Origin of the sequence: Natrarchaeobius halalkaliphilus (genome assembly GCF_003841485.1) — an archaeon.
GTDB lineage: Archaea > Halobacteriota > Halobacteria > Halobacteriales > Natrialbaceae > Natrarchaeobius > Natrarchaeobius halalkaliphilus.
Window position 1 is genome coordinate 453,861 of the sequence record NZ_REFY01000001.1, and the last position, 115,343, is coordinate 569,203.

Sequence of the window (115,343 nt, forward strand, 5' to 3'; positions counted from 1 at the left end):
GCTAATCCGTATTCATATATGGCCAATGCGGACCTTTTCGTCCTCTCTAGTCGGTGGGAGGGGTGCCCGAACGTTTTGATCGAAGCGATGGCGTGTGACACGCCTGTCGTATCGACCGATTGTCCAAACGGTCCGCGTGAGATACTCCGTAACGGGGAGTATGGACCACTCGTTCCAATGGGTGATTCTAACACGATGGCGACGGCGATTGTCGATCAGTTAGAAAACACGTCTCAGTTCTCGAACGTCAAAGACCGAGCGATGGATTTCCACGTCAACGTAATTGCCGACGAATATGAAAAACTTCTCTTTGGGGATGCGTGAAGACAGAGAAGAAGCCTTGGAACAGATCATTACACAAAGAGCAAGGCGAACACCAAGATACTCTGTCGGATTTTCCTCAGTGGTTTGCGGCCCAACGGATGACTTATGCGTCTGGACGGGGTTTTGAATGCTCGGACTCGTCCGATAAAGCGTACCTTTCAGCAAATATGTTTGTTGTAAGCATCCAGACATCTGTTTAGAATTGACGCGACTAATGTTGAACGTCGCAACGATAATAATCACATTTTGTGATGAGTCCGCAAGAGTCACTCCGTGATTCACATCGGGTATATTATAGATTGGGTGATCGTCGCTTGATGCTTTAAAAGCAGTTTTAAGATGTATCTGGAGGCTCACTCTAGCATCAAACCATTTATTTACTACAATATTCAAACTCTGACCAATGTCACACATAGAGTTTCTTGGTATATCTGGGGCAGGAAAATCAACACTGATGAAAGAGTTACTGTCATATGATAATTATATGGGTGGTAAAGAATTGTATGACATTAGATATTGGGGCCTGGATAATAGAGAGGTACTCGAAAACATATTAAGGATTTTAAATACTTCCCCAAAACCAATTCGAATGAAATTTGGAAGATTTATATATGAATATGTTCTTCGTCCTCAGTTATTTATTAACTTCTTTAGTAGAAATACCGAATTTATAAACGAACTTGTTCCATATTTTGAACGTAGCTATGAGAAACGTACTGAGGAAAAACTCCGAGGTTTCGCAAATGGTATTTCAAAATACGAGCTAGGAAAGCGAGTCAACCATCCAGCAGATTACATATGCCTCGATGAATGCTTTTATCACCGAACTCGAGCAGTTCGTCATGCGAAGGACCTCCCCAATGATTCGTATTTTGATGTAATGCCTACACCATCTATACTGATCTGGGTTGAACCTCCACCAAAATTAATATATAAGCGAAGAAAAGAACGCGATGGTAAGGAATTCTCCATGAACGCTATTAAAAGATCAAAGAAAATAAATGCAGTATTAGCTGAAAAAGCAATTGATAGAGGTTCAAAAGTAATTCAGGTGAAAAATGTAAAATCCCCTAAAGCCGAAGCCAATTACATCCACAGTGAAATAGAAAACCATCCTTCAAGTATATAGGTGATAACCCATACTTTTATTCACATAGAATGTATAATGTGTACCATAGATTCTGTCTTGTAGGTCAGGCTTCTCATTGGCTGGCCCATCCTTTCAGTCATAGTGGATGTTATAACATTAATCCGGGAGTGCTGTGATCACAGGGTGGGAGCCATTCTACAACACTCCATGGGAGAAATTATACTGTAGTCCACAATAGACATGTACGCGTGTATAATAATTCATTTATAGTATCATATGGGCGTATACTAGAACAGGACACAAAATCTATAAGCGTCTACTCAAAACGAATCTGTAGTAAATGTGAAAGTGGTTATTACAATGGCCGGGAAGGGATCTCGGTTCAAAGACGCGGGCATATCATGTCCAAAGCATGAGGTTATCGTGGACGATCGTCCAATGTTCGACTGGGCTATGCAAAGCCTGAAATCGTTTTACGACGACGAATTCGTTTTCATCACTCAAGCGGCAGATTCTCCGAGTGAGTTCTTAGCGGAGCGTTGTGAAACCCTGGGAATTGACAGGTACGAAGAAGTTACGCTCACCGAGTACACCGACGGGCAAGCGTCAACGGCGCTGGCTGCTGACGACAGTATCAATGACTCTCAATCGGTTGCGATATTTAACATCGACACATATGTCGAGGAAGGTAAACTCTCACCCGAAATTATCAAGGGCGACGGATTCATTCCTGTTTTCGAAACGACCGGCGAACGATGGAGTTTCGTGAAAGAAGACTCCAAGGGGAACGTCGTAAGCGTCTCCGAAAAAGAAAAGATATCGGACCTCGCAACGGTTGGGTTCTATTATTTCGATCAGTGGTCGTATTTTGCTGATGCGTATGCGGAGATCGCGTCAGAGACCAAATCGAAATACGGCGAAACCTACGTCGCACCGCTGTACAATTCTCTAATCGACAGCGGCGAATCCGTCGAAACACATTGTCTCGACGAGAGCGCCGTTCACGTCCTGGGGACGCCACAAGACCTTTGCAGCTTCTATCCTGAATTCGATCCGAACAACCATCCCTAGCATGAGCGACACTGACGATATCCTTCTGGTTCCTTCCGCCGTACTCGTCCCGGACGAGCTACGCCTGGATGTGGGCTCAATTCCGACCGGAATGATCCCACTCAAGGGCAAGCCGATGATCGAACGAATTGCGGAGGCATACGAATCGACGCCCGTTTCTCGGATCGTGGCCGTTGGTGAATCCAGTGATGCTATTCGTGAATACGCACAACGGAGTGTCTACGATTGGCGCGTAATAGACGTCGGCGACACCATCAGTGTCGGTGAAACGATACTGACGACGTTAGAACAATTGCCAAAAGCATCACTAGAGGGTTCGAAACTGTACATCAACTTTGCAGACACGTTAATCCAGCCGATACCCGTTTTGGACGGCCAGGACTACGTTTCCTACGAAGAAGTCGATCGAACGTACCGGTGGACGAATTTCGATATCGAATCGGACGCGATCGGTGCTGTAACACCGAAGAACAAGCTTAGCGGAACGTCGTCACCGGTTTTCGTTGGACAGTTTGGTATCACCGACGCAAGTGAATTTCGTGACGAACTCGAACGTGCTGTGACCGCTCGAAGCAGCCAACTCGATCCATTCTTCGCGGGTCTCCTGTCATATCTGTCCGAACGAGAATACGATTTGTTCAAGCCCGACACCTGGCTGGATGTCGGCCACCTCGATACGTTCCACCAGGCCAAAAAGCAGTTCTTGAACACACGATCGTTCAACAAACTATATGCAGATAACAAGAATACGATCACGAAACGGAGCGACGATGTCGAGACGCTAATTAACGAAATAGAGTGGTACAATCAGATCCCAAACGACTTACAACCGTACTTGCCTCGTGTGTACGATTGGTCCACAAACGAGGACGAACCGTTCATCAAACTGGAGTACATCGGTTACCCCTCGTTAAGTGACCTTCAGTTGTACAGCGCCCACGGACAACACATCTGGAACGGCGTCTTCGATCGACTACTCGAGATGATCGAAGAGTTTCAACGAAATACGTTGACGATGCAAGATGGGGATATCGAATCCGCTCTCGAAACGATTTACATCGAGAAGACGCGACATCGACTCGAACGGACGTACAACAGGGGGACGTTCACAGAACTGTTCGACTCGGATGGAGTTACGATCAATGGAGTGAACTATCCGTCAGTCCGCGAAATTCTCGCTCAGCTACAACTGATAGCGGACAAGATCGGCCTCCTCGAAACCCGAACGCTTTCAGTTATCCACGGTGATCTCTGCTTCCCGAATATTCTGTACGATCCTCGAAACGGAATCCTCAAATTAATCGACCCTCGCGGGGAATTTGGTGATTTTACTATTTACGGTGATTCACGATACGATCTTGCGAAGCTCCGCCACAGCGTCGTCGGTCACTATGAGCACCTCATTAACGATCAGTTCGACGTCTCGTACGATCCTGAAGAGGCGGCTATTTCGTACCGAATTCATACCACGGAGGGTCAGGATCACCGGGAATCGTTGTTCGATTCGAAGCTTGCATCCCATCCCGAGATCGACCTCGGAACGATAAAGTTCATCGAGGCGCTGCTCTTTCTCAGTATGGTACCGCTCCACGCGGATCGGCCCGCGAGGCAACAGTGTATGATCGCTCAGGGAATCCAGAAAATCGCTCCGTATATGGAGTCAGCCACGACCGAAACGTTCGAAAGCCGTGAACACACATGAGTAATATATGAACCCTGACGAACACAACCGCCTCGTCGTCGACGTCGATGGTGTACTAGTAAAGAAGGACTCCGACACGGAATATGCGAACCGCGAGCCCCATGAGGACGTCGTCGAACGGCTTCGCGAATACGCAGACGACGGATTCTATATCATACTCTATACTGCGAGAAACATGCGGACGCACGAGGGGCGTATCGGAAAGATCAACGCCGAGACGGCACCGGTGTTAAACGAGTGGCTCGACGAACACGATATTCCGTACGACGAAATCCACTACGGAAAACCGTGGTGTGGTTATGATGGGTTCTATGTTGACGACAAGGCAATTCGGCCATCGGAATTTACTGAATTGTGTGTGGAAGAAATACGCGAGGATATAATAGAGTGACGGGCCCACTTAATTAAGTATTATTTTGCGACAGGATAATCTGGATCCACAAGAAACCGGTTAAACTAACTATCCTAAATCACATTTGCTAAATATGGATCATCACAGCACTTCAAATCACTTTTCAACTCTTTTATGTAGGTGTGAATTTGAACCTTCCTCTCAAATTAATTTTATCAGTGTTGTTGATAATGTTGGTGAACATATTTGTATCTGCATCTCCCACGTCCGAATTGAGTTCACCGTGAGTGAATTTCTCGAATTTGGAAAACGATTACAAAAATTTTATAGTGAAACTGACGGGAAACCGAAACATTTCTCAATGGAAAACGGTTTAGATATTAAGATATGTGAATATGACTTGACTATCATTGGAAATGGAAATATTCGTATCGAATTAATAGATTCTATGGCTAGCAAATTCATAGAAACGATAAAGGAAGCAATCAACAAAGTAATAGAGTGTAAAAACATTTGCCTATGAAATACACTAGTAATGAACAGGATAAGTTCTGTTCTGTGATTGACGCTCTCCACAGTAGAAAAATACCATACGTCATTCTTCGAGGATATGAAAAACTTCCAGAAAGGACACCAGGGAGTGATATTGATTTTTATATTCCATCGGAGTACTTTGACCGAGCGGTTACAATTTGTCTCCAGAAAGAGTTTCAGTGGAGGTCCGAAGTAACTGCACCACCTATCTATCAACCAGCTATCAATTCATTAAGACTTGTAACAGATGCAGTTCAAAAACCTAAGAAAGCGGCCGAATATACTCTCTATAGACAAAATGAGCTATTCGATCTTTTAAAACAGTCGCTCATTATCAGTAAAAACTCTGATGAAATCAAAGAACATGGTCAGGGCGAATTGGGGATAAGAGAAGCAATGGTGTTGTTTGATAATCTTCAGATTCACATATTTGACCACCTTGCATACTGGAATATTGATGGGACAAATAAACTACGTGTTAGCAAATTCGTAGAAGATTCTATTATTCAAAACAGAGTTCATGAAAATGGTCTTTACATTCCTTCACTACCAGATGAATTAGCCCACTTGATTTGCCGCACAGTTTTTGACTATAATTACAAAGGTAAGCAAATACCGGAATACCATATCTCCAAGTGTGAGAGTTTAGCGACAGATATAGTAGATAACAAAAAACATTGGGATATATTTAAAGATCTTGTTTCCCTTTTGTTTCATGGTGCAGATGAGGTTGTATTAGAATCTGTCGAGAATAGGGAATTTGAGAATATTAGGGATAAATTGTATGCGTATTCTAATTACTGATCAATGGAAGATGGTATATATAGATGATAAGTAAATATGACGCAAGTGCCGATCGTGTAAACCATTTTGGAGAGATATTGCGGATCGTAAGTGAACATCATGTTGACCGAAACCAGGTTCATATAATCGGGGATGCAGCATTAGCATTTTACGGTGTTTGTGACAATGAGGAATTAAATATCTTAATCTATAACGATAAGGTGCGGCGGACTTTATTAAATTCAGAAGATACAGGCGAGTGTATTAATATTTTGGACCGTAACCCGTTCGGGATAATTGGTATCTCAAACTCAGAACTAAGGTCAAACTCGAATTATTGGATAACTGTCCGGGGATTTAAAGTTGTAAAACCCGAATTATTAATGGCACTCAAAGGAGCTCGAAGGACACAAAAAGATTTAGATGATGTCAAACTAATGTACGACAATCTGCGTATAAAAAGTGACAGTTGGGATTGGGACCTTGTTCGTATCATTCCTGTTTGGGATAGAAAATCATTAACCAAAGAAACAAAATTGCAAACGTTAGGAAGACTCCCCTTCTCTTTTTTCAATAGTTTAAAATCAGATGGGGGAATCAAAACCGCGAAGAAGACACTTCGGTTTATAATTGACGCCTTCACACCTATAGATGTTTCTTCAAAAGAATCGAACACAGTGTCACTTTTAGACCTTATCAAAGAAAATAAGGATAATTGCCCAATTGTCTATGTTTTATCCAATCAATTTTCCGACAATGGTGTATTTGTGCGGAATGATGTTGTGGCTCGTATAATGATGTTGGAAGGATTTGAATTCCAGTCAGAGTGTATTAATCCTCACCTGGAAACTGGTGGACGCAATGAATATCTATGCTTATCCGATGAAGGCGACATCCAAACAGGGATCGGACAGTTGGCAAAGGAGATATTTATCCAAGGTCAGAACCAGTCAAATTTAAACACGGAGGCCACATTGAAAGTTGATTTTGTTAAGGATGGAAATTCTAGACGAACAGGCCCTGACTGGCTCAAAAACAATTTTACCCGATCCGAACAGGAGAAGATCATTGATCGACGTCGTCAAATGTTCCACAATTATGGAGTATTGTTTCATATGATCCTCTGGCCAGGAGCCACAAATTATTTTCCAGAAATTGGGAGATTTGTCAACCCCATGGGAAATATCCGCTCATCGATGAAATATAATATATCTAAAAATTTTGACCGACTGGTTAAAGATATATACAGTATTGACCAACGAAATGAGCGATGGTTTAGAGATAAAAAAATCTATGAATTGAAAAAATATAAGCCTAGCATTCAGGTACTAACTATTCAGGTAGATAACCCGACATTTAAACTTGATGGTGGAGGAATGATGTGCAAGGAGGTATATAATATGAAGGTGGATATACGTAAAAATATACAAAAAGATAGGCGCGATTATATCTATGGAACCTGTGTTCATGCAACTGATGAATTTAAACACAATATCCATGTGGAGAGAGTGTTAAGCGAGATTGAGAATGGAGAATATAATCCAGAAAAAAGCACAGAAGAATTTCAAAATGACAAATGAGTATTCTAGTTCGGAAATAACAAAATGAACAAAAAGATCAATCAGGCATTGAATCTGATATCTGATGAAGGATTAACAGCCCTATTAAAATCTACTATATCATATATTCGATGGCGAGGTTCCCCAAGTGACGGGGTGCAATTCCATTATAAAACTAAACTCAGACATCGGGTGCAACAGTTGCAGTATAAAGCACCAGCACACCCATATAAAATGATTTATGTGGACCCATCTGAAATTGAATATTATTGTCCAAGTATTCCACACAAATCCGGGTTATCTCAAATTTTAGACGATCATTCTAAACACTTTGAGCACCGTCTCCCAATTGAAAACCACTGGATATTTCGGGGTCTCACAGAACGCTTTGTCGAAAATAAAGAATGGGAGGCAACCGAGTATTATGGAGTGGCTGAAAAAAAATTCGAAAATAATGATTCCTTTTGGGGGTATGACAGCTTAAACCAATTCAAAAAAGAACGTTTGCATTTCAATGAGCTCCTTTATAATTCTATCAAAGAAAGTGGTTACCTGCCTAATTATAGAGGAAAACATAATGTTCCTAAAAATGATAAGCGACAAACCCAACTTAAGTATAGAGATAGTTTGGAACCTCTTGTTGGAATCGGTAAATGTGGTGAGATTTACTGGAGAAATGGTTTTCATCGTTTCACAATAGCGCGTATTTTGGATGTTGGTGAAATCCCAGTAAATGTCCTTGCCAGACATGAACAATGGCAAAAGACACGAGATCATGTATATGAAAATACCTATTCAACCTCTCCCGAAAATGTTGATAATCACCACGATCATCCAGACATGATGGACATAGTTCAAATTTAATGTTTAATGTTGTGTGACACTTTGTTGATATCACAGCGTAGCTTTAATGGCATGTTTGAGCGCTTTTTTCTCCGGTTTCCGCAGTAATTCCCACCGAAGTTGGCAGGCTTGAAGATACTGAGTGAGTTTCTCCTTAGAGATGCCCGATGTGGCGAGAGCCACGGATCGCTGGGGTGATCAGCGAGACTTTTGACCATCTGGGAGGAATGCGTTGATCCAGTCACTAGCGAAGCTCAGTTGGTGACTCAACCGGAAAAATGTATCGGTGAGGAACGCGCTAGAATGGTCTTGGTCTGCGAAGATCTCTGGTAAGATCTCGCGCTTCAGGTCTTTCCATAGCGATTCTATGGCGTCTAATGTCGGCGAATACAGCGGAATGAAGGCGAACCGCTGCCGAGTTCGTCGGCCTGTTCCTGCGTAAGTTTCGCATGGTGGGAGCCGTAATCGTCGGCTACGATCAGAATCCGGTTGGACGGATTCTGCTCGCGAATTTCTTCGAGTGCCTCAACGATCGTCTCCTTGGCCAACCGCTTCTTAAATGAGATTACGCTCTGGCCAGTCAGCGCATAGAAGTTGATCGACCGCTTGGGAAACGTACCAGTGGTTTCTCGATCGTCACTGTCCGGTCAAACGGCCACATCTTCTGGAAGTTTTCAAACAGCTGTAGACACGGCTCATCGAAAAAACCCGAACACAACGGGTCTTCTTCCTCTTCTGCTGCCTCGTCTTCTTTGTCTGTCTCCTCGTTGTCATCGAGCGCCTGGAGAGGCGCTCGGCGAGAATCTCGTCTGTATCGTCGGGGCGGCGTGGTCCATCGGCCGTGGTTGGGCGTAATTCATCCCCGCTTCTCGGAGTTTCCGACTTAGGTGGGCTGGATAGTACGTGACGTCGTAGTGATCTTCGATGAACGCGTGAATCTGATTCGGAGTCCACGGTTGCCCTCTTCGAAAACGTTACAGAGTTCATCCCACTGCTCTATTGAAAACGCCATACGGAAGCGGGATTAGAGTGTTTCACTGAGACCCTCGATGTTGTGGATAGCAAACATAAGGACGATTTCACGAAACTGTCGATACCAGGCTAGTGACCGAACGTCAGGGCCCAGAGACCGCTTCGTCGAGGAATAGGACGTTTCTGCCATCCATCGCTGATTGTAGCCGTTCGTGCGTATCAGCGCGTTGTGAAGATGTGGACCGAGCGTTGAGCCACTTCGTAAGAGAAGTGGCTCGATGCTCTCGGCATAGTATTCGTATCGTATCGGCCAGTTATGAAAAGCCTTATCAGCCGCGACAGAGACCAACTCGTCCGCATTCCGGCGGACGAGCTTCCGCCCGAGTATCGTGTCATGACGCCATTTGACCGAGCAATGAACATCAAGCACTGCCAGTGACTCAACATCCGTCAGTGTCGTCACTTTCAGGGTCTGGATCGTGCGATCGACCCGTTTGAGGTAGTAATGGGACGCATGTCCACGCTCGAAAAACGTGCTGTCGAGGGCCACGTGTCCGGAATTCGGGTGTTGCTGCGCGGAGACGCGCAGCAACGCTCGCCAGACGCGCATTGCGAACCGATCGAACGAGTACCAGAACGTCGTTGGGTCTGGCAGTGCCTCCGGCAACAAGTCCAGCAGCTCACAAATCGCCGGCATCAACCTGAGCCGATCGATCACTTCCGTATACGTCCAACCTTCTTCCAATCGAAGACAGTGAACGACGACGTGGACCCAGCGGGGAAGCCCGCCAGAGGCGGGTTTCCCCGCATACGACCCAAACGCTTGTTTAGCCAGCCGTCGACAGATCCGAGTGAAGTCGAGGAGGTTTATTGCCATATAATTCGCTTCTCGACTTCATCTCGTTACCAAGCACAGCATACGCCCCGACGCAGTCGTCCATTTTCAATAGAGCAGATCGAAGAACCACAGAGGATCCACCAGACACGAGAAGCATGTTACGTCACTAAACTGAGGTGTGGCCCTTAACTAGAGACGAATACACATGCCACTTCACTTCCTCAACTCGCCTTGTGAAGTACTGATAGTGTTTCTAAAATGATTTTGAACTGGATCGTAATAGTGCGAGTGGAGGATCATCGGAATTTATATTATGCTCTATCGCCAATGTTTACAAAAATATGGGGTTTTATGACTTCTGCTCGTAATATACCCAATTTGACTATAAGGTTATTCGAATACTCAGAGGACCTTGCTGCGCATTCAACTGTATACAATGACATTTCTCCAAAGGTGTATAATGTTATAAGAAGAATTGGTTCCGAGAGATGTGACCAATCAATAAAACCCTATAAATTACTATATATAGATCCTGAGGAAGTATCTGAATTCACGAGGAGAAGAAGGCCGATATCAAGAACAGGGTTTGGAGTAATAAAGGGAGGAGATTGGGATATTAGAAATAAGCAACAATTTGGAACTAGTTATCCTGAACCGATGGAGGAATATTTCAATCAGGTATATCCATCAACTGAGTACAATGATTATGTATTTTATAAAAGTCTGGAGAAACATTTTATTGAGGGTGTTGAGTGGAAAAATACAGAGTATATCGAAATCTGTCTACACCATCTTGATAAATACAGTGGACCGATCTGGCATGGGTGCAAGACTGAAAACGAGATATATGAACGAGCGTCATATGTCGATGAACTTTATGACAAAATCAAATCAGATGGGTTCAAACCTTACCACGAGCTTGAACCTAAGCGATTACCAAAATCACGAGCAAATGAAGTAACAGTCGATATTGGGAGGAATGGTGACTTCCTTTTTGTTGATGGCCGCCATCGATTTTCAATTGCGAGACTTATTGGAATTGATAGAATTCCTGTGGCAGTACTGGTTAGACACGAAAAATGGATGGAAACACGAAAGCAGTATAAAAAAGGTGAGATTAAGTCTGATCATCCTGACTTTGAAGCTTTAAGACCGTGAATAATTCAGCGCTCTTGTGTAGCACTTTGTTTATCTCACAGCGTAGATTTAATAGCGTATCTGAGCGCTTCTTTCCTCGGCTTTCGTAGTAATTCTGGTCGAAGTTCAAAGGCACGGGATACTGTGTGGGTTTATCCTTCGAGATGCTCGATGTGGCGAGAGCCACGCTCGTAGCAGTGATCTGTGGCTCTCGCAGTTTTGACGTGGACATTTTTGTCCGCGTATTCACCGTCGACATTGACGACGTAATCGCGCTCGAATGCGGTATCCTTGTTGAGTGGAACATAGGCACGAAATCCAACAGTATCGATGATCAATGGCTCGTTCCCCGATTTGCGAGAAAGATCCGAATCATCGACAAATTTCGCGGGGAGCATATACCGGTTGCTGATGCCACGATCGACGATTGTAAACACCGGTGGTTTGTCCTGTTTTTGTGATCCTCGTCCGCGCGTAGGGAGACCACGCAAGCGTGACCGGCCATCCCGCTCGTGGCCTTTCATTCCCGCAGAGAGGTAGACTTCGCCAATCTCGACCGAGCTAACGAGGGTGAGCGAAACCTTCTCGGGCACCTTCGTGAAACTAATGGAGACTCGTGTTAAAGTGGAGATACGCGTAAATTGGAAGCAGCCACTTTCTAAGCGCAATCTTCAAATGGGTGAAGATCGTTCCCGTCTTGTTGTTGAACGTGCAGTCGCAATTCTTGCAAAGATAGCGCTAAAGGTGTCTATAGCTGCCATTCTTGACCGCATGGTCAGAACGGCAGTGGGAACAGGAACTCTGTTACGCCGGAAAATCTGCTGTAGCAGGTCCGCTGTAACCGATTGGTCGTGTCCCAAACTCGTCTAGAGTCGTAACTGACTCCTGTGGAAACAGGGTCACCTCTGGTACCTACCCCGAAGTGACCCATGCACGCCACAATCGACGCGCAATTCACAGTTAGTCTCGACCCAGACAAAACGCTACCGCTTGCCACGCTCGCTGAATCTCTTACCGAGATTCAGCTCGAGGCCACTATCCTCGAGGAGATCGTCAGAAGCCTCGACGAGCGCCTCGTCGAGGCGTATTGCGGGGAGAAACACGCGCGCGGAAACGGCGACCGCCGTTTCCAGCGCGCTGGCACCACGACACGAACAGCCGTTACAACTGCTGGAGAACACGAATTCACTCTCCACCACGTCAAAGATACCGCTGCTACTGAGGACAATCCAACCTACTTCCGTCCACTCGAGGATCTCGTCGAATTCGACGGACAGCGCATCTATCAAGAGGATGTTTCGCTCCAGAGTACCGACCTCGCTACGTCGCTCAGCTTTCGTGATGCCGTCGCCCACGGCGACGGCTTCACTCCGATGCCTTCGAAAACGACGATCAACCGCCGAGTCCGTGAGTACGGCAGCAAACTCGGTGACTTCGTTCGTGATCGGCTTCCTGGGACGAACGCAGACACTGTCGTTCCTGACGGAACGAAGTGTCACAGCCAGGACGATCACTGCACGTACCACGACGTCAACGTCACCCTCGGACAGACCACCGAGGAAGACACGGAAACGACGCTCTTAGACGTCAATCTCAACGATTCTTGGGATGATACAGCCGAGACTCTCGAGGAGAACGAGGCGGTCACTGACGACGCGTAGTGGTTAACGTAACTTCTTGATGAATTTGCTGAGATGGTTTTCTATCCACGAGCCTGCGAAGCTCAGTCGGTTAGTGAGGTTCGTGAAGATTCTATCGAGGAGGGCGCGGTACTCGTCCGCGCCCTCCACGATCAGGGGCGATGATTCCCATTTGAGACTCTTCCAGACCGGCTCGATTGGATTAAGATGCGGTGAGCCGACGGGAAGAAAGATGAGGTCGATCCCAAGTTCGTGGGCGCGTTTCCGCGTGTGCGCACAAATGTGTGACGAGAAGTTGTCCAAGACGAGCAGAATCCGCTGGCTCGGATTCTGCTCGCGGATCTCCTCGAAACACGCGCAGATCCGTTCTTTTTCTTGATTCAGAGGAAACTGAAGGACGCTCTCACCGTTGAGCGCATAGAACCCGGCCGCTGGTGTATCGATTTTCACCAGCGGCCGGGTGATTGTCGGCTCGCTCACCGTGTAGAGTCGCTGTGAATTGTCCCATGGTTGCGGATGCGAGATATCGAAGAACCCGATAGTTGTTCCACCGTCCGTCCGAATATCGTCGTCAACCGTCCATTCCTCATCACCGTCGTCCTCAGGTTGCTTGTTGTGAGGCTCATCTTTCTTATCCTCGGCGAACGCGTCGGAAACGCGTTCGTCGAGGATTTCGTCAGCGTTCTCTGGGCGGTCTGGCCTCTCTGTACGCGGAATCGCGTACGAGAGGCCAAGATCATCCAACAGTCGCGGGATGTAGTTTGGATGGAATTCGATGTCAAATTCTTCGTTCAGGAGGTGCTGAATCTCCTGTTTCTTCCACGGTTCGCCGTCTTCGAGGAGGTCAAGAAGACGCTCGCGCTCGTCTTCGCCGAGCTTCGGGGGACGTCCGTCCCCGAAGTTCGGGGTGAGTTTCCCGAGTCCACCTTCATTCCAGCGCTTCGCCCAGAGACTCCCGGTTGATTGAGACATTCCAACATCATCGGCTGCATCTTCGAGTGTTGCGCCCTTGTACAGCCGTTTGATGAAGGTAAGCCGCTTGCTCACCTTCTCGTCGTCAGTTTGTGTGAGTAAGCGGTCGAGATCGTCCTCACTGAGGTGACGGACGATCTCTTTTTCTCGTCCCGTCATTACTCTCTCAACTCAGGGTACACCTAAATCTTCTGTGACTCACTATACGGTCGTCAGTGACGCCGAGAACGCGCTCGTCGATGCGTTCGAGAATGGTGACCGATCTCACCAGCTCGACCTCGTTCACGTCGATCGAACGCTCGGGTACAAGCTCTGGAAAGACGATGCGTTTCCGCTCTCCGAGCGGAAAGCAATCGTCTCTGGCGTTACGAATGATCTGTTCCATCTGAAGAACTCTGTCGCATTCCATGCACCGAGGAATGAGCGTTTGGCGATCCGCGAGCGGATCGACCAAACGCTCGAGAACCTTCGGAAAGAAGCCTGGAGGTTAGAGCACCAACACTCCCCAAAAGCAGCGGCGTACCTTCGGGAATGGGCGGAAGCAACCGTGACGTTCGCGGAGTTCGCGCTGAACCAACAGCAGGTTCCGTGGACATCAAACGTGGTCGAACGAGCCATGGGTGAAGTTTCGAAACGGTGTAAGAATCAATGGATGAGGTGGTCAGAAACAGGGCTAGAGTCGCTTCTCTGGTTGAATCTGGTGCAGTACGCTGATCCCGAGCAGTTCGCGGCGTTCGCCGACGAACTGCTCGAGCGGTCAGCCAAAACAGCCATCACAATGGAGGTGTCAACTGAAGCTACCAGAGGCAAACTCTAGACGACTTTGGGACGGGACCAACCGATTTCGGCCCAAACATCTCTAGCGGAATCATACGTATCGGGTACCGTTGACGCGGTGTCCTTGTCCTCTTCGATCCCACAGGGCCAGCTGAACAGTATCAACGATCTCCTACAGAGGGGCGTAAAATCATACGAAATCCGGCTGACGGTCTGATGGGAAGGCAATCACTGAAAATAAAACAGCTTGCGATGATCCGGTTGGTTTAGCAAAATCTTAAGTTACAGATCATTGGGATGATGTCTAGTATTATATGTATTCATGAAATGCTTTCCTCGTAAATCCTCTGGGAGAGTATCTTTATTAAGTGCTTGAGTGTAGTGCTTGTGAAGATCAAGTTCTTTCGTCTTGCGCTCTGTTCTTATGTCCGGTGAACTGTCTCCCATAAGTTGTTGAAACCGATCATAGACCCCATTCGCTAACACGTCTACATTGTGTCCCAGGACCTTCATCATTTTCTCCCGGCCATCGAGATCAGTAAACTCAACAATATCTCGAGTGCTCCGTCCGAGTGAGCTCGTTGAGACGCCGTAGTACCACTTCAGTTCCTCGTCAAATTGTGCGTAGTAGCCAGCAATGTCGTCGAAAAGTGTGTCCCGATCCCGAAGGTGGTCCGTCAGTAACTCGTCGATGTATTCCCCTTCAGTCAGTCCGTGTTCGTCGAGGTAATACGCCTGGAGCGACTTTCCCTGTCCTGGACCGAAGTCCTCACGAGCGATGTGAACCTGTGCGTACTTTGGATTGTACGTCATCGGACGAACCCGGCGTCCCGCTCGTAGCGTGGGTTCACCGTCCCAGAGGACTTCCTCCGATCGGTTCGAGTAGTGCCAGATGCTTCCCCATCCGAACGCGACGAGACACACCATCGGTAGTAGCCGATGCGAGTGGATCCCTGGGGGATACTCGAGTAATTCGCGTTCGAAGAGGCCCGCGGACCGACAGTCGGTGGCATTAAAGAGAAGAAACTGGTCCATGAAATGCCCAGGCGGATACTGTTCCAGAAATTTCTCTGTACTCGTTTTGAACGCTACGGAGGCGTCACGTTCGTCCATCGAATCGATAAGCGACTGTAACCCTTCTTCCGAGAGCGGCCAGGCATCGGAGTGAAGGTGCAAGACGTGATCGACCTCGTCACACGAGAGGGCTCCTCGAATCGCGGTTCGAATAGTATTGTTGACTCTGAGCAGAAAATTCACTCGTTTCGATCGACCGGCTATCGATTCATCGGCATCGATTTGTGCACCCTGTTCAAAATGGTCGATTTCCGAGCTTAGATCCGACACCTTTTCGTGAGCATTCGGGTGATTCGAACAGACTGAAACGAAGTATTCGTCTTCCCAGTTGTTCCGAACGATATCCAGTAAGACACCGAGGTCCTCGAACTTGTCGTAAAGGGAGACGGATACACCGATCATAGGTCTGAGTCGCTGAGCGACCACTATAAACATATTGAACGTAGAGGGGACCCGAAAACGAATCAGAGGTGAGATTTCGTTCCGATCAAATCAAGATCGGAATCAGATTTGGAACTGGCAGTCCTGCGGTTTACCCCCTAGATTGGATGGTGTACAGTTCCGCGTACTCGCCTTCTTTATTAAGCAATTCGTCGTGGGTACCCGATTCGATAATCTCTCCGTCATCGACCGTGTGGATTCGATCGGCATTCTTCACCGTCGACAGCCGATGGGCGATCGCGATGATCCCGTACTCACGATCCATCGCTTCGATCGCGGCCTGTACTTCACGCTCGAGGCTCGAGTCGAGGTCGCTCGTCGCTTCGTCGAGGACGAGGAAATCGGCATCTTTCAACAGTGCTCGCGCAAGTGCGACTCGCTGGCGCTGCCCGCCAGATAACCGCACACCGTCGTCACCTAACTGTGACTCGTAACCGTCCGGGAGTTCGTCCACAAACTCGTCGACCTTCGCGATCCTACAGACTCGTTCGATGTCCTCTCGTGTCGCATCTCGGTTTCCGATCGTGATATTGTTCTCGAGCGTATCGTTGAAAATGAACGGTTGTTGACGGACGACTGCAATCGACTCACGCCACTCCTCGAGCGAATATTCTTCGATTGGGCAACTATTGGCCCGTATCTCCCCGCTGTCTGGACGATACATTTGTGCTAACAACGAAACGATAGTAGACTTTCCAGCCCCAGATTGTCCAACGAACGCGACGAGCTCGCCCTTCTCAACCTCGAAGGAAATCCCGTTGAGAATCGTTTCGTCATTATCGTACGAGAAGTGGACGTTGTCAAACGAGATGTGCTGGATATCCGGAACTGAGCGTTCGCCATCAGTCTCTTGGCGTTTTTCGAGCTGATCCAGGAACTTCTGAGTTCGGACGAGATGAGAGATATGGCCTTCAACCGAGTACAGACGGCTGTTCAACTTGCTGACCTGGGGAGCGAGTTGGAACATCGCAATGAGGAAGATACCGAGCTCGCCCAGCGAAAGCCCGGTAAAGACGAATCCGATGTAGATCAGGACGAATAGCGTGACGGCTGCAGATAATCGATAAAAGTTGTCGATGGCGGCTTCGTTGCGGGTGAGTTCGATCGATGACGTTGCATACTGTTCGACAGATCCGAAAAAGTTAGAGAATACCTCGTCGGCCAGTCCAAAGAGCTTCACGTCCCGAATACCCTGCGTACCTGCTTGTACAGATTCTTGAACGCGTTCGTTCGCCTCCGCGACTCGTGTTCCGACAGTAACGGCCGGCTCGACGACGAATCGTAGCAGAATCGTAATTCCTCCGAGGAGGACAACCGCGAACACCGTCATCGACGGCGTAATGTACAACATTACTGCGAAGTACATCAAGATTAGAAAGAGCGTCTCCATGAGTTCGACTCCCTTTTGAATGACTTTTCCGGAATATCGGGTTTCGGTGATGATCGCGTTCAAAACGTCGTCGGATCCTTCCTCGTCGAAGTATCCAACCTCCGCACCCAGCGCGTGTTCGAACGCTCGAGCCCTGAGCGTCTGCTCATACCGGTAACTCAGAACGCCCTTGAGCCATGCCACAAGAAACGACATCGTGTACCGGAACGTCATCACGGCCGCGACCCCCAGGATCAGATAACCGAGCGTGAAGGGAATACCAGCGAACTCGTAGAACGCGATGAAGGCGTCCATAACCGGTCCGTCGCTTGCAACCGGTTCTTCGGCCTGTGCAACTTCGATAATCGGATAGATGAAGCCGAGGCCGACTCCCTCGAAGAACGCGACGAATCCGCCGAGGAGGACCAGGCCGAACGTAAGGAGTGGCCGATATCGAGCGACTCGAGCCAGTGCGTTGGCCTTTTCGCGCCAGGTGAGATCTGCAGCGTCCGTCATTCGGAATTATCTACGGTTCCGGTTCGCGGTTCATAAACATGCTGTTTCGCGTGATTGGACCAGCCGCTGCCGGTATGAACGGAGAACGATCGCTCACAAAGTATATGTCGCCCTGTCAGAACCATGTAGAACATGCAAGCAGTCGTTCTGGCAGCCGGAAAGGGCACCCGCCTCCGGCCGCTCACCGAAGACAAGCCGAAGGTCCTCGTGGAAGTCGACGGCAAACCCCTCGTCGAGGACGTCTTCGACAACCTGCTCGAGATCGGCGTCACGGAACTGATCGTCGTCGTGGGCTACCGGAAAGAACAGATCATCGAGCGCTACGGCGACGAGTACGAGGGCGTCCCGATAACCTACACGCACCAGCGCGAACAGCTGGGACTCGCACACGCCATCCTCCAGGCGGAGCCACACGTCGACGACGACTTCGTGCTCATGCTGGGCGACAATATCTTCCGGGGCAACCTCGGGGACGTCGTCAACCGCCAGCGAGAAGACCGCGCCGACGCCGCCTTCCTCGTCGAGGAGGTTCCCATGGAGGAAGCCTCCCGGTACGGCGTCCTCGACACCAACGAGTACGGCGAGATCGTCGAGGTGATGGAAAAGCCCGACGACCCGCCGTCGAACCTGGTCATGACCGGCTTTTACACGTTCACGCCGGCGATCTTCCACGCCTGCCATCTCGTGCAGCCGAGCGATCGCGGCGAGTACGAACTCCCGGACGCGATCGACCTGCTGATCCAGTCCGGGCGAACGATCGACGCCATCCGGATGGACGGCTGGCGCATCGATGTCGGCTACCCGGAGGATCGCGAGCGAGCCGCCGAGCGACTCGAGGAGAAAGCGCAAACGCCTGCCGAGTAGCACCCCATCAGTCCGACCCGACACCCGTCGTTACCTCTCTAACCTCGTGTTTCTGAGTTGCTCGATTGATAGCAGTGATGAATGTGCAGGCTTCGAAAACGACCATACACAATCTCTATACCATTTCTACACATATGTATACACATGAGCACAGATAGACGATCGATCCCCGTCTCCATTCCGGAAGGGTTAGTCGAGGAGCTCGACGATCTCGTGGACGAAGGGCAGTTCGGGTCACGATCCGAAGCACTCCGATACGGTGCACGGCTGGTTACTCGCGAAGCACACCAGAAACGTCTCCACGAACGAGCAGCAGACGATGCCGAGCAGGACATCGAGGATCGGCTGGAGAGAAAGCGTGTCCGTTGATACTGATGTCGTTCTCGCTATTTGGAACGTTGACGATCGATTCAGCTTAGCAGTCGATCTCGAGTCGATTTCAGACCCAAAAGCGGTGTGTCCTGTCGCTCAGCCCCAGTTTCTACCTCGAGTCCCCCTTGTCGAGAACGTCCGCTGAAACCTGACAGCCACAGGGTGTGGCGATGTGGGTCAGTGGCCCGGTACTCGAGACCATGGCGATCGGGGTATTACAGCGGGGACAGCGCGTTGGACCGGGAGGGTCGGCGTCTCCGGTACCGGACGTGGTGTCCGACGATACTCTGTCGGTCATCGGCTCCTCTTGGGGTTCCATAGCGAAGGCTCCTCGAGCGCAAATCGTGTTTGTTGGCGGTTCGGCGGTCGTGCGAGACGTTTATGTCTCGTGGGGGGTAAGTTGAACATGGCCTCGTAACGAGGTCGACTTGGAAGCCAGCCTCGGGTGCCTCTAACACCCGGGGCATTTCCGTACATGCCCCCTGTACCTGTTGGAGTACTGACTTCCATCACTATGTTCGACTGTGTGTGACTTATATCTACTGGAAATCGAGTGAATATTGGTCAGGACTCGTCCAGTGAATCGGTTACGAGACACGCGTACCATCCTGTAAAACGGTAACCGAGAATGACGTGGCCGAGAGCACGTGCCCGCGCCGTAGCGCGGGTCGTGCGACCCGGGGAAGGGCAGGCGCGCGGAGGCCGTTGCGGTGTCCGTTCCTGGCGGACTGAAAGGGCGAGCCGTTCTCGCGCCGGGCGAACGGCGACCCGCGGGAGCCGTGAGCGCGGAGCGTCGCTCCGGCGGCCCTGTCCGAGCGCCGCGCGGTTCGAACGGGAGTGAGAACCGCGGCAAGCGAGGATATCCGTCGGAGCGACCGCGAGGACGGCGAGGGCTTTCGAAGCGTCACGCACGACTCGAGAATTCGTTCCGAACCCATCCTCACCATTGGTGGTGGCCCGGTGTGTTCTACCCAATCCACACCACACAATCCCACCACCGCACATAGCCACACTCCAAAAAAACCCACCACACCCACACCAACGACCCAAACACTCATACACAGACCAGTCCAACACCTGTCACGTATGTCGCCCTCCACGATATCGGATCGCCTCCGCGCGTCCCCCGCGGACGGTATCCTCGGCGTCGCGATCGAGCCCCGGACGTACAAGAACCTGTGTTACCTACTGCTGGCGATACCCCTCGGGTTCGCGTACGGGTTCATCCTCCTGTTCGGGTTCCTCTTCGGCGCGATCCTCTCGCTGTTCGGTATCGGCCTCGTGATCCTGCTCGCGGTCCTCGTCAGCGCTCGAGTCCTGGCGGGCTTCGAACGCGTCCTCGCGAACGCGCTGTTGGATCTCGAGTTGGAGCGTCCGGAAGACACGCGCACGGGGTCGTCCGGACTCTGGGGAACGTTCAAGCGCTATCTCGAGGCGGCCTCGACCTGGCGGGGCGTGGGCTTTCTCGTGTTGAAGTCCTGGCTGGCCGTGGTGGCGTTCGTCCTCCTGATCGTGTTCGCGACGCTCGTCTCGCTGGTGTCGTCGCCGCTTCGCTACCCCCACGAGGTCGAGTTCGTCACGGTCAACGACGAGCCGATCGCCTGGGCGATCGGGACGCTCCCGGAGGCGGCCCTCGCCGCGTTCCTCGGACTCGTCGGCCTCGTTCTCTTCGCCCACGTCTCGAACGCGGTGGCGTACGTCGCCGGCCGGATGGCGCTCGCCATGCTCGACGGATCGGCGTCGACCGACGAGGCGGAGCCACCCACCGAACCCGAGTCATCCGACGGATCGAATGCGGCCACCGAACCCGAGTCGCTCGAGGGGAGGGATGAACCCGAGAACGCGGACCCACTCGAGAACCCGAACGCACCCGAAAACCCGGACTCGTCCGAGGGGTCGAATGCGCTCGATGACTCGAGTGCACCCGAGGATTCCGACCCGTCCGAGGATCCCTCGAGTCGGCCGTGACGCGAGAGGGGGTGGAACAACCGCGAGTCAGGTGACGATCACGTCTCGCGTGGACGAACGGTTATACCACGCGGCCTGTAACACGTGCGTATGTCGAGTGGGGATACACAAAACGGGGACGACCCGGAGAAGACGAACATCAACATTCGATTGACCGAGACGTTTCTCGAGGATATCGACGCGACGTGGGCTGAAGAAGGATACAACAGCCGGAGCGAGTTCATCCGCGAAGCGCTCCGCGATGCCGTCCGGCATCCTGGACTGACCCGCAAGAGTTGGAAGGAGATCGCGGCCGTCGAACATGCCCGTCGGACAGGAGAGAGCGACGCGTTCGCCCCCGAGGATTCCGACCCGTCCGAGGATCCCTCGAGTCGGCCGTGAACCCGACCCGCTCGAGTCAGGCCCGACGCGAACCCAAAAACGACTAACGCTCGCCCCTCGTTTGACGCGCTATGTACGTCTCCATCGTCGGCAGCGGCTACGTCGGGACGACCGTCGCCGCCTGTCTCGCGGACCTGGGCCACGACGTCGTCAACGTCGAGATCGACGAGGGCATCGTCGAGACGATCAACGCGGGCGAGGCACCCATCCACGAGGAGGGACTCGCGGAGCGCATCGAGGAACACGCCGGAACGTCTCTCAGGGCGACGACGGAGTACGCGGACGTTCGCGAGACGGACGTTACGTTCCTCTGTCTCCCGACGCCCCAGGCCGACGACGGCAGCCTCGAGCTCGCGCCCATGCGCGCCGGCACGGAGATGCTGGGCGAGGCCCTCGCCCCGAAACTCGAGGCGGGCGACGACCACCTCGTCGTCGTCAAGAGCACCGTCCTTCCGGGGACCACGGAGGACGTCGTCGGGCCGATCCTCGAGGAGACCGCCGATACGACGATCGGAACGGGCGTCGAACTCGCGATGAACCCGGAGTTCCTCCGGATGGGGACCGCAGTCGAGGACTTCCTCGAGCCGGACAAGGTCGTGATCGGCGCGACGAGCGAGGACGCCGCCGCGACGCTCCGGGAGCTGTACGCGCCGATCCTCGGAGCCGCGACCGCCGCGGGCTCGAGCGGCGACGAACCGAACGCGTCCGACAACTCGAGCGGCGACGACTCGACCGCCGCGGGCTCGAACGCGTCCGATCCGCCGGATCTCGTCGAGACCGGCGTTCGCGAGGCCGAGCTCATCAAGTACGCGAACAACGCCTTTCTCGCCGCGAAGGTGTCGCTGGTCAACGAGCTCGGCAACGTGGCCAAGGCCTACGGCGCGGACGCCTACGAGGTGCTCGCGGCCGTCGGCCTCGACGACCGGATCGCAGAGCGGTTCATGCGCTCGGGACTGGGCTGGGGCGGCTCGTGTTTCCCGAAGGACGTCGACGCGCTGCGAGCGGGCGCGCGAGAGCAGGGCTACGAGCCCGCACTGTTAGACGCCGCCGTCGCCGTCAACGACGCCCAGCCGCGCCGGCTCGTCTCCGTACTCGAGGAGCACGTCGATCTCGAGGGCGCACGGGTCGCGGTGCTCGGACTCTCGTTCAAGCCGGGGACCGACGACGTGCGAAAGTCCCGCGCGCTGGACGTCATCGACGCGCTCCTCGAGCGAGGCGCACGCCCCGTCGCCTACGATCCCGTCGCGATGGAGAACGTCCGGAGCGCCCATCCCGACCTCCCGGTCGAGTACGCCGACTCGGCCGCGGACGCACTCGAGGGAGCCGAGGGTGCCGTCGTCGCCACCGACTGGCCCGAGTTCGACGACCTCTCTGTTGCGGGGATGGCCCGGCGCGTCCTCGTCGACGGCCGACGGATCGACGTCGACCGAGGCGAACTCGAGGTGTACGAAGGACTGACGTGGTGAGAACGAGCGAAGCGAACGGGCGGTCGGACGGAGCGTATTGATCGGCGGATCGCCGGCTCACAGAGACGATTCGACCGGAACGCCGAGCGTCCGGAAATCGTCTATGTTGGCAGAGACGACGGTCGCGTCGTATTCCGAGGCCACGCCGGCGATTATTACGAGTGGATGGTACAGTCGCACAACGATAACTAATAAGAAGAGTACTAAGAGATGAAAGGATAAAGCGTTAGCCAGGGAAAATCGGATACAAGCATATCTGTGTTGATCTCTAAAATCGTGCTAGCTTGCCGTTCCGCTGGTGAGCGAAACGCTGCTTCGCGATCCTCGTCAGAACTCGCTTCTGACGCTGGCACGCGGCTCACGTTCGGATCTGGCATCGTTGCCTACGAACCCGAACAGGCAGCGGCGACCACTGGTGGTGGGTCGGCTGTCATAGCACCCGCTGTCGCCGTGCCCGAGTCGAACGCAGATGGTAGTGATGGACGCGGCCCAGTCGTCCAACAGTGTACCCGTTTCTTACGGTGTACTACTGAAGGCTACTGAAATTGGAACGGTTGAAAGCGGATCGGGCCGTGACCGCGACCAGTATCCTTTTGCGGGCTGACCAACGAGTGGCTGGCGATGGAGAATGAAGGAGCCCGCACGGAGACGCTCGAGCGTGGTGGGGAGGTTCTCGCCATGACCGAGCGGACCCACGAAATCTCTGCGGACGAGGTCTGTATCCTGATCCCGACGCTCGAGGAGGCGGCCACGATCGGGGACGTGATCGACGGGTTCCACGACCACGGCTATACGAACGTCGTCGTCGTCGACGGCGGCTCCGAGGACGACACGCGCCGGATCGCGACGGACCGCGGGGCGCAGGTGCTGGTCCAGTCGGGAACCGGCAAGGGACAGGCGATCCGGGAGGTCCTCGAGTACGTCGACGTCCCGTACGTGTTGATGCTCGACGGCGACGGGACCTACGACCCGGCGGACGCAGAACGAATGCTCGAGCCGCTCGCCCGGGGTTACGAACACGTCATCGGGAACCGGTTCGCGGACATGGACGACGACGCGATGCGGGCGCTCAACGGCTTCGGCAACCGGCTGATCAACCGCTCGTTCCGGTTCATCCACGGTGCCGATTACGACGACATCCTCTCGGGCTATCGCGCCTTTACCACCGAGTCCTTCGAGCGACTGTCGCTCGATTCGGACGGCTTTACCATCGAGACGGAACTCGCCGTCGAGTGCGTCAAACACGGCGTCGACACCGCGATCGTCCCGATCAGTTACAGCGCCCGACCGGAGGAGTCTGAGACGAACCTCCACCCGGTCACGGACGGCGGGACGATCATCTTCGCGCTGTACTCGCTGGCCAAGACGAACAACCCGCTGTTTTACTTCGGGAGCCTCGGCGTCGCCGGCATCGCCTCCGGCGGAATCGTCGCGGCCTACGTCCTCTGGCGGTGGGTCCAGTACGGCGCTGGCCACGAGATCCTGGCGCTCGTCTCGGCGGCCGCGGTCTTGCTCGGCGTCCAGTTGCTCATGTTCGGCGTCCTCTCGGACATGCTCGTGACGTTACACCGCGAGCAGCGCCGTCGCCTCGAGCAGATCACGCGGGACGCACGCGAGCACGAATCCGGCCGAAAGGAGGACTGATCCGTCCGCGAGAAGGAGTCGCCCTCCGGCTCCGATTCCATCGACGATCACTCGCCCGGCTCCGATTCCATCGACGATCACTCGCCCGGCTCCGATTTCATCGATGACTACCCGCCCGGCTCCGGTCCCATCGATGACTACCCGCCCGGCTCCGGTCCCATCGACGACGACCGATGAGCGAAGCGAACCCGCGTTCAGAACGGGAGCATCGACCGCATCTGCTGGATAACCCCGCCCGAGTTCTCCTTGCGGTAGACTTCGAAGGGGCCGTGTAGCTCGTTCAACAGCACCTGGCGGGACTTGAACTCGGACGTCTCGACCTCCTCGAGGATGTCTCCGAGCGGGACGTCGTTCCCGTGAACGTCGTAGGGAATTCGCTCGTGGCCGAGTTCGGCCGCGACGTCGTCTTTGGTCGCCGGAAACGAGAGATCCGCGTGTTTCAGCCGGGCGGCGACGGCCGCGATGCCGAACTCGACGCTCTTCGGTTCCTCGTCGTCTCCGCTCGATGGTGGCCGGACTCCCATACACCACGATTGGAAGCCCGGTATGAAAATCGCTACGAAGACGACGTCCGCCGCGCGACGACGAGCCGCCCCGACGTACGGGACGTGTTCGTCACGCGCTCTGTACGGAGCTCGTCACGTGTCCTGTACGGAACTCGTACGTGTCCTGTACGGAGCTCGTCACGTGTCCTGTACGGAGCTCGTCGACACGCCTTTGATCCCGGCGACGGAGTACCGAGTATGACCGAGTACACCACGGTTTCGATCCCGAAGGATCTCGCCGGGCGCGTCGAGGAGACCATCGAGGGGACGAGCTTTCAGAGCACGAGCGACCTCGTTCGGTTCCTGTTGCGCAGCATCGTCATCCAGCACCAGAAAGAAGGCGAACTAACTGAAGCCGAGTTCGAAGAGATCACCGAACAGCTCAGGGGCCTCGGCTACCTCGAGTAGTTCGCACCCGGCCGATCGCGTCCGTCTCGAGGATCGTCGCCGGCCCGACGTTTTTCCGTCTCGAGACGGACAGTTCTTGGTGGAGGCGAGTTCGATGCCACACGTTCCGAACTTCCCATCCGAGGACGGGACCGACGGCGAGGAATCGAACCGAGAGAGCATCATCGACCGGCTCATCGACGACGGGAACTGGCCGTCGCCGGCCGGCGACTGATCGACCGACGACTCGAGTCCGCCGGTACCGGACGGCGGCGTGGAGTCCGGCGACGGCGGCCGACGACTCGAGATCCGAATTCTTTCCGCGAGCTAGCCGGCGAGCGACTGCGCCGGCGGTTCGGCGTCGATGATCTCGAGGCGCTTTCGCTCGCCGTCGCGACCGAAGGCGGCGAAGGAGTCGTCGTCGGTGGTCCACGGCGGAACCGCGACGAAGATCACCTGCGCGAGGTCGTCGCGTTTGGTCACCTCGAGTTCCCGGACCGGATGCGAGACGAACTGTCCCTGGGCCTGTCGGGCGGGCGTCGAGAGGTCGACGCCGAAGACGGCGTTGACGGCGTTACCGGAATTGGGGAGGTAGAAATCGGTGAAGACGGGCGTCTCGGGCGGCAGGCCGTCGGCACCCTCGAGTTCGCTCGCGTTCGTCACGGAGACGCCGGTCGTCACGCGGTTCGGATCGGCGTCGTTCGCCAGATCGAGCAGAACGTCGACGAGCGCACGCGTGATATACACCATACGAATCCTAGGGAGAGCACGTAGTTAGCTGTATGCCCGATACTCGACGGCGGCCCCCGGAGTCGGGCTCAGAACGGCCGCATCCCCCAGGCGGTCTTCGCGTACAGCCGCGGGGTCCGCCACCGGGACCCGGAGAGCGCGTGCTCGAGTATCTTCGGGGCGTGCTCGTGGACGCCGGGGCCGTGGCCGACGAGAATCCGGGTCGGGCTGAGCCCCTCGAGTTGTGCCCGCGGCGGGACGAGCCGGCGCATCGGATGGACGCCGAGACGTTCGGAACCCGTGACGAAGAACTCGGCCGTTCCGAGCGACTCGGGGACGACGAGCGTCCCGTCCGCCGGATCGTAGAGCGCGACCTCGCACCAGAACCGATTGTCGACCAGCGTGTGGGCCTCGATGCCGGTGTCCGAGAGCTCGTCCGAAAAGCGAGCGACCGGCGCGTCGATCTCCTCGGAAACCCCGTCGAACTGTCGGGGGAGATACACCGGAACGTCGTGGCGGTTCGCGACGGCCGCCGCGTCGCGCTTGTGGCGATCGAGCAGGACGACGACGCCGGCGACGTCGCCGTGTTCGACGAGCAGTTCGTCCAGCCCGTCGGCGTCGACCGGATCGACGACCCAGAGCTCTCCGTCGACGTCGATCGCGTGGCTCGCCCGCTGCATCCGCTCGTCGGGGTGGGCGATCCAGCCGACGCCGCGGTCGTAGCGGTCGATCTCTCGAAGGTCGGTTGCGCGCTCGTCGACGCGAAACGTCATGGTGGCCAATTCGGTCGCTCGACGCATAAAACCAACCAGCGATGGAGGTCTGTCGACACGCGGGCTGTGAGTGGCCAGACCGGTCGACGGACGACGGAACTTTGGCGCTCCCGAGCGCAGACTGTACCATGCTCACCGGACTCTCCCGGCTCGCACTCGAGGTGAAGTTCCTCGAGCCGGCGCGTCGATTCTACGGCGGCGAGCTGGGGATGGCCGTTCGCGAGCGCGGCGAGAGCGAACTCGTCTTCGCCGCGGGCGACACCGACCTCGTCTGTCGACGACCGACCGGATTCCCTCGGGGCGGCCTCCACACCCACTACGCGCTTTCGATCCCCGCGGAGGAGTACGACGAGTGGTGGGAGAGCCTCGAGGAGTCCCACGACCTAGAGGAGATGCGATTCGGTGAGGCGTCGTCGCTGTACCTGTACGATCCCGACGGAAACTGCGTCGAACTCGGTCAGCGGGACGTCCCGGGACCGGGGATCGACGGGATCTTCGAGGTGGTTCTCGAGGTCGAATCGGTGGATCGAGCCGAGTCGTTCTACGCCGACCTGGGTTTCGAGACGATCGATACGGGCACAGAACGGAAACGCGTCCGAATGGACGGGCCGATGGCCCTCGAGCTCTGGGAGCCCCAGCTCGGACTGGCCGACGCCCGCGGTGGCGTCCACGTCGACCTCGGCTTCGACGCGCCGGACCCGACGGCCGCGCTCGAGGCGGTCGTCGACCGCGCGTGTCGAGTCGAGTCGCTCGAGGACGGCGACCGCACCCGAGTCGTCGTCAGGGATCCGGACGGTCATCACCTCGTCTTCGAGTGAGCGGCGTCCGGAACGCCGGCGAGATCGGCCGATCTCCTGTCCATTTATCGGCCCCCCGTTCGGAGTGGACAGTATGCGAATCGCACTACTCGGTGGCACCGGCGATATTGGCGAAGGGCTCGCGCTTCGGTTCGCGCGCGACACCGACCACGAGATCCTCATCGGCTCGCGCGACCCGGAGAAAGCGCGGGAGGCGGTCGCGAGCTACGAGGCCGAACTCGAGGCGCGAGGCGCCGACGCGGATCTCAACGGGTTCGGCAACGAGATGGCGGCCGACCGGGCCGACGTCGCGATCCTTTCGGTGCCGCCGTACTACGCCGGCGACACCGTCGAAGCGATCGACGGGAGCCTCGACGCGGAAACCGTCCTCGTCACGCCCGCGGTCGGCATGAACGGCGACGAGGACGGAATGCACTACCACCCGCCGGGAGTGGGAAGCGTGAGCGAACTCGTCGCCCAGCGAGCGTCGGACGACGTCCCCGTCGTCGGCGCGTACCACAACCTGGCGGCGGGCAAACTCGGGGACCTCGACGTCGAGTTCGACCTCGATACGCTCGTCGTCGGTGACGACACCGACGCGAAAGCGACCGTGACCGACCTCACGAACGAGATCGACGGGCTCCGCGCGCTCGACGCCGGCCCGCTCGCGAACGCCGCGGAAGTCGAGAGCGTGACGCCGCTGGTCATCAACATCGCCAAGTACAACGACGAGATGCACGACGTCGGCGTGAAGTGGATCTAGACTCCGCGAAAAGACGGTTCGTGCGTCGGTTGATTCCGCCCGTGTACCGATCGACTCGAGTTACGCGCCGATCGACTCGAGTTACGCGCCGATCGACTCGAGTTACGCGTCGGCCGACTCGAGGGCGTCCTCGATATCGGTTCGCTGGGTCACCCCGACGAAGCGCTCGACGACGCCGTCGTCGTTCTCGATGATGAGCGTCGGCAGCGAGCGTACCTGATACTCGTTCGCGACGTCCTGTTGTTCGTCGACGTTGATCTTCTCGACCTCGAATCGCCCGTCCCAGTCGTCCTCGAGTTCCTCGAGGATCGGGTCTTGCGTCTTGCAGGGACCACACCAGTCGGCGTAGAAGTCCTTGAGCGTGACAGTCATACGGTTCATCGACAGTTGCCACGCGCCGCGCATAAGGGTTTCCCACTCGGAGGCGATGGCCTCCATCGACACCGTCAGCCCGACGGAGCGCCCGCGCTGAAAGCGGCGGGGACGGCGCTCGATCGAACGTCGAAAGGTTTAGTTCGCCGCGCCCAGTAACACGCTGTATGGATAAAGGACAGAATACCGGCGGACTGATGTCCAGTGCCGGGCTCGTCCGGTACTTCGATACGGAGGACTCGAACGCGATTCTCATCAACCCGAAGACGGTCATCGCGACGGGCGTCATGATCGGCGTCCTCGTTCAGCTGCTCTCGTTCGTCTCGTGAACCGCCTCGGGGTCGATCCCCGGATCAGTCTTCTAGACCGCCTGTAGATGCGGCTTCGTTCTCGAGAAGCTCTAACTCGGTGAGCAGTTACGCCCTCGTGACGCGAGGTTTTTCAGCCCCTGCTCCGTACGCCGCGGTATGTCCCTCGTTGCAGGCGTCGTCGCCGTCCAGGGCGACGTCGAAGAACACGCGAACGCGATCGAACGGGCGGCTCGAGCCCGCGACCGAGACGTCACCGTCCACGAGATCCGCGAGTCGGGGATCGTTCCGGACTGCGACCTCCTCGCGATGCCCGGCGGCGAATCGACGACGATCTCGCGGCTCGTCCACGGCGACGGGATCGCACCGGAGATTCGGGCGCACGTCGAGGCCGGTAAACCGCTGCTTGCGACCTGTGCGGGGTTGATCGTCGCCTCGAGCGACGCGGCCGACGATCGGGTCGACGAACTCGGGCTGCTCGACGTCACCGTCGAACGGAACGCCTTCGGCCGTCAGAAGGACAGCTTCGAAGCGCCGCTGTCGGTCGACGGACTCGGCGACGAGCCGTATCCAGCGGTGTTCATCCGCGCGCCGGCCATCGACGAGGTCGACGACGCGTCGGTGCTCGCGAGCTGGGACGATCGACCGGTCGCGGTCCGGCAGGGATCGGTCGTCGGCACCTCGTTTCACCCGGAACTGACGCCCGACAGTCGGATCCACGAGCTGACGTTCTTCGACACCGACGACGCGTCGGTTCCCCCGCAGTCCCCGTAGCGATCCCCGTCCAGACGGATCCGTCGCGGACCGTGGCATGCACTCGCGACCGGACGTGTTTTCTCCCTTGCACACGATTGTCGTGGTATGCAGGCATCCATCGACGCGGTCCGCGTCGCGGGGACCCAACAGGGACCGGTTCCGGTAGTCGTCCTCGAGGTCGACGGCGAGGACGACGTCGTCCCGATCTTCATCGGGTTCAACGAAGCCACCAGCATCGCCCGCGGTCTCGAGGCCGAGGACATCGGTCGACCGCTGACGCACGACCTCTTGCTCGACGTGATGGAAGAACTCGGGAGCCGAATCGACCGCGTCGTCGTCACCGAGATCGAAACCCGCGACGACGGTCACGGCGGCACCTACATCGCCGATCTCCACGTCCAGACGCCGCGCGGCGAGACCGTCATCGACGCGCGCCCGAGCGATTCGCTCGCGCTGGCCGCGCGGACGAACGCCGCGATCGAGGTCTCGTCCGACGTCTTCGAGAACGGCCGAGACGACAGCGAGAAGTTCGAACAGCTGGAAGATATCCGCACCGTCTCCGGTGAACGTTAGATGCAAGACATACTCGAAGAGCTGTTCGACGTTATCGAAGATCGCAAGGAAACGCTGCCCGAAGACTCCTATACGGCCTCGCTGTTCACGCACGAAAAGGGCGAGAACGCCGTCCTCGAGAAACTCGGAGAAGAGTCGACCGAGCTCGTACTGGCCGCCAAAGACGACGACCACGACGAAATCGCATACGAATCCGCCGACATCGTCTATCACCTGCTCGTCTTGCTCTCGATGAAAGGAATGGACATAGAGGATCTCGAAGCGGAACTCGAAGCGCGCCGGTAGTCCGTACCGAACCGGTCGGGATCTCGACTGACCGTCGCGGGACTCGCCTCGAGCCTTGCACTCGCTCGGCCCAGGTTGATGGCTGCGATCAGTGTGGGGCTATCCGATGGCGCTCCAACGGATCGACCACGCCGACGACCACATGCAACGATGTATCGACAACTGTCTCGAGGCGGCACAGGTCTGTGAGTGGTGTGCCGACGCCTGCGCCGACGAGGAGGGAATGGCCCGCTGTATCCGGCTCTGTCGCGACGTGGCGGACGTTACGACGCTTCACGCGCGGTGGATGGCGCGCAACTCGGGCTATCACCGAGAGCTGGCGGCGATCTGTGCGGACCTCTGCGAAGAGTGTGCTGAGGAGTGCGAACGACACGATCACGACCACTGTCAGGCCTGTGCGGACGTGCTCCCCGACTGCGTCGAAACCTGTCGCGAAATGGCGTCAACCTAGAGCCGCGAGTTTTCGCTTCGAGCGGACTACAATCCCGTCGGGACATCGAGAAACGTCGTTTCGAGTCCCCACTCCTCGACCAGGCGCTGAAGCGATCGAACGCCGAACGTCTCGGTGGCGTAGTGGCCGGCCAGGACGACCGTAATGCCGGCTTCTCTGGCCTCGTGAAAGACCTGCTGTTTGCCCTCGCCGGTCACCAGCGCGTCCGCGCCGACGTCCGCGGCCTCCGCGAGCCAATCGGTGCCGCTTCCGGTGACGACCGCGACGTCTTCGACCTCCTCGGGGCCGAACTCGAGGAGACGAACCGGCTGATCGCCGGTGTCCAGTTCGGACTCGAGTCGGTCGCGCAACGCCGTCGGCGCGTAAGGCGCGGGTGCGCGACCCCGCTGGCCGATGTGCTCGGGGCCGAGTTCACCGAACGGCGCTCGGTTCTCGAGTTCGAGGACGTCCGCGACCCCGGCGGCGTTGCCCAGTCGCTGATGGCCGTCGAGTGGGAGGTGTGAGACGTACAGCGCGAGGTCGGATTCGATCAGCGCGGCGACGCGGTCGTACGTGCCGTCGGTCACCCGATCGAACCCACCCCAGGAGATGCCGTGGTGAGTCACGAGCGCGTCCGCACCGACGTCGGCCGCCCGCTCGAACGTCTCGAGGACGCCGTCGACGGCGAAGGCGACGTGCTCGACGGTTCCCTCGGCCGGGCCGATCTGCAGTCCGTTCGCGCTGGCGTCCAGCTCCGCGTAGTCGTCGTGACACAGCGTCTCGTCGAGTCGATCGACGAACGTCGAGAGTTCCATGTGTCCGGATTGGCCCGCCGACGGTATGTATCCTGTCGGTTCGGACACGACCGGGATCGAAAACTCGCAGTCGCGATCGACCGAGTCGGGGCTGCTCGACCGAGCGCGTCAGTCGGCGGCGCTGGCGTAAACGAACTCCCGGGCCAACTTGCCGGCGAGCGACGCGGCCTGACCGTCGTCCCGATCGTTGACTTCGACGGCGTCGAACCCCGCCGCACGGGAACCGACCCGTCGGACGACGTCGCGCATCTCCCGCGGCTCGAGGCCGAACGGCTCCATCGTCCCGGTTCCGGGCGCGTACGCCGGATCGGCACCGTCGATATCGACGCTCAGGTAACACGTCCGGGAGCCGACTCGCTCCGCGATATCGACGGCTCCGACGTCCTCGGGGGCGATCACCGTCACGTCGTCGCCCGCCGCTCGCCCCCACTCGTCTTCGCTACCGGTCCGAGCGCCGACGATGATCGCCTCCTCGACGGCCGCGACGTCCTCGAGAACTCGACGGGTCACGCAGGCGTGTGAGAGCCGATTGCCGTCGTACTCCTCGCGGAGATCGAGGTGAGCGTCCAGACAGACGAACACCTCGGGTTCGACGGCTCGCACGCCGGCGAGCGATACCGTGTGTTCCCCGCCGAGCGTCACCGGGACGGCGTCGTCCCAGACGACGTCGCGAAGCGTCCCCGCGAGAAACTCGAGATAGGCGTCGGCGTCGTCCCACGCGTAGACGTCGCCGTGGTCGACGACGCCGAGATCCGAAAAGTACTGGTCGGTTCGACGGTCGTAATCGTCGAACGTCTCCGCGTACGTCCTGATACGCCGGGGGCCGAACCGGGTCCCCGGCTGAAAAGTCGTCGATACGTCCAGGGGCGCACCGACGACCACGAAGTTCGCGTCCTCACGATCGGATCGACCCGATGCGTCGGTCACCTCGCGTTCGTCGATCGCCCCCGGAAACATTAGAGGATCTTTCGCTGGTCTTCCATCTCGAGGAATTCGATCTCGTCGTCGGGCGAGACGTCCTCACCGTCGGGGATGCGCATCGTGATCGTCTCGTAGGTCTCCAAGTCCATGATCTGCATGTCGTCGCCGTCGACCGAGACGACCTGACCCTGCTTTCGCTCGATGATCGGCACCCAGATCTTCGCGTCGACCGGCTGTGAGAACGACCGCTTCTTGCCGTCGAAGACGCCCCGCGCCTCGACGCGAGCCTTCGCACTGCCGTGTTTGCCCGGCTTCGCCGTCGAGTAGGCGTCGATCCGGCAGGCCGCATCGTCGATCATTACGTAGCTCCCCTCCTGGAGATCGCGAACTTCGTTTTGCTGTTTCGCCATACCCCGCAGTAATCAATCGAGGGCCATAAACTGATTGGATCACTCGAGAACGGTACGATCCACCGAGACGGACTGCTGTCCCCGTTTTCGGATACAATCGCGTGCTGTGCGAGAGTTGTACCGACGCTTGTGACGGCAGTCCGTCCGAAACGGACCGGCTGTGAACGGACGGACCGGCCACGACTCGAGGAATCGGCTCGCAGACGCTACGAAACCGCTTGCATCGACCGCATCCCTTTCGAAAGGGCTTTAATGGCGACGGGGCTACGGTGAGATGAGTCCTGGTAGGGTAGTGGACTATCCTCTTGGCTTGCGGAGCCAGGGACCGGAGTTCAAATCTCCGTCAGGACGCTACGGGCTACGCCCGTCCTGCAGTTTTCGGCTGTGTCACGACGTGATGAAAAGTCATGACGCAAGCCAAGTACATAATTCGAAACCGACGAACAGTCCGCCCTCTTGCGATTTCGGGTAACTGTCAGACCAGGCAAACAACCCTACGCAGTACGGCGGTTCTCGACTGGAAGCCAAGGACAAGGGTTCTCGAATGAGCGAGAATCCAAACGAAATCGAAGGCATCAAACTCGTTCCCGAACCCACTCGAGAGATTCTCAGCGATCGCCAACAGATCGACTACACGGATCACCGGGAACAGTTCATTGACTGGTTACTTGTATTCGGCAAGAACCCCGCACAAGCGGACGGCTACGCACGCGCGACAACAAAGAATTCCGCTGAACGCCTCGATCGCTTCTACCGTTGGGTGTGGAGCGAGTTCGGGGGCTACACGACCGATATAACCCACGATCACGCGGACGCCTACGTGAAGGATCTCGCGCGCAAAGACGAGGGTAACTACTCCCGAAACAATACCCAGAGTTCCCTCAAACGGCTGTTCAAGTGGCAAAAGCACGAGCGCGGTGGCGAGCTGTGGGACCCCGAGATCGTCTTCTCGGAGCCGTCAGGAACCGGGGAGCCGCGCGACTACCTCACTCGGGAAGAACGCAGTAAGATCCGTGAGGCCGCGTTTGAGTACGGTTCTATCCCATCCTACAACAACCTCTCCACTACCGAACGCGATACGTGGAAAGCATACCTCGCACAGCGTCTCAGCAAACACAAACGGGATGTGACTGCCGATGATTGGGATCGAGCGAACAGCTGGAAGTTCCCCAGTCTGGTCTGGACAAGTCTTGACGCCGGACTACGACCGATCGAAGTCAAACGCGCTCGAACATCGTGGGTGGACATAGACAACGCCGTGCTACGGATTCCACGCCAGGAGAGTTCCAAGAACGACGGTAACTGGACCGTCAGCCTCCAGGAACGTACCGCAAAAGCGCTCGATCGATGGTTAGTGGAGCGCGAGCAGTACGACCTGTACGCGGACACAGACGCGCTCTGGCTGACCCGGTTCGGAAATCCTTACGAGACCAGTTCTCTCCGTCAGGTGTTGAAAAAGCTCTTTGAGATCGCTGGCATTCCCGCTGAAAATCGGAAAGTGTCGTGGTACATTATCCGCCATTCTGTCGGAACTTACATGGCCCGCGAGGAAGGCTTAGCAGCCGCTCGAGCGCAACTCCGTCACAAGTCGGTGCGAACTACTGCTCGGTACGATAACGCGCCTCCAGAGGATCGAAGGGATGCTCTGGACAGGATGGGTTGAATACAGCGGGAAGGGGCGCACCATCCCTCTTGCATAAGAATAGGGAGTATTGTTATCTTCTAACGCTTCGTGATTATACTTTCACTCTGCCATCAATGGACATTTTATATCAGTCGTAGAATTTCTGGTTATGCGACGTAACAAGGGAGCTATGAATTACGCAACAGGAATGGCAACCTCACCATATAGTCTTAAAAACATGTACATCTATGGGGGTTCGATTATGACATTATTTACGTTTTTCTTGGGTTTGCTGGTAAGACAGGATCTCGCAGAGGCATTGATTTACATGGTGGAGAATTATGCTCTCATGCTACTCCCACTTCGGTGGCCAGTTAACGAGATCATAGCTGCAGACACTGTTTCAGAATTTATTTTTTCTCACCTTCTCACTATCTCACTCGGGTTGTTTGTTGCAACGATAAAATATCGAATGAGCGTTAGATACTGACCAGCGAAAACTGGACGCGCCACTCTACCCACTTCTTGTTGACAACAATGATTTGTACCAGTGGCTAATTTGTTCACTCGAGAAGCGCCATCAGAGGATCGCAAGGAGACTCTGGATCTGATTGGGTGAATACAGCGGGAAGGCGCACACCATTACGGCCGCTTCTCGCTGATTAAAAGATACTGTTCCCCCTATTCCGGGGCCATGGATCTGTTGAATAGCATTGTCTACGGAACAATTGCTTACTACACCTGCGAAGCGGGCCTTGGAATTATATCTTCTTTTCGTAGTGTCTGACAAGTTATGCTGAATAGAGTGTGCGGATGTGGCACTCAGATGTTGGCAGAAACAGCGTACAAGAACGAGAGGTTACAAGCAACACAGGCCAGAATATTCAATAGGTGAGATGATTTTTATTCAAGCGGATGGTGTATCCGTTCTCGTCACCGAATGGCTACGAAGAACGTCTCAACCAGCAGTTTTCTGGATACATCAATTATAGCCTACAGATCAGTCCAGAGCTTCTCAATAGTCTCCACGAAGATTTAGATATGTCGTTTTCAGAGGAGGCGACCGTCGTCGCTCATCAGAACTCACCGCTACCACGATATACTGAAAGTGGACCCGACCGAGAGATTGACTGGGTTATTGCTGACAGAGACAAACTCGTTGGCTATGAGTCGAAGTATGGGGACTCTCTCAGTAGTAGTCAGTTGCAAGATGAACTCGAAAAGTTAGAGTTAAACGCAGAAGGGCGGGATTTTGTACTAATCACCGTTACTCCGCACACGACACCACCACGGATTATTGGCCGATTTGAAAACGACCCCGTCCACTGGATAAGCTGGTTCAGCATCTCTCGACGGCTCCATCAAATTAAAGAGGCCGAAATTCAATCAGAACAACGCCCTATCCTCAGGATGTTGCAGGACCTTTTCGAGGCAGAAGATATGCACCCGTTCACAGGCTTCGATCACCATGATAAGTTACAGTATCGATACTTCATCAGGGACCTTCGTCAAGAACTGGTCCAAACAGAACTCGAAAACCCTGGAAAGGTGAATACCTCATCGACAAAAGATCCAGAACCGTCCTCGTGGAAACGACTCGTACCGAAACGGCTTGATGTACCGTTCGTTCGAGAATCCCGTGAAGATACTTGGAAACGCAGCCGGTCCTACCTGACGGCAACCGTGGATACGGAAACCCATGGGGTCCATGCTGGAATCGTGTTTAATCTCAGGGAAATTAAATCTCACCGCAATTACGTCGCTAATTCACTGGAGGATCTTATCGAATATGCGGCCGACAGGGATTTGCAACTCTGGGCTTCAATGAACAGCCTCAATCAGTGGAAGGTTGGCGTCCCGAGGACAGATGACCCAGCTGAGATGCGAAGTTGGCTCGAAGATGGAAATAAGAATGCTGTGAGAGTCAACGGGACAAATTTCAAGAAGGCGATTTTTGTTAATGAGTGTTCAGCCTCCAAGCCTTCTGCAATCGTTCAAAAAGCTAAGAAAGAGCTGCTTAGACAATACGAGGACTTCTTAGTTTCCGATGAGCTGTACCCGTGGTCAACATTAGAGGAACACGAGTAGCTCCCGTATATTATACCGCCACTGAACCTCCTCCTTGTATTCATCACGACTCGAAAGACCTTAGCTGAGTCTAACAAAAACTCGGTGATCGGTAAGCACGCTTCTCTTTCGGATAGTTTAGAGGCAACTTGGCGGAATAAAGTAGGCGGCTGTGCTATATCCATACTCTGTAGTCAGTACGCAACTCTTGACAGTTACCGGATAGACCGATAACCCTGCTAATAACGTTCTCACCTGTACTGAAAGCCGAGATTCTGTTCCCCTCTTTCACTGAGGATCAACAGGCTATCTAACTTAGACTCTCAACATTGGTTAAGAGTCGATCAACGATACGCCTCCAGAGAACCGGAAAAGACGCTCTGGATATGAGGGGTTGAATACAGCTGGAAGCGGCGCGCTCTGGATTGTTTAGTTAACTATTGGATATATTGGCTGGTGGGGCCACAAGCGTTTAGAACAATTGGTCTCTCTTTGCGTTGTGTCCCAGGGAACCCCACTCCTTCGGTTCATTAAGGGGATGACTCTTGACGAATTGAATGCGATTCGACGCCGTTGCGATTGGTGTAATGTTCGGTCCTATGATGACAAATCAGACTTGGCAAAACGAATTCGAGACTCAATAAATCGGTCTGTTGATAGCGGTGCCCTGACCTACAGTGATGCCATGCGAGATATTCGTCTCCAAGTCCTCATACCGGGGCCAGAGACGATCGAAACCACGGTTCGACAAACTCTCTACGAGGCTCCGATCACAGACCCGACTGGCGATGTTCGATTAATCGAAGAATGGTTTTCAGCGCAACTGTACGGGGCCTTAAGCGCGAAAGTGTATGACCCGTATGAGGTATATCTCGAGTACGAAGTTAACAATCGAAGCCGTCATCAAGCCGATGTATATGTCAAACATGCTGAAGGCGGAGGAGATCTCCTTGTCGAAGTAAAACGGGACGGGGAAATCGAGAACGGTGAGGCGGTCAAACGCCAGATACGGAGATACCGTCGCCATATTGAGGGCCGATCAGATCTGGATCACGAAATGACCTATCTCTGTATTATCACTGAGAAAGATCGATCAGAGTGGGATCCAAATGAAATGGTTCTATCCGACTTTTTGGAGGTTCCCGATACGATCGACAATATTGAGTCCGAGATCGAGGATCTGGAATTAGTGATAACGACAATAGAATAGCTATGCTATCATGCCCGCTTCTTGCTGATACCGATAAGCCGTACTATCAATAACTGAATGAGTGGATCCAGCAGGTGACTGACGACCCATTACTTACCTGTTTGGCGGCCTGTCGAACAAACAATGCCACCAGTAGATTTCCGACAATCTCAGTCGGATATTGACTCTGGCCACCCGGCCATCCATTGCAATGAGTGCCAGTCTGCTCTCCAATCTGATAGCCAGCAGGCCGTTTCGTTTCTCTTACTGGATCAACTCACGATTCCGATTGTAAGCTGTGATGACCACCTCGAGCGGTTTGCCTCCGTCTGTGGGTTGACCACCGAAGACACGGCGACGCTCCTGGACCATCGACCAGCTGGCGGGATCTGTTGCCCTGGCTGTCGCCTCGCACGGTACAATGCCGCCCAACCAATGGTACCAGTCGAAGAAGGGGCGATCGTCGCGATGGCATGCCCAACTCACCAGACAGAGATCGTCCAGCGGTTCCACACTGGACTCGAAACACAACACCACCTATCATCTGATGTTAGTTCATTGTAAGTCCTGGATGAATTCGGAAACACGAACCCGGAAAACCAGGCGATGTTCATATATGTATCAGCATTATTACTGCCAGTTATCCCCTAATACCACCCGTTTCCGATTACGACGTAACTCGCGATTGGAGAGTTAATCTGAGTATATATCGTATATTTAAAATTCCAAACCCGGTCCAGCTTTCGCCTTTTGAATAAACTCCCGAGAGTTTGATTGCTTTTCATGTTCCAACCTGATCAATCTTGTTTAAAGAATACTGACTTTCAGTAGACAATAGTGTTAATACGTTACTCCTCGTTTGAGATAGAGGGAACAAGCGGCTTCTTCGGACACAGCTCATCAGAGAGCTAATAGCGTATTTTTCTCCCCGAATCGTCTTGCACGATCGGAATAGCAAGCACAAGAAGATAGAATGACTACAGAAAATTCATCCGACAATCTCGATCGCCTACTCAACAAACGCTGTTCTGAAGATCCTTACCGACTGCCTCATGAGAAAGAGACCGGAATCCACCTCAAAGGAGACGAAGACCATATCTCCGTAACTTCCTTCAAAGAAGTGGTCTACGGAAAGTTGCTCCGACGACCTGACTTTGATCTGGACCAGCTTATTATCCAAGACGTGGACGGCCGCGAGTACACGGTGGACTCACTCGAGGAAGTTCTTGCAGACCCCGCTGTGCAGATCGTTGGTGCCAACGGGAAGCTTCCCGCCGGTGCCTTGTCGATCAGGAAACCTCGAAACAGCGACTCACATGCAAGAATCGTAGCGTAGTACGAGTATCTTGTATCGGAATTGTACCAGTATCAGTTGCAATAGGGTTGGTATCAGTCTCTCTCCCAGTTTGCTATTGATACAAAGTCTGCCACAGTCTTTGTAGACAGTACTCCTACAACCCTTTTCCCACTAAGTTATGTTGCGAAAATCGCCATACTGCGGATTGGTGTGGAGATCCCGATCCTTATTCACTTATAAATAATATAGGCCGTCTTCGAGCTACCACTGCCAGAGTATTGACCAGCGAGAAGCGGCGCGTTCTCGTTAAAAAAGCCTTCAATTACAAACCAAATAGAATCATGTCCGTAAAACCTGAATCAACGTCCAGTACATCAACCGCGATTGTCTACGATTTGAACAAGATCCAGTGCGTCCAGTACGGGTTTCCCGAGGACAAGGGACCTCACCGCTCCCCAAAACTCCGCACAATCTTCGAACCTGTTCCAGAGAACGCCACCATTGTCAGTCCGATATATGGTCTGACTCGAGATCAGTACAATCGGCAGCATGCAGACTGGCGTAAAACAGGCTATCAGGTGAACGGAGATTATAATTCAATTGCCACGAAACTTCAAGATGAGTGTGAAGCCGAGGATCAGGTTCTCTACCCGATCCACATCGAGAGCGATGAGTTGCAGAGGGTAGGCCCCAAAGTTCTTACAGATTGGTTCCGAGAGTTCGTCGAAGACCATCTTGAGGTCCCGTTCCGGAGCTGTACGCAGTACTTTTCGGGAAGCCGATCAATTCACATCCACGTTCCTCGCTTCGTCTCAGGCGAGCGGCAACGCGAGAGACTCAAGCAGCAAGCCGAAAAATTCTGTGAGGACACCGGAGCCAAATTGGACTGTTGCATCTATGGTCGAAAGCGGCTCTTTCGGCTTCCCGGTGTCGAACACGAGAAAACTGGGGTTCCAAAGGTCGAGTTCGACGGTGAATGGGATGATTCCCAGATGTGCAAATTATACCAGAAGGCTACACCAGATGTTCCCGAATCATATGAAGCCGTCCTGCGTCATGTATTCGTCAAAGACTCGCTGACGATCGGCACGGTATCACAGGCTGCATACACACCCCAGGATCTGTTTCAGGTGCTTGATAGCGACAAGACGATACTTGAGTTCGGATGTGATAAAAAGTCCATAGAGACGCCCCTGATTGAGCTGCAAGAGCCGCCGAACGAGGCCAGCACCAGCGAAATGAAACAGTGGTTGATGTGTAATGCCAAAGAGTTCTCACCGTATGCGCTTGCTGACGGCAATTTCCGGAGTGTCGCGGCGTTAAAAATAAAGGGAACGCCGTTCGCCAGGAAAGAGGTAACAGCTGGAAACTCCAGCCGTCCGGTTCATGCTCTTATTCCGGCATATTTTTATGGAGCGCAAGGCTGTGCCGGTGAAAAGTTCACGAAAGCTGACGAACACGCGCCGCTCCAACTCTCGAAGGGGAAAGGAAAAGACTACGATAAATGGACAAGTAGCAAATTCGTCCCAGGGGACAATATCGTCATAATTGGTGGAAAAAGTAGAAGTTCTAAAATTCACTCTGTCAAGTCATACCAGGCGATCGCCGTAGGCAATATATTGACCGGCGAGAACGGAAGCCGTGACAAGGCGCTTGAATATCTGGAAAATGAGGGCTTCGACATTGGATCTGCTGGGAGAACCGAGCCGAGATCTTTGACAAGGGAACTTGCGAAATCGAGGGGATACTCTGAGTCGGGGCCACGCAGTATGGAACTAACCAAAGCTCAGAAATTCAAGCAGCAGGCCGAACGAGACGGTATCCAATCGCTATCTCCCGAAGAGCGTTTTCAAGTTGCCTGTCGCCTCCTATTGAGAGGCTGGCAACCAGCATGGGACTGGTTCAAGGAACAGTTCGGCTCCGAATTCAAACCGGATGTAACACGAACTTATTTCACAAGTATCGTCAACAGGTGGCCTGAGTACGATCACGTCCAAATACCGACGATATAAAACTGACCTCGGCGCTCCCCTTCCCGCTGGTGTCAAAAGTGGGATTTTCTCGCCGCGTGTCGGGCACTGAGCCATCCAAATTGTCTCTATGACTCATAGCACTCAGAATACCTGAAGACGCGTTGTTCGTGTTCAGATTTTCCCGAGTCATAGTACAGACAATATCTGGCTACTCGCTGTTTCCCCCAGACCCCCTTCGTCTGTATTCAGTATCAGTTACCAGTGTTCCCTCTCAGGGTCGTGTACAGTGTCCCCTATCGGTTGTGTTACCCATAAAAAAACCAACTATGTTATGGTGCGAGAACCGACACACTGCGTCGGGTTCAGTGTGTTGAACCCGCGATGAGTATATAAATAGAAAATCTTACCGTCTAACAATTGGAGACCGACTTTTGACTGTCCCCGGTTATTCCCTTTCGGGTAGCCTACAGCTGGCTGCTACACCTTGTGAGAGGCGAAAAAAGTCACCAGTTGAACAAACAGAGACTGCCATTGAGCGAAACGAGACCGCTGTCACAGATCTTCTTTCGAGAAAATCAACTGAGTGCTATTCGCTTCCAGCCACTCTGCGTGCTTCTTGTACTCTGGATCATGTTCTGCAACCAGTGACCAGAACTCCTCCGAATGGTTTGACTCACGGAGGTGAGCGAGTTCGTGGACGACAATGTAATCAATTACGTCTTGCGGGGCCATCATTAGTCGCCAATTCAATCCGAGGGTTCCCGTTGTTGAGCAACTCCCCCATTTAGTGCGTTGGTTCCGGATCTCGATCTGTTCGTATTCGACCCCCATCTCCGCTGCATATTGATCGGCCCATTCCTCAAACCACTCTCGAGCCTTCCGCCGATACAGTGTTTCCAGAGCGCGTTTCACTGACGTATCTTCGACGTGGTGCTTTGCCAATAGAAGTGTACCATCAGCAACGTCGGATGATGGACGCTTTTCGACTACGACTTCGTGTTGCTCCCCAAGATATGGAAACGTCTCACCCTCGTTGAACCGGCGTTCCGGAACCTGCTTCCGGTATGAATCGTACTTTCGATTCTTCTCGAGGACCCATGCCGCATTCTCTCGAAGTAGCTCTGGTGGTCGAGTCTCCCCGGAATCCGGGATGACAACTGTGACTCCGTGTATGTCTACGTCTATTCGTGGCTCGGTTGCTTCGGAGCTGCAGCGGACAGTGTACTCAATGCTGTTTCCCAACAGCTCAATCTCTCGAGATTCTGGGTCAGCCATGATTCTGCACGAGGTAGCCCCGAACAGTATCTACGAATTCGTCGTTAATCAGCTGACTGCAATCGTGGTTCACAACCAGTACATCCAACAGGATGTGTTCGATCTCAGAGATCGTCTGCTGGTTCGTCTTCCATCCGTTGTAATCACGATCGACCCGATCGCGGAACTGTGAAACGATTTCGCCTGCGATCGCTTCGGCGTGTTCCTCGGAATCGGTCGCGTCAGGCGTTTCCTCTGTGAGATGGGTATAGATCGCGAACTTGGCTTCCTCCATCCCTTGCTCCTCGGCTTCTTCTTCGACTCCCAATATCTCGTCTTCGACCGATTTCAGTGCTTCGACGGCTTCTGGGTCGCTTATTTCGTCTCCCTGCCAACGTTCGACTACGTCCGTGACACGCTCGCTGAGACGCTTGTAGCGCGGGTTTTGGTTCTCCCGAGGGTGCAAGTGTTCACGAGTTGCGTGGGCGATCTGAGACGCTTTCACGCCGGGGTTGTCTAATCCTTCTACGTCTTCGAGGTATTCTTCGCCGAGTTTGTACGTCGGAAAGTCTCGCTTGATCTCCCCGATTTCGACGTGATTCTCAATAATGTCGCGGGTCTTCTCGCGCATATCGTTTTCAGGGGCATCGTCGCCCGCTGTCGTGCGCTTGAACGCGACTTGAATCCGATTGAGCCATTTGTACTGGCGGTCGATCCCCTCGCTGACGAGGCGTCCATCAGGTGCAACAGCTTCGTAGAGATTTTCGAGCCGTCGGAAGCCCTGCTTGAACTCGCGGCGTTCCGGATGCGTACTGATCCGCTCGACGGCTTCGTAGGTTGCTTCTTGGGTGTCGTCTTTCGGAATTCCATCGAAGATACCCATGACCATCTCCACCTGGTCAACGAGGTCGTCGAACAGCTCATCCTTGTCACGGGCAGCGTAGGCTTTCGTCTCGGCGTCGTAGTCGAGTGCCTCGTCGATGTTCTCGAAGACGCCCTGGAAGTCCACGATCTCACCGTTCTCTTTGCCATCGGCAGGCCGGTTCGTTCGCGCGATCGCCTGCATGAGATTGTGGTTCTTCAGGTTCCGATCCAAATACATCGTTTTCAAAATCGGAGCATCGAAGCCCGTTAACAGCATGTTGTGGACGACCAGCAGTTTCGGTGTCGTCGTTTCGGCTTCCTCGTCGGTCTGTTTGAACGCTTTGACGATCTGATCGCGTTCTTCGGAATCTGTGTGGAACTGCTTGATCAGATCAGGATCATCGTTGGTCGCTGTGTAGAGAACTTCAACATCGTCCTCGCCACGTTTTTCGATGAGTCGCTCGCCGTACATCGCTGCTGATTCACGACTGGGTGTGACGACCATCCCCTTCCAGCTGTTTGGCGCAACGTGTTCGTCGTAGTGCTGATCGATTTCTTCGACGGCCCGATCGACTCGCGGTTCGATTTGTGCGAGTTCAATTGCAGTAACGCTTTGCCGGATCAGTTCACGTTTTTCGTCCGTCGTCTTGCCACGGAACTCGTGTTCGAACCGCTCATCAAGCCCCGCCTCGTCGATGTTCCACTCCATCTCGTGTCTGAGCGTGAAGTACACAGGGAGAATCAGGCCGTCATCAATGCCCTGTTTGACCGAGTAGCGGTGCAGATAGTCCTCGCCTTCAGGACAGAACTCGCGTAGTGTATTGCGTTTCGCCAGTTCCTTTGCATCGGATGCGTTGCGTTTTCCCTCTTGAACTGGTGTGCCGGTAAACCCGAAGTGGGAGGCCCCTTCGAGTGCACTGTCAAGCCGACTGCCAAGTCCGCCCTCCATGAATCGGTGGGCTTCGTCGGACATGACGATCGCCTCATCGTTGCCCTGTACGTCCGGATCGACGCTCTCGAATTTATGGATTGTCGTCAGAACAAGTTGGCTCTGGCCGTCCTCGATGAGTTCCTGAAGGTGATCGATGCTCTCGGCTTCCGTCCACTGCTCGAGAGTGAGGTTCGCCAGCTGGTCCCGCATCTGGCTGTTGAGCTTGTCCGTATCGACGATGATGAACACCTGTGGGTTACTGGCTACGTCGCGTGAGAGCAGGTTCTCAGCTGCGTAGAGCATCGTGAACGACTTGCCGGACCCCTGGGTGTGCCAGATCAGCCCCTTCTTGTGGATACCGTCGCGGACGCGATCGAGGATCGCATTCACGGCGTAGTACTGCATATAGCGCGGGACGATCTTCGCGTCACCGCCAGCTCGTCGCTCGTAGAAAACGAAGTTCTTCAGCAGATCGAGGATCGTTTCGGGGTTGCACAACGCCTGTATCGCCTGCTTGTTCTCGTTGTCCTCGGCGTACTCTGGAGGTGCGTCGTTCCACGGTTCGTAGAACTCCTTCGGTGCGCCAACGGCTCCGTAGCGCAGTTCCATCGTGTCGGCAGCGACGTTGAACAAGCCGGGGGTAAACAACCGGGGTATGTCGTCCTCGTAGGCCAAGAGATCCCTGACGGCGTCGTGCCAGTCGTTATCCTGCGTCGTCCCTTTCAGTTCCATCGTCACGATCGGAATCCCATTGACGAACAGGTTCACGTCCGGCCGGATCGTCGTGCCTCGAGAGACGGAGAACTGATTCACAGCGTGGAAAAGGTTGTTCTCGAGTACCTCGTGATCGATCAGATCGACGTAGACCGTCTCGGTTGAGCCGTCGTTGCGCTGGACCGAGAACGTCTTGCCCTTCGTGAGCAGCTGGTGGAACTCGCGGTTGCCATCCATCAGGTTCTCGGCATCGAGATCGCGTTTGAGCGAGGAAATGAACTTCCCGACGTTATCCTCGGTAATTTCGTCGTTGAGTGAGATCACCTGTTCGGCCAGCAGGTTCCAGTAGACGACCTCGTTGCTTCGGCGATCATAAGCGTCGTCGAGAACGTTCGCACCTCGACCACCGTCTTGACCGTGCGTTTCCCATCCGATGCCGTCGAGCCATGCGAGTAGCGATCGTTCGACTCCGGCTTCGGACGGGATGCTAACCATGTTGTGCGATTTCGTCGGGCACCGCTATGTTAGTGTCGGCCGTTCTTACTGTTCCCGAAAGGAGGTCTTGCATAAGACCTTGCTTGAGGCATTGGAGGCGAGTTTTATATTGATGCTCTCTATCGATTGACTCCGTTATTGAGGAAACACTCTCGACAATTCGTTGTTGTTCCTCAATTGGTGGAACAGCGACTCTCAATTTCCTAAGTGCACCGAGGTTGAAGTGTTTTTGAGCCAGTCCCGCTTGGAAGCGATCTATTTGCTTTCTTCCTGCCCGCGAATTGATCCACATTGCGGCGTAGTGTGGGTCAAGGTTATCTCCTGGCGTTGAAATTAGCAGATCGGCACAGTTTGAACCATCAAACTCAGGTGAAACTACGCACGAAAGCCCAGGCTCTCCCGATCGAACCGTAATAACATCGCCTGCCTCTAATTGGCTATTCGAATTTTCTTCATTCGATTCTTGAGTCATATACTCAAAATCCCCATTAACGATGCCATCTCGAGAAATGTCTTTTGAGCGAAGAATGGGGACTTCTCCTGCTTCGTCATAGTACTGAGTAGGCTTGACAACGATACCAACTGAGGAATCCGAAATCAATTCACTGTATGGTTGAACAACCCAATCTTCCGGGACTTCATCAACCCAACTACTTTTGTATTCAATATTTTCCTCTGACCGTAACGACCCGTCCTCAAGAATCCCCCTTGAAAGCAAATCTTGCTCTGTTCCTCGTCGGACCATCTCCAATTTGTCAATGATTTCCTCGGTCTTCTCTATCGCTTGGTCAACGGTGTAGAGGATGGTGGCGATTTTGCGCTGTTCGGGGAGTGGTGGATATGGGATTAAGAGATTACCATACTCTTGGGCATTGATGTTTGGTTGTGCACCTGTTCGCTGTATTCTGGCAACCCAGCTGTCATAGTTCGGTGAATCTGTGTATTGATAGAGAAATTCTGGATTTGCCAAATCTGTATTTATATGGTGGTTTATAAGATACCCAGCATAAACACAGTCGCCATCCTGCTGGCGATACAAGTACGTCTTCCCGACAGACGCACCACTACGAGCGAATAGAAGGTTACCTTTTTTAAGTAGATACCCATCCGCTTTCTCTTTCGACAAACTAACTTTTGTATGTGATTTCAATCGGCCACGGGTGTTAATGTCTGTTATGCGGACATAACGTGGATTTCCGGGGTCAAAATCCTCCGCTGATTCAGCGGCCCCGTAGTTTGATTCATGTATAACATCTTTGAGCCTGACTTGTTGCCAGTCCTTAGGAATTTCTCCCAGGGAAGTCTCATCAAGGCTCGACCTCACCTCATCGGATTCTATCGAAGTACCTTCCGAGATTTCGTCAAGTGTCCGCTGTTCACTCATAGTTCAATGCCTCCATATGCTGACTCATCTGAGACTCGATCGCGTCCCGCTCATCTTGCAACTCACGCAATTTTGCCAGTTCCTCCTTTACGTTGATCTCCTCCTCGGGCTCAGTCGTATCCACGTAGAGCGCAATATTCAGGTTGTAGTCGTTCTCTTTGATCTCCTCGATCGACACCGTCCGACTCACACGCTCCTCGGTCGTCCAGTTGCGGAAGTTCTCGACGATGTGGTCGAGTCCCCCCTCGGTGAGTTCGTTCTGGTTCGATAACTCCTCGTAGAACGCTTCGTCGGCAGCGTGGATGAACTGCACCTCCCCCTCACGCTCGGCAGGCTTGTCAGTATTCAACACGAGGACAGCAGAGGGAATCGAGTTGTTTTGGAACAAATTCTCTGGCAGCCCAACGATCGCCTCGACCATATCCGCCTCCAGCATCGGCTTCCGATACCGACTTTCGTGCTTACGGAACAGCACACCGTGTGGAATGACTATCGCCGCCTTCCCGCCGTTTCCATCTTTTTCGGGCGTCTTCAACTGTTTCGCCATATGCATAATGAAGGCGAAATCACCCCGATCGGCTCGAGGCAGTTTCTCATGCCAGTCGAACCGGTCGTACGGATCGTCCTGTAGACCGTCCTTGTCCCAATTTGCCGAGAACGGGAAGTTGGCAAGAACCCGATCGAACCGCGTGAGTTCGTTGTCGTCCTCATTGGTGAACGCTGGGTTCGAAAGCGAATCCTCGCGCTCAATGGTCCCGTTCAATCCGTGAATAGATAGGTTCATTCTGGCGATCGCCGCAATATCGGGGTTGATTTCCTGGCCAGTGAACGTCAGCTTCGCAGGATCGCCGTCTTGTTCTTCGAGGTAGTACCGTGCGGCCTCAGTTAGCATCCCGCCGGAACCGACGGTGGGATCGTGGAAGGTGTGGCCGTCCTCAAACTCATCGACGAGTCGTACGCACAGGTTGACGATGTGGGGCGGCGTGAAGAACTGCCCGCCGGACTTGCCTTCTTCCTCTGCAAAGTGGCGCACCAGGTCCATGTACGCCTCTCCGAGCATGTCCGGCGGGATGCTGTCCCGATCGAGATCGTACTTGTTGAGGTGCTCAACCAGTTTGCCGAGCCGATCGTCGTCCAGTGCGTCGGCGTCAATGTAGTCCGCGCGAAAGAGACCCTTCAGGCTGGGGTTTTCTTCGGTCAATGCCTCGAACGCTTCGTTCAGAGCTTGGTCAACGTTGTCGCTAACCGATCGGAGATCGTCCCATAGGTAGCCCTCGGGAACAACTGGAATGTCGTAGAGGTTTTGTCGGCGAGCAAAGTCCTCGCCGTATTCGTCAACGTTCTCGGCGTACTGTTTCTCGAACTCGTCAGAGATCGACTTGTAGTAGACGAGTGGCAGGATATACTCCTTGTAGTCGGTCGGGTCAACGGCGTCCCGAATTATATCAGCACACTCAAACAGGTGTGATTCCAGTTTATCCGGCGAGAGAGTCATACCCAATCAAATTTATCCAAAGCACATAGAGTTCATGGTAATAGGCTGAGCGCCATCGACAATTTGAAACGAAAACGGATTCTGTTCGAAAACATAGATAAGAACGAATTCCGCTCATAGAGGAGATACAGGGATGGTACAATTTGGATTGTTGGTCAAGCTAACACTGTTTTTGAGTTCTTATGTTCCTCTGTTCATTATACTATCAATTGAACTCAGTTCCAGACAACCAATTATTTGGGGCGATATTGAACTCCCTCTTGTTTCAGTTGGGTTTGATATTTCGTTGGCCAGTATTATTCTTCTTGCTTCCTCTATTCTGCTCATCCTCGTCCTAATGTTCATAATATGGCACCACAGTGGCCATCGAACAGAAGATTGGCGGTGTGACCATTTCAAACAACGAAACGAACTCCTTTCGAGTTATCTCCTGGCTTATGTCTTCGTATTTATAGGGTTGAACTTCTCTGATTTGGGTGATTGGCTAATATTGATTTTGTTTCTCGGGATGTTAGCGGTACTCCAAATGAATTCAGAGATGCTGCATGTGAACCCAATTCTGGGATTAGGGGGGTACAGAGTGTATGAAGTAGAGAGTAAGAACCAGACGTTGTTAGTTATCTCTCGAGATGACATTAGGGAAAGTATAAAAATCCCTGAATCACAAAGGGGTGTCAAGGAACCAGAGTATCGAAATATCGAAATAATTCAGCTTGGCCCAAACACCTACATGACCTCTCACGACCAATGACTACTCAAAATGATGCGGCTGACACCCTAAAGAACGCACGTGAATTTGTCCAAGGAAACACCTCTACTGATTATTTATTAGTACACAAACGGGAAACTGGTCCGGAAATTCAAACACTGGAATTTCGAAAAACAGTCCAGAACGAACTTGAAAAGCTGTTTGCAGACGTACTTACGAGCTATATCGATAAAGTTCGTGATGGGTCGGTTGGGATCCGCAACCTGAGTGCTATAAATACAGTTACAGATGAATCGTTGATTCAGCATGCAACTATAGATGAGTTGCCAGATACTGAGTTATTCAGATCACTTACTTCGGATTCCACGTATCCAACAACAAAATACGATAAGAATGATCCACCGGACTTCCAGTTGATAAAGGTATCAGATGGGAAGAAGCACTTAATCGGTATTCAAAACCACCGATCACTCAAAACTTATGACGCCTCGAAAAGTGGCATTCCCCTACTGTATAGAGATGCGGTCTATTCCAAATTTGAGAGCGATTTACTGATAGTGCCAGAAGCACTGAATGCGATTTATTTTGAAGATCAGCTCTTTGTGATGACTCCAAAATCTTTCGAAAAGATGTTTGAGATGCGAGACGAATATGAACAAAAAGCTGAAACAGTAATCAGCAATTTTGAGGACTCTGGCATCCGATTTTCGAAATCCAAAATCACGGACGACTGGATGATAAACGGAGACATTCGTGTGTTGAGGAAACTATACACTGTACACGAAAATGAAATCCCAACATACGCGACACCTGATCGTATTAAAATGGTTATTGACAAGTATGATATTGAAGTTCAATACCGGAAGAAAAATGGGTTTATTGAACTTGATATAGAGGAGTACACGGATATATGGAAGTTACTTCGACTTCTCAATTCAGACTACGCTGAGGCAGAGCTAATTCCTGACGCGCGCTTGGAAATTGAGAGCAAACGAATCATGGACTGATTTCTTATGATACTCAGTAGGCAAGAGGTTGTTCAACTATTAGGATTCTGTGGCGAACACGATTTACACTCCTGAACCTTCCACCCGATTATTTGTAGTTGGTATTCCAACTGCTGCCATATATGGACTCGGATGAGGTGGCGGAGTACGTTGAGCGGTCACAACAGTTGCTCGAGGCCTCTCCACAAATGAACGAGCAGAACACCAAAGTTCGACTCGTTCAACCGCTGCTCGAACTTCTCGGATGGGATCTGTATTCAACAGAGGTTGAACTTGAGTACACGGTTCCGATGGCATCTGGAAGTACACATGTTGACTACGCCCTTCTCGTCGGTGACTCTCCGGTTGTCTTTGTCGAAGCAAAAGCGGCCAGTTCGGGCCTTAGTTCACAGCACGTCACACAGCTCAAGAGCTACATGCGACAGGAACTCGATGTAGACTGGGGTATTCTCACCAACGGGAAGGAGTTCGAGGTTCTCACAAAGGATCAGTATAGCAACGATGGAGAGGAGGTATCGGTGGTACAATTCGATCTTGACGATCTCGCCGAGAACCCGGATGTGCTGGAGTTGCTTTCAAAGGAGGCGATCCGGTCTGGGAAGGCGGATGAGATTGCTGGTCAGGTAGCGCAGACGAACGAGGCGATCCGGTATCTCAACCAGAACGAGGACGACGTAACAGAGACAGTGAGTTCGGCAGTCGAGAGCGAACTCGGAGAAGTCCCGCTGGATTTGGACGAACAGTCTCGAGATTTCGTTCAGAATCTGGCTTCTGCGCTTCAGGAGCAACGTCAGTTCGTTAGCGAAGATCCGCCAGCTGGAACCGATGAACCACCACCGAGTCCACCAAGAGAAGAACCAGATGAGGATGGTGAACTACAGCCTCGTCAGAACAAAGTCGTCGGAACCATTACTCGTGACGAGATCGATGGTGACGAAGATGCAACAGTCGCAGTCTATGCTTCTAAAGAATCTGGTCTCACTTTTTTGAAGGAGAACGCAGCATGGGCCTTCGTCAGGGTGGGGCGAGATATGGATTACATTGCGATGTATATCACAGGCGGTGAGAGCGTAGTCAAATACTTCGCAGAGGTTGATGAGATTGTAGATCCGGAGGAAGCAGACTTAGAGCGTGATCCGTTAGATTATCTGGATAGGGATTACGTTGGGGAAGGGAAGAAAGTGATTAAATTTCAAAATCATACGTTCTACGAACTGGAGGATCCGATACCATTTGAATCTAAGTATCCTCAATCTCGCCGTGATACGACGCTTGGTAAGCTGAGAGAGGCAGAGACAACTGACGACCTCTTTTAGTCACTTAGAGAGTGGGTCTTGATTTGAGTAGCCCAGGAAATAGCGATTCTGAGTTTCACGAAGCGATCTGATCAGCGGACGATCGTTCCCTTAGGTCTGGTCGGAAAACCCTTCTGACGAGCCGTGAGATCCGAAGAAACTCGGAACGTGAGTGGACAGAGTCTCGGACTCGGGAACTTTGAGAGGAATCTCAAGGCAATCCCTAACGGTTTTACCCGACAGGAGATTTGCTCTGCCATGGGAGCATCTGACTGGGCTGGACGCATGGTGGAACAACTTGAAGATGAATTTGGAACCGCTGAGAAACGTAATCTTCGGATCACAGCGTTAGTGCGTTGGTTCGCTTCTGATCCGGAATATGAGGGACTCTTTGACGGGAACAGACAAGAGGAACAACACGAATGGAGTCTGCTCACTGACGATCTACCCAGCGTTCTTCGAGAGCAACCCGGCAGCACAATCGAAGAAAGGTGGAATAACCTCATGCTCGAGTTGGAATACCAGGAGATCGTAGAAGGCGGAGTCTATCTGAATCCTTGGGAACAATTCGATAAAGAGACGTATGACCCAGATGTGACCCACGACTGGGACGGTAGTTGATGAGCTGAATCCCTGCACTTCTCGAGGGACAGCTCTCGATCGGGGTGAAAAAACCTGTTCCTGAGGATGTTCGGGGAGATTCGACTACTGTCCGATCAATCCCTTCGGACTGACCCAGAAATGCCGGTAGCAAGTCATGGGAGCCGGGAAAAGTCGCTTGCTGAAAGTATAGAGTCCAGACTACCCATGGAGATCACTGTGAAGGTCCGCTGAATCGCGGACCTTGAATTTTTCATGATGGAACTAATCTCCGACGCGGCGGACCAGATCGACCCAGTGAACGCCGACCTCGAGGTAATTGGAATTCCTGGTGGGATTGGAAAGGAGTTGGAAGACTACGCGATTGAAGGTGCCCACGTTCGGGGCGCTCGTTACATGAACACCATGTCGGGCACCGATATTGGAATCAACTCCAAGCCAAAGCGGGTCTACCTGCAACCAACGATCTGCTTGGGAGAGGGCGAGGACGCGGAGATGGTAGACGTAATCAGTTTCGAGGAATTGTCGGCGCTTCCAGCTGAGTATAGATCGGATCTGAAGATCGACGCGGCGGCCATGACTAACAAGCTGATTGAGAAGCCCCTGGATGAGATCCTGCAAGCGGTGGGCGTTGATACCAAGGCGGCCATAAAAGGCCAATCTCAGACCGGACTGGCGGCCTTCATGTGATTATGACGAACAAGAAAGGAAGATTCGCAAAGTGCTACGGTTGTAACGATCGGAAAATGTTGTACCCGGAATACAAGTTGTTCAAAGATTGGTATTGCTATTCGTGTTACTGTGACGATAGCGTAATAAAGGAAATGGACGCTTCGGATATGACGTGGGTGTAGTTTACTCACATTGTCACACCCAATTGTACCCGCGCAATCATTTATGGACAGTGCTGTGCTGGACCACACTATGAATTCGCAAGAACTCACACATCTTCATGCGTTGCTGTACGAGGTGCGCGTCGAACTCGAGGACCAGGACAAGGTACCTGCTGGGGCGTTCTCGGAATATGATTCGAAAAACGTTCGTCCGGATTACATCCACCGTCCTCAAGACGCGCACGAAGATGGGATTCGCCTATTGCTAAAGGGCATCCGACACTCAATAAAGCGCGATCCACCGCCGGAAAAGGAGATGACAATGTAATATCAATCATCACGTCAATATTATGACGCCCACTTTTGAGGAGGAGCTGGATCAAAGTAGCATAAGTGCCGTCGTGATAGAAAACCCATACTCGGCCAACGAGTGCGTTCTGTATCCATCAAACGCAACGGACGAAAAACTGGAAACGATGTGGGTTCTTGCGAAGGACGGTGATTACACCTGCTTAGAAGATATGCAGTAACAGAGCGACGAGCGAACTGACTATAATTCCCAAACTGGGAATACCACTGGCCGATCATCAAATCGAGCCTTCGCTCCGATCAGCCAGAATCTGAAGAATCGGATCAGATAGAGTCTCAACAGCGGGAAGCGGCGGACGAACAACCCACCCCGCAGGGTGGCGGGCAGACCTTACTCGGAGAATTCCAATGACAACAGAGAGAGTCCACAAGTCGGAACCGCACGATGTGTATATCGGTCGCGGTCAGAACGGTGAGACGAACATGGGCGGCGTCCCGATCGGCGTGACCGGGTGGCTGGGCAACCCTTACAAGGAGTCTCACTACGGACGCGAGAAGTGTATCGAGCTATTCGAACGCGATCTCGGTTGGATGGTCGAGGGCAACCCAGTTTTCCGGGCGAAGTTGGTGAGTCTGTACGGAAAGACGTTGGGCTGCTACTGCTTCGATCACCAGGAGTGCCACGGTGACGTAATCGTTTCCAAGATCAACGAGCTGTACCTGGAGTCTCTATGAGTGTCCCGGCGTCGGCCCGTTACAATCCTACGGGACAGAACGTGGACGTAATCTCCACGGTCAACGGTGGCGAGGAAGCGTCGTGGGCGATCTATCGCGGTGGTGGTCTGGTCGGGATGGAAAGCGACAACACCCGGCCACCCGCCGACGTTCCGATTGATTTCGTGGACTGGCCGTTCTCGAAAGACGGTGAGCAATCGTTCGAGGACCACCTACAGGTCGTGAAAGAGGAAAAGCCGATGTACGCGGTCGCTCCGGACGTTGAGAACGGGCGAGATGTTTCCACTGTTCTTGAGTACGCCGATCAGTTAGACTCGCACGCGGGCGTTGTAATTGTCGTCCCCAAGGACGCGCACCCCGAGGACGTGGGTGACGATTATCGCATTGGAATTCCGTGCCAGGATCGGTTCGGCGGCGTGCCGTGGTCGATCTGGGAGTACCGGAATTGCGAACAGGTTCACCTACTCGGTGGCAGCCCGGTTCGTCACGCCGACTTCAAGCACTACGTGAACGTCCGGTCGGTGGACACGGCGTCGATCGTGAAGGCTGCGTACCGTGGTGGATTCTGGAACGAGGGCGGTTGGCACAAAGACACTCTCGGATTCTACGGGTCGCTCGAGGCCAGCATTGATGGGATGAACCGATTCTGGAACGGTGGCGTTTCGGTGTTCGGGCAGGAGAGGGCGCGGGCGCTTCCCGCTGGTACCGAACTCCCGGAACAGGAACGCGAGGAATTGCTGACCCGTGGGGAGATCCCCGATCGGTGGTTACACATCAAGTATCCGATAGAGTTGGAAGCGATTGAAGATCAGATTGACCCGAACGAGAATCCGTGGCCGCCAAGCGATACGTTGGGTGATGGCGATCGAGTTCCGTTTCCGGGTCGGGCAGCGTTCTACTGATACCTATCTTCACCCACCCCCACCCCCTATATATACCGTTGTCCATCACTTAGGGTGAAGCCAGTGTGGGAGGTCTGAAACGAACACTCATTTTAGATGTTGGTGGGGATCTGAACACAGTCCAATAACGAATTGTGGAGCAGTTACTTTGGATCAGCGGGAAGCGGCGGCGTCCATGGTTGCGGGGCCTTCCCGCTGAGAACAACCCTGCGTAAGAGACGATAATAACAGTAGTTGGTAGTTCGGTTTCTTTATTTAGAGTTGACTGTGAAACTCGCGTTCAGTATAGGGCAAGTCGTGACCGATGCTTTACGCAGACTGTAGGTGTCCGTCAGCAAACATCAGTACCGCAAAGACTGCTAGTGCGATGAATAGTGATAGTCCCCCACCATAGTTAGTTCCGAAGGTACGTCCCACGATAAAGCCAGTAAGAGATGAAATCAGGCACATCACAAAGAGGCGTTTGTCGGGGGGATTGCCCATACGCTAATGTTGATTTAGCTAACTATATACCTTCTCCAATTCGTTCAGTAAGCACACGTAGTTAACGAATCATCCGACTCAGTTTCAGGGGCGGTTCTGAATAAAAAATCGTGCTGCTATCTACTGATAATGGAAACCGCATGGAGAGTCGAGGAAACCTGTCCTCGATGTGATGACGACAGCGATGTATGGGTGTTCGAAAAAGACGAAGGAGCGAAGGTGAAGAAGTGTTATACCTGCCACTCGTGCGGTTGTGAGTGGTCAGAGATGGTGGAACGTAGCTAACTAAAAAGGAGCGGCTTCATTTAGTAGATACCAGATGCCCCAATTCACGGAAGGCGACCGCGTTCGCGTTGATATACCGGACGAGCTGGACCCCGATCACGATCGGTATCACGGTCGGCATGGGAAGGTTGTCGAGATAATGGAAGACGATGCAGGAGACGAGACCGGGAATGATCAGGATTCGTTCTTATTACAGGTTGAATTTGATTCTGGCGAGACGATGGGTTTTCGAGGCCACGACTTACGGCCCCCATTGGAATAACGAGTTGAACTGATTACTTCCTTTTCTGCATTTTGCCAGCAATATTTGCACTGAGTTCGAAATGGTGATCCCGGACCAGGGGACCCGCCAAGAACATTCGACCAGAAGACACAACTCGAGTCGAGCCTTCCCATAATTTGACTCATGCTGTGAGCAAATACGTTCTGGTTTTAATGACTGATCGGCTAAATACGGCCGATCTGATGGAATGTGGCAGGAATGGCTCTGTTCCCGCTGTTCATAATTTCCAAATTCAGGGACAGTAATTTCTTGTTTTTAAATAAGGTAGTATGTATATGAAAAACGGATATAGGGTTTGGATCGATAGGTGCAAGCTAAAAATCAGTTACAACTGAGAAAGGAATGGCACCAGATTGCTCAGTTTCTCCGTCGGTTCTACAACTGTCCGTTCTTGGTCATAGTTCACGATTCCTTCCTCAGCCAGTTTTGGGATGTGGATGTGATATAGCGAGATGAAAACTTGCTCAATCTGTTCTTTGTCTCCCTCAGTTATTTCCACACCTTGTTCTTTTTCGATGATTTCATTCCGAAGATCACGAATGGTCAATACCCCATCAGAGGCTACCAAAAGTTCAATGACAATACGACGGTGACGATGGGAGAGAAGATCAAAGACCGTATCTGGAGATATGTTTTCTATCGACTCAAACATTTCTTCCGAGGATTGCGTACTCCTCCGTGTATCATCACTCATTATCTTTATTAATGCTGTTACACGGATGAATATCGTGCCTGCCTTGGAAGACTTTTAAATATTGACTTATATATCGGCTGGTACATCTTGAGTTGAGAGCGTGGACTCAATTATCTTCCCAGTACCGCGTCGGAGTAGTTCTGAGAGGGATTGGTGAGATATATCGAGTTTTTCTGCGAGTTCGCGGGCTGAAATCTCACGTGGCACTTCGTAGTACCCATGTTCCTGTGCAGCTACGAGGGCATTATGTTGGGCAGGGGTCAATTCGCCAAACGAGACTCGAGGGCTTCCCGGCTCGGTAAGATCCAGTAATTCGAACGAATGGTCCTGTTCAGTCAGCCTTTTACGGAATCTGTCGAATTGATCTCGTGAGACAAACCGAATTCGCAGCTGCCACCCATGAGCTGTGGCTTCGGCGTGTAAGATTGATCCTTGTTGGTCGATGTATTTGTTCACTCGCTCCTCAACGTCGTCGGCCCATTCGAGGTGATAGTATTTCTCCTCCTCAAACGATGTTGTCTCAACGATTCGTCTAATAGATGGATCGTTCGACAGGGCCTCATCAGCGGTATCAAAATTATTGCTGGCAACCCAGAGGCATGGCATTGTCCACTTCGTGCTGTGAGCAGCGATACGCTCGGCTTCGACCTTCATCTCTGGTTCATCCGTGAACGCCTGTGTGAGAGCAACAGCGTCGTGTTCAAGTTCGAAGGTCGCAATCAGCATACGAATAGAACGGACCCCAAGGGGAAAACCGACGGGTTCAGTCGGATACGTATAATGTTAGGTTAGACCAGATTTGATCGATCGATTTGTGGACTATTTTTCTCAGCTCATTTAGGGGATTCCGAGTGAATGAAAAACAACTGCCGTGCTACATACAGCCTCTGTACTCGCCATCACATATAGGCCGGTCACAACTATTTCAGAACAACCTGTCACCACAGCCAGGCAGGTGGGTTTTATATACTGTCAGTCCTTCCTATATTACGACGCGGTCGAAAAATTCCCTGAAGACGGCTGTGGTCCGGGTACAGCCCTCCTACTATGGGTTGCGAGGAACGAAGTTACTCGCGGCTTGCGGAGCCAGGGACCGGAGTTCAAATCTCCGTCAGGACGCTCACTCCTCGCGAGTGCTTCACGATGTTCAGCACTCGCTTCGTCGTTCGGTCCTGACGTGCCCAACGCTCACTTCGTTCGCGTTGGACTCCGTCAGAACGGTTCTGTCGACACAAATTCGCGAGCGTAGCGAGCGACTCGTGTCGACGAAACTCCCTCGGGGATTTGAGCAGACCAGTGGCAGCCCGGGAACGGCACAACGCGCCGCATGCCCGAACCGTCCTGGTGTGGTCACACTCCCGTCGGGACTCCCCGTTACGAGCGCGTATTCCTCCGCCTCGAGTCTCCGTTCTTCGGTTTCCTCTCGAGCGGAGGTTCGATCGTCAACGTGTTCGCCTCGAGTGTGACGGACGGCGACCAGCCGCGGAGATGGCGTCTCGGCGATCAGCGGTTTCGAGATTCCCAATAGGTCTCGAGAAACGGTCTGACCTGTCCGGTGACAGCCGACCGGAGCGCCGCCATCTCGACGGAGTCGTTCCCGAGAAACAGTCGATCGTGCTCCCGCCGGACGATCTCCTCGAGAACGAGTTCGACGAGCGTATCGGCAGTAACGGACCGATGTCGATCTGTACGGGTTTGTGCGAGTGACTCGAGTCGCCGTCGGGTCGCGTGCGTCGTCGCCAGCGCTGACGCGGACTGCTCGAGCGGCGGTGGTTCCGCGGCCTCCCGAAACGAGGGATGGGTGAGTGTCGCACGGCCGCCTCGCTTGTTCCGGATGACGACACCCTCTGCGGGGCCGTCGTACCAGTTCGACCGCGGGACGGTGTACGAATCGGGGTCGAAGTCCCGGGCGCGGCGTTCGCGCTCGACGGCGTTTACGGGCCGGAGGCCGATCCGTTCGAAGATCTGGTCCGCGATATCCGGGGGGTAGAACGCGTTCGTCCGGGCCGACCGGACGTCGAAGCCGAGAAACGATGGCAATCGGTCCCACTCGTACTCGATCGCGTGTTTGTGCGTCGCTTCGCCGAAGAAAACGACCGCCTCTACGTCCTCGATCGCGGTTCGAAGCTGGTCCCGGCGGAGGTTCGCCCGAACGTGTCGAACCGCGTGTTGATACGGTTCGGGTACAGCCCCCGGGTCCTCGTACCAGCGGTTTCGGTCACCAAACCGAATAAGGCCGGACTGCTGGAGGCGAAATCGGAGGGGTGCTCCGTCGATTTTCTCGAGGAGCCAGAGGTGTCCCTCCTCGAAGAGCTCGGGCGTTTCCGAAGCGGGCGGAACAGCGGGATAGTTCAAGACGTATCGACTACGATCGCAGTCGCATTTACCTCTTGTTCCGCGGTGGCGCTCTGAGTGAGCGATCCGTAGGATAGAGCGGTGGACCGGGGGCCATATTCGTGCGGTCGAACGATGGACGGAAATCCGCTCACTCGAGGCTGCCGGCGAGTACTTTCGCCGCGACGAGGACGGGATCCCACGTGCTGTTGAACGGCGGAGCGTACGCCAGATCGTAGTTCTCGAGATCCGAGACGGTTGCCCCTTCCTGCAGCGCCGCAACGATCGCGTGACTCCGGTGGACCGCGCCTTCGCCGTACTCGCTGACGAGACTCGCGCCGAGAACGCGGCCGGACTCCCGATCGGCGGACAGCGTGATCGTGACGGTGCCGCCCTCGGGGTAGTAGCCGGCGCGCGATTTCGCGGTGACGGTTTCGGTGAGCGGATCGAATCCGGCGTCTCGAGCGGTGTCGTGGTCCAGAACCCCCGTTCGAGCGGCCTCGATATCGAAGGCTTTGACCGCCGCCGTTCCGGCGATGTCGCCACCCTCGGTCGGCGTTCCGGTCACGGTCTGTCCGACCGCGCGACCGTGGCGATTGGCGGTCAGCGCGAGGGGAACGTACGCCGGATCGCCCGTCACGACGTGTGTCGCCTCGGCGCAGTCGCCCGCCGCGTAGACGTCGGAGACGTTCGTCTCGCGGAACGCGTCGGTTTCGATCGCCCCCGTTTCACCGAGTTCGATACCGGCGTCCGCAGCCAGGGCCGTCCGGGGTCGAACGCCGGTTCCGAGCAGGGCCATCTCGACCGGGACCCGATCCTCCTCGGTGACGACGGCGTCGACGCTCGGTCCACCGGTGACCTCTCGGACCTCCGCCTCGAGGCGAAGGTCGACGCCCTGTTCTCGGAGGTGGTCCGCAACCGCTTCACTGGTCGGGCCGCTGAATCCCTTCAGAACCCGATCGCTCCGCTGGAAGAGGGTGACTTCGAACTCGTTCGCAGCCAGCGCTTCGGCCATCTCGATTCCGATGTAGCCGCCGCCGACGACCGCGACGGGGCCGTTACACTCCTCGAGATACCGACACGCTGGCCCGCGGTCGGGTTGTTGGAGGGACTCGCCGTCGCGCGCTCTCGCGACGTACTCGCGGAGTTCCTTCCCGTCGCTCATCGATCCGAGCGTGTAGACGCCCTCTCGATCGGTTCCGTCGATCGGGGGGACGACGGCGCTCGCTCCCGTCGCGATCAGGAGGTGGTCGTACGACTGGACGGTCGAGCCCGAGTCGGCGTCGGCCGTGACCGTCCCGTCGTCGGGATCGATGTCGACGACGTCGTGTCCCGTTCGAAGGTCGATATCGCGCTCCTCGCGGAACTCCTCGGGCGTCACCGAGACGAGGGACTCGAGCGACTGGATCTCGCCTTTGACGTAGTAGGGGAGCCCGCAGGCACCGTAGGAAACCCACTGGCCGCGTTCGAAGACGACGACCTCGAGGTCCGGATCGTCGCGTTTTGCCTTGCTCGCCGCGGACATCCCCGCCGCGTCGCCGCCGACGACCACGAACGTCTCGGTCATGGCGTCACTGTCGGCTGGAAACGCCTTAGTACGTCTGGTACGGGTCGGTGGAAGGGCGAAGCCGGGACGGCGACGCTGGCCGCGTTCAAAACTCCTCGGCCGGCGGAGCGACTCCCTCGTCCCCGCCGTCGAGTTCGAACTCCTCGCGAACCTCGCGGATCCGATCGCGGATGTCCGCGGCGAGTTCGAACTCGAGGTTGCCCGCTGCCTCCTCCATCCGGGTTTCGAGCTCCGAAACGTATCGAGCGGCCTCGTCGTCGTCCTCGAGCGAGCGACCCGAGACGGACGACGTGTCCGTTTTCGAGCCGGGAAGGTTGGCCTCGCTGACGTCCTTGTCGATCGTGGTCGGTTCGAAGCCGTGTTCGTCGTTGTACTCCCGTTGAATCTCGCGCCGCCGTCGGGTTTCGTCGATCGCGGACTCCATCGCGTTCGAGACGTCGTCGGCGTAGAGGACGACCTCGCCGTTGACGTTGCGCGCGGCCCGTCCCATCGTCTGGACCAGCGTCGTCTCGCTTCGCAGGAAGCCCTCCTGGTCGGCGTCCAGAATCGCGACGAGCGAGACCTCGGGGATGTCAAGCCCCTCCCGAAGGAGGTTGATCCCGACGAGCACGTCGAACTCACCGAGGCGGAGTCCGCGGACGAGTTCGTGGCGCTCTAGCGTGTCGGTTTCGTCGTGCATGTACTCGACGGCGACGCCGGATTCCTCGAGATACTCGGTCAGATCCTCGGCCATCCGTTTCGTCAGCGTCGTGACGAGGATCCGCTCGTCGCGGTCGACGCGGTCGTCGATGCGGTCCAGCAGATCGTCGATCTGTCCGCTCGCCGGAGAGATTTCGACCGCCGGATCGACCAGGTGCGTCGGTCGAACGATCTGTTCGGCGATGTGGGACGAGTGCTCGCGCTCGTAGTCTCCCGGCGTTGCGCTCACGTAGAGCGTCCGGTCCGTCTCCTCCTGGAACTCCTCGAACGTCAGCGGGCGGTTGTCGTAGGCCGTCGGCAGTCGAAACCCGTTTTCGACCAGCGAATCCTTTCTGGATTTGTCGCCCGCGTACTGGCCGCGTATCTGGGGAAGCGTCTGGTGGGACTCGTCGATGACGGTCAGGAAGTCCTCGGGGAAGTAATCCAACAGCGTGTACGGCGCGTCGCCGGAGTCGCGATCCGAGAGGTAGACGGAGTAGTTCTCGATGCCCGAGCAATAGCCCGTTTCGGCCATCATCTCGAGATCGAACGTCGTCCGTTCGTCGATGCGCTGGGCGGCGATCATGTCCCCCTGGCGCTCGAAGTAGCTGATTCGGGAGTCGAGATCGTCGCGGATCTCGTCCATCGCACGCTCGAGTTTCGCCTCCGGAATCGAGTAGTGCTCCGCCGGGTGGATCAGGACGGCTCGCTGTTCGCCCTTGGTTTCGCCCTCGAGGGGGTCGACTTTGACCATCCGATCGATCTCGTCGCCCCAGAGTTCGACGCGGACGGCGTAGCGGCCGTACATCGGATAGATTTCGACCGTGTCGCCCCTGACGCGGAACGTTCCCTGCGTGAAGTCGACGTCGTTTCGTTCGTAGTTCAGATCGACCAGGCGTCCGAGCAGGTCGTCGCGGCCGACCGCCTCACCGACCTCGAGACGCAGGGACATATCGACGTAGTTGCGCGGATCACCGAGGCCGTAGATGGCCGACACCGACGCGACGACGATGACGTCCTCGCGGGTCAAAAGCGAGCGCGTCGCGGAGTGGCGCAGACGATCGATCTCGTCGTTGATCGAGGCGTCCTTGTCGATGTAGGTGTCGGTCTGTTCGACGTACGCCTCGGGCTGGTAGTAGTCGTAGTACGAGACGAAGTACTCGACGGCGTTCTCCGGGAAGAGGTTCCGAAACTCCTCGTAGAGCTGGGCCGCGAGCGTCTTGTTGTGAGCGATGACCAGCGTCGGCTTCTGGACCTCCTCGATCAGCCAGGAGACGGTGTTGGTCTTGCCCGAGCCGGTGACGCCGAGGAGCGTCTGCTCGGTTTCGGCCGAATGAAACCCGTCCGCCAGCTCGTCGATCGCGGTCGGCTGATCCCCTGCCGGGTCGAACGGCGCGTCGACCTCGAAGGGATGATCGACGTCGGGACGGTCCGGCTGGAGCGGGCCTCGAGTGTCGGTCACGGTTGTCCGCGGTATGGGCCCCACGTACTTCACGGACACGCTTGTCCGTTGGAGGGGAATCGAGAACCAGCTATGGTTACGTCAGAACCGTCTCAGCAACAAACCGAACGTCGGTTCATAAATACCAATTATACAGGCATACTATAATAGTGATTTATTATCACCAGAAGGGGGAGGCCATAATTATGGACTTGGTGACAGATCGAAACCGGGACGGATTAGATCAAGGAGTATTAGTGCATAGAGTTTGATTATTGGAGAGAATAATGCCAAAAGAACCATATCTATTAAAATAGTGAGTTATTAGCGACAGAATCGAATTCAGGACCGTACTGGTGGAAAATGATCAACTACGATGGCCGGGTAAACAATCACTATTAAATACCAATTTCCATATGAGTTTGGCAAGTAGGTTGTTAAGCCATATGTATTGAGGGAGACAGGTATTGCCGCCGAACTGCTCGGCATGAATTACACCCATACATCCGTAAACGGGCAGATACGGCCGGAGAACGTGTCGTAGCCGCGAATAATCGCTGGTGACGACCTCGAGAAGCGAACGATCGTTCAGTATCGTCGAACGCCTCAGGCGTGCTCGAGCGTGAGTTCGATGACGTTCGCGATACCCAGTACCGTCTCGGGGAGGTCCGTTTCGAAGCGCTCGCCTTGCATTCGGTGCGTCGGTCCGGCGACGCTGATGGAGCCGATCACCGCTCCGGAGCCCGAGAGAATGGGTGCGGCGACGCTCCGTAAGCCGTTCAGACGCTCCTCGTCGTCGTAGGCGATCTTTCGCTCCCGGATCAACTCGAGTTCTTCCGCGAGAGTCCGGGGATCGGTGATCGTGTTCGCGTTGACGGCGGTGAGCCCGTGTCGGTCGATGATCTCGTCCTGTCGGTCATCGGGGAGAAACGCCAGGACGGCCTTTCCGAGGGCCGTACAGTGAATCGGTACTCGATCACCGATGCGGGTATCGATCCGGGCAGCTTCCGATCCGCGGCTCCGGTAGAGAAAGACGCCGCGGCCGTGTTCCTCGGTCAGGAGCGCGGAGATCTCGCCCGTTTTTTCGGCCAGGTGATCGACCTCGGGCCGGGCGACCTGATACAGTTCGTGCTGGTTGCGCGCGGTTTCGCTGATCTGGAGGAACTTCAGTCCCGTCCGGTACTCGCCGTCCTCGCGGACGACGTACTCGGTTCGTTCTAACGTCCGCAAGTGGTTGTGAACGGTGCTCTTCGGTAACTCGACCGCTCTCGCCAGTTCGGAGACGCCCGCCCCGTCGAGTTCGGTCAGCGTTTCGACGATGCCGAACGCTCGAGCGACGGCCTGTATCTCGCCCCTGTCGTGTTTTGCCATACCATAACGATGGATTCGATCGCCATAAGTGTTCAGCATCGTGGAACGGAAGGTATGAATGGAGGTCCGACCGGACGAATCGACGGACGCCGAGAAAGACGGTCAGCGGGGATCGGGATCGGTGCCGTCGGACTCGAGGCGATCCAGACGCGCTCGATCGGCGACCGTATCGACGTCCCGGTGAATTCCGGGATCGTCGACGGCGACGCGGCGAACGTCTGCGGCGTCGAACAACGCCCGTCCGCCGGTGTCGCCCGACAGCTCGAGCAACTCCGCAAAGCAGGTCCCGTCGAAGAGCACCGGATTGCCCCGTTTCCCGTCGAACGACGGAACGACGACCTCGCCGCCGTCCGATCGGTAGGTCTCGACGACCCGCGTCACGGTTTCCGGGTCGACGCGGGGCATATCACCCGGCAGGAAGATCGCGGCGTCGGCGTCACGCTCGCGGGCCGCTCGCGTGCCGGCGCGGACCGACGCGCTCTGGCCCTCCGCGAAGTCCGGGTTCGAGACGGTCTCCTCGACGTCGGCCGAAACCGCCTGCCCGACGGTCCGGGCGTCGTGGCCGAGGACCGCGATCGTGTACTCGACCGCCGGGACCGCGAGCGTTCGAGCGGCGTGGCGGACGACCGGCTCGCCGTCGACCGTCGCGAGCAGCTTGTTTCCGTCCTCGAATCGCGTACCGAGACCGCCCGCCAGCACGATTCCGACGATCTCACCCATCGTCACTCGAGGGAAACACCCTCGGGACCGCGCGGGAGGTAGTTCCGGCCGCCCGGTTCGGCACGCAGTTCTCCGTCCTCGACGACGACCTCGCCGCCGACGATGGTGTGGGTGGGTAGTCCGGTCAGTTCCTCGCCGTGGAACGTCGAGTAGCCGGGCTCCATCGTGTGATAGAAGTCGTCGTCGACGACCGTGCTTTTGTCCAGGTCGACGATGACCATGTCGGCGTCGGAGCCCTCAACGAGGGCGCCCTTTCGCGGGTAGAGCCCCCAGCGTTTGGCGTTGTTTTCCGAACAGACTTCGACCAGCCGCTCCACGCTGATGCGGTTTTCGTTGACGCCTTCGCTCATCATCACGGGGAGGAAGTACTCGATTCCGTTGTTGTCGCCGGGGATCGCGTCCCAGATGTCGCCGTGCTTGCCCGTATCCTTCTCTTTGAACTCGATCTTGTGCGGACAGTGATCGGTTCCGACGTAGTCGACGACGCCGGTTCGGAGTCCCTCCCAGAGGCGTTTGGTGCTTTCCTCGCCCCGAAGGGGCGGCGAGATCTTGCCCCAGACGCCGAGGTCTTCCCGTTCGTTCGTGTGACTGAGAAAGGCGGGAAGCGTCTCTGCGTGGAGGTTGACACCCCGATCTTGAAACCGCTCGCAGATGTCGACGCCCTCGCCCGTGCTCATGTGGACGATGTACGCTCTCGAGTCCGTGTACTCTGTCAGCCGACCGATCTGTTCGATCTGCATCGCCTCGCAGATGTTCGGTGCCGACTCGCTCCAGGCCTTGAGGTCGTTTCGACCCTCCGCTTTGAGTTCCTTGCGTCGCTCGATCGCGAGGTCCTCGTTCTCGGCGTGGAACATGACGACGCCGTTTGGAATATCCGAAACCGTGTCCAACACCCTGTAGACGCCGCCCGCATCGGAGTGATCGATACCGAGTTCGGGCGATGCATTTTTATACCAGTTGAAGAAGATCTTGTACGAGCGGATCCCCTCGGCGGCGAGGTCTTCGATCTCCTCGACGTGGTGGTCCTGATGGACGATCGCGTGGTAGGCGAAGTCGATGTAGGAGTTCTCTTCACCCGCGCGCTTGAAGAACTCCATATCCGGCAGATACGGTTCCTTCTGGAGGAGGAAGTTGACGACGGTCGTTACGCCGCCGTGGATGGCACCCCTCGTTTCGGTCTCGAAATCGTGCTCGAGGCCCTCGTGGTAGTCGAACTCGTAACGCGAGAGGCCCCAGTGGACGTGCGGATCGATGAAGCCGGGGATCAGATAGTTCCCCTCGGCATCGATCTCGTGATCCGCTTCGGGGAGGTTCGATTCGGTACCGACGCCGACGATGGTTCCGTCGTTCGCCGCGACGCCGCCGCTGATCGTTCCTGCCGGCGTGACGACCCGTGCGTTGGTCACTCGGAGGTCTACAGTCGATTCGACCATACGTCCCCACTCTCGGCTATCTACTTGAGTGTACCCCGTCTGGCGTCCGACCCTCGAAGCCGTAGCCGTCATCGACCACCGGGAACGCCGAGCGCTGACGGTCGATCCAGTTCGCGCACCGGACGCGGCACAACGTTTATGTCTCACTCGAGAGACGTACTACGTGTTCCATGAGTACGGATAGCACAGGGGAGTACGACGGTCCAGTAACCGAAGAGATCACCGTGACCGTCAACGGCCGGGCCGTCACCGCGACGGTCGAACCGCGGCTCAAGCTCTCCGATTTTCTCCGGGACGTCTGCGGTCTCCACGGCGTTCGCGTCGGCTGTGAACACGGCGTCTGTGGTGCCTGTACCGTCCAGCAGGACGACCGAACGGTAAAGAGCTGTCTCTCGTATGCGGTTCAGGCGGACGGAGCGGCGATCGAGACGGTCGAGGGGCTCGACGACGACGGCTCTCTCCACCCGATACAGGAGGCCTTTCACGAGACTCACGCGCTTCAGTGTGGGTTCTGTACGAGCGGGTTCGTCATGGCGACGAAGGAGCTGTTAGAGGAGAACCCGGACCCCACCCGTGAGGAGATCCAGACGGGACTGGCCGGCAACATCTGTCGGTGTACGGGCTATCAGAACATCTACGATGCGGTCGAACGCGCCGGTGAGAAGCTGACCGCCGAGACGGGATCGGAGGAGTAACGATGTCCAGATCACAACCGCCCGAGACCGGCGTTGACGCGGACGCCGAATCGATCGACGCGGGGACGGAATCGTTCACCGGAACGGGCCTTCCCCGGGTCGAGGATCATCGGATTCTGACCGGCGAAGCCGAGTACGTCCACGATATCACGCCGGACCGGTGTCTGCACATGGCGCTCGTCCGCAGCATGCACGCCCACGCGGATATCGTCTCGATCGACACCAGCGACGCCGAAGCCCATCCGGAGTGCGAACTGGTCATCACTGCCGACGATATCGAAGCCGAGTACAACCCGATGCCGACGGGCATCCCGAAGGTCGAAACCGACGGCGGCGACGTCCGACGTCTCGAGGAGTGGTCGCTCGCGGGTGAGACGGCCAGATTCGTGGGCGAACCCGTCGCCGCCGTGGTCGCGACGAACCGCTACGTCGCCGAGGACGCCGCCGATCTGGTCGACGTCGAGTACGACCCGAAGCCTGCGGTCGCGGACGGGCTGGCCGCCCGCGAGGACGAGGTCGTCGTCCACGAGTCCGTCGGGACGAACGTCGTCGACGGCGAGCGGATCGCGTTCGGTGATCCCGACGCCGCTTTCGAGGACGCAGACCACGTCGTCACCGGAGAGTACTCCTGGGGTCGCATTTCGGGCGTGCCACTCGAGACCGCGGGCGTCGTCGCGTCGTACGACGAGGAGACCGACAGCTTCGACATCGACTGTAACATCCAGTTGCACACGCTCGTCGACGACACGATCTACGAGACCCTTGGCTACGACGCGGACGACGTCCGAGTGAGCGTCCCGGCCGATGTCGGGGGGAGCTACGGCACGAAGATCGCCATCCACCGCTATTGCTGTCTGGCCGCGATGGCGAGCAAGGAACTCGAGCGCCCGGTGAAGTTCGTCGAAGACCGGATCGAGAACCTCCAGGGTGGTGACGTCCACTGCTCCGATCGAGAGTACGAGGTCCGAATGGCCGTCGACGACGACGGCACGATGCGCGGCCTCGACGTCTGGTTCGTCGACGACTTCGGGGCCTTCCCGCGGTACCCGGTCAATCAGGTCCTGAAGCCGCTGTCGGTGCTCACCAACTCCTACGAGATCGACGACGTCGTCTACGAGTACGAACTCGCGTTGACGAACAAGACCTCCCAGACCGCCTACCGCGGGTTCGGAGTCGATCCACACATCTACGCCCTCGAGATGATCGTCGACGAAGCGGCCCGCGAGATCGGAATGGATCCAACGGAGTTCCGACGACGCAATCTGATCGAGCCCGAGCAGATGCCCTACACCCTGCCCTCGAAGAACGTCTACGACTCCGGGGATTACCCCGCGACGCTCGACCGAATCGAGGAGATCATCGACGACGAACGCGACGGCGGCCTGCTCGATCCCGCCGTCGTCGAGGCCAAACGCGAGCAAGGAAAGTACCGGGGCGTCCAGCCGAGCGTCATCATCGAACCGGGCGTCAGCGGCTCCGACTGGACCGACCGACAGCGATCCGACCGCGACGAACTCGAGGACCGATCCCGAGGCGAGGTCGAAGAGCTCCCCGAGCACCTGCGCGCCGAACTCCGCCCGGACGGGACCGTCCGGGCGTTCCTGGCGACCGACTCGTCGGGGCAGGGCCACCAGACGCTCGTCTCGCAACTGCTCGCCGACGAACTCGAGATCCTCCCGAGCGACATCGACGTCGACTACCTCGACAGCGTCGACGCGCCGACGGAGTACGGAAGCGCCGCATCGCGGATGGCGGTCATGCTCTCGGGGGCGACGGTCGGCGTTGCGAGACGGCTGATCGACCGCGCCGAGGAACTCGCAGCCGAAAGCTGGGAGTGTGCGACCGACGACGTCACCTACCGCGACGGCGTCGTCGAGCGAGTCGACACCGGGGAGACGCGTTCGCTCGCGGAGCTGGCCGAACTCGACGCCGGGCGCGACGAGCGACTCACGTCGGTGAGCTACGACTACGACCACCCCGCAACCGACCGCGCGGAGTTCGACGAAGCGTTCACGAAGAAGTATCCGGTGTATCCGACGGCCGCATTCGGAGCGAACGCCCCCATCGTCGAGGTCGACGTCGAGACCGGCGAGGTCGAGATTCTAACGTTTCACACCGTCCGCGACTGCGGAACGATGCTCAACCCGACGATCGTCGAGGGACAGGCCCACGGCGGCATCGCACAGGGGATCGGCGCGGCCCTGCTCGAGGAGTTCGGGTACGAAGACGACGGCCAGCCCCAGGCGATAACCCTGTTCGATTACCTGTTGCCCTCGATCGAAACCATCCCGGAGATCGAGATGGAACACACCGTGACGCCGTCGCCCTACACGGAGACCGGTGCCAAAGGCGTCGGAGAGGGCGGCATGATCGACGCGCCCGCGAGCATCGCCACCTCGATCAACGCGGCGCTCGAGCCGCTGGGACTCGACGAACCCGCGGACCGAATCCCCGTCGCGCCGGACCACCTCCTGAGACAGGTTCGAGACCGAGAGTAACCGAGCGTTCGCTCGAGTCGGTCCTGACATCTTCTGCTATACAAAAACGGCACCGCGACCGCGAAACTCCAACCGCCAGCTCACGCCGCTTCTTCCAGGTCGGTGTCGACGTCCTCGAGGACCTCCTGCGGTGCGGTCTCGAGTTTCGACTCGGCACCCTCGCCGGACTCGACGGCGGCTTGCATGTCAGCGAAGTACTTCTTGACCAGTCGGTTCGTCACGCTCTGTAGCGCCCGCCCGCCGAGACTGACGATCGTTCCCGAGACGTCCGCGTTCGCCTGCCAGGCGACGGTCGTCCCGCCATCGTCTCTCCCGATCATCTCCATCGTCGCGGTCAGCTCGAACTCGTTTCGCGGCGCGTTCCCCTCGGCTTTCAGCTCCAGTAACTCCGGGTGTTCGAGCCGCGTGACGATCGCATCGACGTTGAACTCCGGTTTGACGCTCCCGACGCCGACCGCCAGCACGGCCGTTATCTCGTGGGGGGACTCGAGGACCATTTCCGTACAGCCCGGCGCACACTCCGCGAGGACGTCCGGATCGGTAAAGTACGGCCAGAGTTCTTCTCTCGACTGTTCCATCTCGTTTTCGCCGCTAAATTCTAACATAGTGATCTAGACACCATCCGCGGTGTGTACTGCGCGTTGGTACGACGTTTCGAGCGACCGGCGTGCGTACTCGCCGGCCACGTTCTCTTTGTACTCCCGGTCGGCGTGCATCTCCCCTTCGGGCATCACCGCCGCAGTGACGAGTTCGGCCACCTCATCGAGTCCCGACTCGGTCATCGGCTCCCCCTCGAGGACGGCTTCGGCGTCTTCGACGCGAAGCGGCACGTCGGCGGCGTTGGCCAGCGCGATGCGGACGTCCTCGACGATCGGATCGGCGGCGGTCGGATCGTCGACGCGTAACGCCGTGGCAGCGCTGACGGTCGGCCAGGTCTGGGCCGCTCGCTTCAGTTCGAGAAACGCCATCCCCGTTCGTTCAGGCGGGAACGGGTCGGTCTGGATCGAGACGGACTCGATCAGTTCATCCTCGCGGAGTTCGGTGAACATGTACGCGATGAAGTACTCCTCGGCCGGGACGTCGCGCCGGCCCTCGAGCGACCGCAGGTGGAGGCTGCCGTCGAGGGCGATCAGGGCCGCGGGATAGTTGCCAGCGGGGTCCGCCTCACCGATGCTGCCGCCGAGCGTCCCCTGATTGCGCACCGACGGGCCGGCGATCTGCTCGGCGGCCTCGGGAACCATCGGGAGAACGGAGGCGAGACGATCAGAACGTTCGAGCGTCCGGTGGCGCGTCATCGCGCCGATTCGGACGACGCCGTCGGTCACGTCGATACCGGCCAGTTCGTCCACGCCGTTCAGATCGATCAGGTGATCCGGCGTCGCGAGTCGGTTGGCCATCACGATCCCGAGCGATTGGTTCCCGGCGAGCAACTCCGCCTCCTCGAGCTCCGCGAGTAACTCGAGGACGTCCTCGACGGTGTCGGGTCGGTGGTGGGTAAACGGCGCGGGCTTCATGGAGTATCGGAGCGGTGAAACGGCGGTTCGACGGGGGGCAGTCGACGTGCGACCCTGGAACGATACTGGGGAGTGATACGGGTGATCATGTGACGTTCACACAGACACTGTAAGGTTTTTCCAACCGTACTAATAAGTGTTGTTCAATATAAATAATCAGACATTTTGGAAGTGGTGTGGATACGTCCAGTTCACAGGCGGTACGAGGCGGATGCCCCGACCCTTGAGGTCGGGGAGGAAGCCGACACTTGATGAGACAAACCACGTTACAATGGCTGACCGACTCCCCCAACGTATAAGTAACATAGACGGTATATGTGAAAACACAGTGGAATACCGTCGCACCGCCGTCATCAAGCTCGACACTCCTGAAGGAGCCGACGGCTCCCTTCGAGAGACTGTCGAGCAGTTCAAACACTGCGCCAACACCGCCAGCGAGTGGTGCTGGCACGGCGACGACGGCTACCACGTCACCTCAAAAGCCAAAGCCGAACGCGCCCTCTACGACCGACTCCGCGACGAAACCGACCTCACCGCGAACCTCGTCCAGAAAGGCATTCGCAGAGCGGTTGAAGCCGTCAAAAGCGGAGTCGAACGCCTCAAACGTGGTGAGAACACGTCGCAACCGCACTTCTCAGCAGACAGCGCGGTGTACGACAAGCGGAGTGCGACGTTCCACCGCGACCACGTTTCTCTTTCGACCGTAGACGGGCGCGTTGAGTGCGACTATATCCTTCCCGACAACTCAGAGACACCGCCGACCAAGTACGTCTCCGACGAGGACTTCGAGTTTCGGATGGCCCACCTCCAGTACCGCGACGGCAACTGGTACCTCCACGCCTCAATGCGGAAAGTCGAAGCAAACGATGAATCGCCTGAATCCAAATCCAAGCACAGAACAGTCCTTGGTGTGGATTTAGGCGTCAACAACCTCGCCGTTGCATCGACGGGTCGATTTTGGTCGGCAGACGAGTTCAACCACTGGCGTCGAGAGTACGAGAAACGCCGTGGATCGCTCCAGCAGTGTGGCTCTCGCCAGACCCACAAAAACATCGAGAGCGTTGGGCGGAAAGAATATGGACGCTTCGAGATCCACCTACACACGGTAGCGAACGAGCTCATCAAGGAGGCCGTCGAGAACGATTGTTCGCACATCGTGTTTGAGGACTTGACCTACATTCGGGAGAACATTCCCGAGGCGACGTGGCAACACGTCTGGGCGTTCCGACGCCTCTACGAGTACGTCGAATACAAAGCCGAGGAACACGGTGTCGAAGCCGTACAGGTTGACCCGCGCAACACGTCGAAGCGGTGCTCGACGTGTGGGTTTACCCACGACGCCAATCGGTCGGGTGAATCGTTCGAGTGTCAGAAGTGCGGGTATGAGAACCACGCCGACTACAACGCCTCGAAGAACATCGGTTTGCAGTATCTCCGTCGCAGGCAAAACGCAGGCGATGGAGGCGCACCCGTAGATGTGCGCTTGAATCGCGGGACGCTGAACGTGAGCGGGGAGTACGTACCCCCTGCCTCTACTGAGGCATAGAACGGGAGTCCACGCGAAAGCCTCGGGGCTTGACCCCGAGGCGATTTACGTAAGTTTAAGACACCGGCTACGTATGGTGTCTCTATGCTCGACGGCTACGAGATGTACGACCTGACGCAGCCGTGGTCACAGGATACACCAGCATGGCCCACCTACGACAATCCCAAGGTGTGGTACGAAAAGAGCCTCGATACGGAGAAAGTCAACGGGCAGAAGATCGAGTTCATGAACCACACCGGAACTCACCTCGACGGCGAAAAGCACTTCGTCGCACACGGGCGGGACATCGAACAGGTGGGTCTGGACGAACTCGTCGGTGACGCCGTCGTCGCGGATATCTCCGAGAAGGTAGGTGATTACGACGTCTACACGAGCGAGATGATCGAGGAGGTCTGTGACGTTCGCGAGGGGGATATCCTCTTTATCCACACGGGATATCAGGAGTACGCCTGGCACGAAGAGAACGCGGATCCCCACCGGTTTTTCTGCAAACATCCGGGGCCGAACGCGGAGTTCGCTGAGTGGTGTCTGGAGATGGACATCAACTACCTGATCCTCGACTGTGGGAGCGCAGACCACCCGATGAACACGGTCATCCGCGACATCCGTCCGGAACTCGCAGCGGAGGCCAGAGACCACTTCGGCGTCGACGATCTGGACGAGATCTTCCCGCCGGAAGGCTATCAGCTGATGCACACCGAACTCTTCCCGGAGGGAATCATCCACGTCGAAAACGGCCAGGTTCCCGAAGAACTGCTCAACGAGCGCGTCCAGATCGGGACCTTCCCGTGGCGGTTCCGCGGCGGTGAATCCAGCGTCTGTCGGTGCGTCGCGTTCGCGTAGCGGCTTCGGTTGGCACGCGGTCTCCGCCGCTCGAGATCCGTTCGAAAGCGATCCGCTCGAGATCCGACCGTCGTCACGGTCGAGAAGATCCGAGCGGGATCCTCGCGACTATCGAACGATGAGGACCGGGACCGGCGACCGACGAGCGATCTTCTCCGCGACGCTCCCGAGTAGAACGCGAGCGACGCCGTCTCGACCGTGGCTGCCGATGACGACCATGTCGTAATCACCCTCCTCAGCCCGCTTGACGATCAGTCGGTCCGGCCGTCCTCGACCGCGTTCGGTTTCGATGGACGCCCCGAGTTTCTCACCCCGCTCGCGAGCGGACTCGAGTACCGCCGTCGAATGCTGGAGTTCGGGTTCGTCGTCGGGAACGTCGCCGGTCATGCCGGAGAACGTCCCGAGATCGCCCTGTCCCGCCTCGACGACGTGTAAGACGGTGATCGCGGCGTCGGGAAACGTTTCGATCGCGTACTCGAGTGCGTCGTCGGATCGCTTGGAGCCGTCAACTGGAACCAGAATGCGCGTTGGCATGCTCGGACGTTCGTGCCCGAGACCGATAGTGCTTTGTCAACAGGAGACACGACAGTCCCGAATCGAACGAGGTCGTTCGACGCGGACAGTTCGGTCTCCGGAACGGAACGGAACGTACCGGCGGTCCTCGAACTCCCGCTCGCGCGCCGCGTTCACCGCGGTTGGACGGGCAGTTCGACGTGCGTCGCGTACTCGGCGTCGTGATGGACGGTGTTGGTCGCGACCTGGGACTCGCGGTCGCCGTAGAGCGGACCGCCGGTGTTGTGGTTGACGTCGTACCGCGGGTAGTTCGACGAAGAGATGTCGAGACGGACGCGGTGACCCGCCCTGAACACGTTCGCCGTCGGATACGGCTCCATCTCGAACTCGTAGATCGCCCCCGGCTCGAGAAAGTCGGGCTCGTCGCGATAGCCACGGAACCTCCCCCGACAGATCGAATCGGAGATGTTGATCGCAGCGCCGTTCGGAAACTCCTCGCTGGGCGGGTGCTCGTCGATCAGTTTCGCGGTGAAGTCTGTATCCGTCGCGTCGGTCGAGCCGTACACTCGAACCCGGATCGGACCCGCGATTGCTAGATCTTCCTCGAGCGGCTGCGTTCGGTAGACGAGCACGTCGGTTCGTTCCTCGAGCGGCCCGTAGGGTTCATCGGCACCCAGCGTATCGGGACGGGTTCGCTGATCGAAGCCGCCTCGGCCGGTGATGTCCTCCATTTTGCGCTCGCTCAGGGGATACTCGAGGATCGGCTCGTCGCGCTGTTCGTAGGTGATGTACGACGAGCAGTTGCCGCCGATCGTCGGAACGGGATCCCGGGGATCGAACCGGTAGGTCGTCGACGACCCCTCGACGGTCGGTTCGTCCGTCGAGAGACGGCCGTCCTCGTGGACGTAATAGGTCCGACGCTCGGTTTCCGCCAGCGGCCACTCCTCGCTCGAGCGCCACTCCCCGCCGTGAAAGAGTCGCCCGTCCCGAGTCCGCGAGCCGTCGCCGGTCCCCATCTGGAAGTACTGAACCGGCGGCTGGTCGTTCCAGGTATCCTCCCCCCTGAGATAGTGATCGAAGAATCGGAGCCGTGTCTCCTGATAATCGCGAAGGGCCTGCTCTCCGAACTCGAGTTCGCCGGAGTAGGACTTGTTCCAGGAGGGCAGCGGGTAGGTGTTCCAGCCGTGGGTCCAGGGTCCCATCAGCAGGTAGTGATCGCTCTCTTTACGCTCGGCAAGCGCCTCGAAGTTGTCGCAGGTCGCCTTCGTGTACGAATCGTACCATGCGCCCGAGTAGACCGTCGGAACGTCCGCCATCTCGTCGTAGTAGGCCGCGAAGTTGACACCGGGTTCCTGCCAGAGTTCGTCGTTCGCCCCACCCCGGGTCATGATATCGAACGCCCACTCCTCGTAGTCGGGGATGTGCCGAAGCGGCGACTGTCCCGGCAGAACGGGGCCGTTCTCGAGTACGGCCCGAACGTCGACGTTGGCGAGTCGCTGCTGGACGTCGGTATCTTCAAGCGCACGCTGTGCGAAGCCGCCACCCAGGGTGAGCGCCCAGCACAGCCAGCGGAGTTCGAAGGCCCCGTTGTGTCGGAACGTCGCCTCCCGTCCGTTCGCCGCCCCCTGGTTGACGAACATCGCCTCGAGGTGTGGCGGATCCTGCGTCGCGAGTGCGGTCTGAACCCACGCGCCGTAGGAGGTGCCGAACGTTCCGACCTGTCCGTCACAGTACTCCTGACCGGCGAGCCACTCGACCGTGTCGTAGCCGTCCTCGGGTTCGTCGACGAAAATGTAGTACTCGCCGCCGCTGTCGAACCGTCCGCGACAATCCTGGATCGCGACGACGTACCCTCGTTTTGCGTACCACTGCCCGTGACGTTCCATTCGTCCGCGTTTACCGTACGGCGTCCGGTCGAGTAGCGCAGGTCTGGGTTCGTCGATCGGTTCCCCGGTTTCCGGATCGGCCGGACGGTACACGTCCGTCGCGAGTTCGATACCGTCGCGGGTTTCGACCGATACGTCTAGCTCAGCCGTGACTGCGTACGCCGGGTGTGAGACCATTACGCCTACCCATGTAGTCGAAGCCCAAGAGTGTATTCCCCGGGTGAGGCCCGGACACCGTATAGTCAGCCAAGATCACAGTCGAATTAGCCGTACAGTGGCGGTATCTTTATATGTTCTCGCTTAGGTTTTGTTCGTAGACCTGTGTGGGTGTGAACACCCGACACGGTTGGAGGCGGACACATGACTGATACAAACGAACCCACGGACGAGCTCAGGACGGACGGCGGTGACGTCTCCCGGGAGGAGGCGTCGTTCGTCGAGTACGGTATCGAAGACAAACCACCGCTCGGTGAGTCGGTGTTCCTCGGCATACAGCACTACCTCACGATGATCGGCGCGACAGTCGCGATCCCGCTGATTCTCGCCGGTCTCATGGAGATGCCCGCCGCGGAGACCGCACGACTCGTCGGGACGTTCTTCGTCGTGTCGGGTGTTGCAACCCTGGCACAGACGACGATCGGAAACCGCTATCCGATCGTCCAGGGCGGAACGTTCGCGCTGCTTGCACCGGCGATCGCGATCATCCTCGCACACGGCGGTCCCTGGGAGACGACGATCCTCGAGTTACAGGGAGCGATCATCGCGGCCGCACTGATCCAGGTCGTCCTCGGCTACTCCGGCCTGTTGGGCAAACTCAAATACTACCTCTCGCCGGTCGTGATCGCGCCGGTGATCGTCCTGATCGGTCTCTCGCTGGTCGACGTCGGTGAGGTCACGCAAGTCGGACAGAACTGGTGGCTGCTCGGGCTGACGTTGCTGTTGATCATCCTGTTCTCGCAGTACCTCGATCAGTACAGCCGGTATGCGAAGCTGTTCCCGGTTCTCCTCGGGATCGCAACCGCCTGGATCGTCGCCGGGATACTCACTGCGTTGGGAATCTACACGCAACAGTCACACGTCGCCGAGGACGGAAGCAGCCTCGGATATATCGACACCTCGCTGGTTGCCGAAGCACCGCTCGTACAACCGATCATGCCGTTCCAGTGGGGTATCCCCGAGTTCACGCTCGCGTTCGCGATCGGGATTTTCGCCGGCGTCGTCGCCTCGATGGTCGAAAGCATCGGTGACTACTACGCCGTTGCTCGCATCTCCGGGCTCGGCGGGCCGAGTGAGAAACGAATCAACCATGGAATCGGGATGGAAGGTCTCGGAAACATCTTCGCCGGCGTCATGGGAACCGGAAACGGCTCGACCTCCTACGGTGAAAACATCGGTGCGATCGGCATCACCGGCGTCGCGTCGCGATACGTCGTCCAGATCGGTGCCATCGTGATGCTCATCGTCGGGTTCCTCGGTCCGTTCGGCGCGCTCATCGTCTCGATCCCGAGTCCGATCGTCGGCGCGCTGTACATCGCCATGTTCGGCCAGATCGCCGCCGTCGGTCTGTCGAACCTGAAGTTCGTCGACCTCGACGCCTCGCGGAACGTCTTCATCATCGGTATCGCGCTGTTCCTCGGGCTCGCGTTGCCGAACTACTTCGCCAACTTCGGAAGTCCAGGGGACTTCCAGGCGGTGGCGGAAGGAGCAGCAGTTATCGGGCCCGTACTCGGCCAGCAGGTCGTCTCCGATACGATCTTCGTCATCGGCTCGACGACGATGGCCGTCGGTGGACTGATCGCGTTCATCCTCGACAACACCGTCAGCGGCACGCGCGAAGAACGCGGCCTCGCACAGTGGGAAGAACTCTCCGAGGACGAATCGGAGTTCCAGACTGTCTTCGAACGGATGGGATCCGACGAACCAACGGCGGTCGATCGGGCCGACTGATCGACACCGCTTCGCGTTCGTCGCGTTCGCGGGGAAACGTTCAAGGAACCGCCGCACGCAGTGCCACCAATGCCGAGCAGACGCGGACTCGAGCTCGACCGGGGTGAACGGCTCTACTACCGTGGCGGGCTTCGCAAAGGCGGCGAAATCGCCGTCACCGACGCTCGAGTTCTCGTCCGAGACGACGACGAACTGACGAGCGTTCCGTACACGAACGTCAGCGAGGTCGCGACCGAATCGTTCAACTGGTTTCTCTCGCTTCTCAGCGGTGCACTCGTCCTGTTCGGTCTCTACTCGATCCCCGAAAACGCGCTACTCGGCGGGACATTCGCCGCGTTTGGTCTCTGGAGTATTTACCGCTCCTACCGCCACCGCGACCGGGTCCGAATCCACACCCACAGTCAGCCAAAGCCGGTCGAGGTCTTCCCGGAAAACGTCGACACCCTCTACGACGAACTCGAGCCGGCGATCGAAGCCGCCAGAGCCGAACGCGGACGAGAGACGGCCGAATCGCAGTGACTGTCGAAGACGTTTGAACGGATATGTTGGCGAGTTCGTCCGGTAGTTCGCTCCCCTGTGAGAGCCGCCGGACACGAAGGTTTTTCTCCCGACGCACCAATCACTGCGATATCGTATGAGTCACGACGGCCGAATTCTCGAGGGAGTAAACGTGGTCGATCTGACGACGTTCGTCACCGGCGGTTTCTGTTCGTTGATGCTCGCAAACCAGGGTGCCGACGTCGTCAAAGTCGAACGGCCCGGTATGGGTGACGACAACCGTCACTCGGGACCCCCGTTTATCGACGGCGAATCGCCGTACTTCTGGACGGTCAACTACGGCAAGAAAAGCGTCGAACTCGATCTAAAAAGCGAAACCGGCCGCAAAGCGCTGTACGACCTCGCGGGCGAAGCCGACGTCTTCTTGCAGAACTACCGTCCCGGTACCGCAGCGCGTCTCGAAGTCGACGAGGAGACGATCCGGTCGTACAACGACGATATCGTCTACTGTGCGATTTCTGCGTTCGGCCAGACCGGTCCCTGGCGCGAGCGGCCGGGCTACGACCTCATGATCCAGGGAATGAGCGGAATCATGAGCATCACCGGCGAGGACGACGGCCGCCCCGTGAAGGTCGGACTCCCGACGACCGACCTCATTACCGGAATGTGGGCCGCATTCGGCATCTCGAACGCGCTGTACCGACGCGAACTGACCGGCGAAGGCGAGTACATCGATCTCGGTATGCTCGACGCCGCGCTCCCGTGGCTGACGAAACAGGCGGGCAAAGTCTTCGCCGGCGAATCCCCCTCGAGAATGGGGACGAAAGATCCCGTTCTGGCACCGTATCAGACGTTCGAAACCGCTGACGGGTACCTCAACGTCGCCTGTCTCAACCAGAAGCTCTGGCGCGGCCTCTGTGAGGCGATCGATCGACCCGAACTCGCGGACGACGACCGTTTCGAGACCAACGGCGACCGCGTCGAACACATGGACGAACTCGAGGCCGAACTCGAGTCGACGTTCCGCGACCGGACCACCGACGAATGGATGACCACGCTCGTCGACGAGGCCGGGATTCCGGCGGGTCCGGTCGCTGATGTCGAAGACGCGCTGTACAACGAACAGACCGAGGCTCGAGACGCGGTGACGACGATCGAGGACCCCGACCGGGGAACGATTCCGGTTATCGAACATCCGCTGAACTACGACCGAGCAGAGAGCGGCTTCGAGTCACCGCCGCCGAGACTCGGTGAACACACCCGGAGCGTCTTCGAAGCGCTCGGGTACGACGAGGACGAACTCGAGGCGCTCGAAGCGATGTCGGAGTGACCGGTGAGCGGCTTTTGGCTACTCGCCGCCTGCTGTGGCTCCGTGAGGCAGAGACGTTCTATTTCAACGGCACACCGGACAGTCGCTACCGCGGAGAACAGCACCATCAGGGAAAAGATCCTACCAGTATAACATTCATAGTGGATTTTCGATGTAAGCCGTTAGAAATATCTGGAAAAACAGCTATATTGCTATCGGCAATCTTATTTATTCCACCATATATAGTACAATATAAGATGGTAGAAGGCCAGCGGAAAACTCGACGAAAGTGGCTCAGCCTGTGCGGTGGAACAGTAACTGGAGCAACAATACTTTCCGGCTGTGCGGACGAAGACGAGCAAGACAGGAAGCCCACAGATCACGACGACGGGACGGATACCGGCGATCCACGCTCCGCCGGAGACTGGCCCATGTTTGGCGCTGACCTCCAGAACACCGGCTATCAACCCGACGCAGATGGCCCAACTGACGACGTCACTGTTCGATGGACGCTCGAGGGTGGGGAACAGTTCAACGCCAGCCCTGTTGTCGCGGACGGTACAGTCTACGCCGGTTGCTGGGATGAAACGCTGTATGCGGTCGATGCTGCAACAGGCGAAATAGAATGGGAACAAGAAAACCTCGGTCTCATTTCTTCTTCACCAACAGTCGTTAATGAGACAGTATATCTTTCCACCTCATCAAATGATATATATGCGTTTGCGGTAAATAATGGAGAAATACGATGGAAAGAGGAGTTCGATAGAACGACGAAAAATCCAATTCCAGTTGATAGGACAGTGTATGCACTTGACCCAGGGAGATTAGTGAGCACTGTGGGAAGTTCTGGGGAGACAACAGTTGTTCTCGATGATCTCGGCGGTGCACCAGAAGCGCCTGCAATCGATGATGATGTGTTATATATAGGAGGAAACGATTCGGCCAGATTCTATGATCTTGAGTCATTCGAATTAACATGGGAATTTAAAAACCCAAATAGTGAACGAATGTCCGATCGACCACCCGCGATTGCTGAGAATGTTGCCTATATTTCCGGATCAGATTCTAAGGTGTACGCTATTGATGTCAAGAACAAAGAACAAAAATGGACATACGAACTAAATGAGCGAACACCATCTGGCCCCTCCGTGGCTGATGGTGTAGTTTACTTCGGAAGTTGGAATAATTACTTATATGCTATTGATGCTGAGACGAGTGAAAAGGAATGGAAATATGATTGTGGTACAATCTTGGCTGAGAAACCAACAGTAACTGCGGAAACGGTCTACATGACTGGTGGTGATACAGTATATGCTGTTGATATCAGTACTGGAGAAGAAGAGTGGTCCTTCACCACTGAAAACAATGAAACAATTACCGGAAGTCCTGTTGTCACTGATGATGCTCTCTACATACCTTCACGCAACAATCACCTGTACGCATTAGAAGAATTATGATTTAGTGTTTACTGAATTATTTATGGTTTTTATATATCAGGTCCTGCCTCGGGCCATCCCTCCGACTCTTCTGCCCAATCACCGGTCCGATCACCGACGCCGAGCCCTTTCGGTGGAACGACCACGATCACGATCGTCCGAGACTCGAACGAGATGGGTCTCGTCGAACCGAGATGGTTACCCTCGAGGAAAACATCACCATTCTCACGGACGTAATTCTCACCCTGAATCGTCGACGGATCGCCCGCGTTCGACGCGAGTTCGAATCGAGCGTACTCACCTTTGACCTCGACGTCCCAGACGTTCGTCGTGGCGACCCATCCACCCGGCAAAGGAACGATCGGAAGCCCAGCAGGAATTCGATTCGGAGAAAGGTTGAACTCGCCGTCTTCGTTGAGGATCCCGCTCTCGTTGTTCCGTAACCAATCGTGCTCGAGATCGGTCTCGTCGATCGTTTCGTTCAGTCGGTGAGAGACGACCTCCTCTGCTCGGTCCTCGAGTTCGCCTCGAACGCTCTCGTTCAGATAATTTACATAGTTTGGGTCAAACCCATCAACAACGGTCTGATTCACAGCTTCAGTTAGCGCATAGTTGACGCTCGCGCCGGCGTGCTGTTTGAACACCTCGTCGCTCGCGTACGAGTGTTCGCCGTGATTATCGGGATCGATCTCTTCGCGTACGTGCCGTTCGACGTACTCGACGCCATCCCCGCTCCCCAGCATCGCGGCCTGCTGGCCCGGCGTTCCGTCTCCGATACCGTCGATCCCTTCGTTGACGAGTGTTGCAACTCGATCATCATCGAGTTCAAGATCATACTCAAGGTCGTTTAAGTTCTCAACGGTCTTATCATCGATTCCGTCGATCGATTGTCGGACAGCGTCTTCGAGATCTTCATAGACTTGATCGTCATCAACGATTTTTTCGTCTTCCTCCTCGAGCAACAGATCAGCTAACCTCGCGGCCTCGAGAAGTTCTCCGGCCATACGTAGCGTCAGCACCTCATCATCAGCGTCGGTCACCCAGTTGAGAATCTCCCCGAAAAGACCGGCGTCGACCTCGTTGTACGGAATCGCGAACCAGTTGTTGTTCCGCGCGACCATCGGCGTGTGATTGCCATCAGCAGTTGCAGGAACCTGTTCTGCGTCGACCGCCTCGAGCGAGAGGTACGTCGGGGAGCCGACCGGCGTCAACTCGAGTTCGTCGCTGTACGGTGAGTCGATCTCCGCGTGCTGATAGTCGACGCCACCGCCGGCGACTTCGCGAGAGAAGTCAGTCAGTCCCTCGAGGACGTCGTCGGCGGTTTCGGTGAGATCGAGTTCGAGGTCGATGCGCTCTCGGAGTTCGTTCTGGACGAACTGGGTCGCATCGCTGGTCGTCTCGATCTGGGCCTTGACGTTCTCGACGTAGGTCTGGCGGGCCTCGATTCGGGCCTTGTCGGCTGCGGTCGGATACCGATCGGGTACACGGTGATAGACGAGCTGGTCGTCGACCTCGTCGTTCAGCTCACCGAACGGATCGCCGGTGAGGAGTTCTCCGTCATCGAAGGTGATCTCGTCTGCGTCCGCCTGTAGTTGCGTACGGACGTAGTAGAGATCGAGCGCGATAGCGGTCGCGATCAGTTCGTTGGGAGCGCTCGCCTCGAGCGTTGTGCGGTCGCCATCAGCGACTACGAGTTGGTCCCGGAGATCGCCTTCGCTCTCGATCTCCCCGGGGGCGGTGATCTGGTCCTCGAGTTGTGCTTCGATATCGCCGCCGGGATCGATCCCGAGGAGATGCCGTGCGCTCTCGTCCGGAAACGCCGCGTAATTCTCGAGTGTGACGTTCTCGGCTAACTGATCGCCCCAGCCGTCGCCGTCAGCGTCGAAAAAGCCATCGGGCAAGCTGTGTGGCCATTCGTCGGCAGTCGAGTCGTCGTATCCTCCGTCGATCCCCCTGTAGTCGATCGCGTCTCTGTCGGGGTGCCATGCGGTCACCTGAATCTCGGTTTCGTACTCCGACGCGGACCGGCGAGTTCTCGTCACCGGGGAGCTGACGTTTTCCGGGCCGCGATAGCTCCATCGAAGATCTCGTTCGTGTTCCTTAGAAACCGTAACGGTAGCCGTGTGGTAGGTCGTCTCCCGGTCGGCCGTATCGGGATCACCGTCATCGACCGACACGTCGACGGTTGTCGTCGTATCCAGATCGTTTGCCGTTCTCGTCCAGTTGCTCGAGTCGGTGAGTCCGGAGGGACGGCCGCTTCTCGGATAGCGCGTTCGATCGACGACGCGCTCGAGGGAGGCTTCGGTGTCGACGCTGTGGACGTCGTCGATCGCGTCGTGAATATCCAGCTCCGCGAGCGTCTGTGCGTAGGCGAGGTTGGCGAACTCGTCGACGGATATCGTCCGCTCGGCACCCATTCCGGCCTCCGCGCCTGCGGCCGTGCCGGCCGCTTCCATCACGTCCATCGTGTCGACCGGTTCGTCCAGATTGGCGTTCTGGTCCCCATAAAGATACTCGAGACCCGAACAGAACGCTTCGGCGTCTGCGACCGGTGGTTCGTCGCCAGTCTGTCCCTCGTAGAGCTCTTCGGCGTCCTGTGCGGCGAGACACCCCCACGCGTTTCGCATCACGGTATCGCTGTGTGGGTCACTCGCGCCAAAGACGGATTCCTGGAGCGTGAAAACGGCGTCGTTTGCGAGTACTTCGGAGTGGCGGTTCGCGATCACTTCCGAGACGGGGGCACCGCCCCACTGGGCGGTTCCACGCGCCCAACCGAGCGGATAGATCCGTGCCGCATAGTGCTGGCCGAATCCCTCGAGACTGGTGGGATCGTCCAATCCGCCCTCGACGACGTCCATGTTCAACTGCTGTTCGTACTCGCGAGTCGCCTGATGAAGAACGAAGACGTTCGTTCCGACCGTGACCGTCACGTCGTCGATCCGGTGGACGACCTCGCGGCCGTCCCGTTCGATCGACATCCGGACGTTCTGGATGGTTACTTCGAGTTGTCCCGGTTCGAGGTCGTTTTCCGGGTCGATTCCCGGACGAAGTTCGACACGATCGATCGCGTCGGTGGCCGACGCGGTGGTCTCTTCGAGCGGGGCCACGGTGACGTTCGTCGTCGTCCGGCCACGGAACTCGCCGTCGAGCTGATCGAGGTCGGTTTCGACCGCGGCGTAGATCCGCAGTTTCACGTAGCGTTCGAACGCGCGGTCCGGGTCGACGTCGTAGCTCTCGTCATCGTACTCGTTCGGTAGTTCGTCGATCCAGCCGGAGTCGCGGCGATCGTCGACGTCCGCGATTGCAGCCCCCCACGGGTGTCTCCCATCGGGTACCATCAGCGGTTCTTGTGTCGCGCTCTCGGTGGCGTCAGCGACCGCGCCTTGGACGATCGTTTGCGTCGTCGCGGCGGTTCGGTCCATCGCGAGCGACGTATCGACCGTCGGTTCCGGCGGAACCCTCGAGTCGAGAAGGGCGACGAACGTAACGCTCGTCACGAGCAAGAGAACGCCGATGATGGCGAAGGGGATACGCGCTCGGTCGTCGAGCGAAACCGATACCGTCGACGGTCGTGGTTCGGTTCGGTTCGTCATTCGTCCCACACCCGAACGGTGATGAGTACTTCGTCCGTCGCGACGCTCGAACGCACCAGATCGTCGACGGCGCTCGTGACGGGTTCCTCGTCGGCGGGATACTCCGCCTCGAGTTCGGATTCGATCTCGGCAATTTCGGGTTCGAACGTCTCCTCGAGATCCGCTGCGATCGTTTCCGTGAGGTTCGCTGCCAGTTTCTCGTTTGCACCAGCGATGTCGACGGCCGTTCTGTTGAGTTCGTTGTGTTCGAGATCGCGGTCGAGATCGAGGATCGACTCAAATCGCAGATACTCATAGCGAGTCAGATCGCGCTCGAGGTCGGAGCCCTGAAGCGCGACCGTCGTCGATTCGTGCGGGAAGTATCCGTCGAGAATAGCGTCTGCGATCGGTTCTGCCGTTCGCTCGAAGCTTCCGTTTTCGGCGTCGTACGTGCCCTCGAGATCGTCGTCGGAAACGGATGGAAAGCCACTCGAAACGGAGAAGGTGACGGTACTGACATCCGCGCTCGCGGGTGGCCGGTCGCCGGCCGTGGACTCGCCACGGATCGACGCGGAGGGGTATGGTTCCCAGCGCGCGAGGAGGTGAACGTCGTCGTTCGCACCCGCGAGTTCGCTTCTGACGTTGGCATCGACGGCGTCTCGAAACTCGAGACCGGCGTGTGAGAGGGGCTCCCCGTCGAGACTGACGTTCGAGAGCGCTGCGGCGGCGAGCAACTGAGCCAGTGAACCGTGTTCGACACGGTCGTAGCGACCGTCGTCGTAGGCAGCGTCATCGAAGACGCCGGTATCGTCTCGACGTTCGACCGACCGAACCGAGTATTCGATCGTCGTCGTCGAGGTCGCGATCGTCTGTGCGGTCTCGTCTGCGATCGTGGGGTCGTGAACAGCGCGCTCGTCGGCGAGAAACACGGCGAGTACCGCGATCGAGGCGGTGATCAAGAGCAAACAGAGCGAGACGTCGACGACGGTACTGATCCCGCGGTCGTTCGATCGCTGGAGACGACATCGATCGGGAGCGCTGACCGTCATCTCCCTCGTCAGTCTCGAGTCCGTCATCCCTTCCAAACCTCCACGTGAAGCGTACCGCCACGAACATCGCCCGCCGGCGCAGGCTCTACGTGGACGCCGATCGACCGGCTCGCACTCGCGGTGTCGTCCGGACGATCGATCTCCGAGGCGTCGTACTGGACGCCGATCGATCGGTCGACGAAGACGCTATCGACCGTGAGCGACCGACCGTCGTCCGTCACCGTCGTAACCGTGATGAAGGCGGTGTATCCCTCCGGGAGTCGAACACCCTGATGAAGCTCGCTCCGATCACGGGTTTCCCGGTAGACGCCGTCGGTCCCGACGCTGTTCCAGACTTGTTCGAGGGTGGCGTCCGCAGGATCACGATCAGTACCGCCGGGGTAGATGTCGGCAAGGACTCCGGCGTAGAGGACGATGCCGGAACAGACGAGTGCGATCGCGACGAGCGCGGCGATGGGTTCGGTCTGAGCCCTACTGCGGACCGACGACTTACTGTGCAACGACGAGTGTAACATGGTACTCCCCCGTTTCAGGGTCGATTTCGATCTGTGGCGTTTCGGCTGCGAATTCGTCAGGATCCCGTATTTCGCGACCGTCACAGAGGGTCACCGGATCGCGGTACGCGGTGATATCCTCGGCTGAACAGGTCCGGTCGTCGTCGATGGTCACGTCGACGTCGATCGGCAACCGGAGTGCATCGGCTCCAGCGAACTCGAGGACGTCCGAATCGGCTCGGTGCTGGAACGTGGTCGTCGCGTCGTACTCGACTTCACCCGGGCCACCGTGTGAAACGCCACGGGCGGAGAGAACCGCGTCGTCGCCACCGTCCCCGTCGTAATCGAAGCGGACGGCTGTCGCGTGATGTGCACTCGGCGGTTCGTGGTCCTCCCAGTCACCGAGTACGTCCGTCACTTCGGCGGTGATTCGCGGCTGTGGCGTTGCCTCGTCGGGAGGGACACGAACGTTGCGAACGATCAGGCGCTCGCCAGCGGGATGCCACTCGCCGTCGGTGTCCGCGCGAGAGTCGGCGATCCGCGCTAGGAACTCGGCAGTTCCATCGACGTCGGTTCGGTCCAGCTCCGACTCGAACTCGTCGTGAAAGGGAGTTCCGCCGGTGACGTTCTCGAGGCGTTCGTCGTCGGTAACCAACACGACGCTTCCGAACGCGATACTCGAGTGAGCGTCGCCGTGATCGTTGCGGAGGACAACGGTTTTCCCCTCCTGGAGGCGAATTTCGTCCGCCTCGTACTGGTGGACGACGCTGGCACTGTAGGGACTCCCAGCGACCCTGTCGATCGCGTTCGCCGCCGCGTTGGCGTCGGGCGGCGGGCCGGTCGGGAGTCCGAGGACGACGCCGGCGATGACGATGCTTGCCGCGGAGACGCCGATCCAGACGTACCAGGCGTCGGCGGGCGCTTCCAGATCCATGCCGTCGGTTGCCTCGTGATCGTATTTAAACAGTGACCGGTCACTATTTCGCTCGAGCGATCAACTAATCGTTCCGACGAGAGCGATCGTGAGCACGTAGAGCGTCATACTCGAGAGGAGCGCTCGGCCGACGTGGTAGCCACAGAGCGCTCGATCGAGTCCGTGTCGAAGCGCGATCGACAGCGGCGTCAAGATGAAACACAACGTCACGATGTAGATCCCGATGACGATGCCGAGTTCGTCGTGTGGCAACGCCGTCGTGTCGGTGATCGCGAGTAGGTCGCCGGTCATCATCCCCGCCAGCCCGACGGTCGATCCGGCGACGAGCGGGCCGAAGTACGCAGCTGTACTGTCGAGCGTGTCCGTCACCGAAGCGAGTTCCCGCTTCGTCGCAGCTTCGACCTCCTCGAGTTCCTCTATGTGATCGGCCATCCCGACGATCGCTCGACCCGCCGGCCGCCCTTCGTTTGCGGCGATCGCCAACAGCGCCGCTGTCCCGCGCGCTCGAGCGCTGGGAACGTCACTGAGCGCTCCGTACTCCCCGAGAAAGGCTTGCTCGACACTCAGGGACAGCCGTCGCTGGAGGCCTGCTGCGTCAGTAAAGGCCGCGCCGGTCTCGCCGGGGACGCGGTCGGCCGCGAGTTCGATAGCTGACTCGACGGATTCGCCCTCTGAAACCTGTCGACCGACGAGGTAGAGGGCGTCTGTGAGGTGAGTTTCGACGGCTCGAACGGAGTGGCGGATCTCGAGGATCGGACGATAGACGGCGAGAAGTCCGCAGCCGAGTCCGACGCCGGCGGCTGCGAGAGGAGCCAGAGACGCGAGACCGAACGTAGCGACCAACGCGTACGTAACGATACCGGCTCCGACACCCCACAGACCGCGCGTCCACAGACGATCCGGAAGGCCCGGGTGATCTCGGCCCACGGTCGGCGGTGGAAACGCGACCGGTCGACGAACGAGCAACCGAAAGCTCGCTGCGACGAGGACGACGGGCAACACGAGGTTGTAAACGGCGACGAACAGCCAGATGTCGACCGAAAATCCCGCCATCGGGACCGCAGGAACGAGTGCAACGAGAGCGAGCGGAAGCATGACGCCGAACGCAAAGAGTGCGGTCGACGGGCCGCGAATCGCTGATGTAAACTCCGCCATTCGGTTTCGGGTACCATCGAGGATCGCAGCGAGCGAGCGATCGAGCGTTCGACCGCGCTCGACGGTCGGTGCATCCTGTGCCGTCGCGAGGAGGTGGGCCGACCGCCGTAGCGCCGGGAACTCGTCGGACCACTCGTCAGCGAACGTCAGGAGACCGGATCGTGGCGTTCCCATCGACCGGTCGACGTGTGCAGCGAGACTCATCGCGAGCGGACCGCGACCGGTCTCGGCGGCGAACCGAACCGCACTCTCGAGTGACGGCTGAATCTGCATCCGAAGGACCGCTCTGCCGATGAGGTTCGGCGTGTCACCGAGCGCCTCGGTTCGTTCGAGCGCGGCGAGGAGCTGGGGAAGCGAGTGAATGCCGTGAACGACACTGAGCGAGACCAGTGCTACGAGCGCGAACACGACGAACCGAGAAAGAGGCGTGAGGAACAACGGCATCAACAGAGCGGCAGCGACGACACCGCCACCGTACCCCGCTCGAATCACCGTCTCGGAATCGACGGCAGCGCCTATGAACGCCACCGAATCGTCGAGCTCCTCGCTCGGTTCGACGCTCCATGGATACAGCGATGCGAGCGCTCGAGCGAGCCGCGATGAGAGATTCATGTGGTACTCACGGTCGGAGAGCGTACGCCGCGGCGACTTCCTGTGGGCTCGTCCGCCCGTCCTCCACCAGCGTCTCGAGTCGCTCCGTCCGCCCGGAGAGAACTCGTCGAACGTCGGCGTACGTCTCGGTAGGTTCGGTCAGTCGATCGACGAGAGGGCTCTCACCCCGATCGATTCGCCCGGTCGACTCGGCTCGCGTTCCGTCGAGGTCGAACAGAGGTTCGAACCGGATTTCGTCACCGGAAAGCACCTCCTCGATCCGGGAGAGCCGTCTGGTCCGTCCCGTCGGTGTTCGATACGACTGAACGGTGGCGACGAAGTCGGTCGCCGCAAAGGAGGAGGGTTCGACCGCGAGATCCGAGACGACGCGTTCGTAGACGTCGTCCGCACCGTCGCCGTGGATCGTCCCAAGAACGGCGTTGGCGTTCGCACCGACGCGCATCGCCTCGTAGAGGACGCGCGCTTCCTCGCCGCGAATCTCTCCGACGACGAGTGCACCGTCCCCGAGTCGAAGGGCCGTCTTGAGCGAGTCCGCCGGGGATATTTCCGGTCCGTCTCCGGTTCCCGTTCGAAGGGCCTGGACGTCTCGGTCGACCGACTGGAGCGACTCGACCGGTAACTCCGGCGTATCCTCGATGACAACCGTTCGAGTTCCCGGCGACAGTTCGTACAGCAACGTTCCAAGTAACGTGGTTTTCCCCGATCCCCGGGTTCCGGCGATGAGACCGGCCGCGTTTCGCTCGACGGCGACCGAGAGGAACGCAGCGGCCGCTGCGGACATCGTCCCGTTCGCGACGAGGGCGGGGAGCGTAAACGTCTCGTCGGCTCGCTCCCGAAACGCGAACGCGATCCCGTCCGCAACGGGGTCGGTCACACCCGCGATCCGGATCCCCGTTCCGATCTCGAGGGCTGCGGTCGCGTCCACCGTCGGCGCGGCTCGAGAGAAGGCCCGTCCGCTCGTCCGCCGAACGCGAGAGGCCAGTGCTTCGGCACCCGTCGGTGTCAGGTGGACGTTCGTCGCAGCCGATCGTCCGTCGACGACGACTCGGATCGGATTGTGAGAAACCGGCGAGGTCGCGTAGACGTCGGTGATCCGTGGATCCGCGAACAGATCCTCGAGAACGCCGTATCCACCGGTATGTTTCGTGAGGATCGCTGTCAGACGCGGATCGATCGCGCCGTCGCTGACGTGTTCGATCGCCCTCGATGCGGCCCGATCTCCTTCGACGACGCCGTCCGCGATCGCCTCGTATCCCTCGAGAAGGAGGCCGCGTTCGTCCGGTCCAAGCGAGAGGTCGACGGCATCGAGTGCGTACAACGGAACGCTCGTTGGACGCTCGTAGATGCGAGCCACACTTCCCGTCTCGAGTTCGGTGACGTCGAGAAGTGTCGCTCCGTCGGGGATCGACTTCTCGAGATGGGAATCGGTGATCTCGAGACCGATGGTGGGTCGCAAAGCGGTGTCGTACCCGTCGATCTGACGGCCCCGGTCGGTAAGTCCGGATTCCAGACCCACGTCAGCGATCGGTCCGACGCGGTTCCGAAGTTCGGCGGCGACCGCCAGCGGATCGCGTTCGACGGTATCCGCGAGTCGGTCGTCACGACCGTCGAGTAGTTCGACGAACCGACCGGCAGCCGACAGTAACCCGATCGCTCGATCACCATACCGATACTCGAGGCCGTTCGTTCGAACGCGGAGACCGCAGGCATCCCGTGTCGCCAGCCGACGGATAGCCGTCCGACGACACGCCTCCGACACCGAAAGGTCGCCGTCGGCATCGCAGTCGCTCGCCTCGAGAATCAGGACGTCGTCCTCGAACGTGGCGCGACAGGAACAGGGATCCGTCGACGCCGAACGGAAGCGATCGACGGCGAACACGTCCTCGAGACGGAGCGCGTCGACGAGCGAGCGCAGCGAGACGCCGTGGTCCGTGGACATGGCGATCGTAGCTTCCCGATCGTATATAAACTCGGACACGGGTCATCGGTCTATCAGCGATAAATACGGATCCGATCATCGGTCGCTCAGGAGCGAGTCGCGACGACGACACGCTCTCCCGCAGGATCGGTGTCGAGGTAGAACAGGAGCGACACCTCGTTTCCGGTTCCGGTCAGTTCGAGCGAGCGATTTTCCGCCGCCGTCGCGTAGACGATCGGTGCATCGATGCCGATCGTCCGCGGACTCGAGTCCTCGAGCGACACCGTGACGACACTCGTGTGGTCGCTCGTCCGTTCGATTTCGAAGCGTGCCACCGGTGTGGTCGTCATCGAATCGTCGGGCAGGGAAACGGTGACGAATCGTTGCGGCGGTGGCTGTCCGTCCGGTGGTAGCTCCTCGTGCTCGATGAGCGAGACGGCGGCTCGTTCGATTGCACCGACGTCGCCATCGACCTGACGGTCGCTCTGGACGGTCGCACCGTGTTCGATCGCGGGCACCGAAAGCGCGACCAGTGCGACCGTAAGCAAGACCGCGAGAACGTAGCGTATCATCGAAACGGAGCGAGTAGGGATCCGAGCAGCCCGCCCGAGCCGGAGGTGGCAGTCGACTGTGCGGACGTGTTCGACCCGTCGTCTGCGGTCGGATTTTCGGTCGACGAAAACCGTCGATCGACGAGGTGCTGGTCGGCAGCGTCAGTCGTCCGCTCGCGGATGTCGGGATCGGTCTCCGTGAGGCAGCCACCAGTTTCGCGAGTATCGAGTTCGGCCTGGAGTTCGTCGATGACGTCCTCGGGTGCTTTCGTACCGCGTTCCCGGAACCTGCGTTTCCCAGACTGTTCGTCGAGAGCGGACGATCGCTTGGGATCCGGACCGTCCTCGGCCTCTGACCCGACGCTAGCCTCCGGGTTTCGAGCCACGGTACCATCCTCGAGTCGATTCTCGAGAGCGTCGAGTCGCGTCTCGAGCCGATCGACGACCGCGAGCGCCGTCGTTGCCTCCCGTTCGACATCGTCGTTGACGGCGTCGATACGGCCGACGAATCCGGCAACTGCGTCCATCCGCCCTTCGACGTCCGCGAGACGCCCTTCGTGGGAATCGAGTCGCGACTCGAGACGCTCGAGGTCGTCGATAATCGTGGCACGATCGGCCAGTTCGTCCGCCTCGAAGTCGCCGTCGATGACCGTCCGCTCGAGCGCAGAGAGTCGCTGTTCGATCCGGTCGGTATCGGTCACACGGTCACTGGCTTCGCGTTGGTATTTAAACTCACGTCCGGTGTTCTCGAGGGCACGCCAGTCGACCCGGGCCAAACTGTCAGTGACGATCGGCTCGCTCATCGGTGATCGAGACGGCGCTTGCGGACGGACTGTCACCGCCGTGTGGTGTCTCTCGGTTTCGGATTCGCCCCGCGTGGACGGTTTCGGTGGCATCGTCGACGACGAGTACCTCACCTGGCGCGGTCGGCATACGTTCGTCCAGCGAAGATCTCAGATACGTCGGCTGAGCACGTTCGAGCGCCTCGAGGTCCGCTCGAGACGTCAGCCGGTGTGAGAGCAAGAGATCCGTCTGAGAGATCGCGACGGACGGAACCGCACTCGGTCGCTGGGTTGCCAGAACGAGACTGACACCCGGCGCTCGACCGCGGGTGAGGATCCGGCGGAGCGCGGGATCTGCGACACCGGTAAAAAACGTGTGTGCCTCGTCGAGCAAGAGCCACGGTAGTCGTTGAACTCGACCAGTTACGCGTGCTCGGTATAGATCCTCAGCGATAGCGCGACAGACGGCGTTCATCGGTGCCGAATCGAGACCGGAAACGTCGACGATCGTGACATCACCGCCGGCGAGATCGTCGGCCGAGACACCCGCGTCGTCGAAGACCCCCCACGAGCGAGCGAGTTCGAGGTGATTGATCGCCGCCCGTCTATCGGTTCCTGGCGCGTCGCTCGCGTCGACGTGTGTGCACATTCCCTCGATCGTCGCCGCCTCCTGTGCGGCTCGCCAGACCAGTCCACCAGCACCACTCTCCGGGGAAAGACCGAGAAGCTCACACCACGACCGTGGATCGAGAGACGTCGGCGTGACTGCGGGCGATTCGAGGACGGAGGCCGAAACGGTCGTCTCCCCGGCCGACTCGGCAAGGGTTGCGAACACGCCCATCGGATCGATAACGACCGGAGAAACGCCGGGCGCACGCGACAGCTCCTCCGCGACGACGCCGAGCGTGAACGACTTTCCGTAGCCGCGCTTACCGACGATCAACACCGCGTGAGGCCCATCGAGATCGACGTGAAGCATCGCGCCCCTGCTTCCATCGAGTGCCCGGTAGTAGCCGAGGTGCCCGCTCAACCCTGCCTCGAGATCACCGTCGCGTCCGAGTACGAACGTCACGTCCTCACGTTCGCTTCGTGTTCTCACTTAAAGTTCCGCTCGAACGTTTAAGTACGAAAACGGGACCAAAGCGGGTATGGATTCACAAGACCAACGGACCGAACGGCCGTCCGAACGAACGACGTATCGACACCGTTCGCTCGAGTCGGACGATCGGGCGATCGAAGGGCTACCGATCAGACTCGTAATCGCGCTGGTCGTCGGCGTCGCCGCGCTCTCGATCATGTTGAACATGCTCGGCGGCGTCGGTGAGTTCGGTGAGACCGAAGTCACCATCGAGTGGGAAGACGATCACGTCCTCGAGGAAAGTCAACTCGCGAGTACGCTCTCGTTTTCGATCGTCGACGACGAGGGGAACGACGTCGACGGTTCGACGGTGATCGTCACCGCCGGTTCGGCACAGCTCGACGATCCGGTCTACGTCGATGGAGGCGGCGAGATCACGATCCCGGACCATGCCGGTCTCAGACAGGATCAAAACACCGGAACGCTCGAGGTCGAAATCGTCCCGCCGAACGACAGCAACTACGTCGACGAGCAATCGAACCCCGAGATCGTACTCGTCAACAGCTGATCCGGGACGGGATCCGAGCATGATCGAGGTCACCACCGAAATCATCGTCGGCGTCGCGTTCGGACTCGTGGTCGCCATCGGCCCTGCAATCGCCGTCGGTACTCTCGGAGCGGCGGGTGCGTACCTGGGTCGAGGGCTCTCTCGGCCGGAAAGCGTCGCAATCGCGCTTTCGCTCGCAGTCGGAAACGGATACGCAATCGGGGTGGTCGGCCCCCAGATTATCGACGTTCGAACGCAGACGCCGCGACTCCTCGTGGCGACCGCCATCGTTGCCCTCCTCGCGATGTACGCGAACAGCCTGGGAGCGCGCATCGCATCCGAGCTTCCGATCGGATCGTCGTTTCCGCTGGTTCGAAATAGAAGTCTCTCGCCCGAGTCGCTCGAAAGCGTCGACGCCAGCGGGCAGGTTACGATCCAGTCGACGGGTGACGTCCGTGATATCGAGGGGTATCCGCCGCTCTCACCCAGGGTGCGACACGTTCTCGAGCAGGGATCGTGGCGGGTTCCCGCAGATCTGTCGCTGCCGGAACTCGAACGGAGACTCGAACAGCGGCTTCGAACCACGGAGAACCTGGCGGCGGTTTCAGTGTCGATCGACGGCACCGGTCGAGCGACGATCGCGGCCGCACCGCCCGCATCCGAGGTCGCCAGTCGGGTTCCGGACGGATGGCGTGCCGTCTCAGTTCCGGCACTGGTTCCGTCGGGAGCGGTTCCTGGTGAAGAGATCGTCGTGTATACACGCGATGGAGCGGTAACGGGCAGCCTCCTCGAGACGAACGACGGAGACAGGATCGGCCGAGTAAACGACGGAACGATCGGTGGGGAGAAGTGCGTTACCGTCGCCGTTCCGATCGCAGACGCCGAGTCGGTGCTTCGTACCGATCGCTGTCGTCTCGGTGTGCGTCCACAGCGAGCGAGCGAGACGGTCGAGGCGCTCGCCCTCCTCGAGCGAGCCGACTGCTCGATCGGACGGGTCACGGGAGGCGAACTTACCGCGATTTTGGAGGACGACCACGAACGCGCCGATGTGTGGCCGATCGTTGCCGACTCGAGTGAATCGAGAGAGGTCGATACGGAACGTCCGCGTCAGTGGGTCGTCGAGCCGGCCATCGCTGATCTCGCTACGGACGACGACGTGTTCGTCGTTGCTGAATCGCTCACGGTAGACCGGATCCGCGAGGGGAACGAATCGACAGCCTCCTCGGCCTCGAGTATCAGCGATCGAGAGATAGAATCGACGATACCACCGGCGGAACCGGAGGGAAATCGGTGATCGCGACCGCGACTCAGGTGGTCGTTACCGAGTGGACCGTGACCGCCCTTCTCAACGTCTTCGGGTTCGGGTTGCTCGCGAGCGTCGCGGGCGCCACCATCGCGTTCGGCTATCGACGGTACAGCACTCGTCCGGCACCTCTCGGTGTCGGAATACTCATCGGGATCGGCGTCGTTGGCGTCTGGCTCAACGGCGTTGGCCTCCAGCAGACCACGGTTATCGACGAAACGCCGCTGTTTCACCACGCCACCGCGACGTACTTCCTCGGCGCGTTCGTCGTCGGCGCGGTCGGTGCCGACGGCGGACGGCGGATCGGAGACGCCCTGGCCCGTGACGTCTTCGAGATCCGGTGCGTGGTCGGTTCGAACGAACGCCTCACGTTCGCCCGGTCGGCCCGCCTTTCGATCGCCGTCGACCTCCCCGGAACAGTCGGGGATCTGGCAGGCTATCCGCCCGTCGACGAGGCAGTCAAACAGTCGATCGCCGGCGAAACCGTCCTGTTTCCTCACGACCTTTCGGACACGGTGCTGGAGTCGCGTCTCGAGCGCCATATCGAACGCGAGTACGACGTCGACTACGCCCGAGTGACACTCGAAACGAACGGGACGGTCGAACACGTTCTCGTCGGACGCCGGCCGGCGGGGATCGGATCGACCGTTCCGCCGGGATCAGTTGCAGTTTGTGTTCGGGCCGATCCGCCGGGACGTGCGAGCGCGGGCGATCCGATCGAGCTGTGGTCTACCGAGAAGGGATCGACCAGTCTCCGTGGGACCGGAACGCTCCGAGCGACGACGGACGAGAGTGTGACGGTTTCACTCGAGGAGGACGTGGCCGGCGAGCTCGATGTAGAGACTCGATACCGACTCGTAATCCGTCCGACAGCGTCGAGCCAGGTCTACGAACTCGCCTCGGTGCTTCGGGCGACAGACGAGACGATCGTCTCCGTCAGTGTGACGGTGAACGGACCGCTCGAGACAGAGTTCGTCGGCTGGCTTCCGGGAACCGTGCTTGTACTCCACAGAGACGGTGAGGTGATCCCGTTCCCCAGAGACAGAGTCACACTCGAGGCGAGTGACGAGCTGTACGTGCTCGGAACGCCGTCCGAACTGCGTCTTCTCGAGGAAACCGAAAAGAGCGCGTCGTAATCCACCGCCAGGACCGTTCAGGTATCGACGTACTGTTTTTCCCACTCTCGCCGTTCTTCGATCGCCTGTCGGCCACGTTCGCTGATGGCATAGTAGTTCGTTCGTCGGTCGAGTTCACCCTTCTCGACGAAGGCTTTGTTGACGAGCGTATCGAGGTTCGGATAGAGCCGTCCGTGGTTGATATCCGTACTGTAGTACGTCTCGATTTCCCCTTTTACGTCCTGTCCCGACGGTTGATCGGCTCCTGCGATAACGTACAGGAGATCACGCTGGAATCCGGTCAGATCGTCCATTTTTCACACAGGAAAGCACATCACCGGATCGACTATTTGTTATCTATCGCGTATCAGACGGCCCTCGAGTGTTTTAGGGAAGCTACTACGGGCTGAGACTCACAGATCGTCGACACGTGAGTCGGGACACGAGGTTGCGTCGCTACTACTCGCGTGATTGTCTGAAAAATGGTATTCGAATTTGTAGACCGCTACCGAACGTGAGGTGCCGTGTTACAGGCGGGTGACGTTGGTGGCGCGGGGGCCCTTGGGGGCCTGTTCGATGTCGAATTCGATGTCTGTGCCTTCTTCGAGGTCCGGACCGCCAACGTCTTCCATGTGGAAGAATACGTCGTCGTCCGCGTCGTCCGTCGAAATGAAACCGTAACCGCCTGTGTCGTTGAAGAAATCAACGTTTCCTTTCGCCATTGCAACTAAACACATCCCCGTCACACGTATAACAGTTGTGTTATCAATTTTCCATCGAATCACCGATAGTTCGTCGATAAACCGACGAACATTCGGTAATGGGGGGCATAATGAGACGGAAGAGGCACCTTTCAGAGTGGAGTCCTGAAGTGGAGGAATACGTCGAGGAACGCCCTGGAAGCCACGTTTCTCTTCGGAAGGAGTCCAGGGACCGAAAGCCAGACCCCTCGTATCGACCGTTCCCGCCGGTGTCGAGGGAAGCATCGAGCATCCCTCCAAAACCGACTGTCCGTCCAAAACGAGTGCCATGGCGGTGGTCGCTCCGGAATCGGACATCGGGTCGAGCCGTCTCCGACCGGTTCGTTCGGTTCGTGTAGTCGGCCTCACTCGAGGTTCTCGAGAGAATACTGGTAGCGGGGCAAGATAGTATCGTTTAGGTGGTCTCGAGCACAGCCGTCGGTATGGATAACCGACACGGAGCGCCGACGATCCCACAGGTCGCGTTGATCGGGCTGTTCGTCGCGTCACTCGTCACGGCACAGCTAACCGCCTCGAAGGTACTCGCGTTCGAACTTCCCGTGTCACTCCCGATTACGGGTGCCGAACTGATGCTACCGGGGGCGGCGCTCGCCTACGCGCTGACGTTTCTCGCAAGCGACTGTTACACCGAGTTGTACGGCAAGCGCGCGGCACAGATCGTCGTCAACGTCGCGTTCGCGTTGAACTTCGTGGTCCTCGCGCTCGTCTGGTCGACGATCGCCGCACCCGCCGCCGAAGCGAGCGTGGATCCCGACGCCTTCTCGACGGCGCTCGGCGCGTCGACGAACGTCGTTCTGGGGAGTCTGCTCGCATACCTCGTCAGTCAGAACTGGGACGTCTGGTTGTTTCACTGGATCCGCGACCGAACGGGTACAGAGAAGCTCTGGCTGCGAAATCTCGTCTCAACCGGAACGAGTCAGGCGATCGACACCGTCATCTTCGTCTCGATCGCGTTCGCGATCGCACCCGCTGTTCTCGACGTCGGCGTCGTGTTGCCACTCGAGGCCATCCTCGCGTTGATCATCGGCCAGTACCTGCTGAAGCTCGCGATCGCGGTGCTCGACACACCCGTTGTCTACGCTATCGTCGCGTTCGTTCGCGCTCGGACGGACGACGGGGGGCGACCGACGAAGGCGTAGTTGCCAAAGAGACGAGGTTTTCCGTTCCGATCGCCATCGCAGTGTATGGACGAACGCATCCGCGAGCACGCCGACGTGCTGGTCGACTGGAGCGCCCGCGTCGAGGCGGGTGACGACGTCGTGCTCTCGATCGGTCCCGGCGCACACGACCTCGGAGTCGCCGTCGCTGAAACGTTGGGCGCACGCGGTGCGAACCTGCACGTGACGTACAGCTCCGGAGAGATCTCGCGCGCGTACCTCCACGCGCACGACGAGGAGTTCGACACAACCTCGAGTCACGAACTCGCGTTGCTCGAGGAGACGGACGTCTTCCTGTCGCTGGGTGGCGGCCGAAATACGAGCGCGATGGCGGACGTTCCGTCCCGGACGCGTCAATCGTACTCTGGCGCGCGAACGGACGTTCGCGAGGCGCGCATGGAGACGCGCTGGGTCTCGACGATTCATCCGACGCGGTCGCTGGCACAGCAAGCCGGCATGGCCTACGAGGAGTATCAGGAGTTCGCCTACGACGCGATACTTCGCGACTGGGAATCGCTGGCCGCAGAGATGGAGCGGATGAAGACGCTGCTCGACGAGGGTTCGACGGTTCGGCTGGTCTCGAGCGACACCGACCTCACCATGCGAATCGGCGGGCGAAGTGCGGTCAACAGCGCGGCTTCCGTCGCCTACGACTCGCATAACCTCCCGAGCGGCGAGGTCTTCACTGCGCCGACGGCTACCGAAGGCGAGGTGACGTTCGACGTGCCGATGACGGTCCGGGGCGAGTCGGTCAGGAACGTCACGCTCGCGTTCGAAGACGGCAGCGTCGTCGACCACAGCGCAGAGCAGGGTGAAGACGTCATCACGGAGGTCCTCGAGACCGACGACGGCGCGCGTAGACTGGGGGAACTCGGCGTCGGGATGAACCGCGGTATCGATCGCTACACGGACAACATTCTCTTCGACGAGAAGATGGGGGAAACTGTGCACCTCGCGCTCGGGCGAGCCTACGACGCCTGTCTTCCCGAGGGAGAGTCGGGCAACGACTCGGCCGTCCACGTCGACCTGATCACCGACGTTAGCGAGGACTCGCGTCTCGAGATCGACGGCGAGGTCGCCCAGCGAAACGGTCGGTTCCGGTGGGAAGACGACTTCGACGGCTAACCGATGGGAAGAACGCACATTTCGAGGGGGGACTCGTCTCCGGTCGATCTGGACGATCCGTTCACAGACCGAGGTGAAGGAGTCGAATCGCGTCAGTAGGAGCGACCTACCACACCGTAGCTGGTCGTTGTGACGCGAGCGAACGGACCGACGTCCGAGAAATGACTGCATAATTATGTGTGTCCCGGCCACCATATCGAGTACCGCCCTGACCGGTGGCGGCCAGTAACCGGCAGGGGACGCTCGCTCGGCGTCCCATTCCCCGTTTCCACAGTGTCTGCCCGCCGTGCCGGAGGCGGAATATATCCGGCCCCATTCCCCTATTTATCGGACCACGAGCGGTCCAGAGGATCCGAAAACGCCGACGGTCGAGGACAGCCACCGTGACGCTCTCGAGGCTCGAGTACCAACGTCGACCATGCGCGATCAGCTACGGGCCGGCGTCGCCATCTACAACGACGGGTTCTATCACGCCGCTCACGACGCCTGGGAAGAGCGGTGGCTCGACCTCGAGGCGGGGACCGACGACGAGCGCCTGCTCCACGGATTGATTCAGTTCACCGCCGCGGTTTTTCACGCTCGAAACCGTAACTGGGAGGGTGCCGTCGGACTGGCCGAGAGCGCCTGCGAGTATCTGGCCGAGTTGCCGGATGGGTACCGAGATCTGTGGCTCCCGCCGGTCCGATCGTTCCTCGAGACGCTGGCCACCGATCCGGACGTGATCGAACGGCGAGAGCCGCCAGCGATCGACCACGACGGCGATACGCCGACGCTCACCGACCTCGGTTTGGAGGCGACGGCGATCGCCGCGGTCGTCCTCGCCGAGGAACTCGGGTACGGCGACGAACCGCTCGAGCACGCACTGACCTACGCGCGGCGGGATCTCGAGGACGGAATCGACGACAGTCGATTCATCTCGCTCCTGTTCGAGTTCGTCCGCGAGGACGATCATCGGGGGATCGTCTATCAGCGTCTCACAGAACACGTCGATCGACGTCGATCCCGGGAAGAAGACGTCGACGGGCTGTTTTGATTGAGTCGGTCCGAAGGCCCGTCTCGACCGAGCCAGGCGTCGGCCGAACGAGCAGAAGGGGTTATTTTCCCTTCCCCGATTTCAAGAGTACACAGAGCAAGGCCCGGACGTATCTATCTGGTGATCCACAGGGAACGATATGCCCCAGCCGTACCGCGGACGTCCTCCGTCTGTATCACGGTTCACCCTTTCGGGAGGGCGAGTTGCGGTACGCATTCCACGGGACGGCACACACTTTTCGAAACTCGAGAACGGGTATCCGCTGTCCGAGGAGTTTCTGGACCACCTGGCGAAAGACGGCGTCGATGCGATCGTTATCGACGACGGTGAACGGAGCTACGTCTTCGACCTCTATACGTATCGACAGGGAAACCGGATCGGGCACGAGCCGTATCCGATGAAACGAGTTGCATCCCTGGACGACGCCACGGTCGGTCTGAGTGCGGGTGAAACCAGCTTGACCGGTTCTGACTCCGACTGGGAGTGGGTGACCGATACCGATCTCCGCCCACCGTTCGATCAATCAGACGCGTCCTCGAGTTCGGTCACCCACGAGTCACCGGACGAACCCGGGGCCGAGTAGAGTTCGATCGAGGTTCCAGCGACCGACCCGAAGTCAGCTCGAGTGATCCAGCCTGCACCGCCACGCACTCGGTTCGGTACGATCGCTCAATCGTGTTCCGCCGAGTTATCCCGTGGCTGATAGTCGAGGACGTCTCGAGCGCGGTCGATCGAGTAGTACTTGCGGTCGTTGTCGGAGATGCCGTAGACGATTTCGTAGCCGTACTCCGCCCGGATACACCGATCGAAAAGGTGTGCGCAGTCGCGATAGGAGAGCCACATCGCCTGTCCGCGCTCGTAGTCGATCGGGGGATGATCCTCGGTGAGGTTGCCGATCCGAATGCAGACGACCGAGAGACCGCGTTCGTCGTGGTAGTACCGACCGAGCGTCTCGCCCGCAGCCTTCGAGACGCCGTAGAGGTTTCCCGGTCGAGGGAGCTCGGTTCCGTCGAGCAGGTAGTCGTCGTGTGTGCGGTACATGTCGGGCGTTCGGTCGTCGGTTTCGTAGGCCCCGACGGCGTGGTTCGAAGAGGCGAAGGCGACCTTCTCGACACCGGCGTCGACGGCGGCCTCGAAAACCGTCTGCGTGCCGTCGATGTTGTTCGTCAGAACGCTGTCCCACGGCGCTTCCGGTCGCGGATCGCCGGCCAGGTGGATCACGACGTCGATGCCGTCCATCGCCGCACGAACCGCGTCCCCGTCTGTAATGTCAGCGACGACGAACTCACCCGGCTGTTCCCCCGTCGGTGGGTCGCGATCTACCAAACGCCACTCGTGTTCGTCCGCGAGGTCGCCAAGGATCGCATCCCCGACGCGTCCCGCAGCCCCCGTAAGCAGGACCGACTGTGCCATTCGTTCGACCCGAGGGATAGCGTCGATAAGTAACGTACGGTTCGGATCGGAACCACCTTCCCGATCGCACTCGAGTTACCGGTATGGCCGATGACACTCGAGTATCCGACGACGAGACGCCGACGGACGCCGAAGCCGCCTGCTTCGAGGCCGGGATCAAGTTCGGGTCGCTCTATCACCAGTTCGCCGGCACGCCGCTCTCGCTCGAGAGCGCATCCAGCCTCGCTCGAGCGATGGAAGAATCGATCGAGAACCAGCCACACTGTTCCGACGTGACGGTCGAGATCCGCACGGACGAACTGGACGACGCGCTGGCGGCGGCGAGCGCCGAGTACACCGAACTGACGGGGCGCTTTCTCGAGGTCGAGATCGTCGTCGACTACGAGGGCCGTACGGTCGTGACGAAAATGGCGATGGAAGACGGCTATCCGCTGATGCGACTCGAGGCCGTTCGAAACCGATAACGAGACAGTCGGCCGTATTCGACTTTCGGAACCTCGTCGTAGTTTCGGCGGTGGCGTCCCCCTGAAGTCGGTTTTCACTTTCGCTTTCGGGCGACCTTTTAACCCCGATCGCCGCGAACGGACTGACATGAGCCAGGCGACCTTCGGTGACGACGAACTGTTCGGTGAGGCGGCAAACGAGATGCGTGAAGACGTCGAGTCCTCGCTTTCTGCCGGCTGGGAAGCTCTTCCAGCGGCCGACGATATCTGGGAGAGCGACGCTGACAACGTCCTTGGCGTCCTCAACGGCCTCAACGCGGTACTCGACGTCGGGGACGCGGAGGACCACCTTCGCGATGCGAAAAAGTGGTTCACGATGGGACAGCGAGCCGAGGCGTTCGACGACGCCGACGATCTCGAGGCGGAGATCGGCGATCTCGAGGACGCGATCGACGACATCACCGCGGCGGGCGACCAGGTCGGCGAACTCACCTCGACGATCCCGACGCTACGCGGAACGCTCGAGGACGCCGGGGCCGAGGACTCGAGTGTGGACGACGACGACGCAGACGACTAAGTACAGTGTCGCTCGCGCGGACAGACTACCGCTCGTCGGGCCGCGAAAGGTCTCGTTCCGCGACCGCCTCGAGCAATCGTGCGAGCGCTTTGCCGGCTCGCTCGAGCAGTTCGTCCCCGAGTGACGCCGTTCCGTCGCCCGGATCCCCGACGACACCGTTTTCCGTAAACTCCGCCGAATCGTAGGCCAGATTCGCACGGCTTACCCACTCGCCCCAGCCATCGGCCGCGCCGTCTCGTGCCGCTTCGATCCGATCCTCGCGGACGAGGTCCGGTTCGCAGTGACGCAAGAGCGCCGTCTCGAGGGGGCCGCCGTGGCCCATCCGACTCGAGTGGGTGCCGACGGCCTCGAACCAGGTGAACGGGACCGCGTAGGCGTCTCCGTCGCGTGAGAGGGTCGTACCAACCTCCCGCAGGGCGTCGACGTTTCCGCCGTGACCGTTGACAATGACGACCCGATCGAAGCCGTGGTGTGCGAGGCTCTCGATCGACTCGCGGACGTAGCTCCGAAACGTCTCGGGCGAGACCCACATCGTCCCCGAAAACTGTCGGTGTTCAGCCGCGATTCCGACGGGGATCGCCGGAGCCCGCACGACCGCTCGATCGAAACGGTCGACTCCAGCATCCGCGACCGCACGGGCGGTCAGGACGTCCGTTCCGAGCGGCGCGTGGGGTCCGTGTTGCTCCGTGCTACCGACCGGAAGCACGGCGAGATCGGTCTCGAGTTCCTGGACATCCGTCCAGGTCGCCTCGGTGAGATCCATGCCAGACTACTTCCGCCCCGCCGACATGAACCCGTCGGTAAGTGCGAATCCAGCGAGATGGACGGCGTTCCCGGATTCGCGGCGCATGCAGGGTCAATGCGTTTCCGGTCGTGTAGCCAATCGACCGATATGAGCGACGACGACCGCGAACGGGGCGTGGGCCTCGGAGACGTTCGTGACGCACTCGAGCGCCGGGAGTACCCCGTCAGTCAGGCCGAGTTGCTCGAGGACCACGGGGACGAGGTGATCGAAACTGGCGAGAAAACAACGACGCTCGCGGAGTTACTCGAGCCGCTGAACGAAGACGAATACGAATCGTTCGAGGCGGTCGAAACGGCGATCATGAACATGGTCGGAGACGAAGCGATCGGGCGCAAGAACTACAGCGACCGCACGCCGCCCGCATCGGGGGAGGAACGCCAGGACGAAGGTGCACCCGGTCAGGACGGACAGCGAGAACAGGAGTCGTTCTAACCCTCGGACGGATCGTTGTACCGTTTTACGGCGATCGCTCGGACGTGAAAGCGATCACCGAGAAAAACCATAACAGACCGTATCAATCGTCATCGAGGTCGACGTCCGTTCGAGCCTGGCGTCGCTGTGCCCGTTCGATAAATTCCTGAGGCAGTTCGTCGATCTCGCCGGCTTGAACTCCCCAGAGGTGTGAGTAGAGGCCACCGCTTTCGAGTAACTCCCGGTGCGTCCCCCGTTCGACGATGCGCCCGTCCTCGAGGACGAGGATCAGATCCGCGTCCTTGATGGTCGACAGGCGGTGAGCGATGGCGAACGTGGTACGGTCTGCAGTCAAGTGGTCGATCGATCGCTGGATGAGCATCTCCGTCTCGGTATCGACGTCGCTGGTCGCCTCGTCCAGAACGAGCACGTCGGGATCTTTGAGGACGGCGCGGGCGATGGCGACGCGCTGGCGCTGACCGCCGGAGAGTTTGACGCCGCGTTCGCCGACCATCGTGTCGTAGCCGTCGGGGAGGTTCCGGATGAACTCATGAGCCTCCGCGGCTTTCGCCGCCTCGATTATCTCCTCGCGACTCGCCTCGAACGTGCCGTAGGTGATGTTCTCCTCTACGGTTCCGTAGAAGAGAAACGAGTCCTGACCGACGTAGCCCATCGACCGGCGGAGACTCGAGAGCGAGGCCTCGCGGACGTCGCGATCGTCGATCCGAATCGAACCCTCGTCGACGTCGTAGAGTCGCAACAGGAGTTTGAGGACGGTCGACTTTCCGGCACCCGTCGGTCCGACGAGGGCAACGGTGTCGCCGCCGTCGACCTCGAAGGAGACGTCGTCGATAATTCGGTTTGCGCGTTGGGTCTCCTGGCTCACCGAACCGTCCGTCTCGTCGTAACTGAAGCTTACGCTCTCGTACTCGACGCGACCGTCGGTGATCTCGAGATCCTCGGCGTTCGCGTCGCGCTCGATCCGACCCCGTTCGTCCATCAGCCCGAAGATCCGCTCGCTCGAGGCCGCCGCACGCTGGTACATATTGATGACCTGTCCGAACTGCGCCATCGGCCAGACCAGCTGCTGGGTGTAGAGGATGAACGCGACGAACGTTCCGGTCTGGAGCGTACCGGTAAACGGCCCCGGACCGCTCTCCGTGAAGACCCAGTACCCTCCGACGACGAACGTGAGTACGAAGCCGATCCCCGACAGTAACTGGAGGCCGGGAAAGAACCGGATTCGCAGTCGGATCGCTCCCCAGTTCGTATCGTAGTACTTCCGCGAGACGTCCTCGACGCGACCCGACTCGAACTCCTCCGTGTTCGAGGACTTGATGACGCCGATTCCGCCGAGGTTGTTCTCGAGTCTGGAGTTGACTTTGCCGACCGACGAGCGCACCGCCGCGTACTTGGGCTGGATCTTCTTGACGAACACGTAGGTGAAAACGCCGATCAGCGGTACGGGTGCCAGCGAGATGAGCGCAAGCTGGGGGTTGAGCCAGAACAACAGGAGCGTGATTCCGACGACCATCACGACCAGACGGGTCGCTGAATTCAGCCCATCGTTGAGGAATCGCTCAAGCTGGTTGACGTCGTTCGAAAGCACCGACATCATCTCCCCGGTCTGTTTGTTCGCGAAGAACTCCATGTCCAGGCGTTGCATCTTGTCGTAGGTCGCTGTCCGGACGTCGTGTTGTACGTCCTGAGAGAATGCGTTGAATCCCCAATTGCGCAGCCAGTGAAAGAGTGCACCGAGCACGAAGGACCCGGCGATAACGACCGCGACGAACCAGAACTGTCCCGACGCCGTCGTCGGAAGCCACGCCTCGGGCAGAACGACGAGCGGAACCTGCTCGTGGAACACCGCGTCACCGAACACCGCATCGATGGCGACGGCGAGCAGCAACGCCGGGAGCAGATCGAGCGCACGGGCGAGGATACTCGAGCCGAAGCCGACGGCCATCGAGAACCAGTAGGGACGACCGTACTCGAAAAGCAGCCGACGCATCGGGCTCTCGACGTGTTCGCGTTGCTCCTCGAAGGGGTCGTCTTTGTCCCAGTCGACCGCGTCCATCGCGTCCGACTCCGGGTCGGTCGACAATAAGGGTTTGCTACGAACCGAAACATATAGAGAGGGTTATCCGTCGTCGATCGCGACATCGTCGCCAACGGCCATCTCCGTCTCGTTTGCATATCCACGAGGGACTTCGAGGACCCACTGTGCACGCCCCGAGTACCGTAGCTCCTCGCCGTCCTCGCCGGGCTCCGGCGCACGTGCGTTCTCGATGGACGTAACCGTTCGATCGCCGCCGATGAAGACGATATCGATGTCGAAGTCCATCTCCCGCATCACGTACGTCCGGTCGTCCTCGCTCGCGTGGACGAACAACATACCGTGGCCGGCCTCGAGCGAATCGTGGTCACTCAGCCCGGTGTACCGTTCCTGCAAGGTGTCAGCGACCTCGACTTCGACCGTGGCTTTGGGTTCGCCGTCGTCATCGAGAACGGTGACGGTCGTTCGATCCTGTCCCCAGGGAGTAGAGACGACGCTCGCCTGAACGAGTAGCGTGACGACCAACACGAGCACGACTCCGGCGAGTAGCGTCTTACAGACGCGCCCTGTGGCCATATCACACCCTGCAATACGAGAAAGTAAAGGTTATTCGGACAGGGAGATTTTGTTCGGTTAGGGGCTCGTGGTCTAGCTGGTTATGACGCGGCCTTTACAAGGCCGAGGTCGGTGGTTCGAACCCGCCCGAGCCCATATTTCTGCCGCGAACAACTCGTGAGCGGCAGAAATCTGTCGCGAGTGGCGGGTTCGAACCCTATCAGTCGCGCGCAGCGTAGCGAGCACGTCTGATTTCGGTTCGAACCCGCCCGAGCCCACTACCTACTGCGAGCAAATTCGCGAGAAGCAGGTATGGGACCGAAGATGGGTTCGAATGAGACGAGCCGTGCGCACCGAAGCGAGCACGTCTCGGCGTGGTTCGAACCCGCTCGAGCCCATCCGTATCCGACACGAATTGTGTTTTACCACATATTTTTAATAGTTATTCAGTCGTTGTAGTTGGTATGGTCTCGAAACGTGTTTTTTTGAAATCGGCGTTGTTCACGATTCTCGTTCCAGGAACGGTCGCCATGGCGCTTCCGCAGTTGCTGGCGAAATACCGACCGCATCCGAAGCTCCCTATCGAGCCGAACGTCGGTCGAGTGCTCGGTGGGCTTTCGATATTCGCCGGGGTTCTCGTATATCTCCGGACGGTGTTCCAATTTGGGACGGACGGAAGGGGGACACCCTCACCGACCGACGATCCCGACGATCTGGTGACCGGCGGACTTTACGCACGGACGCGAAACCCGATGTATATCGGCGTACTTCTGGTCATACTCGGGCAGGCATTCCGGCAGCGTTCTGTGGCGATACTCTGGTGGGGTGTCGGAATGTGGATCGGGTTTCACAACCGAGTCATCGGCTACGAAGAGCCACATCTCGTCGAAAAGCACGGAGAGGCGTACGAAGAGTACCGCGATCGAGTTCCGCGATGGCTTTCGTTCACTCGTCCCCCACGGTGAGTCGCCCGAAACGCGCTATCCGTCGAAGCCGTCCTCGAACCGGAAGGTGCCGTCCCGCTGTACCACTTCGCCGTCCACCTCGATGGACGAATTCTCGCTCATGTCCACGATCATGTCGACGTGAACGGCGGAGTCGTTGGCTTCGTTACCGCTCCCGACGGTGTCGTCGTAGGCACGCCCGACGGCCATGTGGACGGTATCGCCCATCTTCTCGTCGAAGAGCATATTGTACGTAAATCGGTCGATATCGCGGTTCATTCCGATGCCGAGTTCGCCCAGCCGACGTGCGCCGTCGTCGGTGTTGAGAACTTCGGTGAGGACGTCCTCGTTTTTGGCCGCCGAGTGCGAGACGACCTCGCCGCCGTCGAACTCGAGGGAGACGTCGGTGATCTCCCGACCCTGGTGATACAGCGGCATATCGAACAGTACCTCGCCTTCGACGCTGTCGGGCTGGGGAGCGGTGAACACCTCACCGCCGGGCAAGTTGTGCTCGCCGTGGTCGTTCAGCGTCGGGTTGCCAGCGATCGACATCGTGACGTCGGTCGTCTCCCCGCTAACGATTCGGATCTCGTCGGCCGGATCGAGGATCTCCACCATGTTCTCCTGGTGAGCGCGCTGGGCGTCCCAGTCTCTGTTGACGGCGTCCCAGACGAAGTTCTCGTAGCCCTCCGTACTCATTTCGGCGAGTTGAGCGTTGGCGGGAGCGGGATACTGTGTCAGACACCAGCGTTTCGAGAGCCGCTCTTCGAGGATGGGGCGCTGGGCCTGGCTGTAGGCCGCGCTGGTCACCGGATCGACGTCGGCGGTCTGGGTGACGTTGTCGGTCGCCCGAATGGCGATGTAAACGTCCGTGTTCTCGATGAGTGCGAGTTCGTGATCGGGCGTCTCGAACTCGGGTTCCGCGTCGTCCCCCTCTGCGGCCCGAAGGTACGCACGCTGCTGGCGCTTGCCGGTTCGCTGGCTCGTCGTCACTGGATTGGCTCCCCGGTCGCCAATAACCTCGTGGAGGGCAACGACGAGGTCCTCCGCGACCGGATGGGCGTCGACGACGACGTTGTCGCCTTCCTCGAGGTCGACCGAGTGAGTTGCGATGATCTCGGCGTGTTCGCGAATGCGCGGGTCCATGTGCCACAGGTACCCGAAGCGTCGGGATACCGTTTTCGAATCGAAGTGCAACCGGCGAGATACGAACGGGAGATCGTCCTCTCGGGCGCTACCCGAAAACCGAACCCCGGCGGTCGTGTGCCATCTGTCGGGCGACCTCGTTCGCGACGTCGGCACCGAACTCGCGCTCGAGAAGCCACAGCGCCAGGTCGAGACCGGACGTGACGCCCCCGGCGGTGAGCACGTCGCCGTCGTCGACGACGCGTTCGTCGACGACAGTCGCGTCCGTGGCTTCGAGGTCGTCCACGGCGGCGTGGTGGGTCGTCGCTGGTCGTCCCTCGAGCAATCCGGCCTCGGAGAGGATCATCGCGCCGGTACAGACCGATGCGATCGTCGCGCCGGCGGTGTATCGCTCGTCGACAGCGCCGGGCAGGATGCCGTCCTCGACGACGGCCCGGACGCCCTCGTTCGCGGTCGTCCAGCCGCCACCGGGGACGACGAGGAGATCCGGCTCCCCGAGCGTTCCGTGAGGTTCGACGCGGAGGTCGTGACTGGCCGTCACGACGTCGGTCTCCTCGAGCGTGACGAGGCGCGTCTCGATCGATGCACCGGCTTCCGCGCCGTTGACCAGTACCTCGTAGGGGCCGATCGCGTCGAGTTCGTCGAAGCCGTCGAAGAGGACGATTTCGGCAGTGATGTCGACCATGGACGAACGTCGACGGCGACGGAGAAACGTGTTGTGACTGGTCGAACCCGCCGACACGCTGATCCTCTCCGAGGCTGGGTTCTCGAGGGGCGAACTGACGAGGCGACGACGCAGTTCGAGACGCTGCGGTCAACTGCCCCGCGCACGGTGGCTCGGAGCTTGTCATTGAACCTCATCCAGCGTACACTCGTTATTTCCCCCTCGGTCACGTACGGAGTGTGGACGGAACATGGTGTACGCGTTCACCGCAGTCGACGTCGCAACCGGCGTGTCCGAGGAGGTCTGTAAAGCCGTTCGCACCTGTGATACGGTTTACTGTGACTTTTTTCCGGGGCGACCGCGAGCCGTCCTGCGGTCGCTCCGGTAACGACTTACAGTAGACCGTATGAGGGCGTTCTCGAGGCCCACGTGATTTCGGGGGAGTTCGACGTCATGGTCGAGATAGAAGGCGACGGACCGCACGACATTCTGACGACGGTTACCTCGGACATCCGTTCGCTCGAGGGCGTCGGAACGACGCGAACGTACGTCCGTCTCGACGAACACTGAGCGCCCGCGAACGATTACGGCGCCGCCGAGACTGCGGACGTCCTCGCCGACCTCGAGTTTAAGTATCGAAGCGCGGCCAACGTTGGCATGATCGACGACGCCATTCGCGTCCTCGCGGGCGACTGTACCGTGATTTCAGAGGCCGCCGACCGCGAGGAGTACCGCGGTCGCGTGACGACGATCGTCAAGCCCGACAACACCGTTCTCGTCCACGACGTCGACGGCTACCAGCCGGTCGCCTGGCTCACCCGCGCCGACAGTGTCTCGAGCGACCGGACGGACGGCTTTACTCTCGTGGCGAAAAAAGACGAACAGACGCTCAGAATCGCCGCTCACGAACAGGACGGGTTCGCCCACTATCCGTCGTCATCGGCGGGCGTTCCCGTCGGGGAGTGTCCCGATTGTGACGGTGCGCTCGTCCGGTCTGACGGCGTTCACTGCGTCGGCTGTGGGACGCGCTACGGCGTCCCCGCGGACGCGACGATCTGTACGGACCAGAGTCACTGTGACTGTGGACTTCCGCGAATGCGCGTCGAACGCGGCCTCGCGTTCAACGTCTGTCTCGACCGGAGCTGCGAGTCGCTCGACGAGGCGGTCACGGAGGCGTTCGATCGCGAGTGGAGCTGCCCGAAGCCGAGCTGTGACGGCGACCTGCGAATCCTTCGTCGCGGTGGCCTCATCGCCGGCTGTGAGCAGTATCCCGACTGCGAAACCGGGTTCGCGGTCCCGACCGGCGTCGTCGACGGGGAGTGTCGCTGTGGTCTCCCGAGCTTCGAAACGAGAACCGGAACCCGCTGTCTCGACGCGACGTGTGAACGCGTCCTCGAGCGACCGCCCGGAGCCGAGCCGGCGAGTGACGATTAATACGGTCTATTGTAACGATTTACCGCTGGGACCGCAGACGGGTCGCGGTTCCACCGGCAATGGCTTACAATAGTCCGTATAAGAGGGTTTGCTACCTCGATGTTTCGCGACACCCGTGACCCGTCCTGGGGATGCGTCGGAACTGACCGACGACGGTCCGCGTGACGCACCGACCGACACCGGTCGGCCCGGAGCCGATCCACAGTCACTTAGTGTCCGCTGGCCAAGCCCCTGCTATGTCACTCGAGGGGCGATACGACGAGAGCGCGAACGTCGTCCGTCTGGGCGAAAACGCGCGCCAGCGATTTCACGATGCACGAGGTTACGGCTACCCGCTCTCGGGCAACGAGATCGCACTCGCTCCCGTCGAGGCCGCACACCTGCTTTACCGCGGCGACCTCGAAGCGGTCGTCGACGTCGAGAGCGGCGAGCGCCTGTCGTTTCGGTCGTTCGTCGCCCGCGAGCCGGGAACGGAGTTCGGCGTTCGGTTTCTCGTCTACGCCGATCTTCGATCGCGGGGGTTTTACCTCTCGCCGGCCGCCGAACCCTGGCTCGTCGATCCGCCGACCGCCGACTTCGCCGTCTTTCCCCGCGGAAAGGGACCCGGCGACGGCGAGATTGCTTACACCATGCGGGTTATCGGTGAACGAACCGACGTCCCGGCGGCCGATCTCGCGTCGGGCGTACTGGCCGTCGTCGACGAAGAGAGCGAAATTACGTACTTCGACGTCGGCCGAGCGGATCCGCGGGGATCGTCGACCGCCACGTTACCCGACGGCTGCGACGCCGATCTACTCGCAGACCGCGTCGTCGTGTGGGACCCGCCGCTCGATCTCTACGAAGAGGCGTTCTACGGCCAACCGCTCGAGGGGCGGGAGTACGACCGACCGACGCTTCAGTGTTCGCTGCTCGAGGCGGCCTTTCTCGTCGAACGGGGTGCGATCGATCTCGAGTCATCGGTAGTTCGAGAGCGTGGTCGCGAGGTCGAAGGCGAACGGTTCGGACGACGGAGACGGGTCTACACGGCGCTTCGCGAACGCGGGGTCGTTCCCAAGACGGGCTACAAGTTCGGTGCGGATTTTCGGACGTACGCCGACGTCGAGTCGGTCGACGAACTCGGCCACTCGGAGCTGCTGGTACGCGTTCACTCCGCTTCGGCCGTCTTCGAGCCGCGCGATCTCGCACTCGACGTCCGACTCGCACACGGCGTCCGCAAGACGATGGTCTTCGCTCTCGTCGACGGCGAGGAGATCGAGTGGTGGTCGCTCGAGCGACTCACGCCGTGATCGATGTCGGCTCGACGAATCACTACACTGACGTACAGCCGGCGGTAACAGTTCGGATATGCAACTCGAGGTGATCGGCGTCGGTGGCGCCGGGTGTCGGATCGCCGCTGCGATCCTGGAAGTCGATCCAGCCGACCACTCCTTCGTCGCTGACGTGTTCGCGTTCGATACGGATTCGGCGTGCCTGGACGAGGTCACGTCGATTCCCGACCCCTACCGCCACCGGTACGGAGAGACGATCGAAAGCGGGCTCAACGGGAATCTCCAGCGGGGGCGCAGCGTTGGCAACGAGTACGTCGAAGAGCTCAGCCGGCGGCTGGATCGGGGACGGCCGGCGGTTGCCGACGCGTTTCTGGTCGCCGTCGGTCTCGGGGGAGCGACCGGCGGGGGAACGATCCCACAGCTCGTCGAGAACCTCCAGACGCTGTACGACGCGCCGGTCTACGTGCTCGCGACGCTTCCGGCCGAACGGGAGCTCGCGCCGCCATCGGACGGCGGTTCCGACGCGGGCAACGAACCGACGGCACGCCCGATGGCCGAGGAGAACGCGACCCGGACGCTAGAGGAACTCGACGGAACGGCGGACGCCGTTCTCTGCTTCGACAACGAGAGGTGGCTCAAAACCGCTGAGACGATGGCTGACGCCCGTGATCGATTGAACCGGGAGCTCGCGACGCGCGTCGCAACGTTCTTTTCGGCCACGGCGGACGCGACCGAGGAGGGAGAGGTGACGGCGGCGGAAACGATCATCGACGCCAACGACGTCGGGCGGATCTTCGGAAACGAGACGGGAATCGCGACGATCGGTTACGGGAAACAGCGAATCGAAACCGATAGTGGCGGCTCGCGGTTCGGCCTCGGACTGTTCTCGGCGGAGCCGTCCGTCGAAACGAGCGAGGCCGTAAGCGCCATCGAGACGACGATCGGCAAGGCGCTGCGCGACAGGCTCACCCTCGAGTGTGAGCCCGAAAACGCAGCGCGAGCGATGCTGGTGGTCGGCGGGCCGCCGGCGTGGCTCAACCGACGAGCGATCGCAGACGGACGACGAACGATCGAGGAGGCGACGGGCTCCGTAGAGATCCTCGGCGGCGATGCGCCGCGGCCGGAGAGCGACGTCGTCTTCGCGGTGGTCGTCCTCGCCGGCGTCGACCCAGTCGAGCGACTCGAGGCGATCCGGTCTCGAACGACCCCGCTGGATCGAGACCGAACCGGCCGCTGAAGCGGTCATTTTTGATCGGTTTTCCGATTCGGAAATAGTCGCGAATCGCCGGCACCGACGAAGGCGAAGGTTTTTGCGCGCTGGACCGCCAAAGCGGTGGTAATGAGCGGAGACGACCCACTCGAGGAGACCGAGTCCGGGGAATCGGCCGGCGAGGAGCGCACGCGGTCCCCGTCGAGGCGCTGGACCGAGAGCGCAGCTCCCTCGGACGACGGAGCGGAGCGTGTCCGAACGGACGGCGGAGCCGTCGACGACGTCGCGCTGGATCCGTGGGGTTCCTCGAGCGTCTCCGACTACCGCAAGCTGTTCGAGGAGTTCGGCATCGAGGAGTTCGACGACGTCAGCGACGAGGTTCCGAACCCACACTACCTGATGCGACGGGGCGTCATCTTCGGCCACCGCGACTATCGACCGGTCGCGAACGCGATGGCTAACGGAGAGCCCGCGGCCGTCCTCTCTGGATTCATGCCCACGGGAGAGCCACACATCGGTCACAAACTCGTCTTCGACGAGATCATCTGGCACCAACAGCAGGGAGCCGACGCCTACGCATTGATCGCGGATCTCGAGGCAAACTCCGCTCGCGGAATGAGCTGGGCCGAAATCGACGAACACACACGCAACTATCTGCTGTCGCTGCTCGCGCTCGGATTCGACCTCGAAGAGGGAACGCTCTACAGACAGTCGACCAACCGAGAGGTACAGGATCTGGCGTTCGATCTCGGTGCCGAAGCCAACTTCTCCGAGTTCGAGGGGATCTACGGCTTCGACGGCGAAACCTCAGTTTCGCACATGCAATCGGTCGTCACGCAGATGGCGGACATCCTCTACCCGCAACTCGAGGAGCCAAAGCCGACCGTTATCCCCGTCGGGCCCGACCAGGACCCCCACGTCCGGCTGGCGCGAGATCTGGCCGAGCGAATGCGCTTTTTCAAAGTCACGCGGGCGTACGCCAGCTTCGAACTCGAGGCCGAAGAGCGCGACCTCGTCGCCGCGTTCTACGACCGACTCGAGCCCGCGGAGTTCGACGACGATCAGCTTCGGTGTCTCCACGTGGCCGAGGCGCTCGAGGCGACGCCGCTTGCGGAGCTCGACATCGACGCGAGCGTTCTCGAATCGGTCCTCACGAAACTGAACGAGGCCGGAATGGAGCCCGTTCGCCCGCGAACGCGCTTTTTCGATCGGCGGGCGACCGAGGAGGCGTTCGAGGCGCTGATCGACGCGGTCGAGGGCGAAAAGCGCGTCTACGAGAGCCACGTCGATGCATTCGAGATCGGTCGGGAGGCGGCCGAAGAACTCGCCCGAACGATCGAAGTCGAGAACGGCGGCTACGGCTTTCGGCCCCCGTCGTCGATCTATCACCGCTTCATGACCGGCTTGACCGGCGGAAAGATGTCCTCGTCGATTCCGGCCAGCCACATCTCGCTGCTCGACGATCCCGAGACGGGCTACGACAAGGTCAAATCAGCGACGACCGGCGGCCGCGAGACGGCCGAAGAACAGCGCGAGAAGGGGGGACGGGCCGACGAGTGTCCGGTCTACGAGCTGTACGCCTATCTACTCGCTGGCGACGACGACGAGTTCGCCAAACTGGTCTACGACGAGTGCGTCGGCGGCGAGCGTCTCTGTGGTGACTGCAAGGAACAGGCCGCGGGCCTCATGCGCGAGTTCCTCGAGGATCACCAGGAGAAACGCGCCGAGGTCGCGGACTTACTCGAGGCGGCCGACATCGAACTCGAGTCGCCGCGCCGCTGACCCCGGGCGATACGCCGGATCGACGTCGATCCGAGTCGGAACCGCTAACTGACCGCCCGAACGCCTACCACACAAGCGAATGCAACTACCAGAATCACAGGTCGCGGTCGTAGAGGCCGCGAGCGCGGACGAGACGACGGCCGTCGACGCCCTCGCCGCGGCGACCGACCTTCCGCCCGAGACCGTCACCGGTGCGGTCTTCGAACTCGAGGAGGACGGTCTGGTCGTCGTCAAAGAACGCGTCG

At 57.9% G+C, this 115,343-nt stretch carries 111 protein-coding genes, 2 tRNA genes and 5 pseudogenes (2 of these 118 cut by a window edge); 70 read left to right on the plus strand and 48 right to left on the minus strand.

From position 1 onward, the window contains the following. The 8 genes from EA462_RS02180 to EA462_RS02215 all read left to right on the plus strand — a co-directional run. On the plus strand, positions 1–324 hold the final stretch of the coding sequence (locus EA462_RS02180; RefSeq protein WP_124176930.1) for a glycosyltransferase. It extends 783 nt beyond the left edge of the window; only the last 324 of its 1,107 coding nucleotides appear in the window; the start codon falls outside the window, past its left edge; its stop codon occupies positions 322–324. 403 nt (positions 325–727) lie between these two features. Beyond that, complete coding sequence (locus EA462_RS02185; protein WP_124176931.1) at positions 728–1,453, plus strand: hypothetical protein; 726 nt, start codon at positions 728–730, stop codon at positions 1,451–1,453. Positions 1,454–1,774: 321 nt separating this feature from the next. Then, entirely contained in the window at positions 1,775–2,485 is a 711-nt protein-coding gene (locus EA462_RS02190; RefSeq protein ID WP_124176932.1) for a sugar phosphate nucleotidyltransferase, read from the plus strand. A gap of 1 nt (position 2,486) precedes the next feature. Beyond that, on the plus strand, positions 2,487–4,187 hold the full coding sequence (locus EA462_RS02195) for a hypothetical protein (RefSeq protein ID WP_124176933.1): 1,701 nt from the start codon (positions 2,487–2,489) through the stop codon (positions 4,185–4,187). 7 nt (positions 4,188–4,194) lie between these two features. Further along, positions 4,195–4,578 carry a capsular biosynthesis protein gene (locus tag EA462_RS02200; RefSeq protein WP_124176934.1) on the plus strand — a complete coding sequence of 128 codons (384 nt, stop codon included), beginning with the start codon at positions 4,195–4,197 and terminating at the stop codon, positions 4,576–4,578. A 519-nt stretch (positions 4,579–5,097) separates the two neighbouring features. Further along, complete coding sequence (locus tag EA462_RS02205) at positions 5,098–5,877, plus strand: hypothetical protein (RefSeq protein WP_124176935.1); 780 nt, start codon at positions 5,098–5,100, stop codon at positions 5,875–5,877. A 23-nt stretch (positions 5,878–5,900) separates the two neighbouring features. After that, complete coding sequence (locus EA462_RS02210; protein ID WP_124176936.1) at positions 5,901–7,436, plus strand: hypothetical protein; 1,536 nt, start codon at positions 5,901–5,903, stop codon at positions 7,434–7,436. Positions 7,437–7,460: 24 nt separating this feature from the next. After that, positions 7,461–8,279, plus strand: coding sequence for a hypothetical protein (locus EA462_RS02215; protein ID WP_124176937.1), 819 nt, complete (start codon positions 7,461–7,463; stop codon positions 8,277–8,279). Between the two features lie 30 nt (positions 8,280–8,309). Here the strand turns inward: EA462_RS02215 and EA462_RS02220 are convergent. From EA462_RS02220 to EA462_RS02230, 3 genes and pseudogenes are all read right to left on the minus strand, one after another. Continuing rightward, positions 8,310–8,443 (minus strand): annotated as a pseudogene (locus EA462_RS02220) (IS1595 family transposase); the annotation flags it as partial. 585 nt (positions 8,444–9,028) lie between these two features. Further along, positions 9,029–9,199: pseudogene (locus EA462_RS17860) on the minus strand (hypothetical protein); the annotation flags it as partial. Between the two features lie 83 nt (positions 9,200–9,282). Beyond that, positions 9,283–10,107, minus strand: a complete 825-nt coding sequence (locus tag EA462_RS02230; protein WP_124176938.1) for an IS5 family transposase — start codon at positions 10,105–10,107, stop codon at positions 9,283–9,285. A 249-nt stretch (positions 10,108–10,356) separates the two neighbouring features. Between EA462_RS02230 and EA462_RS02235 the strand changes: the two genes are divergently transcribed. Then, positions 10,357–11,226 (plus strand): hypothetical protein, encoded by an 870-nt coding sequence (locus EA462_RS02235; protein ID WP_124176939.1) that lies wholly within the window; start codon positions 10,357–10,359, stop codon positions 11,224–11,226. A gap of 35 nt (positions 11,227–11,261) precedes the next feature. Here the strand turns inward: EA462_RS02235 and EA462_RS02240 are convergent. Then, positions 11,262–12,065, minus strand: a pseudogene (locus tag EA462_RS02240) (transposase). 69 nt (positions 12,066–12,134) lie between these two features. Here EA462_RS02240 and EA462_RS02245 point away from each other — a divergent pair. Further along, positions 12,135–12,863 (plus strand): annotated as a pseudogene (locus tag EA462_RS02245) (ISH6 family transposase); the annotation flags it as partial. A gap of 6 nt (positions 12,864–12,869) precedes the next feature. On the opposite strand, the gene EA462_RS02250 reads toward EA462_RS02245, so the two are convergent. Next, positions 12,870–13,976, minus strand: a complete 1,107-nt coding sequence (locus EA462_RS02250; RefSeq protein WP_124176940.1) for an IS630 family transposase — start codon at positions 13,974–13,976, stop codon at positions 12,870–12,872. Positions 13,977–14,022: 46 nt separating this feature from the next. Here EA462_RS02250 and EA462_RS02255 point away from each other — a divergent pair. After that, positions 14,023–14,634, plus strand: a pseudogene (locus EA462_RS02255) (ISH6 family transposase); the annotation flags it as partial. Between the two features lie 242 nt (positions 14,635–14,876). On the opposite strand, the gene EA462_RS02260 reads toward EA462_RS02255, so the two are convergent. Together EA462_RS02260 and EA462_RS02265 are read right to left on the minus strand one after the other, a co-directional pair. Beyond that, positions 14,877–16,070 carry a hypothetical protein gene (locus EA462_RS02260; protein WP_124176941.1) on the minus strand — a complete coding sequence of 398 codons (1,194 nt, stop codon included), beginning with the start codon at positions 16,068–16,070 and terminating at the stop codon, positions 14,877–14,879. A 130-nt stretch (positions 16,071–16,200) separates the two neighbouring features. Next, positions 16,201–17,994, minus strand: a complete 1,794-nt coding sequence (locus EA462_RS02265) for an ABC transporter ATP-binding protein (RefSeq protein ID WP_124176942.1) — start codon at positions 17,992–17,994, stop codon at positions 16,201–16,203. Positions 17,995–18,126: 132 nt separating this feature from the next. On the opposite strand from EA462_RS02265, the gene aglF reads away from it, so the two are divergent. Continuing rightward, positions 18,127–18,858, plus strand: a complete 732-nt coding sequence (gene aglF, locus EA462_RS02270; protein ID WP_124176943.1) for a UTP--glucose-1-phosphate uridylyltransferase AglF — start codon at positions 18,127–18,129, stop codon at positions 18,856–18,858. A gap of 144 nt (positions 18,859–19,002) precedes the next feature. Next, positions 19,003–19,227, plus strand: coding sequence for a ribbon-helix-helix domain-containing protein (locus EA462_RS02275; RefSeq protein WP_124176944.1), 225 nt, complete (start codon positions 19,003–19,005; stop codon positions 19,225–19,227). A 112-nt stretch (positions 19,228–19,339) separates the two neighbouring features. Here EA462_RS02275 and EA462_RS02280 read toward each other — a convergent pair whose 3' ends face one another. Beyond that, entirely contained in the window at positions 19,340–19,549 is a 210-nt protein-coding gene (locus EA462_RS02280) for a hypothetical protein (protein ID WP_243641345.1), read from the minus strand. A gap of 767 nt (positions 19,550–20,316) precedes the next feature. Between EA462_RS02280 and EA462_RS02285 the strand changes: the two genes are divergently transcribed. From EA462_RS02285 to aglJ, 4 genes are all read left to right on the plus strand, one after another. Beyond that, on the plus strand, positions 20,317–21,198 hold the full coding sequence (locus EA462_RS02285; RefSeq protein WP_124176945.1) for a sensor domain-containing protein: 882 nt from the start codon (positions 20,317–20,319) through the stop codon (positions 21,196–21,198). A 90-nt stretch (positions 21,199–21,288) separates the two neighbouring features. Next, positions 21,289–21,579, plus strand: a complete 291-nt coding sequence (locus tag EA462_RS02290) for a ribbon-helix-helix domain-containing protein (RefSeq protein WP_124176946.1) — start codon at positions 21,289–21,291, stop codon at positions 21,577–21,579. A gap of 71 nt (positions 21,580–21,650) precedes the next feature. Continuing rightward, positions 21,651–23,045, plus strand: coding sequence for a UDP-glucose dehydrogenase family protein (locus tag EA462_RS02295; protein ID WP_124176947.1), 1,395 nt, complete (start codon positions 21,651–21,653; stop codon positions 23,043–23,045). A 621-nt stretch (positions 23,046–23,666) separates the two neighbouring features. Next, positions 23,667–24,689, plus strand: a complete 1,023-nt coding sequence (gene aglJ, locus EA462_RS02305) for an S-layer glycoprotein N-glycosyltransferase AglJ (RefSeq protein ID WP_124176948.1) — start codon at positions 23,667–23,669, stop codon at positions 24,687–24,689. A 194-nt stretch (positions 24,690–24,883) separates the two neighbouring features. On the opposite strand, the gene EA462_RS02310 is transcribed toward aglJ, so the two are convergent. Beyond that, on the minus strand, positions 24,884–25,213 hold the full coding sequence (locus EA462_RS02310) for a DUF5789 family protein (RefSeq protein WP_124176949.1): 330 nt from the start codon (positions 25,211–25,213) through the stop codon (positions 24,884–24,886). Between the two features lie 219 nt (positions 25,214–25,432). Between EA462_RS02310 and EA462_RS02315 the strand changes: the two genes are divergently transcribed. Both EA462_RS02315 and EA462_RS17680 read left to right on the plus strand, forming a co-directional pair. Beyond that, entirely contained in the window at positions 25,433–25,642 is a 210-nt protein-coding gene (locus EA462_RS02315; RefSeq protein ID WP_124176950.1) for a ribbon-helix-helix domain-containing protein, read from the plus strand. 79 nt (positions 25,643–25,721) lie between these two features. Beyond that, positions 25,722–25,856 (plus strand): hypothetical protein, encoded by a 135-nt coding sequence (locus EA462_RS17680; RefSeq protein ID WP_279387000.1) that lies wholly within the window; start codon positions 25,722–25,724, stop codon positions 25,854–25,856. Positions 25,857–25,948: 92 nt separating this feature from the next. Here the strand turns inward: EA462_RS17680 and EA462_RS02320 are convergent, their stop codons facing one another. Next, complete coding sequence (locus EA462_RS02320; RefSeq protein ID WP_124176951.1) at positions 25,949–26,371, minus strand: hypothetical protein; 423 nt, start codon at positions 26,369–26,371, stop codon at positions 25,949–25,951. A 68-nt stretch (positions 26,372–26,439) separates the two neighbouring features. Next, positions 26,440–27,123, minus strand: a complete 684-nt coding sequence (locus tag EA462_RS02325) for a hypothetical protein (RefSeq protein WP_124176952.1) — start codon at positions 27,121–27,123, stop codon at positions 26,440–26,442. Positions 27,124–27,251: 128 nt separating this feature from the next. Here EA462_RS02325 and EA462_RS02330 point away from each other — a divergent pair, with 128 nt between their 5' ends. Together EA462_RS02330 and npdG are read left to right on the plus strand one after the other, a co-directional pair. Continuing rightward, the gene (locus tag EA462_RS02330; RefSeq protein ID WP_124177184.1) at positions 27,252–27,941 is read left to right on the plus strand and encodes a VOC family protein; all 690 of its coding nucleotides are present in this window, start codon (positions 27,252–27,254) and stop codon (positions 27,939–27,941) included. A 73-nt stretch (positions 27,942–28,014) separates the two neighbouring features. Then, the gene (gene npdG / locus EA462_RS02335) at positions 28,015–28,683 is read left to right on the plus strand and encodes an NADPH-dependent F420 reductase (RefSeq protein WP_124176953.1); all 669 of its coding nucleotides are present in this window, start codon (positions 28,015–28,017) and stop codon (positions 28,681–28,683) included. Between the two features lie 102 nt (positions 28,684–28,785). On the opposite strand, the gene EA462_RS02340 is transcribed toward npdG, so the two are convergent. Further along, positions 28,786–29,055: a thioredoxin family protein gene (locus EA462_RS02340; protein WP_124177185.1), complete on the minus strand. Its 270-nt coding sequence runs from the start codon at positions 29,053–29,055 to the stop codon at positions 28,786–28,788. Between the two features lie 167 nt (positions 29,056–29,222). Between EA462_RS02340 and EA462_RS02345 the strand changes: the two genes are divergently transcribed. The 5 genes from EA462_RS02345 (at position 29,223) to EA462_RS02365 (ending at position 31,428) form a co-directional block, all read left to right on the plus strand. Next, positions 29,223–29,384, plus strand: coding sequence for a preprotein translocase subunit Sec61beta (locus EA462_RS02345; RefSeq protein ID WP_124176954.1), 162 nt, complete (start codon positions 29,223–29,225; stop codon positions 29,382–29,384). 138 nt (positions 29,385–29,522) lie between these two features. Then, positions 29,523–30,137, plus strand: coding sequence for a pyridoxal 5'-phosphate synthase glutaminase subunit PdxT (gene pdxT / locus EA462_RS02350; protein WP_124176955.1), 615 nt, complete (start codon positions 29,523–29,525; stop codon positions 30,135–30,137). Between the two features lie 87 nt (positions 30,138–30,224). Continuing rightward, a complete protein-coding gene (locus tag EA462_RS02355) occupies positions 30,225–30,692 on the plus strand; it encodes a bifunctional nuclease family protein (RefSeq protein WP_124176956.1) in 468 nt (155 codons plus the stop codon). Further along, a complete protein-coding gene (gene hisE, locus EA462_RS02360; RefSeq protein ID WP_124176957.1) occupies positions 30,693–30,977 on the plus strand; it encodes a phosphoribosyl-ATP diphosphatase in 285 nt (94 codons plus the stop codon). It abuts the gene before it with no gap. A 106-nt stretch (positions 30,978–31,083) separates the two neighbouring features. Beyond that, complete coding sequence (locus EA462_RS02365; RefSeq protein ID WP_124176958.1) at positions 31,084–31,428, plus strand: four-helix bundle copper-binding protein; 345 nt, start codon at positions 31,084–31,086, stop codon at positions 31,426–31,428. Positions 31,429–31,454: 26 nt separating this feature from the next. On the opposite strand, the gene EA462_RS02370 is transcribed toward EA462_RS02365, so the two are convergent. From EA462_RS02370 to EA462_RS02380, 3 genes are all read right to left on the minus strand, one after another. After that, positions 31,455–32,222 (minus strand): Nif3-like dinuclear metal center hexameric protein, encoded by a 768-nt coding sequence (locus EA462_RS02370; RefSeq protein ID WP_124176959.1) that lies wholly within the window; start codon positions 32,220–32,222, stop codon positions 31,455–31,457. A 108-nt stretch (positions 32,223–32,330) separates the two neighbouring features. Further along, entirely contained in the window at positions 32,331–33,179 is an 849-nt protein-coding gene (speB, locus tag EA462_RS02375; RefSeq protein ID WP_124176960.1) for an agmatinase, read from the minus strand. Continuing rightward, positions 33,179–33,553: a translation initiation factor IF-5A gene (locus tag EA462_RS02380; RefSeq protein ID WP_124176961.1), complete on the minus strand. Its 375-nt coding sequence runs from the start codon at positions 33,551–33,553 to the stop codon at positions 33,179–33,181. The genes speB and EA462_RS02380 overlap by 1 nt, the downstream gene beginning before the upstream one ends. A gap of 278 nt (positions 33,554–33,831) precedes the next feature. Between EA462_RS02380 and EA462_RS02385 the strand changes: the two genes are divergently transcribed. The 7 genes from EA462_RS02385 to EA462_RS02420 all read left to right on the plus strand — a co-directional run bounded on the left by EA462_RS02385 (position 33,832) and on the right by EA462_RS02420 (position 41,742). Next, positions 33,832–33,904 (plus strand) — tRNA-Arg (locus tag EA462_RS02385). 193 nt (positions 33,905–34,097) lie between these two features. Continuing rightward, positions 34,098–35,216, plus strand: coding sequence for a tyrosine-type recombinase/integrase (locus EA462_RS02390; RefSeq protein ID WP_124176962.1), 1,119 nt, complete (start codon positions 34,098–34,100; stop codon positions 35,214–35,216). A 151-nt stretch (positions 35,217–35,367) separates the two neighbouring features. Further along, on the plus strand, positions 35,368–35,667 hold the full coding sequence (locus EA462_RS02395) for a hypothetical protein (protein ID WP_124176963.1): 300 nt from the start codon (positions 35,368–35,370) through the stop codon (positions 35,665–35,667). 425 nt (positions 35,668–36,092) lie between these two features. Next, a complete protein-coding gene (locus EA462_RS02400) occupies positions 36,093–37,265 on the plus strand; it encodes a hypothetical protein (protein WP_124176964.1) in 1,173 nt (390 codons plus the stop codon). A gap of 478 nt (positions 37,266–37,743) precedes the next feature. Further along, positions 37,744–38,454: a hypothetical protein gene (locus EA462_RS02405; RefSeq protein WP_124176965.1), complete on the plus strand. Its 711-nt coding sequence runs from the start codon at positions 37,744–37,746 to the stop codon at positions 38,452–38,454. A gap of 952 nt (positions 38,455–39,406) precedes the next feature. After that, positions 39,407–39,769, plus strand: a complete 363-nt coding sequence (locus EA462_RS02415) for a hypothetical protein (protein WP_124176967.1) — start codon at positions 39,407–39,409, stop codon at positions 39,767–39,769. Between the two features lie 239 nt (positions 39,770–40,008). Next, a complete protein-coding gene (locus EA462_RS02420) occupies positions 40,009–41,742 on the plus strand; it encodes a hypothetical protein (protein ID WP_243641346.1) in 1,734 nt (577 codons plus the stop codon). 513 nt (positions 41,743–42,255) lie between these two features. Here EA462_RS02420 and EA462_RS02425 read toward each other — a convergent pair. The 4 genes from EA462_RS02425 to EA462_RS02440 are packed head-to-tail and all read right to left on the minus strand — an operon-like array spanning position 42,256 to position 48,840. Further along, positions 42,256–42,978 (minus strand): M48 family metallopeptidase, encoded by a 723-nt coding sequence (locus tag EA462_RS02425; protein ID WP_124176968.1) that lies wholly within the window; start codon positions 42,976–42,978, stop codon positions 42,256–42,258. After that, on the minus strand, positions 42,971–45,961 hold the full coding sequence (locus tag EA462_RS02430; RefSeq protein WP_124176969.1) for a type I restriction endonuclease subunit R: 2,991 nt from the start codon (positions 45,959–45,961) through the stop codon (positions 42,971–42,973). Before EA462_RS02430 ends, EA462_RS02425 begins: the two co-directional genes overlap by 8 nt. Further along, positions 45,954–47,345, minus strand: coding sequence for a restriction endonuclease subunit S (locus tag EA462_RS02435; RefSeq protein WP_124176970.1), 1,392 nt, complete (start codon positions 47,343–47,345; stop codon positions 45,954–45,956). Before EA462_RS02435 ends, EA462_RS02430 begins: the two co-directional genes overlap by 8 nt. After that, positions 47,338–48,840, minus strand: a complete 1,503-nt coding sequence (locus EA462_RS02440; protein WP_124176971.1) for a type I restriction-modification system subunit M — start codon at positions 48,838–48,840, stop codon at positions 47,338–47,340. The genes EA462_RS02435 and EA462_RS02440 overlap by 8 nt, the downstream gene beginning before the upstream one ends. A 133-nt stretch (positions 48,841–48,973) precedes the next feature. On the opposite strand from EA462_RS02440, the gene EA462_RS02445 reads away from it, so the two are divergent. The 10 genes from EA462_RS02445 to EA462_RS17865 all read left to right on the plus strand — a co-directional run bounded on the left by EA462_RS02445 (position 48,974) and on the right by EA462_RS17865 (position 56,260). Next, positions 48,974–49,591, plus strand: a complete 618-nt coding sequence (locus tag EA462_RS02445; RefSeq protein ID WP_124176972.1) for a hypothetical protein — start codon at positions 48,974–48,976, stop codon at positions 49,589–49,591. Further along, entirely contained in the window at positions 49,588–50,556 is a 969-nt protein-coding gene (locus EA462_RS02450) for a Kiwa anti-phage protein KwaB-like domain-containing protein (RefSeq protein WP_124176973.1), read from the plus strand. The genes EA462_RS02445 and EA462_RS02450 overlap by 4 nt, the downstream gene beginning before the upstream one ends. A gap of 122 nt (positions 50,557–50,678) precedes the next feature. Further along, complete coding sequence (locus EA462_RS02455; protein ID WP_124176974.1) at positions 50,679–51,872, plus strand: type I restriction enzyme HsdR N-terminal domain-containing protein; 1,194 nt, start codon at positions 50,679–50,681, stop codon at positions 51,870–51,872. A gap of 237 nt (positions 51,873–52,109) precedes the next feature. Then, positions 52,110–52,472, plus strand: coding sequence for a hypothetical protein (locus EA462_RS02460; RefSeq protein WP_124176975.1), 363 nt, complete (start codon positions 52,110–52,112; stop codon positions 52,470–52,472). A gap of 234 nt (positions 52,473–52,706) precedes the next feature. After that, a complete protein-coding gene (locus EA462_RS02465; RefSeq protein WP_124176976.1) occupies positions 52,707–53,141 on the plus strand; it encodes a hypothetical protein in 435 nt (144 codons plus the stop codon). Between the two features lie 234 nt (positions 53,142–53,375). Further along, positions 53,376–53,612, plus strand: coding sequence for a UPF0058 family protein (locus EA462_RS02470; protein WP_124176977.1), 237 nt, complete (start codon positions 53,376–53,378; stop codon positions 53,610–53,612). Positions 53,613–53,634: 22 nt separating this feature from the next. Further along, positions 53,635–53,814, plus strand: a complete 180-nt coding sequence (locus EA462_RS17960; protein WP_449289198.1) for a DUF7511 domain-containing protein — start codon at positions 53,635–53,637, stop codon at positions 53,812–53,814. Between the two features lie 187 nt (positions 53,815–54,001). Then, entirely contained in the window at positions 54,002–54,328 is a 327-nt protein-coding gene (locus EA462_RS02475; RefSeq protein ID WP_124176978.1) for a DUF4326 domain-containing protein, read from the plus strand. Between the two features lie 41 nt (positions 54,329–54,369). Next, a complete protein-coding gene (locus EA462_RS02480; protein WP_124176979.1) occupies positions 54,370–55,230 on the plus strand; it encodes a DUF6610 family protein in 861 nt (286 codons plus the stop codon). A gap of 802 nt (positions 55,231–56,032) precedes the next feature. Next, complete coding sequence (locus EA462_RS17865) at positions 56,033–56,260, plus strand: hypothetical protein (protein ID WP_124176980.1); 228 nt, start codon at positions 56,033–56,035, stop codon at positions 56,258–56,260. Positions 56,261–56,606: 346 nt separating this feature from the next. Here the strand turns inward: EA462_RS17865 and EA462_RS02490 are convergent, their stop codons facing one another. The 8 genes from EA462_RS02490 to EA462_RS02525 all read right to left on the minus strand — a co-directional run bounded on the left by EA462_RS02490 (position 56,607) and on the right by EA462_RS02525 (position 66,519). Further along, positions 56,607–56,975, minus strand: a complete 369-nt coding sequence (locus EA462_RS02490) for a DUF7344 domain-containing protein (RefSeq protein WP_124176981.1) — start codon at positions 56,973–56,975, stop codon at positions 56,607–56,609. Positions 56,976–57,041: 66 nt separating this feature from the next. Beyond that, entirely contained in the window at positions 57,042–57,701 is a 660-nt protein-coding gene (locus tag EA462_RS02495) for a helix-turn-helix domain-containing protein (RefSeq protein WP_124176982.1), read from the minus strand. 777 nt (positions 57,702–58,478) lie between these two features. Next, entirely contained in the window at positions 58,479–59,330 is an 852-nt protein-coding gene (locus tag EA462_RS02500; RefSeq protein WP_124176983.1) for an RNA ligase family protein, read from the minus strand. A gap of 130 nt (positions 59,331–59,460) precedes the next feature. Further along, complete coding sequence (locus EA462_RS02505; RefSeq protein WP_124176984.1) at positions 59,461–60,876, minus strand: FAD-dependent oxidoreductase; 1,416 nt, start codon at positions 60,874–60,876, stop codon at positions 59,461–59,463. An 85-nt stretch (positions 60,877–60,961) separates the two neighbouring features. Further along, positions 60,962–63,016: an excinuclease ABC subunit UvrB gene (gene uvrB / locus EA462_RS02510; protein WP_124176985.1), complete on the minus strand. Its 2,055-nt coding sequence runs from the start codon at positions 63,014–63,016 to the stop codon at positions 60,962–60,964. Between the two features lie 585 nt (positions 63,017–63,601). Further along, the gene (locus EA462_RS02515) at positions 63,602–64,366 is read right to left on the minus strand and encodes an IclR family transcriptional regulator (RefSeq protein WP_124176986.1); all 765 of its coding nucleotides are present in this window, start codon (positions 64,364–64,366) and stop codon (positions 63,602–63,604) included. A gap of 102 nt (positions 64,367–64,468) precedes the next feature. Then, positions 64,469–65,086: a nucleotidyltransferase family protein gene (locus EA462_RS02520; RefSeq protein ID WP_124176987.1), complete on the minus strand. Its 618-nt coding sequence runs from the start codon at positions 65,084–65,086 to the stop codon at positions 64,469–64,471. 2 nt (positions 65,087–65,088) lie between these two features. Continuing rightward, positions 65,089–66,519: a dihydroorotase gene (locus tag EA462_RS02525; RefSeq protein WP_124176988.1), complete on the minus strand. Its 1,431-nt coding sequence runs from the start codon at positions 66,517–66,519 to the stop codon at positions 65,089–65,091. A 170-nt stretch (positions 66,520–66,689) separates the two neighbouring features. Here EA462_RS02525 and EA462_RS02530 point away from each other — a divergent pair, with 170 nt between their 5' ends. Together EA462_RS02530 and EA462_RS02535 are read left to right on the plus strand one after the other, a co-directional pair. Beyond that, the gene (locus EA462_RS02530) at positions 66,690–67,214 is read left to right on the plus strand and encodes a (2Fe-2S)-binding protein (RefSeq protein ID WP_124176989.1); all 525 of its coding nucleotides are present in this window, start codon (positions 66,690–66,692) and stop codon (positions 67,212–67,214) included. A 2-nt stretch (positions 67,215–67,216) separates the two neighbouring features. Beyond that, a complete protein-coding gene (locus EA462_RS02535; RefSeq protein WP_124176990.1) occupies positions 67,217–69,712 on the plus strand; it encodes a xanthine dehydrogenase family protein molybdopterin-binding subunit in 2,496 nt (831 codons plus the stop codon). An 80-nt stretch (positions 69,713–69,792) separates the two neighbouring features. On the opposite strand, the gene EA462_RS02540 is transcribed toward EA462_RS02535, so the two are convergent. Then, complete coding sequence (locus tag EA462_RS02540) at positions 69,793–70,317, minus strand: CoxG family protein (RefSeq protein ID WP_243641347.1); 525 nt, start codon at positions 70,315–70,317, stop codon at positions 69,793–69,795. A 6-nt stretch (positions 70,318–70,323) separates the two neighbouring features. Continuing rightward, on the minus strand, positions 70,324–71,226 hold the full coding sequence (locus EA462_RS02545; protein WP_124176991.1) for an FAD binding domain-containing protein: 903 nt from the start codon (positions 71,224–71,226) through the stop codon (positions 70,324–70,326). Positions 71,227–71,554: 328 nt separating this feature from the next. On the opposite strand from EA462_RS02545, the gene EA462_RS02550 reads away from it, so the two are divergent. Together EA462_RS02550 and EA462_RS02555 are read left to right on the plus strand one after the other, a co-directional pair. Further along, complete coding sequence (locus EA462_RS02550; RefSeq protein WP_124176992.1) at positions 71,555–72,772, plus strand: RNA-guided endonuclease InsQ/TnpB family protein; 1,218 nt, start codon at positions 71,555–71,557, stop codon at positions 72,770–72,772. Positions 72,773–72,856: 84 nt separating this feature from the next. Next, on the plus strand, positions 72,857–73,615 hold the full coding sequence (locus EA462_RS02555; protein WP_124176993.1) for a cyclase family protein: 759 nt from the start codon (positions 72,857–72,859) through the stop codon (positions 73,613–73,615). A gap of 108 nt (positions 73,616–73,723) precedes the next feature. Here the strand turns inward: EA462_RS02555 and EA462_RS02560 are convergent, their stop codons facing one another. Beyond that, positions 73,724–74,149 (minus strand): universal stress protein, encoded by a 426-nt coding sequence (locus tag EA462_RS02560; RefSeq protein WP_124176994.1) that lies wholly within the window; start codon positions 74,147–74,149, stop codon positions 73,724–73,726. Positions 74,150–74,301: 152 nt separating this feature from the next. Further along, positions 74,302–76,191, minus strand: coding sequence for a CocE/NonD family hydrolase (locus tag EA462_RS02565; RefSeq protein WP_124176995.1), 1,890 nt, complete (start codon positions 76,189–76,191; stop codon positions 74,302–74,304). Between the two features lie 183 nt (positions 76,192–76,374). Between EA462_RS02565 and EA462_RS02570 the strand changes: the two genes are divergently transcribed. From EA462_RS02570 to EA462_RS02585, 4 genes are all read left to right on the plus strand, one after another. Next, a complete protein-coding gene (locus EA462_RS02570; protein WP_124176996.1) occupies positions 76,375–77,961 on the plus strand; it encodes a uracil-xanthine permease family protein in 1,587 nt (528 codons plus the stop codon). A gap of 69 nt (positions 77,962–78,030) precedes the next feature. Beyond that, entirely contained in the window at positions 78,031–78,480 is a 450-nt protein-coding gene (locus EA462_RS02575) for a hypothetical protein (RefSeq protein WP_124176997.1), read from the plus strand. A 115-nt stretch (positions 78,481–78,595) separates the two neighbouring features. Next, on the plus strand, positions 78,596–79,789 hold the full coding sequence (locus EA462_RS02580; protein ID WP_124176998.1) for a CaiB/BaiF CoA transferase family protein: 1,194 nt from the start codon (positions 78,596–78,598) through the stop codon (positions 79,787–79,789). Positions 79,790–80,025: 236 nt separating this feature from the next. After that, positions 80,026–81,225, plus strand: coding sequence for an outer membrane protein assembly factor BamB family protein (locus tag EA462_RS02585; RefSeq protein ID WP_124176999.1), 1,200 nt, complete (start codon positions 80,026–80,028; stop codon positions 81,223–81,225). Between the two features lie 29 nt (positions 81,226–81,254). Here EA462_RS02585 and EA462_RS02590 read toward each other — a convergent pair whose 3' ends face one another. From EA462_RS02590 to EA462_RS02630, 9 genes are all read right to left on the minus strand, one after another. Further along, complete coding sequence (locus EA462_RS02590; protein WP_124177000.1) at positions 81,255–84,797, minus strand: DUF7286 family protein; 3,543 nt, start codon at positions 84,795–84,797, stop codon at positions 81,255–81,257. Further along, positions 84,794–85,852: a DUF7284 family protein gene (locus tag EA462_RS02595; protein WP_124177001.1), complete on the minus strand. Its 1,059-nt coding sequence runs from the start codon at positions 85,850–85,852 to the stop codon at positions 84,794–84,796. Before EA462_RS02595 ends, EA462_RS02590 begins: the two co-directional genes overlap by 4 nt. Further along, complete coding sequence (locus tag EA462_RS02600) at positions 85,849–86,340, minus strand: DUF7285 family protein (RefSeq protein WP_124177002.1); 492 nt, start codon at positions 86,338–86,340, stop codon at positions 85,849–85,851. The genes EA462_RS02595 and EA462_RS02600 overlap by 4 nt, the downstream gene beginning before the upstream one ends. Continuing rightward, positions 86,315–87,253 (minus strand): DUF7283 family protein, encoded by a 939-nt coding sequence (locus EA462_RS02605; RefSeq protein WP_124177003.1) that lies wholly within the window; start codon positions 87,251–87,253, stop codon positions 86,315–86,317. The genes EA462_RS02600 and EA462_RS02605 overlap by 26 nt, the downstream gene beginning before the upstream one ends. A gap of 60 nt (positions 87,254–87,313) precedes the next feature. Next, on the minus strand, positions 87,314–89,020 hold the full coding sequence (locus EA462_RS02610) for a secretion system protein (RefSeq protein WP_124177004.1): 1,707 nt from the start codon (positions 89,018–89,020) through the stop codon (positions 87,314–87,316). A 7-nt stretch (positions 89,021–89,027) separates the two neighbouring features. After that, on the minus strand, positions 89,028–90,959 hold the full coding sequence (locus tag EA462_RS02615) for an ATPase, T2SS/T4P/T4SS family (RefSeq protein WP_124177005.1): 1,932 nt from the start codon (positions 90,957–90,959) through the stop codon (positions 89,028–89,030). Positions 90,960–91,045: 86 nt separating this feature from the next. Next, the gene (locus tag EA462_RS02620; protein WP_124177006.1) at positions 91,046–91,510 is read right to left on the minus strand and encodes a DUF7311 family protein; all 465 of its coding nucleotides are present in this window, start codon (positions 91,508–91,510) and stop codon (positions 91,046–91,048) included. Further along, entirely contained in the window at positions 91,507–92,190 is a 684-nt protein-coding gene (locus tag EA462_RS02625; protein ID WP_124177007.1) for a DUF7310 family coiled-coil domain-containing protein, read from the minus strand. The genes EA462_RS02620 and EA462_RS02625 overlap by 4 nt, the downstream gene beginning before the upstream one ends. Before the next feature lie 79 nt (positions 92,191–92,269). Beyond that, on the minus strand, positions 92,270–93,343 hold the full coding sequence (locus EA462_RS02630; RefSeq protein ID WP_124177188.1) for an ATP-binding protein: 1,074 nt from the start codon (positions 93,341–93,343) through the stop codon (positions 92,270–92,272). 76 nt (positions 93,344–93,419) lie between these two features. On the opposite strand from EA462_RS02630, the gene EA462_RS02635 reads away from it, so the two are divergent. From EA462_RS02635 to EA462_RS02645, 3 genes are read left to right on the plus strand one after another with little or no spacing between them, the layout of a single operon-like run. Then, the gene (locus tag EA462_RS02635) at positions 93,420–93,917 is read left to right on the plus strand and encodes a DUF7382 domain-containing protein (protein WP_124177008.1); all 498 of its coding nucleotides are present in this window, start codon (positions 93,420–93,422) and stop codon (positions 93,915–93,917) included. Between the two features lie 19 nt (positions 93,918–93,936). Further along, positions 93,937–95,190 carry a hypothetical protein gene (locus EA462_RS02640; protein WP_124177009.1) on the plus strand — a complete coding sequence of 418 codons (1,254 nt, stop codon included), beginning with the start codon at positions 93,937–93,939 and terminating at the stop codon, positions 95,188–95,190. After that, positions 95,187–96,335: a TrkA C-terminal domain-containing protein gene (locus EA462_RS02645; RefSeq protein ID WP_124177010.1), complete on the plus strand. Its 1,149-nt coding sequence runs from the start codon at positions 95,187–95,189 to the stop codon at positions 96,333–96,335. The genes EA462_RS02640 and EA462_RS02645 overlap by 4 nt, the downstream gene beginning before the upstream one ends. 17 nt (positions 96,336–96,352) lie before the next feature. Here the strand turns inward: EA462_RS02645 and EA462_RS02650 are convergent, their stop codons facing one another. Beyond that, complete coding sequence (locus EA462_RS02650; protein ID WP_124177011.1) at positions 96,353–96,628, minus strand: PadR family transcriptional regulator; 276 nt, start codon at positions 96,626–96,628, stop codon at positions 96,353–96,355. A gap of 213 nt (positions 96,629–96,841) precedes the next feature. Then, positions 96,842–97,036: a cold-shock protein gene (locus tag EA462_RS02655; protein WP_006087767.1), complete on the minus strand. Its 195-nt coding sequence runs from the start codon at positions 97,034–97,036 to the stop codon at positions 96,842–96,844. Between the two features lie 461 nt (positions 97,037–97,497). Between EA462_RS02655 and EA462_RS02660 the strand changes: the two genes are divergently transcribed. From EA462_RS02660 to EA462_RS02675, 4 genes are all read left to right on the plus strand, one after another. After that, positions 97,498–98,214 carry a queuosine precursor transporter gene (locus EA462_RS02660; RefSeq protein WP_124177012.1) on the plus strand — a complete coding sequence of 239 codons (717 nt, stop codon included), beginning with the start codon at positions 97,498–97,500 and terminating at the stop codon, positions 98,212–98,214. A gap of 45 nt (positions 98,215–98,259) precedes the next feature. Further along, complete coding sequence (locus tag EA462_RS02665; protein WP_124177013.1) at positions 98,260–99,357, plus strand: aminopeptidase; 1,098 nt, start codon at positions 98,260–98,262, stop codon at positions 99,355–99,357. 418 nt (positions 99,358–99,775) lie between these two features. After that, complete coding sequence (locus EA462_RS02670; protein WP_124177014.1) at positions 99,776–100,390, plus strand: DUF309 domain-containing protein; 615 nt, start codon at positions 99,776–99,778, stop codon at positions 100,388–100,390. Between the two features lie 139 nt (positions 100,391–100,529). Continuing rightward, positions 100,530–100,973, plus strand: a complete 444-nt coding sequence (locus EA462_RS02675; protein WP_124177015.1) for a hypothetical protein — start codon at positions 100,530–100,532, stop codon at positions 100,971–100,973. Between the two features lie 86 nt (positions 100,974–101,059). On the opposite strand, the gene azf is transcribed toward EA462_RS02675, so the two are convergent. Continuing rightward, positions 101,060–101,803, minus strand: coding sequence for an NAD-dependent glucose-6-phosphate dehydrogenase Azf (azf, locus tag EA462_RS02680; RefSeq protein ID WP_124177016.1), 744 nt, complete (start codon positions 101,801–101,803; stop codon positions 101,060–101,062). A gap of 83 nt (positions 101,804–101,886) precedes the next feature. Between azf and EA462_RS02685 the strand changes: the two genes are divergently transcribed. Continuing rightward, complete coding sequence (locus tag EA462_RS02685) at positions 101,887–102,267, plus strand: dihydroneopterin aldolase family protein (protein WP_124177017.1); 381 nt, start codon at positions 101,887–101,889, stop codon at positions 102,265–102,267. Between the two features lie 127 nt (positions 102,268–102,394). After that, positions 102,395–102,823 (plus strand): DUF5790 family protein, encoded by a 429-nt coding sequence (locus EA462_RS02690; protein ID WP_124177018.1) that lies wholly within the window; start codon positions 102,395–102,397, stop codon positions 102,821–102,823. Positions 102,824–102,848: 25 nt separating this feature from the next. Here EA462_RS02690 and EA462_RS02695 read toward each other — a convergent pair whose 3' ends face one another. Next, positions 102,849–103,586, minus strand: a complete 738-nt coding sequence (locus EA462_RS02695) for a creatininase family protein (RefSeq protein WP_124177019.1) — start codon at positions 103,584–103,586, stop codon at positions 102,849–102,851. A 129-nt stretch (positions 103,587–103,715) separates the two neighbouring features. Between EA462_RS02695 and EA462_RS02700 the strand changes: the two genes are divergently transcribed. Next, positions 103,716–104,060, plus strand: a complete 345-nt coding sequence (locus EA462_RS02700; protein WP_124177020.1) for a DUF5789 family protein — start codon at positions 103,716–103,718, stop codon at positions 104,058–104,060. Positions 104,061–104,142: 82 nt separating this feature from the next. On the opposite strand, the gene EA462_RS02705 is transcribed toward EA462_RS02700, so the two are convergent. Together EA462_RS02705 and EA462_RS02710 are read right to left on the minus strand one after the other, a co-directional pair. Then, positions 104,143–106,116, minus strand: coding sequence for an ABC transporter ATP-binding protein (locus EA462_RS02705; protein ID WP_124177021.1), 1,974 nt, complete (start codon positions 106,114–106,116; stop codon positions 104,143–104,145). A gap of 63 nt (positions 106,117–106,179) precedes the next feature. Further along, positions 106,180–106,671 (minus strand): DUF192 domain-containing protein, encoded by a 492-nt coding sequence (locus EA462_RS02710; RefSeq protein ID WP_124177022.1) that lies wholly within the window; start codon positions 106,669–106,671, stop codon positions 106,180–106,182. A gap of 61 nt (positions 106,672–106,732) precedes the next feature. On the opposite strand from EA462_RS02710, the gene EA462_RS02715 reads away from it, so the two are divergent. Further along, positions 106,733–106,806: transfer RNA gene (locus tag EA462_RS02715), tRNA-Val, on the plus strand. Positions 106,807–107,114: 308 nt separating this feature from the next. Further along, a complete protein-coding gene (locus EA462_RS02720) occupies positions 107,115–107,615 on the plus strand; it encodes a methyltransferase family protein (protein WP_124177023.1) in 501 nt (166 codons plus the stop codon). A 15-nt stretch (positions 107,616–107,630) separates the two neighbouring features. Here the strand turns inward: EA462_RS02720 and EA462_RS02725 are convergent, their stop codons facing one another. After that, on the minus strand, positions 107,631–108,740 hold the full coding sequence (locus tag EA462_RS02725; protein WP_124177024.1) for an aminopeptidase: 1,110 nt from the start codon (positions 108,738–108,740) through the stop codon (positions 107,631–107,633). Between the two features lie 88 nt (positions 108,741–108,828). Beyond that, positions 108,829–109,425, minus strand: a complete 597-nt coding sequence (locus EA462_RS02730; protein WP_124177025.1) for a DJ-1/PfpI family protein — start codon at positions 109,423–109,425, stop codon at positions 108,829–108,831. Between the two features lie 229 nt (positions 109,426–109,654). Between EA462_RS02730 and EA462_RS17160 the strand changes: the two genes are divergently transcribed. The 7 genes from EA462_RS17160 to pheS form a co-directional block, all read left to right on the plus strand. After that, positions 109,655–109,792, plus strand: a complete 138-nt coding sequence (locus EA462_RS17160; RefSeq protein WP_165872007.1) for a hypothetical protein — start codon at positions 109,655–109,657, stop codon at positions 109,790–109,792. 65 nt (positions 109,793–109,857) lie between these two features. Then, positions 109,858–109,974 carry a hypothetical protein gene (locus EA462_RS02735; protein ID WP_394341812.1) on the plus strand — a complete coding sequence of 39 codons (117 nt, stop codon included), beginning with the start codon at positions 109,858–109,860 and terminating at the stop codon, positions 109,972–109,974. Between the two features lie 87 nt (positions 109,975–110,061). After that, a complete protein-coding gene (locus tag EA462_RS02740; protein ID WP_124177027.1) occupies positions 110,062–110,838 on the plus strand; it encodes an endonuclease NucS domain-containing protein in 777 nt (258 codons plus the stop codon). Positions 110,839–111,074: 236 nt separating this feature from the next. Then, complete coding sequence (gene endA / locus EA462_RS02745) at positions 111,075–112,124, plus strand: tRNA-intron lyase (RefSeq protein ID WP_124177028.1); 1,050 nt, start codon at positions 111,075–111,077, stop codon at positions 112,122–112,124. A 58-nt stretch (positions 112,125–112,182) separates the two neighbouring features. Beyond that, entirely contained in the window at positions 112,183–113,343 is a 1,161-nt protein-coding gene (locus EA462_RS02750; protein WP_124177029.1) for a tubulin/FtsZ family protein, read from the plus strand. Between the two features lie 102 nt (positions 113,344–113,445). Continuing rightward, positions 113,446–115,098, plus strand: a complete 1,653-nt coding sequence (locus EA462_RS02755) for a tryptophan--tRNA ligase (protein WP_124177030.1) — start codon at positions 113,446–113,448, stop codon at positions 115,096–115,098. Positions 115,099–115,177: 79 nt separating this feature from the next. Further along, on the plus strand, positions 115,178–115,343 hold the 5' portion of the coding sequence (gene pheS / locus EA462_RS02760; RefSeq protein WP_124177031.1) for a phenylalanine--tRNA ligase subunit alpha. 1,361 nt of this gene lie beyond the right edge of the window; the window shows 166 of its 1,527 coding nt (coding positions 1–166); the start codon lies at positions 115,178–115,180; the stop codon falls past the right edge of the window.

Bases quoted from the DNA above. Each gene is read 5' to 3' on its own strand.
- EA462_RS02365 (WP_124176958.1), top strand. From the start codon at position 31,084: ATGGCGCTCCAACGGATCGACCACGCCGACGACCACATGCAACGATGT.
- EA462_RS02740 (WP_124177027.1), top strand. From the start codon at position 110,062: ATGATCGACGACGCCATTCGCGTCCTCGCGGGCGACTGTACCGTGATT.
- EA462_RS02260 (WP_124176941.1), bottom strand. From the start codon at position 16,070: ATGATCGGTGTATCCGTCTCCCTTTACGACAAGTTCGAGGACCTCGGT.
- EA462_RS02735 (WP_394341812.1), top strand. From the start codon at position 109,858: ATGGTCGAGATAGAAGGCGACGGACCGCACGACATTCTGACGACGGTT.
- EA462_RS02750 (WP_124177029.1), top strand. From the start codon at position 112,183: ATGCAACTCGAGGTGATCGGCGTCGGTGGCGCCGGGTGTCGGATCGCC.
- EA462_RS02665 (WP_124177013.1), top strand. From the start codon at position 98,260: ATGGACGAACGCATCCGCGAGCACGCCGACGTGCTGGTCGACTGGAGC.
- aglF (WP_124176943.1), top strand. From the start codon at position 18,127: ATGCAAGCAGTCGTTCTGGCAGCCGGAAAGGGCACCCGCCTCCGGCCG.
- EA462_RS02310 (WP_124176949.1), bottom strand. From the start codon at position 25,213: ATGGGAGTCCGGCCACCATCGAGCGGAGACGACGAGGAACCGAAGAGC.
- EA462_RS02355 (WP_124176956.1), top strand. From the start codon at position 30,225: ATGCAGGCATCCATCGACGCGGTCCGCGTCGCGGGGACCCAACAGGGA.
- hisE (WP_124176957.1), top strand. From the start codon at position 30,693: ATGCAAGACATACTCGAAGAGCTGTTCGACGTTATCGAAGATCGCAAG.
- EA462_RS02755 (WP_124177030.1), top strand. From the start codon at position 113,446: ATGAGCGGAGACGACCCACTCGAGGAGACCGAGTCCGGGGAATCGGCC.
- EA462_RS02710 (WP_124177022.1), bottom strand. From the start codon at position 106,671: ATGGCCACAGGGCGCGTCTGTAAGACGCTACTCGCCGGAGTCGTGCTC.
- EA462_RS02670 (WP_124177014.1), top strand. From the start codon at position 99,776: ATGCGCGATCAGCTACGGGCCGGCGTCGCCATCTACAACGACGGGTTC.
- EA462_RS02525 (WP_124176988.1), bottom strand. From the start codon at position 66,519: ATGGTCGAATCGACTGTAGACCTCCGAGTGACCAACGCACGGGTCGTC.
- EA462_RS02700 (WP_124177020.1), top strand. From the start codon at position 103,716: ATGAGCGACGACGACCGCGAACGGGGCGTGGGCCTCGGAGACGTTCGT.
- EA462_RS02535 (WP_124176990.1), top strand. From the start codon at position 67,217: ATGTCCAGATCACAACCGCCCGAGACCGGCGTTGACGCGGACGCCGAA.
- EA462_RS02460 (WP_124176975.1), top strand. From the start codon at position 52,110: ATGGGAGCATCTGACTGGGCTGGACGCATGGTGGAACAACTTGAAGAT.
- EA462_RS02515 (WP_124176986.1), bottom strand. From the start codon at position 64,366: ATGGCAAAACACGACAGGGGCGAGATACAGGCCGTCGCTCGAGCGTTC.
- aglJ (WP_124176948.1), top strand. From the start codon at position 23,667: ATGGAGAATGAAGGAGCCCGCACGGAGACGCTCGAGCGTGGTGGGGAG.
- EA462_RS02230 (WP_124176938.1), bottom strand. From the start codon at position 10,107: ATGGCAATAAACCTCCTCGACTTCACTCGGATCTGTCGACGGCTGGCT.
- EA462_RS02465 (WP_124176976.1), top strand. From the start codon at position 52,707: ATGATGGAACTAATCTCCGACGCGGCGGACCAGATCGACCCAGTGAAC.
- EA462_RS02390 (WP_124176962.1), top strand. From the start codon at position 34,098: ATGAGCGAGAATCCAAACGAAATCGAAGGCATCAAACTCGTTCCCGAA.
- EA462_RS02190 (WP_124176932.1), top strand. From the start codon at position 1,775: ATGGCCGGGAAGGGATCTCGGTTCAAAGACGCGGGCATATCATGTCCA.
- EA462_RS02285 (WP_124176945.1), top strand. From the start codon at position 20,317: ATGTCGCCCTCCACGATATCGGATCGCCTCCGCGCGTCCCCCGCGGAC.
- EA462_RS02495 (WP_124176982.1), bottom strand. From the start codon at position 57,701: ATGCTGATTGCGACCTTCGAACTTGAACACGACGCTGTTGCTCTCACA.
- EA462_RS02290 (WP_124176946.1), top strand. From the start codon at position 21,289: ATGTCGAGTGGGGATACACAAAACGGGGACGACCCGGAGAAGACGAAC.
- EA462_RS17865 (WP_124176980.1), top strand. From the start codon at position 56,033: ATGCCCCAATTCACGGAAGGCGACCGCGTTCGCGTTGATATACCGGAC.
- EA462_RS02280 (WP_243641345.1), bottom strand. From the start codon at position 19,549: ATGGAACCCCAAGAGGAGCCGATGACCGACAGAGTATCGTCGGACACC.
- EA462_RS02490 (WP_124176981.1), bottom strand. From the start codon at position 56,975: ATGAGTGATGATACACGGAGGAGTACGCAATCCTCGGAAGAAATGTTT.
- EA462_RS02695 (WP_124177019.1), bottom strand. From the start codon at position 103,586: ATGGATCTCACCGAGGCGACCTGGACGGATGTCCAGGAACTCGAGACC.
- EA462_RS02185 (WP_124176931.1), top strand. From the start codon at position 728: ATGTCACACATAGAGTTTCTTGGTATATCTGGGGCAGGAAAATCAACA.
- EA462_RS02555 (WP_124176993.1), top strand. From the start codon at position 72,857: ATGCTCGACGGCTACGAGATGTACGACCTGACGCAGCCGTGGTCACAG.
- azf (WP_124177016.1), bottom strand. From the start codon at position 101,803: ATGGCACAGTCGGTCCTGCTTACGGGGGCTGCGGGACGCGTCGGGGAT.
- EA462_RS02650 (WP_124177011.1), bottom strand. From the start codon at position 96,628: ATGGACGATCTGACCGGATTCCAGCGTGATCTCCTGTACGTTATCGCA.
- EA462_RS02705 (WP_124177021.1), bottom strand. From the start codon at position 106,116: ATGGACGCGGTCGACTGGGACAAAGACGACCCCTTCGAGGAGCAACGC.
- EA462_RS02330 (WP_124177184.1), top strand. From the start codon at position 27,252: ATGCTCACCGGACTCTCCCGGCTCGCACTCGAGGTGAAGTTCCTCGAG.
- EA462_RS02430 (WP_124176969.1), bottom strand. From the start codon at position 45,961: ATGGTTAGCATCCCGTCCGAAGCCGGAGTCGAACGATCGCTACTCGCA.
- EA462_RS02560 (WP_124176994.1), bottom strand. From the start codon at position 74,149: ATGCCAACGCGCATTCTGGTTCCAGTTGACGGCTCCAAGCGATCCGAC.
- EA462_RS02380 (WP_124176961.1), bottom strand. From the start codon at position 33,553: ATGGCGAAACAGCAAAACGAAGTTCGCGATCTCCAGGAGGGGAGCTAC.
- EA462_RS02590 (WP_124177000.1), bottom strand. From the start codon at position 84,797: ATGACGAACCGAACCGAACCACGACCGTCGACGGTATCGGTTTCGCTC.
- EA462_RS02295 (WP_124176947.1), top strand. From the start codon at position 21,651: ATGTACGTCTCCATCGTCGGCAGCGGCTACGTCGGGACGACCGTCGCC.
- EA462_RS02520 (WP_124176987.1), bottom strand. From the start codon at position 65,086: ATGGGTGAGATCGTCGGAATCGTGCTGGCGGGCGGTCTCGGTACGCGA.
- EA462_RS02730 (WP_124177025.1), bottom strand. From the start codon at position 109,425: ATGGTCGACATCACTGCCGAAATCGTCCTCTTCGACGGCTTCGACGAA.
- EA462_RS02640 (WP_124177009.1), top strand. From the start codon at position 93,937: ATGATCGAGGTCACCACCGAAATCATCGTCGGCGTCGCGTTCGGACTC.
- EA462_RS02450 (WP_124176973.1), top strand. From the start codon at position 49,588: ATGACTACTCAAAATGATGCGGCTGACACCCTAAAGAACGCACGTGAA.
- EA462_RS02345 (WP_124176954.1), top strand. From the start codon at position 29,223: ATGGATAAAGGACAGAATACCGGCGGACTGATGTCCAGTGCCGGGCTC.
- EA462_RS02415 (WP_124176967.1), top strand. From the start codon at position 39,407: ATGACTACAGAAAATTCATCCGACAATCTCGATCGCCTACTCAACAAA.
- EA462_RS02210 (WP_124176936.1), top strand. From the start codon at position 5,901: ATGATAAGTAAATATGACGCAAGTGCCGATCGTGTAAACCATTTTGGA.
- EA462_RS17160 (WP_165872007.1), top strand. From the start codon at position 109,655: ATGGTGTACGCGTTCACCGCAGTCGACGTCGCAACCGGCGTGTCCGAG.
- pdxT (WP_124176955.1), top strand. From the start codon at position 29,523: ATGTCCCTCGTTGCAGGCGTCGTCGCCGTCCAGGGCGACGTCGAAGAA.
- EA462_RS02720 (WP_124177023.1), top strand. From the start codon at position 107,115: ATGGTCTCGAAACGTGTTTTTTTGAAATCGGCGTTGTTCACGATTCTC.
- EA462_RS02455 (WP_124176974.1), top strand. From the start codon at position 50,679: ATGGACTCGGATGAGGTGGCGGAGTACGTTGAGCGGTCACAACAGTTG.
- EA462_RS02530 (WP_124176989.1), top strand. From the start codon at position 66,690: ATGAGTACGGATAGCACAGGGGAGTACGACGGTCCAGTAACCGAAGAG.
- EA462_RS02675 (WP_124177015.1), top strand. From the start codon at position 100,530: ATGCCCCAGCCGTACCGCGGACGTCCTCCGTCTGTATCACGGTTCACC.
- npdG (WP_124176953.1), top strand. From the start codon at position 28,015: ATGCGAATCGCACTACTCGGTGGCACCGGCGATATTGGCGAAGGGCTC.
- EA462_RS02440 (WP_124176971.1), bottom strand. From the start codon at position 48,840: ATGACTCTCTCGCCGGATAAACTGGAATCACACCTGTTTGAGTGTGCT.
- speB (WP_124176960.1), bottom strand. From the start codon at position 33,179: ATGTTTCCGGGGGCGATCGACGAACGCGAGGTGACCGACGCATCGGGT.
- EA462_RS02565 (WP_124176995.1), bottom strand. From the start codon at position 76,191: ATGGTCTCACACCCGGCGTACGCAGTCACGGCTGAGCTAGACGTATCG.
- EA462_RS02195 (WP_124176933.1), top strand. From the start codon at position 2,487: ATGAGCGACACTGACGATATCCTTCTGGTTCCTTCCGCCGTACTCGTC.
- EA462_RS02615 (WP_124177005.1), bottom strand. From the start codon at position 90,959: ATGTCCACGGACCACGGCGTCTCGCTGCGCTCGCTCGTCGACGCGCTC.
- EA462_RS02215 (WP_124176937.1), top strand. From the start codon at position 7,461: ATGAACAAAAAGATCAATCAGGCATTGAATCTGATATCTGATGAAGGA.
- EA462_RS02575 (WP_124176997.1), top strand. From the start codon at position 78,031: ATGCCGAGCAGACGCGGACTCGAGCTCGACCGGGGTGAACGGCTCTAC.
- EA462_RS02605 (WP_124177003.1), bottom strand. From the start codon at position 87,253: ATGGATCTGGAAGCGCCCGCCGACGCCTGGTACGTCTGGATCGGCGTC.
- EA462_RS02540 (WP_243641347.1), bottom strand. From the start codon at position 70,317: ATGTTAGAATTTAGCGGCGAAAACGAGATGGAACAGTCGAGAGAAGAA.
- EA462_RS02585 (WP_124176999.1), top strand. From the start codon at position 80,026: ATGGTAGAAGGCCAGCGGAAAACTCGACGAAAGTGGCTCAGCCTGTGC.
- EA462_RS02620 (WP_124177006.1), bottom strand. From the start codon at position 91,510: ATGATACGCTACGTTCTCGCGGTCTTGCTTACGGTCGCACTGGTCGCG.
- EA462_RS02315 (WP_124176950.1), top strand. From the start codon at position 25,433: ATGACCGAGTACACCACGGTTTCGATCCCGAAGGATCTCGCCGGGCGC.
- EA462_RS02600 (WP_124177002.1), bottom strand. From the start codon at position 86,340: ATGTTACACTCGTCGTTGCACAGTAAGTCGTCGGTCCGCAGTAGGGCT.
- EA462_RS02475 (WP_124176978.1), top strand. From the start codon at position 54,002: ATGACAACAGAGAGAGTCCACAAGTCGGAACCGCACGATGTGTATATC.
- EA462_RS02275 (WP_124176944.1), top strand. From the start codon at position 19,003: ATGAGCACAGATAGACGATCGATCCCCGTCTCCATTCCGGAAGGGTTA.
- EA462_RS02400 (WP_124176964.1), top strand. From the start codon at position 36,093: ATGGTGTATCCGTTCTCGTCACCGAATGGCTACGAAGAACGTCTCAAC.
- EA462_RS02425 (WP_124176968.1), bottom strand. From the start codon at position 42,978: ATGGCTGACCCAGAATCTCGAGAGATTGAGCTGTTGGGAAACAGCATT.
- EA462_RS17960 (WP_449289198.1), top strand. From the start codon at position 53,635: ATGACGCCCACTTTTGAGGAGGAGCTGGATCAAAGTAGCATAAGTGCC.
- EA462_RS02685 (WP_124177017.1), top strand. From the start codon at position 101,887: ATGGCCGATGACACTCGAGTATCCGACGACGAGACGCCGACGGACGCC.
- EA462_RS02655 (WP_006087767.1), bottom strand. From the start codon at position 97,036: ATGGCGAAAGGAAACGTTGATTTCTTCAACGACACAGGCGGTTACGGT.
- EA462_RS02725 (WP_124177024.1), bottom strand. From the start codon at position 108,740: ATGGACCCGCGCATTCGCGAACACGCCGAGATCATCGCAACTCACTCG.
- EA462_RS02265 (WP_124176942.1), bottom strand. From the start codon at position 17,994: ATGACGGACGCTGCAGATCTCACCTGGCGCGAAAAGGCCAACGCACTG.
- EA462_RS02445 (WP_124176972.1), top strand. From the start codon at position 48,974: ATGGTACAATTTGGATTGTTGGTCAAGCTAACACTGTTTTTGAGTTCT.
- EA462_RS02320 (WP_124176951.1), bottom strand. From the start codon at position 26,371: ATGGTGTATATCACGCGTGCGCTCGTCGACGTTCTGCTCGATCTGGCG.
- EA462_RS02505 (WP_124176984.1), bottom strand. From the start codon at position 60,876: ATGACCGAGACGTTCGTGGTCGTCGGCGGCGACGCGGCGGGGATGTCC.
- EA462_RS02635 (WP_124177008.1), top strand. From the start codon at position 93,420: ATGGATTCACAAGACCAACGGACCGAACGGCCGTCCGAACGAACGACG.
- EA462_RS02690 (WP_124177018.1), top strand. From the start codon at position 102,395: ATGAGCCAGGCGACCTTCGGTGACGACGAACTGTTCGGTGAGGCGGCA.
- EA462_RS02580 (WP_124176998.1), top strand. From the start codon at position 78,596: ATGAGTCACGACGGCCGAATTCTCGAGGGAGTAAACGTGGTCGATCTG.
- endA (WP_124177028.1), top strand. From the start codon at position 111,075: ATGTCACTCGAGGGGCGATACGACGAGAGCGCGAACGTCGTCCGTCTG.
- EA462_RS02435 (WP_124176970.1), bottom strand. From the start codon at position 47,345: ATGAGTGAACAGCGGACACTTGACGAAATCTCGGAAGGTACTTCGATA.
- EA462_RS02340 (WP_124177185.1), bottom strand. From the start codon at position 29,055: ATGACTGTCACGCTCAAGGACTTCTACGCCGACTGGTGTGGTCCCTGC.
- EA462_RS02250 (WP_124176940.1), bottom strand. From the start codon at position 13,976: ATGACGGGACGAGAAAAAGAGATCGTCCGTCACCTCAGTGAGGACGAT.
- EA462_RS02660 (WP_124177012.1), top strand. From the start codon at position 97,498: ATGGATAACCGACACGGAGCGCCGACGATCCCACAGGTCGCGTTGATC.
- EA462_RS02370 (WP_124176959.1), bottom strand. From the start codon at position 32,222: ATGGAACTCTCGACGTTCGTCGATCGACTCGACGAGACGCTGTGTCAC.
- EA462_RS02570 (WP_124176996.1), top strand. From the start codon at position 76,375: ATGACTGATACAAACGAACCCACGGACGAGCTCAGGACGGACGGCGGT.
- EA462_RS02325 (WP_124176952.1), bottom strand. From the start codon at position 27,123: ATGACGTTTCGCGTCGACGAGCGCGCAACCGACCTTCGAGAGATCGAC.
- EA462_RS02545 (WP_124176991.1), bottom strand. From the start codon at position 71,226: ATGAAGCCCGCGCCGTTTACCCACCACCGACCCGACACCGTCGAGGAC.
- EA462_RS02595 (WP_124177001.1), bottom strand. From the start codon at position 85,852: ATGACGGACTCGAGACTGACGAGGGAGATGACGGTCAGCGCTCCCGAT.
- EA462_RS02200 (WP_124176934.1), top strand. From the start codon at position 4,195: ATGAACCCTGACGAACACAACCGCCTCGTCGTCGACGTCGATGGTGTA.
- EA462_RS02610 (WP_124177004.1), bottom strand. From the start codon at position 89,020: ATGAATCTCTCATCGCGGCTCGCTCGAGCGCTCGCATCGCTGTATCCA.
- EA462_RS02395 (WP_124176963.1), top strand. From the start codon at position 35,368: ATGAATTACGCAACAGGAATGGCAACCTCACCATATAGTCTTAAAAAC.
- EA462_RS02470 (WP_124176977.1), top strand. From the start codon at position 53,376: ATGAATTCGCAAGAACTCACACATCTTCATGCGTTGCTGTACGAGGTG.